Source organism: Streptomyces sp. YIM S03343 (genome assembly GCF_054729195.1).
In genome coordinates this window covers 6,739,979-6,855,321 of sequence record NZ_JBPUKX010000001.1, presented here as the reverse complement: position 1 = coordinate 6,855,321, position 115,343 = coordinate 6,739,979, and the positions used below count along the sequence as shown (strand labels likewise).

The following is a 115,343-nucleotide window of genomic DNA, read 5'->3' as shown; positions in this document are numbered from 1 at the left end:
CCATCCATCCGGGCGATCTGCTGGGAGAAGTCGGCGGCGAAGGGGATCCCGCGGGAGCGGCACTCCTCGGTGTGGCGGAGCATGCCCTCCGGGTCGTCGGCGCCGATGAGGACCAGGTCCAGGCCGCCGACGCGGTCGGCGACGGTCTTCAGCTCGATGAGGCGGGCCTCGCTCATCGCACCGGTGTAGAAGGAGCCGATCTGGTTGTGGTCGGCGTCCGTGGTGCACACGAAGCGGGCGGTGTGCAGCGTCTCGGAGATGCGGACCGATTCGGTGTCGACACCGTGCCGTTCCAGCCAGGCGCGGTAGTCGTCGAAGTCGAAACCGGCGGCACCCACCAGGATCGGCCGGGAGCCGAGCTGGCCCATACCGAAGGCGATGTTCGCGCCGACGCCTCCCCTCCGCACGTCGAGATTGTCGACCAGGAACGAGAGCGAGACCGTGTGCAGCTGGTCCGCGACGAACTGGTCGGCGAAACGGCCGGGGAAGGTCATGAGGTGGTCGGTGGCGATGGAGCCGGTGACTGCGATGCGCACGGCGGGGACTCTCCTGAAGGGAGGGGTATTGACGGTTCACGCTACCGGTTGGCGGGCCGCCTCAGAAGCGACTGAAACTACCCGATAGTAGATCTTTCTTCGCGTGCTTCGGCATGCATACGGTGCCGCTATGACGAACCTAAAGGTCTACCCGCCCGCTCCGGCAGACGTCGAGGCCGACCTCGCCTCGTTGCTCGGAGACTGCGCCCGGATGGCCCCGCACTGGGCGGTACCCGCCCACCCCGACTCCGTCCCGGTCCCGCCGTCCCTGATCCACGGGGTGTCGGTCCCGGCGGCATCGGCACGGTTGCTGGACGCTATGTCGGACTACGGGGACTAGGCCTGTCCGGCGGATCAAGTCGGACGGTGCGGGTGCGTCGTGGTTGATCGCGCAGTTCCCCGCGCCCCTAGGGTGCTGGACCTTACGGGGTTTGCAGATCTCCGGTGTTGATCCGCCGGACAGGCCGCAGGGGAACCGTGCGCTCCCCCGCCGCGTCCCATCGCTGTCCCCCGCACAGGGGATGCGGACTACGACCCGCCGACCGCCGCGAGCGGACCGGGACGGGCCGGGTCAGGGACAGCAGGGCGCAGCCGAAGGAGCGATGCGGTGACCACCGACGACCGACCCGACCAGCCCCCCGAGGCCCACCCCTCCGATCCGGGCCCCGGGCCATCGGCATCGACATCGGACCCGGCAGGCCACGCTTCCGAGCCGCCGACGGGCAGCGGGTCCGACGATGTCGTCGATGTCGGGGGTGGCAGCGGTGACGGGGAAAGTGGCCAAGAAGGCGGCGGGGGCGAGGGTCGGCGGCGGAGGTCGCGGGTGCTTGTCGCCTCCGTTGTCGCCGCTGTGCTTGTCGTCGGAGGCGGGGCCTATCTCGGTGCTTCTGCCCTGGGCGGGGGTGGCGGTGGCGGTGGCGGAGGTGCGGGGGCCGGGGCTTCCGGGACTCCCGGGGTGCTTGCGCTCGACGGGTATTCCGAAGTCGGTGCCGCTGGGATCGCGCCGGGTGAGCCCAATCCCTACGGGACCGTCTACCGCGCCTCCGGCACGCTCCCCGAAGGTCCCCGGACCGCGCCCGTGTACTGGGCCGAGGGCCAGGTCACCCGGGGTGAGGTGGCGCGGCTCGCGAAGGCGCTCGGGGTCGACGCGACGCCGGTGGCCCAGGGGCAGGAGTGGCAGGTGGGGCCCGGCAAGGACGGGACCGGGCCGAGTCTCCAGGTCAGCATGGTGGCACCCGGCGCCTGGACCTTCAACCGGTACGCCCCCGGCACGGGCGACTCCGCCACCCCCACCGTCGACCCGGTGAGCAAGTCGGTCGCCGAGCGGGCCGCCGCCCCCGTGCTCAAGGCGCTGGGGCAGGACGACGCCAAGATCGACGCGAGCCAGATCATGGGCGCCCAGCGGGTCGTGAACGCCGATCCGGTGGTCGGCGGACTGGCCACCTCCGGCTGGACCATCGGGATCACCGTCAGTGCCCAGGGCGAGGTGGTCGGCGGCAGCGGTGAGCTGAAGGCTCCGGTGCGGGGTGAGTCGTATCCCGTGCTGAGCGCGGCCAAGACCCTGGACCTCATGAACGCCGCGCCCAGGAGCGCCCACCGTATGGGCATCGGCGGCTGCGCCAGCCCCGTACCGCTGAAGGACCGGCTCGAAACGCCCTGCGGGACCGGTGGGACCGCCGACACGGGCACCGGGAACACCGTGGTCGTCGAGGACGCCGTGTTCGGGCTCGCGCCGCACGCCTCCGGCGGGCGTCAGGTGCTGGTGCCGTCCTGGCTGTTCGAGGTGCGGCAGCCGGGCGCCCAGGACACCTCCACGGTGGCCCATCCGGCCGTCGACCCCAGGTATCTGGCCTCGTCCACCGCTTCCAGCAGCCCCAGCCCCCGGCCGAGCCGGCCGACCGGCAGCCCGACCACCCGGGACATCGCCGTCGACGGCTACTGGGCCGACGGCAAGAAGCTGACAGTGTCCTTCACCGGCGGGGTCTGCTCCGATTACAAAGCCACGGCATCTGAGGACTCCGGACAGGTGAAGGTCACCGTCACCGAGACCCCGAAGCCCGGCACTACGGTCTGCATCCTGATCGCCAAGTTCTACCAGCAGACCGTCCAACTGGACCGTCCCCTCGGCGACCGCAAGGTGGTCGACTCCGACGGCAAGGCAATCCCACTGACCAAGCCGGGAGCCCGGATCCCTGCCCCCTCGTCCTCACTCGCACGCTGACGAGCACGACGCAGGACAACCAGAGAGGCGGCGGCCCATCGACAGGGCTCGCCGCCTCATCCGCGGGTATGACGGGGCGTCCAGTGCGGTGGATCAACGCCGCACATCCGCAAACCCCGTAGGGTCCAACCCCCTAGGGGCGCGGGGCGCATCGATCTGCGGCTCCGCCGCGTGGGCGCGATCAACCACGACGCTCCCGCACCGCCCCCGCTCACCCGGCTCGACGCACCGTTTCTCCGAGCTGATCCGCCGGACAGGCAACCCTCAGCTGAAGGAGTCCCCGCACGCGCAGGACCCCGTCGCGTTCGGGTTGTCGATCGTGAAGCCCTGCTTCTCGATGGTGTCGACGAAGTCGACGGTGGCGCCGCCCAGGTACGGCGCGCTCATCCGGTCGGTGACGACCTTGACCCCGTCGAAGTCCTTCACCACATCGCCGTCGAGGGAGCGCTCGTCGAAGAAGAGCTGGTAGCGCAGGCCGGAGCAGCCGCCGGGCTGGACAGCGACGCGGAGCGCCAGGTCGTCTCGGCCTTCCTGGTCGAGCAGTGCCTTGACCTTGGACGCCGCGGCGTCGGTCAGAACGATGCCGTCGGTGACGGTGCTGGTCTCGTCCGATACGGACATCTACATCTCTCCCGGTTTGTACGGAGACTGCTTGCCGACGAGTGCAACCGGCGTGTTCCCGGATTCATTCCGGGACCGCGGATTCCAGACCGTGGATTCCAGGCCCGGGGTTCCGGGCCCGCAGATCACTCCGGGCCGAGCACTTGTGTTGTGTCCCTACCCCCTCATGCTCGCACACGCCCGCCGCAGCGGTCACTGGCCCCCGGTCGGGTGTCCGGTCAGGACTTCCGTCAGGACTTCCGTCAGGACTCCGGTCAGGACTCCGGCGGGTCTCCGGTCGGCCCCGGGATTCACGTCACATAGACGTTATGGCCGTCGTCAATATGACGTGAAGCAGTTATGATAGATAGCGTCATTTCGACGAAAAGGCGCGTACGCCTGACCCCGCCGGCCCAGTGTCGGACTGGCGGATCGGAGAAACCGCAGAACAGAAAGGGTGCGTGTCGTGACCACCGCCCAGACCCAGGAGCTCGACGTCCAGCCGACGCCCCTCGCCCTGCTCCTCCTCGGCCGCGAGGCCGACCCGAAGAGCGAGCGCGGCGTCGAGTGTCCCGGCGAACTGCCCGCGCCGTCCGACCCGGACCTGGTGGAGCGCGCCCGCGCCGCCAAGGAGAGGCTCGGGAACAAGGTCTTCGTGCTCGGCCACCACTACCAGCGCGACGAGGTCATCCAGTTCGCGGACGTCACCGGCGACTCCTTCAAGCTCGCCCGTGACGCGGCGGCTCGCCCGGACGCCGAGTACATCGTCTTCTGCGGTGTGCACTTCATGGCCGAGTCCGCGGACATCCTCACCGGCGACGACCAGAAGGTCGTCCTGCCGGACCTGGCCGCGGGCTGCTCGATGGCCGACATGGCCACCGCCGAGCAGGTCGCCGAATGCTGGGACGTGCTCACCGAGGCCGGCATAGCCGAGCAGGTCGTGCCCGTGTCGTACATGAACTCGTCCGCGGACATCAAGTCGTTCACGGGCCGGCACGGTGGCACGATCTGCACCTCCTCCAACGCCCGCCGCGCCCTTGAGTGGGCGTTCCAGCAGGGCGAGAAGGTGCTGTTCCTGCCCGATCAGCACCTCGGCCGCAACACCGCCGTCCGGGACATGGGTATGTCTCTGGAGGACTGCGTCGTCTACAACCCGCACAAGCCGAACGGCGGCCTGACCGCCGACCAGCTGCGGGACGCGAAGATGATCCTGTGGCGCGGCCACTGCTCGGTGCACGGCCGCTTCACCCTGGACTCGGTCAAGGACGTGCGCGAACGCGTCCCCGGCATCAACGTCCTGGTCCACCCGGAGTGCACGCACGAGGTCGTCATGGCGGCGGACCACGTCGGCTCGACCGAGCACATCATCAAGACCCTGGAGGCCGCCCCGGCCGGCTCCAAGTGGGCGATCGGCACGGAGCTGAACCTGGTCCGCCGCCTGGCGAACCGTTTCGCTCCCGAGGGCAAGGAGATCGTGTTCCTCGACCGCACGGTCTGCTACTGCTCCACGATGAACCGCATCGACCTCCCCCATCTGGTCTGGGCTCTGGAGTCGCTGGCGGACGGCAAGGTCGTCAACCGCATTCAGGTCGACGAGGAGACCGAGCACTACGCGAAGCTGGCGCTGGAGCGGATGCTCGCGCTGCCGTAGGGCACGCGTAGGGCACGCGCAGGGCGCGGCTTCCCTGATATCGCCGTACGGCCGGAGGCCCGGTACACGCTCGTCGCGTGTACCGGGCCTCCTCGGCGTCGGCAGGGCGGTCGCTCACACCCCGGCGGGCGCCCGCGGCTCATCCGCCTCCGGCTTCGTCTCCGTCTCCGTCTCCGACGAGGGTTCTGACGACGATTCCGAGGACGGTTCTGACGACGACTCCGCTTCCGATTCCGCCTTGGCCTGCCGTTTCGCCGCCCGCTTCGCCGCCCGGCGCTCCGTGCGGAGTTCGAGCATCGCGTAGAGCGTGGGGACGAGGAGCAGGGTCAGCAGGGTGGAGGTGACGAGGCCGCCGATCACGACCACGGCCAGCGGTTGGGCGATGAAGCCGCCCTCGCCGGTGACGCCGAGGGCCATCGGGAGGAGGGCGAAGATCGTCGCCAGGGCCGTCATCAGGATCGGGCGGAGCCGGTGGCGGCCGCCCTCCAGCACGGCTTCGACGACGCCGTAGCCCTGGCTTCGGTACTGGTTGATCAGGTCGATCAGCACGATCGCGTTCGTCACCACGATGCCGATCAGCATCAGCATGCCGATCATCGCGGGCACGCCCAGCGGGGTGCCGGTCGCGATCAGCAGGCCGAGCGCGCCGGTCGCCGCGAACGGGATGGAGACCAGCAGGATCAGCGGCTGGGCCAGCGAGCGGAACGTCGCGACCAGCAGCATGAAGACGATCGCGATCGCCGCGAGCATCGCCAGGCCCAGGTTCTTGAACGCGTCGTCCTGGTCGGAGGTGACGCCGCCGATCTGGGCCGTGGCACCCGCGGGGAGCTTCAGGGCCTTGATCTTCGACTGGAGCTTGGTGCTCACCGCGCCCGTGTTGTCCGCGGTCGGCTTGGCCGTAACGGTGGCGGCGCGCCGGCCGTCGATACGGGTCATGGACACCGGTCCGTCGACGAGCTTCACCGTGGCGATGTCACCGAGCTTCACCGGGCCGAGCGGCAGGTTCTTCAGCTGCTGCAGGGTGGTCGCGGGCTTGGCCGAGCGGATGACGACGTCGCGCTCGGTGTCGTCCAGGACCACCTGGGCGGCCGTGGTGCCCTTCACGGACTGGGCCACCGCCGCGCCCAGCGTCTGGTCGCTGAAGCCCGCGGCCGCCGCCTTGGAGTTGGCCCGTACGGAGATCCGCGGCACGCTCTGCGCGAGGTCGCTGGTGACGTCGGTGACGTCGTCCAGGCTTGCGACGGTCTTCCTGACCTGCTCCGACGCCGTGCGCAGCGTCTCCGCGTCGGCCGCCTTTACGACCACGCTCAGATCCTGGTTTCCGAAGCCGGCGCCCGCCGACACGGTGGTCGTGCCGATGCCCTTCAGGTCGCGCAGACCGTCTGTGATGTGCTTCTCGACCGCGTCGTAGGACGCCGCGTCGTCCAGCATGACCTGGTACGACGCCTGGTTGGAGCTGGTGGCGCCGCCGAACGCCGCCATGAAGCCGGACGAGCCGATGGTGACCTGGTAGTCCTTGACGCCGTCGATGCCGGAGAGCAGCTTCTCCACCTTGCGCGCCTGCGCGTCCGTGGCGGCCAGGCTGGTGCCCGGCGTCAGCTCCTGCTTGACGGTGAGGACCTCCTGGTCCCCCTGGTCGAAGAAGTTGGTCTTCAGCAGCGGCGCCATGCCGAAGGTGCCGAACAGCACCACCACGGCGATCGCCACGCTGGTGAGACGGCGCCGGGTCGCGAACCGCAGGACCGGGACGTAGATCCGCTGGAGACGGCTGTTCGCCTCCTTCTCCTCCGCCTGCCTGCGGGCCTCCTCGGCGTCCTCGGGGGTGCCCTTCGGGGCGCGCAGGAACCAGTACGACAGCACCGGCACGACCGTCAGCGAGACGACCAGCGACGCCAGCAGCGCCGCCGTGACGGTGAGGCTGAACGAGCCGAACAGCGCGCCCACCATGCCGCCGACCAGGCCGATCGGCAGGAACACGGCGACCGTGGTGAGGGTCGAGGAGGTGACCGCACCCGCCACCTCGCGCACCGCGGCGAGGATGGCCTCCTGGCGCTCCTCGCCGTAGCCGAGGTGACGCTTGATGTTCTCCAGGACGACGATCGAGTCGTCGACCACCCGGCCGATGGCAATGGTCAGCGCGCCCAGCGTCAGCATGTTCAGCGACAGATCACGCGTCCACAGCACGATCAGGGCCAGCACGACCGACAGCGGGATCGACACCGCCGTCACCAGCGTCGAACGGACCGACGCCAGGAACACCAGGATGACGACGATCGCGAAGAGCAGACCGAGGCCGCCCTCGATGGTGAGGCCCTTGATGGACTTCGAGACGGCCGGACCCTGGTCGCTGACGACCGTGATGGCGGAGCCGGAGCCGAGGTCCTTGCGGAGCGAGGGCAGCTTGTCCTTGACCGCGTCCGAGATGGCGACCGCGCTGCCGTCATGGTCCATGGTCACGCTGACGGCGAGGCTGGGCTTTCCATCGGTGCGGGTGATGGAGCTGGCGGCGGCCTCCTCCTGCTTCACCGTGGCGACGTCACCGAGCGGCACCGGCTTTCCGGCGCCCTCACCGGTGACCATCAGGTCCTGGATCTGGCGTACGGAGGTGTAGCCGCTGCCGACCTGGACCGTGCGGTTCTTGCCGTCCTCGTCGAAGGAACCGGCCGGGACGGTGACCCCGCCGGTCTGGAGCGCCTGGGCGAGCGCGGCCGTGGTGAGACCGGCGCGGGCCAGCTTCGCCTGGTCGGGGGTGACGGTGACCTGGAGGTCCCGTACGCCGTCGACGGTGACCCGGCCGACGCCGTCGATGTTCTTCAGCACCGGCACGACGCTCTTGTCGAGCTGGTCGGCGAGGGCCTGCTGGTCCTTGCCGGAGGTGACGGCGAGGACGACGGTCGGCATGTCGTCGGTGGAACCGGCGACGACCTGCGGGTCCACCGAGTCCGGCAGTTGGGCACGGGCCCGGTTGACGGCCAGCTGGACATCGGCGACCAGGCGCTTGGTGTCGTTGCCGTAGTCGAAGGACGCCATGATCACGGCGCTGCCCTCGCTGGCCTTCGAGGTGACACCGGTGATGCCGTCGACGGCCTCGACGGTGTTCTCGATCGGCTCCACGACCTGCTTCTCCACGACATCGGGCGATGCGCCGGGGAAGGGCACGACGACCGACACCATGGGCAGTTCGATGGTGGGCAGCAGCTGCTGCTTGAGCTGGGGGATGGCGATCGTGCCGAAGACGAGGGCGATGAGGGATATCAGGCCTATGAGGGCACGCTGAGCGAGGCTGAATCGGGACAGCCGGGACATGGAGCGGGAGTCTCTCTTCTGTGGGCGGCTTGGGCGGGTGGCGGCTTGGGCGGGTCTGTGGGCGGCTTGGGCGGGTCGAACGGTGGTGAGTGGGTGCGGGTCGAGCGTGGGTGCGGGTCGAGCGGTGGTGAGTGGGTGCGGGTCGAGCGTGGGTGCGGGTCGAGCGGTGGTGAGTGGGTGCGGGTCGAGCGTGGGTGCGGGTCGAGCGGTGGTGAGTGGGTGCGGGTCGAGCGTGGGTGCGGGTCGAGCGGTGGTGCGTGGGTGCGGGTCGGGAGCGGGTGGGCGCGCGAAATGGCCCCCTACACCTTGGTCCATGGCTCGGCCCGTTCCGTAAGACCCAGGTCCATTTCCCGGTGCGGGGGCTACTCCCGTCGCAGTAGGCGGGGGTGGAGGTCAGTCCACCCGCGGACGTACCAGTCCGGACTCGTACGCGATCACCACGAGCTGGGCCCGGTCCCGGGCGCCCAGCTTGGCCATCGCCCGGTTGACGTGGGTCTTCACCGTGAGCGGGCTGACCTCCAGGCGTTCGGCGATCTCGTCGTTGGAGTGGCCCCCGGCAACCAGGACCAGCACCTCGCGCTCCCGAACGGTGAGCGCGTCCAGCCGCTCGGCACCAGCCGGGCCCGTCCCGTCGTCGGCCCGGTTGCCACCCTGTGCCAGGAAGCGGGCGATCAGCCCCTTCGTCGCCGCCGGGGACAGCAGGGCCTCGCCGCCGGCCGCGACCCGGATGGCGTTCAGCAGCTCCTCCGGCTCGCTGCCCTTGCCGAGGAAGCCGGACGCCCCAGCACGCAGCGACTGGACCACGTAGTCGTCGACCTCGAACGTCGTCAGGATCACCACACGGACCTTCGCCAGGGACGGATCGGCGCTGATCAGCCGGGTGGCCGCCAAGCCGTCCGTGCCCGGCATACGGATGTCCATCAGGACCACGTCCGGCTGCCGCTCCTTGGCCAGCCGCACCGCCTCCGCGCCGTCGGCCGCCTCACCGACCACCGTCATGTCGGGTTCGGAGTCCACGAGCACACGGAACGCGCTGCGCAGCAGGGCCTGATCGTCGGCGAGCAGGACGCGGATCGTCATTCGGGGTCCTCGGGAGGGCGGCGGGTGCGGGTGGGCATGGGTGCGGAGGTGGGCGGGTGCATCATGCCGGGCGCTCGGCGGTGCGGGTGCGGGTCTTCAGCGGGAGGATCGCATGGACGCGGAAGCCGCCGCCGTAGCGGGGGCCCGTCGTGAGGGTGCCGGCCAGCCCCGTGACGCGTTCGCGCATCCCGAGCAGTCCGTGCCCGCCGCCCGTGACGGGAAGCTGCTCGTCGCCGGGGCGGCCGTCGTCCAGCACCGTGATCTCCAGGTTCGGGCCCACCCGTACGACGCTGACCTCCGCCCTCGCCTCCGTTCCCGCGTGCTTCTGGGCGTTGGTGAGGGCCTCCTGGATCACCCGGAACGCCGCCAGGTCCACGGCGGCGGGCAGCGTGGTGCCGAGATACGAGCGGGCCACCTCCACCTGGAGCCCGGCGTTGCGGAACGTACCGACCAGCTCCTCCAGGCGGTCCAGACCGGGGGCCGGTTCCGTGGGCGCCTCCGGGTCACCGGACTGGCGCAGCAGACCGACCGTCGCACGCAGCTCGTTCAGCGCGGAGCGGCTCGCCTCCCGGACGTGGGCAAGGGCCTCCTTGGCCTGGTCGGGCCGCTTGTCCATCACATGTGCCGCCACCCCGGCCTGCACATTGACCAACGCGATGTGGTGCGCCACCACATCGTGCAGTTCACGGGCGATCCGCAGCCGCTCCTCGGCGACCCTCCGCCGGGCCTCCTCCTCCCGGGTCCGCTCCGCCCGCTCCGCACGCTCCCGGATCGCCCGCACCATCGCCTTCCGGCTGCGCACCGCGTCCCCCGCCGTCGCGCCGATACCCGTCCACGCGAAGATCGCCAGATTCTCCTGGGCGTACCACGGCAGCGGGCCCGCCAGCATCGCCGCACCCGTCAGCACCGCGACCGTCAGCAGGCCGACACGCAGGGTCGTCGTGCGGTCGGTGCTCACCGCCACCGTGAACAGCGCGACCACCGCCGACATCGCCACCGGCGCGCGCGGGTCTCCGGTGACGCTCTCGATCAGCGACACCGTGCCCGTCACCGCCAGCACCGCCAGCGGGGCACGGCGGCGCAGCACCAGGGCTGCGGCGCCGATCACGATCAGCAGCAGGCTCAGCGGGTCCGGGGTGCGGATGCCCCACGCCACGCTCTTGTCGCCGTGCGGGTCGATCATGGCGCTGACGGCCATGCACAGCAGGACGGCGGCGGCGAGGGCGGCGTCCAGGGCCAGCGGGTGTGCGTTGAGCTTGCAGCGGGCTCGATCCAGTGCGGTCACTTTGTTCTTTGGCTTTCCCGCCCGGGCTGGGGGCTGTGCCCCCAGACCCCCCTAATCGGCCTTCGGCCTCGTCCTCAAGCGCCGGACGGGCTTGATTTTGTCCGCCCATACCGGAGCGCGAAGCGTGTCTGCGTCACCCGCTGGGCGAGCGGTTGTCTGCCGCCATCAGGCGAGCAGTTGTCTGGCGCCGCTGGGCGAGCCGTTGTCTGGCGCACCGAAGGACAGCAGATATCGGACTCAGCCCGGGATCAGTCCATCGTCGCTCAGGAGTTCCCGGACCTCCTCCAGCGTGGCGTCCGGGGACGGGAGGATGAGGTCCGAGGGTTGGAGGGTGTCGGGCGGGAGGGGAGTGCCCAGGTCGTGGACCTTGGTCAGCAGGGCCTGGAGGGTGCGGCGGAAGGCGGGGCCGTCGCCGTTCTCCATTTCGGCCAGGAGTTCGTCGTCCAGCTTGTTCAGCTCGGTGAGGTGGCTCCCGGCCAGCATCACCTGGCCCTCCCCCATGATCCGTACGACCATGTCCCCCATGTCGCCCGTGTCGCCCATATCGGTCTCCTCGGCGTGACCCGGCTGCGGTTGACGGAGTGCGGCTACCGCTTGTCGAAGCGCGGGGTGTCCTGCGGCTGCTGCTGGGACTGGCCCTGGCCCTGGCCGCCCTCGATGGCCTGCGGGGTCGAGGTGCCGCCGGCCAGCTCGGCCTTCATGCGCTGGAGTTCCAGTTCCACATCCGTGCCACCGGAGATCCGGTCGAGCTCGGCGGCGATGTCGTCCTTGTGCATACCGCTCTGGTCGTCGAGGGCGCCGGAGGCGAGGAGTTCGTCGATCGCGCCAGCGCGGGCCTGGAGCTGGGCGGTCTTGTCCTCGGCACGCTGGATGGCCAGGCCGACGTCGCCCATCTCCTCCGAGATACCGGAGAACGCCTCGCCGATCCGGGTCTGCGCCTGGGCCGCCGTGTACGTGGCCTTGATGGTCTCCTTCTTGGTGCGGAAGGCGTCCACCTTGGCCTGGAGGCGCTGCGCGGCGAGGGTGAGCTTCTCCTCCTCGCCCTGGAGCGTGGCGTGCTGGGTCTCCAGGTCCGTCACCTGCTGCTGGAGGGCGGCCTTGCGGGACAGGGCCTCGCGGGCCAGGTCCTCGCGGCCCAGCGCCAGCGCCTTGCGGCCCTGGTCCTCCAGTTTGGTGGACTGCTGCTGGAGCTGGTTGAGCTGGAGTTCCAGGCGCTTGCGCGACGTCGCCACGTCTGCGACTCCCCGGCGCACCTTCTGGAGCAGCTCCAGCTGCTTCTGGTACGAGTAGTCGAGGGTTTCGCGCGGGTCCTCGGCCCGGTCAAGGGCCTTGTTCGCCTTCGCGCGGAAGATCATCCCCATACGCTTCATGACACCGCTCATGGGCTTCGCGCGCCCCCTTCTGACGGACTCCGGGTCAAGCCACTGCGACAGAACCCACAGTACGGGCCCTGCAACCATTACCGCACTGTTCGGGGACCGATGCGCTCATCCCCAAGGACGACTGTGCACGGTCGCGCTCCGGCGTGAGGAGTAGGTGTTCCCCGGGGTGCACGCCGAGCGGGCCGTCCGCGACGTCCCCTCTGTCCCCACTACAGACGAATGGTGTTGCCGGATCGTTCCCCAGGGGGCTGGGGTCCACACCCCGCCACCCCGTACCCTTGGGTTTTGTGTTCCGTAGCCGTGCCAAGGACGAGAAGGCCCCCGCCGACAAGGCCCCGGTGAACTTCTCCAAGCAGATCCGCGACCCGCAGGCCCCCAAGGGCCGGCCCACTCCCAAGCGTAGTGAGGCCCAGTCCCAGCGCCGCAGCGTCGCCAATACGCCGATGACGCGCAAGGAGGCGTCCAAGCGGCAGCGCGACGACCGCCGAACGCAGATGGAGCGGCAACGCCAGGCGCTGGCGGGCGGTGACGAGCGTTATCTGCCGGTCCGCGACAAGGGCCCGGTCCGCAAGTACGCCCGCAACTTCGTCGACTCGCGCTACAACGTCGCCGAGTTCTTCCTCCCCATGGCCGTGATCATCCTGGTCATGACCCTGGTGCGGACGACCGCGATCCAGCAGATCGCCCTGCTGCTGTGGCTCGTGGTGATCGTCCTCATCGTGCTGGACTCGTTCTTCATGGGCTTCCGGCTGCGCAAGCAGCTCACCGAGCGCTACCCCGACCAGAACCGCCGGGGCGCCGTCGCCTACGCGCTGATGCGCTCGCTCCAGGTGCGCAGGCTCCGGCTGCCCAAGCCGCAGCTCAAGCGCGGGGAGAAGTTCTGACCGCTTCCGGTTTCTCCGGAGACGCGGCGGACGCCTGGCTGGACAGGCTCGGTGCGCTGCGCGATGCCGTGCGCCAGGAACTGGTGGCGCGGCAGCTCGACGAGCAGATAGCCGGGCGGTTCCCGGTCGGGCAGCGGCTGCGGGTGCTCGACGTCGGGATGGGCCAGGGCACGCAGGCGCTGCGGCTGGCCCGCGCCGGTCACCAGGTGACGGGTATCGAGCGGGACCAGACCATGCTGGCCGCGGCCCGGCAGGCGCTGTCCGCCGAACCGCCGGGCATCCGGGAGCGCATGCGGATCGTCGAGAGCGACGGCATGGACACCGGGGTGCACTTCCTGCCGGGCGGCTTCGACGTGGTGCTGTGCCACGGTGTGCTGATGTACGTCGAGGAGCCCGATCCCCTGCTGGCCGGGCTGGCCCGGATGCTCGCCCCGGGCGGACTGCTCTCCCTGCTCGTGCGCAACGGCGACGCCCTCGCCATGCGCCCGGGCCTCTACGGCGACTGGGCCGGGGCCCTCGCCGCCTTCGACACCACCGAATACCGCAACCGCCTCGGACTCGACGTCCGCGCGGACCGGCTGGCCGCCCTCACCGCCACCCTCGCCGGCATCGCCGCCCCGCTGGCCGCCTGGTACGGGGTGCGGGTCTTCACGGACACGGCACCGGACGACGCCCGGCTCCCGGCGGACATCGAGACACTGCTCGCGGTGGAGGAGCGCGCCGGGCGCACGGACCCGTACCGCCGGGTCGCGGCACTGCTGCATCTGTGCGGCGTGCGCGGCTGAGCACCGCTCGGTCGACACACGACTCGGCTGACACGCGACTCCGGGGACAACGCCGGATGCGCGGTGGGCGGGCGAAGGGGCGACCGGCTGGCGGCCGCCCGCTTCGGATCCGAGCACGCTAGGTGACGGCAGCGGTGGTTGACCCGCTGACTACGACGCCTCGACCCGCTACGACACCTGGTCCGCGTGCAGGCTCATCGGGCCGTAGATCTCCGTGGCCTCCTCGAAGAGCCGCACCTGGTCCGCGCCGCCCTCCACCAGGGACTTCCAGTTCTCCCCGATCCAGGACTCGGCGTCCCCCTGAGTGGTGAACTCCTCGGGCAGCACCGCCGGCTCCACCGCCGTCCCGTCGGCCTTCTCGAACCGCCACGTCCACGCCACCATGTACGCCTCCCTGGGGTGACCACACTGCACAGCGGAAGCCGGCTCATGACCGGCTCCTGACCAGAGCCTATGCGCTGCACCGGGTCCGCCGTGAGAGGCCGGGGACTGCCGGGCGGATCTTGGCGGAGAAGACGGGGTCCGGCGGGTTCTCCGGCCCACGGTCGGCCCGCGGTCGGCCCGCGGTCGGCCCACGGGCGCGCAGGAGGTGCCGGGGCACGGGAAAATCGGTCCGTGGACCTCACTCTGCTCGGTACCGGCGCCCCCGAGGGGCTGCCCCGCCCCGACTGCCCCTGCGCCGCCTGCGCCACCGCGACCGGCCCGGACGCCCGCGCGGCGACCGCGCTGCTGGTGGACGGGGTGCTGCTGTTCGACCTCACACCGGGCGCGGCGTTCGCCGCCGCCCGCGCCGGGCGTTCGCTGGGCACCGTACGGCAGGTGCTGCTGACCCATCCGCACGGCGGCCCCGCCCTGGAGGTGCCCGCGGGTCTCCCGCAACCCGGACGGGTACCGGACGGACAGGAGTTGACGCTGCTGACGGGACATCGGGTGCGGGCGCTGGCGACGGACGCGCCCGGCACCGGGTACGCGGTGACCGGCCCGGACGGCCTGCGGCTGCTGTATCTGCCGCCGGGGACCGCGCCGGCCGGTCTGGAGGAGGGCGACGGCACGTCGTACAACATGGTCCTCCTCGACGTCGTGGGACGGCCGGACGCGCTGGCCAGGCTGCGCGCCGTGGGCGCCGTGGGTCCGACGACCGATGTCGTCGCCGTGCACCTGGACCACGATGTGCCGCCGGGCGGCGAACTGCGGCGGCAACTCGCGGCGGCCGGGGCACGGGCGGTGCCGGACGGGACGACGCTGACGGTGGGCGCGTACGAGGACGTGCCCGACGTGCCGCGCCGCACCCTGGTGCTCGGCGGCGCCCGCTCGGGCAAGTCGGTGGAGGCGGAACGGCGGCTGGAGTCCTTCCCGGACGTCCACTACATCGCCACCGGCGGCACCCGGGGCGGCGACGCCGAGTGGGCGGCCCGGGTGTCGGCGCACCGGGAGCGGCGGCCGGGTTCCTGGCAGACCGAGGAGACCTGCGACCTCGTACCGCTGCTCGCGGCGCAGGGACCGCCGCTGCTGATCGACTGTCTGTCGCTGTGGCTGACGGACGCCATGGACTCCGTCGGGGCGTGGGACGACGCGGTGTGGGCGGACGGCGGGGAGCGTGCGCTGCGCGAGCGCGTCCGGGAGCTGACGCAGGCGGTCCGGGCGACCCGCCGCACGGTCGTCGCCGTGTCCAACGAGGTCGGCTCGGGCATCGTCCCCGCCACCGCTTCCGGCCGCCGCTACCGTGACGAACTGGGCCGTCTGAACGCGGCGTTCGCGTCCGAGTGCGAGCAGGTGGTGCTGGTGGTGGCGGGGCAGGCGCTGGTCCTGCGGGGCTGAGGGCCGACCGGATCCGCGCTGTCGCTACTCTCGCGCTGCCGAAGTGCCGCCTTCCGTCCGGCCGTTGCGGGCGATGACGCGGTAGGTGTTGGCGAAGCGGGTGCGGCGCAGCAGGGGGGCCAGGGTGTGGTCCAGGACCGCCGCCGCCGTGACCAGGGGGGTGGCCACGCGTCGCAGGCGGGCGGGGAGGTGGTGGGCGGCCAGGAGGGACAGGGCGGCCGAGAGGTCGTGCGGGATGTGGGCCGTACGGCTGTCGGTCGCCACGATCACGCAGCCCCGCGACTCCAGTTCGGCCCGCAGGTTGTCCAGGGGCAGGAGGTGCAGCCGCCCCGTCCGGCCGTACGGAAGCCACCACTTGCCGAGCAGCGCGCCGAACGCGCAGTCCGGGTCGGGGACTTCGACGACGAGGTGGCCGCCGGGGCGTAGCACCGACAGGGCGGCGCGGAGTTCCTCGCGCGGGTCGGGGGTGCGGTCCAGGTGGTCGAACATGCTGACCACGTCGTAGCGGGCGCGCAGCCGTTCCTCGATCCGCGGGTCCGTCAGGCGGCCGACATGGGCCTCCTCGATGCGTCCGGCCGCCCGGGCGCGCGTCACGCGCGGGGTGGGGTCGAGGCCGTCGAAGGCGGTGTACGGGAAGACCTCGCGCGCCGCCTCCGGGAAGCGGGCATGGCCGGTGCCGACGTCCAGCCAGCTCTCCGGTTCGGGGAAGGGCAGCAGCGCGCGGGCGGCGGCGAGATGACGGCGACGGCGCACCGCGGGGAAGCGCCAGGCCGGAGGGTCGGGGAGGGCGGCCTCCTCCGCCGACGGTCCCGGGTCGCGGAACACGTGGGCGCAGTCCTGGCATTCGCCGACCCCGCCCGCGGTGACGGCGGACGTCGTACGGCCACCCCGTGCCGTACGGGGAGCCGTGCGCCGTCTGGTGCGCAGGCGGTCGGAGCCGCACCAGGGGCAGTCGGCGCGGCGTGGCGCGGGCAAGCCGTCGGCTGCGGGCGGCGTGGGCGGCATGGGCGGCTCCCGGGCGGCACAACGGGATCTGACGGACGGGATCGGACAGACGAGGCTGGACAGGCGTACGACAATTCGCAACAAAACAGACTTCGCACCGGAACGTAAAGGATCGCGATCTTGGGTGCAACGACGTGGCCGCCGTGTGGTGGTGACGTGGCGGCGTTCCGTTCGACCGGTGCCGGTACTGTTCGGCGAATGAGCTCGCTTAATCTCGACGACTTCACCGATCTGATCGAACGCCCGGACGGCGGAGTGCGCCGTGACGCCGAGGCGTACCGGGAGCGTCGGATCGTGCCGCCCGGTGCGCTGGGCCGCCTCGACGAACTGGGTGAGTGGCTGGCCGCCGCGCAGGGCGCGGTGCCGGTGCGGCCGATCGAGCGACCGCGGGTCCTGCTGTTCGCCGGGGACCACGGTGTCGCCGGGCTGGGCGTGTCGAAGCGGCCCGCGGGCGGCGCTGAGCAACTGGTGCGCGCGGTGCTGGAGGGCGCGAGCCCTGTGGCGGTGCTGGCGCGGCGGCTCGGGGTGCCGGTGCGGGTCGTCGACATGGCGCTGGACTGCCCGCCCGAGGCGTTGCCCGCGGACGTCGTACGGCACCGGGTGCGGCGCGGCAGCGGCCGTATCGACGTCGAGAACGCGCTGACGCCCGAGGAGGCGGAGGCCGCGCTGCTGGCCGGCATCGCCGTGGCCGACGAGGAGGCCGACTCCGGTACGGACCTGGTGGTGCTCGGCGATGTCAGCGTCGGCGGTACGACGGCGGCGGCGGTGTTGGTCGCCGCGCTGTGCGGGACCGACGCCTCCGTGGTGACCGGGCGGGGCGGGCAGGCCATCGACGATCTGACGTGGATGCGCAAGTGCGCGGCGGTCCGTGACGCGCTGCGCCGGGCGCGGCCGGTGCTCGGGGACCAGTTGCAGCTGCTGGCGACGGTGGGCGGCGCCGACCTCGCCGCCATGACGGGCTTCCTGCTCCAGTGCGCAGTGCGCAAGCTGCCGGTGGTGCTGGACGGCGTGGTCTCCGCCGCGTGCGCGCTGGTGGGGCAGCGGGTCGCCTTCCGGGCGCCGGACTGGTGGCTGGCCGGGCACCTCAGCGGTGAGCCGGGGCAGGCGAAGGCGCTGGACCGGATGGCACTGGAGCCGCTCCTCGACCAGGGCGTCACCGTCGGGGAGGGCACGGGGGCGCTGCTCGCCCTGCCGCTGGTGCAGGCCGCGGCGGCGCTCGGCGCGGAACTGCCCGAGCGGGAGCCGGAGAAGGAGCCCGAGAAGGAACCGGCGAAGGAACCGAACGAGGAGCCCGCCGAGGAGCCCACTGAGGAGCCCGCCGAAGATGCGGCGCCGAACACCGCTGCGGACGGGGCCGGTTCGCGGGGCGAGTGACTGGGCAGGTCACAGGATGAGTGAGGAGAATCACGGGCCCGTGGAGGGCCCGCCCTCCCACCATGCACCGAAAAGAGCGGTTCGTCCGGGCAGCACCCATATGATCCTGGCTCATGGGAGATGCCCGAATCGCCGAAGACCACACACCGCTCTCGCAACGGGCCGCCGCCTACGCCGTGTGGTACCTGCGGGCCGTCGCGTTCGTCAACTTCCTCAGCGCGATGTGGGTGTCCCTGGGCCAGGACGTACGGCGGCACAACCAGCAGAACCTCTTCACGCCGTATCTGCTGACCGCGGGCTTCGCCTCCGGGGTGTTCACCGCGTTCCTCGCGGTCACGATGCGGCGCCGCAAGCGCGCGGCGTGGATCCTCAATCTGGCGCTCAGCGGGCCGTTCCTGGGGCTGTTCTGCTTCGCCATGTCCTTCCCCGAGATCCGGCGGTACCCCCAGAACTGGATCTCGGTGCTGCTCACCGCCGCCTTCGTCGCCGCGCTGCTGGTGGGACGGCGGGAGTTCTACGCCAAGGGCGACCGCTCCAACCCGAAGCTCGCCGCAGTCGTCGCGGTCGGCGGGCTGCTGGTGTCGTCGCTGCTCGCCGGACTGCTGGTGACCGTCACCAACCAGGCGCCGGACGCGGCCCGTTCGACCTTCGCGGAACGCTGGCACTACGGCACCCTGCGACTGGTCACCGTCACGGTCGACGAGTCGCACTTCCCCGGGATCGCCGCGCCGAACTGGGTCAACGTCGCGATCAACGTGCTCAGCACGGCCCTGGTCGTCGCCGTCGCCTACGCCGCGTTCCGCGCCCGGCGCGCCGTGGACCCGCTCACCGAGGACGACGTGAAGCGGCTGCGGGTCCTGCTGGAACGGCACGGCGAGCGGGACTCGCTCGGCTACTTCGCGCTGCGCCGCGAGAAGAGCGTGGTGTGGTCGCCCACCGGGAAGGCGGCGGTCGCCTACCGGGTGGTGGGCGGGGTGTCGCTGGCGTCCGGCGACCCGATCGGCGACCCGGAGGCCTGGCCGGGCGCCATCGCGCCGTGGCTCTCCGAGGCCCGCGCGCACGGCTGGATCCCGGCGGTGATGGGGGCGAGCGAGGAGGCCGGCACCGTCTACGCGCGGCACGGGCTCGACGCCCTCGAACTCGGTGACGAGGCGCTCGTCGAGGTCGCCGAGTTCACCCTGGAGGGCCGTGCCATGCGCACCGTGCGGCAGGCCCACAACCGGGTGCGGCGCGCCGGGTACACCGTGCGCATCCGGCGCCACGAGGACATCCCGGCCGACGAGATGGCACACCTCGTCGAACGCGCCGACGACTGGCGCGACGGCGCCACCGAGCGCGGGTTCAGCATGGCGCTGGGGCGGCTCGGGGACCCGGAGGACGGGCGCTGCGTGATGCTGGAGTGCCATGACGCCGAGGGCGCGCTGCGGGCGCTGCTGTCCTTCGTCCCGTGGGGGCCGAACGGCCTGTCGCTGGATCTGATGCGGCGCGACCGCGACTCCGACAACGGCCTGATGGAGTTCATGGTCATCGAACTGCTGCGCCGCGCGCGCGAGATCGGCATCACCCAGGTCTCCCTGAACTTCGCGATGTTCCGCTCGGTCTTCGAACGCGGCGCGCGTCTCGGCGCGGGGCCGGTGCTGCGGCTGTGGCGGTCGCTGCTGAGCTTCTTCTCCCGCTGGTGGCAGATCGAGTCCCTGTACCGCGCCAACGCGAAGTACCGCCCGATCTGGGAGCCGCGGTTCCTGCTCTTCGAGAAGAGCTCCGACCTGCCGCGCATCGGCGTGGCCTCGGCCAGGGCAGAGGGCTTCCTGGAGGCCCCCGGCCTCCCCAAATGGCTCCACCGCAGACACCTGGAGACCCACCGGTGACCAGCCTGCCGGTGACCAGCCCGGTGACCAGCCTGCCGGTGGCCTGCCGTCGCCGGTACCCCGGCCACGGTATCGCTGGTCACCGCCGCCGGTTCCCCAGCGGGACCGGCGGGTGACCATCCTCGCCCGCTGGGCCCGCGCCGAGTGGGGCCTGCTCTGGATCACCGTGCGCGAGCCGCTGCTCAAGGGGCCGCGGCGGGTGCCGTGGGCGATCCCGATGACGCTCACAGCGGTGGGCCTGACGGCACTGCTCCAGGTGGTGCAGAACCAGTCCTGGGGCTACCGGCTCGTCCAGCAGGCCGGTGGCGTACGCGCCGCCGACCCCCTGGGCCCGGCCCTGCTGCGCACCCCGCTCTCCCTCTTCGTCCCGGCGCTCGACCTGCCGGTGTGGGGTGCGCTGCTCCAGATCCTGTTCGTGTTCGGGATCGCCGAGATCTGCCTGGGCTGGTGGCGGACCCTCGCCGTCGCCTACGTCGCCACCCTCGCCGGCACGCTCTACGCCCGCGTGGGCATCGCCGTCGGCCCCGGTGGCCTCTTCGGACTGCCCGCCTCCGACGCCCGGGTCGTGGACACCGGCCCGTCCGCGGCGGTCGTGGGCCTCGCCGTCTACGTCGGCTGGCGCTACGGCGCCCATGTCACGGCGGGCGCGGTGGTCGCGGCGATGGCGACCGAGGTCGCGGTGAAGGACAACCTCGCCGGAAAGGAACACGTCGCGGCCGTCGTCGCGGTCACGGCGATCCTGGCCACGCAGGCCGTCACAACCCGCCCCCACCGGCCCCCGGCCGACCGCACAGACCCGAAGCCCGGACCACCCCGCTCCGGCTCCGGCCCGGGCCCCGGTCCTGCTCCCGGTCCCCGCCCAGGACCCAGACCCGGATCCGGTCCGCCGCGGATCCGGTCCTGACGGCCACACCGCTGCCGGACGGGTCACAGCAGCAGGCCCGATGCGCCGCACGGACCCGCAGCCGGGAACGGTGGCCGGGAACGGTGGCCGGGAACGGTGGGTCCCGGGCGAGCCGCCTGACAGCCGCACCCGGCGCGCGGCGCGCCATCACCGCGCCAGGCCCGGATCCGGTCCGCCGCCGATCCGGTCCTGAAGGGCCGACCTCGGGCTCAGCCGACCTCGGGCTCAGCCGACCTCGGGCTCAGCCGACCTCGGGCTCAGCCGACGGCCCTCACCGCTATCCGCCCCGCCGCCGCACGGCACCCCTCACCGGTTTCCAGGGACCTTCTCCGGGCGTGGGTCCGGTTTGCCGCCCAGCCAGTCCTGGAGGGCTCGTTTCGGGCCCGACCAGCGGCGGTCGTGGTGGTAGGCCCGCAGGGCCGAGCGGGCGCGGGCGCGGGGGCGGTGGGTGTAGAAGCGGCGGGCCCAGGGGGAGCCGGGGCGGGCCAGGCGGATCGCTCCCACCAGCGCCACCACCGGGACGATCACCCCGAAGATCGCCACCCGGGGTTTGCCCTTGCCCAGGGCGATGATCGAGAACAGGAAGTTCACGCTCACGTTGGATATCACCGTGCCGCGGTCCTGGAGCTCCGCCTGCGACATGTCGTTGACCCCGAACGGCACGAAACCGACCAGGAGCAGCCCCACCAGCGCCGCCGTGAGCACCACCACCTCGACGCTCTGCCGCCCCGCCTCGCTCCAGTACACATCGTCCAGATGCAGGATCAGCGCGAACTCGTCCAGCACCAGCCCGGCACCGATCCCGAACAGCACCGCGCTCACCGCCGCCCCGATGCCGTGGCTGCCCGCGGCCACGGCGCCGAAACCACCCGCCATCGTCAGGACCACGCCGGGCACCACATGGTGGATGTGCAGCCCGCCCGCCTCGACATTGCCGAACGGCCCCTTCCCCGCCCGGATCAGCCTGACGACGGTCCTGGTGACCACGAAGGTCACAACGAACGCGGTGAGCGCCAGAAGCAGGGGCAGCTTGCCGGGTTCGATGATGTTCCGTTCCAGCCAGTGCCCCATACGCACAGTCTGCCCGGATCATCCCTCCGCCGCCTGCCTGTAGCCTGCGGCCGTGTCCAAGATCCCGTCGCAGCCGCAGCAACCGTCCCGATCACTGATACCGCCGCTGCACGGGCCGCGGTTCGCCTTCGGCACCCTCACCGTCCTGCCGGTCACCGTGCACCGCTGGGACCGTGACACCGCTCGCGGCGGGATGCTGTGCGCCCCGCTGGCGGGGCTGGTCGTCGGCGGGTGCGCCGCCGCCACCGGGCTTCTGCTGCTCCTCCTCGGCTCCGGTGCGCTGCTCGCCGCCGTCGGCACCGTCGCCTGCTGCGCCCTGCTCACCCGTGGGCTGCATCTGGACGGGCTCGCCGACATCGCGGACGCACTCGGCAGCGGGAAGCCCGCGGAGGACGCGCTGCGGATCATGAAGCAGTCGGACATCGGGCCGTTCGGGGTGATCACGCTGGTGTTCGCGCTGCTCGCCCAGGTCGCCTCGCTGGCACGGGTCTACGGCGACTCGTGGGGACAGGGGGCACTGACCGTTGTGGTGGCCGCGGTCACCTCGCGGGTGGCGTTGACGCTGGTCGCCCGGGGTGGGGTGCCGGCGGCTCGGCCGGAGGGGTTGGGGGCGGCGGTTGCGGGCGTGGTGCGTTTTCGCTCCGCTGGGGTGGTGATGGGTGTGGTTCTTCTCGCCGCCGCCGGGGCGGGGGGGTTGTTCGACGCGGTCGAGGGGGTGCGGTCAGTTGCAGCTGTGCTGCTCGCGCTCTGTGTGGGGGAGCTTCTGCTGCGGCGCTGCGTTGCTCGTTTCGGTGGGGTTACCGGGGATGTGTTCGGTGGGGTCGAGGAGACCGTTTTCACCGTCGCGGTGGTGGTTTTTGCCTTGGGGCGATAGGCCCGGTTTTTCGGCTGCGGGTGCGTCGTGGCTGGTCGCGCCCACGCGGCGGAGCCGCATATCGGCACAGCCCCGCGCCCCTAGGGAGTTGCGGTTCCGGCGCTGGCAAGCGAGGGAGTTGCGCCACCGTACGACGGAGTTGCCCCTCCCTCCGACGGAGGCGCGCGCCCTGTGCGGCGGAGTTGCCCTACTTCCGTCTCGCCGTCGCCGGCGCCACCCCCTGCGGCAGCGTCCCCCACGGGTGTGCCCCCGTTCCCGGGACCGCGCAGTGTAGGGCTGCTCCTCTTGTTCGGGACAGGCTTCCTGGGTCCGTGTGCGGTGGGGTGCTGTGGATCAGGTGGCAGGTCAGGGGGCCCGGGGGGCCGTACCACGGGGGGCCGGGGAGGTGGTGGTACGTCGTCCACGGGCCCTCGAAGGTGATCAGGACGTCGGCGATCGTCGCGTACAGGGGGTGGGGTGGGGTGCCGGGGTTCAGGGCGAGCGTGGTGCAGCCGGTGGCGCGGGCCGCGGAGGCCAGGCGGCGGTAGTGGGGGAAGCGGTGCGGGTCGGTCGCCGTCTGGTCGAGGAAGAAGCCGTCGGTGGAGTACCAGGCGCGGTGGTACGCCAGGTCCCGCAGGACGTCGGCGACCGGGCGGCGGCCGTAGTCGGTGTCGGCGTACCCGAGCACGCGTACGCCTGCCGCCCGCAGCCGTGCCGAGACCTGGGCGAACGCGGGGTCGGGCCGCTCGCCGGGGCCGCTGGCCGGGTTGAGGATCACGCCGTACAGGCGCGGGGCGGCCCCGATCAGGGCCTCCCACTCGACGGGGCGGACGGACGGGTGCTCGTAGTACGGGACCAGCAGCGCGGTCATCGGTGGGCGGTGGCCCTCCCCAGCAGGGCGCACACCAGGACGGTCTGCGCGGTGGCGGCGGCCCCGTACACCGCGACGGCGACCCCGAGCGGGTCGGTGGCGCCGGTGAGCAGGGCCAGGGTCTGGGCGAGGGCGGCGGCGCAGCAGACGGCGGCCGTGCCGAGGACCGCGCCGGAGGACTGGAGCAGCAGCCCGGTCCACAGGACCACCCCGAGCAGCAGCAGCCCGGCGACGCGGACGCCGTCTGGGCGCGGGGCGTCGGGCCACAGGGCGGCGGTGGTGAGGCCGAGGGCGAGCAGCACGGTGAGGTAGGCCGTGAGGCACCCGGCCGCGGTGAGGGTCGTACGGCGGCGGAAGGCGGCCGCGGTGCGGCTGGCGCGCAGTCCGGCCAGGCTGCCGCGGCGGAAGCGGTGCAGCAGCCACTCGGCGGGGCCCATGCTGAGGGTGAGCGCCACCGCGGAAGGCGCGGCGGCGGCGCTGTGTTCCTGCCCGGCGAGGACGTCGCCGAGCGCCGCGTACAGCACGAGGACACCGCTGCCGAGGCCGAACAGGGCGTAGGGCAGGGAGTCGGCCAGCGGGGGTGCCGTCGAGGTGCGCGACGGCCGGGACGGGAGCAGTGCCGTGAGGCCCGCGAGCCAGCTGCCGCCGCCCGACTCCCGTACGGCAGGGGCCACTTCGCGCAGCCCGAGGGCGGCCACCGCGGCCAGGGAGCCGAGCAGCAGGAGCAGCCGGGCCGCTCCCGGTACCGGGTGAGCCAGGGCCAGCAGGGCGCCCGCGGTCATGGGCAGCAGGCAGGCCAGCAGGCGCCGTTCGCGGCCCATGACGAGCAGCACGGTGGCCGCGCCGAGGTAGGCGGACTGGGCGGCGGCGAAGGCGAGGGCGGCCGGGTGGGCGGTGCCCGCGACGGCCACGGCGGTCAGCGCGCCGAGCAGGGCGCCCACCGGGGTTCCGGTGAGCAGACAGCGCCGTGCGGCCGTCCGGTCGCCGAGGCCGAGCCAGGAGTACGCCCGGTGCGCAAGCCCCTGGTTCCAGGTCCAGCCGCACAGCGCGCCCGCCAGCAGCGGGACCGTGCCCGCGGGGAGGGCGGTGCCGCCGGGGCCGGTGAGGAAGGGGGCGCCGAGGACGTAGGCGAAGCCGGGCAGCGCGAAGACCAGGCCGCGCAGCAGACAGCCCAGCAGGCCGGTGCGCCACGGGTCGGGGGCGGCGGACGGCGCCACGGGCTCGGGGTAGCGGCGGGGTACGCGCGTGTAGAGCTCCTCCGCGAGGGCGAAGGAGTTCCAGCAGCCGTACCGCTCGCGGATCTGGTCGTCCGTCAGACCGTCGGACTCCAGGAGGGCGGCGATCTCGTCCGGGTGGACGGCCGCCGCCACGAAGTCCTCGATGCGCTCGGCGAGTTCGTCGATGGAGTCGCCCTCCGCCGGGGAGGGGGTGCGGGGTTGCGGGAGGTGGGACCTCAGCCCGATGTCGGCGCTCACCGGCCGTCTCCGTCCGCCGTGACGGCCGTGGTGACCGGCGCCGTGACGGCCGTGGTGACCGGCGCCGTGACGGCCGTAGTGACCGCGGTAGTGGCCCCTGTCGCGGCCGCCGCGCCCGCCTCCGGCAAGGTCTCGGCCGCCGCCGTCGCGTACCACGGGTCCCGCAGCTCCTCCGTCCAGTCCGCGACCGTCTCCACGCCCGGCCGGTACACCTCCGGGCGGCCCGCGAGTTCCTGGTAGACGGTGCGGAAGGCGTCCACGGAGCGTTTGAGGGTGAAGCGGTCGTACGACTCCAGGGCCGTCTGCTCGGCCGAACCCGCCCCGAACGGCGCCTCGTTGGGCAGCATCACGCCCTGGTACTTCGCCTTGACCACACCGCCGACGGTGTCGCTGAGGAAGGCGCCGTCGATGACCGGGCGGCCGGAGTCGGTGAGGTCGACGGTCGTGTACGGGATGCCCTCGCTCTTGAGCTGTGCGGCGATCGCGCGGACCGTGCTGTCGCCGTTGTCCACCACCAGCACCTTGAGATCGATCCGCGGCCCGTCAGGCCCGTGCGTTGCGCGCGTTTCGCGCCATGGTCGTCCTTCCGTTGCCGAGACCGTAGTCAGGTCTCGGCATTCCGGGCATTTCCGCCCGGAAGGTCCGTCACATCACCAAAGCGTGAGGGCTTCGGTTCGGGTACGGTCTCTCGCTTCCTCCCGCCGCTGGTGCGGCAGGGTTGCGCCACCTGCCCGCTCCGCCTCCGTCGTGCGACGGGGGCGGGTGGCGCGGGTCTTACGGTCGGCTCCACGAGGCTTCGACACCTTGTCGGTGTCCCGGTCTCCGGCCACTCCGGTACCGGACGAGCATGCCGCCGCGAGGGCGACGAGGTTACGGGCCGCGTTGTCGTCCCGGTCAAGGACCAGGCCGCAGGCGTCGCATTCGTAGGTCCGGACGTGCAGCGGCAGCTTGGCTCTCACCGCGCCGCACCCGGAACAGGTCTTGGAGGACGGGTACCAGCGGTCGGCGACGACCATGCGGCAGCCGTTCCTGCGGGTCTTGTAGTCGAGCCGGCGGCGGATCTCGCCGAATCCGGCGTCGGCGATCCGGCGGGCCAGGCGCCGGTTGCGGAGCATGCCGGCGACGTTGAGGTCTTCGACCACTACCGTGCCGTACTCGGCGGTCACGGCGGTGGTCAGCTTGTGCAGGGCATCTGCGCGGAGGTTCACGACCCGGTGGTGCACCCGGTTGCGGCGGGCGTTGGCCTTCTCCCACCGCTTGGACGGCTTGCGGCCGGTCCTGCGGTCCGGTCCCTGGCGGCGGGACACCGTGCGGGACGCGCGGCGCAACTGGTTCAGCGCCCGGTCGTAGTGCCCGGGGTTGGCCACGGTGCGGATCTCACCCGTGCTGTCGGCCATGACCGCGAGGGTCTTCACCCCGAGGTCGATGCCGACCGCCACGTCCGGGCGCCTGACGCGCTGGATGTCCTGCTTCACCTCCACCTGGAACGAGGCGAGCCACCGCCCGCGTTCGTGCCGGACCGTCGCGGACAGAACGCGCGCGGCCTGGGCCTGCACGCCGGTGAGGAGCTTGACGGTGGGCTCGTGGGTGCGGATGGTGCCGAGCCGTGGCAGGGTGACGTGCCGGCCGTCGGCGTCCACTCGGATCGTGCCGGTGGTGAACCGGCAGGACAGACGCGCCTTCCGCTTCGCCTTGAACCGCGGCGCACCCATCCGGGCGCCCTTGCGCTTGCCTTTCTTCGACCTGGCGTAGTTGTCGAACGCGGCCGACGCGTTCGCGAGACCGGTGCTGTACGCCTCCTTGGAGTTCTCCTCCCACCACCCGGCAAACCGCGGGTCGGTCTTCTTGACCTCGTTGAACGCCTTCCGCAGCGACGCCAGCGACCACGGCCGCCACTCCGTCAGCTCGGCCTCGGCAACGCCGTACGTCTGCTCGGCCCTGCGCTGCCACCAGGAGGCGGTCACCCAGCCGACGGCCCAGTTGTACGCGGCCCGCGCTGCGCCGCAGTGCGAACGCAGCGCGGCCTCCTGGGAGGCGTTCGGGTCCAGCGCGAACCGGAACGCCTGCACCACGAAACCGGGCTGCGGCTGGAACTTCTTCACCCGGCGGCCTCGCCCGTCGCCACGGCCACCGCGTGCTCAGCACGGCTCTTCGCCGCCCGCCGCCCGTACAGGCGCGCGCACATCGACGTGAGCACCTCGGTGATGTCCCGCACCAAGTCGTCGGTGGTCTCGTCGGGATCCAGGACGACCAGGCGCCGCCCGGACGCCGACAGCACGGCTTCCAGGTGCTCGACACCGAATGAGGCCAGCCGGTCACGGTGCTCGACCACGATCACAGCGGCGGACGGGTCGGACAGGAGACGGTGCAGCTTGCGGCGCCGCACGTCCAGCCCGGACCCCACCTCCGTGACGACCTCGGCGACGGCCAGCCCCAGACCGTTCGCACCGGCCACGGCCCGGGCCGCCTGCCGCTCAAGGTCGGCCTTCCGGTCGGCGGACGACACGCGGCAGTACACCACCACACGCCCGGACGGCTGGACATCGACCTCGTCGACCAGCCACGTCCCGGACGGCGCCTGGCGGACAGGAACGGGCATCTTCCCGTCCTTCACCCACCGCCAAGCGGTCTGATAGCTCACGCCCTGCCGGCGCGCCCACTCCGAAAGCTTCACTCGATCAAGATACACGACTAGAGACGACTACGAATGACTAGAAAATCTGTAGCAGTTGTCACCCCTAAAGGACCCTCGAGCGGCGAGGCAGCAGAGGATCCGTAGAAATCCTGCGAAAGGGCGAGTCGGAACACTCGCCTTGAACGCGACGAGTGTTGCTCATGTCACCGGGTGTGAGGGGCGAGAAATGACCATGACGCCACGGACAGGTGAACGTCCGCAGGAATGAGCGAACACCGCGGGCGCGCGTAGGCTCGTCACGAGCCCCCGCCGCGCCTTGGTGCGGGGCGTCCCGGAAGGCTGGACCACGGACTCTCCGGCATCACCTGCCGGAGAAGGTCCGATTGGCCCTAGGGTCGGTTCGGGCCCGGCCGCCCAGCCGACTCGGCCTGCCTGGCTGGCCGTCCACGGACCCGACCGCAGCAACTTCACATCGGAAGCGAGAAATCACCACCGTGACAGCTCTGACTCTCAGCACCGCCGCGGCGCCCGGCCTGCGGGCCGACGCAATCGTGATCGGCGTTGCCAAGGGCGACAAGGGCCCGGTCGTCGCACCGGGCGCCGAGGCCGTGGACACCGCCTACGACGGCAGGCTCGCCGCCGTCCTCGACACCCTCGGGGCCTCCGGGGCCGAGGGCGAGGTGACGAAGCTGCCCGCGCCGGCCGGTTTCAAGGCGCCGCTCGTGATCGCGGTGGGCCTGGGCGCGGAGCCGGAGGAGGACGGCGCGCACGGCGCCGAGACGCTGCGCAAGGCCGCGGGTGTCGCCGCCCGTGCCCTGGCCGGTGTCAAGAAGGCCGCCTTCGCCCTGCCGGTCGACGGGGCCGACGCCGTGGGCGCGATCGCGGAGGGCGTGCTGCTCGGCGCATACTCCTTCGACACGTACAAGGAGACCCCGAAGACCTCCGCCGCCGCGAAGAAGAACGGCAAGGCGCCGCTCGGCGAGGCCGCGCTGCTCGGCGGCAAGCCGCGGGACGCGGAGCACAAGGCCGCGCTGGAGCGCGCGACGGCGGTGTCCGAGGAGCTCAACCGGGCCCGCGACCTGATCAACATGCCGCCCAACGACCTCGACCCGGCCGCGTTCGCGGCGATCGCGCAGGATGCGGCGAAGGCGCAGGGCATCACCGTGCAGGTGCTCGACACCAAGGCGCTGGAGAAGGGCGGCTACGGCGGCATCCTCGGCGTCGGCGCCGGTTCCGCGGCGGGCCCGCGGCTGGTGAAGCTGTCGTACAAGCACCCGGAGGCGGCCAAGCACCTCGCCTTCGTCGGCAAGGGCATCACCTACGACTCCGGCGGCATCTCGCTGAAGCCGGCCGGGCACAACGAGACGATGAAGTGCGACATGAGCGGTGCCGCCGCCGTGTTCGCCGCGGTCGTCGCCGCCGCCCGGCTGGAACTCGCCGTGGACGTCACCGGCTGGCTGGCGCTGGCCGAGAACATGCCGTCCGGCTCGGCCACCCGTCCGGGTGATGTGCTGCGCATGTACAGCGGCAAGACCGTCGAGGTCCTCAACACCGACGCCGAGGGCCGTCTGGTGCTCGCCGACGCGCTGTGGGCGGCCTCGGAGGAGAAGCCCGACGCGATCGTGGACGTGGCGACGCTGACCGGTGCGATGGTGCTGGCGCTCGGCAACCGCACCTTCGGTGTGATGGCGAACGACGACGCGTTCCGCGCGGCGATCGTGGACGCCGCCGAGGAGGTCGGCGAGGACTCCTGGCCGATGCCGCTGCCCGGGCATCTGCGCAAGGGCATGGACTCCCCCACCGCCGACATCGCGAACATGGGCGAGCGGATGGGCGGCGGACTGGTCGCGGGCCTGTTCCTGCGCGAGTTCGTCGGCGAGGGCATCACCTGGGCCCACATCGACATCGCGGGCCCGGCCTTCAACGAGTCCGGCCCCTTCGGCTACACCCCCAAGGGCGGCACGGGCTCCGCGGTGCGCACCCTGGTACGGCTCGCCGAACTGACGGCGGCCGGGGACCTGGGCTGATCCACAGGTCAGCGGGGACCGCCGCCTCAGGGCCTGTCCGACGGATCAAGTCGGAGGAAACCGACGGTACCCGTCGACCCGGGTGAGCGGGGGCTGGTGCGTGCAGCTGCAAGGCGGAGGAGGGAGTCGACGCGACGGGGGTCCCCCCTGTTCGAGCGCAGCCGAGAACTCGGGGGAGTCGGCGAGTGACGACAACGCCGCAGATGTGCGTGCCGGCCCCCGCGTCTCCGGCATGATCCGCCGAACAGGCCCTAGGGGGCGCCGCGGTCCCCCGGCCACCGCGCCATGTCCCAGTCACCGGCCCCGCGTCCCGGTCCCCAGCGGCAGGTGCGAAGATGGACGACGGCAGGACAGGGCCCCACCACAGGGCCGAACCATCAGATGCGGCCGGACACCAGCCGCCGACCGGTCACCGAGGACCGGCGTGGCGCACATGCATGGAGGACGTGACGTGGCGAACGACGCCAGCACCGTTTTCGACCTAGTGATCCTCGGCGGTGGCAGCGGTGGGTACGCCGCGGCCCTGCGCGGGGCTCAGCTGGGTCTGGACGTCGCACTGATCGAGAAGGACAAGGTCGGCGGCACCTGCCTGCACCGGGGCTGTATCCCCACCAAGGCCCTGCTGCACGCGGGCGAGATCGCCGACCAGGCACGCGAGAGCGCACAGTTCGGCGTCAGGGCCACCTTCGAGGGCATCGACGTGGCGGCGGTCCACAAGTACAAGGACGGCGTCATCTCCGGCCTGTACAAGGGACTTCAGGGCCTGATCGCGTCCCGCAAGGTGACCTACATCCAGGGTGAGGGCCGGCTGTCCTCCCCGACCTCCGTCGATGTGAACGGATCGCGGATCCAGGGCCGCCATGTCCTCCTCGCGACCGGTTCCGTGCCGAAGTCGCTGCCCGGTCTGGAGATCGACGGCAACCGGATCATCTCCTCCGACCACGCCCTGGTGCTGGACCGGGTGCCGCAGTCGGCGATCATCCTGGGCGGCGGCGTCATCGGCGTCGAGTTCGCCTCGGCGTGGAAGTCGTTCGGCACCGACGTCACCGTCATCGAGGGCCTGGGGCACCTGGTGCCGGTCGAGGACGAGAACTCCTCCAAGCTGCTGGAGCGCGCGTTCCGCAAGCGCGGGATCAAGTTCAACGTGGGCACCTTCTTCCAGAAGGCCGAGTACACGGCGAACGGCGTCAAGGTCACCCTCGCCGACGGCAAGGAGTTCGAGGCCGAGGTCCTGCTCGTCGCAGTCGGCCGCGGGCCCGTCTCGGCCGGTCTCGGCTACGAGGAGCAGGGCGTCGCCATGGACCGCGGCTACGTTCTCGTCGACGAGTACATGCGCACCAACGTCCCGAGCATCTCCGCCGTCGGCGACCTGGTCCCGACGCTCCAGCTCGCGCACGTCGGCTTCGCCGAGGGCATCCTGGTGGCGGAGCGCCTGGCCGGTCTGAAGACCGTCCCGATCGACTACGACGGTGTCCCGCGGGTGACGTACTGCCACCCGGAGGTCGCCTCCGTCGGCATCACCGAGGCCAAGGCCAAGGAGATCTACGGCGCGGACAAGGTCGTCGCTCTGAAGTACAACCTCGCGGGCAACGGCAGGAGCAAGATCCTGAACACCTCGGGCGAGGTCAAGCTCGTCCAGGTCAAGGACGGTGCCGTGGTCGGCGTCCACATGGTCGGCGACCGCATGGGCGAACAGGTCGGCGAAGCCCAGCTGATCTACAACTGGGAGGCGCTGCCCGCCGAGGTCGCCCAGCTGATCCATGCCCACCCCACGCAGAGCGAGGCGCTCGGCGAGGCCCACCTGGCCCTGGCCGGCAAGCCCCTTCACTCGCACGACTGACCCCTCGGTCGACGAAGCGACGACACAGACTTCCGCAACTCGTAAGGAGCAACCGAAACCATGGCGGTTTCCGTAACCCTGCCGGCGCTCGGCGAGAGCGTCACCGAGGGCACCGTCACCCGCTGGCTGAAGGCCGAGGGCGAGCGCGTCGAGGCCGACGAGCCGCTGCTCGAGGTCTCGACCGACAAGGTCGACACCGAGATCCCCTCGCCGGCCGCGGGTGTGCTGGCCTCCATCAAGGTCGCCGAGGACGAGACCGTCGAGGTCGGAGCCGAGCTGGCCCTGATCGACGACGGTACGGGCGTCCCCGTGGCCGCCCCGGCCCCCGCCGCTGCCGCGGCGCCCGCTCCCGTGGCTCCGCCCGCCCCTGTGGCTCCGGCCGCGCCCGTGGCTCCGCCCGCGCCCGCTGCCGTCCCGGCTCCGGCCCCGGTGGCCGAGGCCCCTGCCGCCCCGGCCCCCGCCCCCGTGGCTCCGGCCCCGGTCGCGCCCGTCGCGGCCCCCGCCGGTGGCGTCCAGGGCACGGACGTGGTGCTGCCCGCGCTCGGCGAGTCCGTCACCGAGGGCACCGTGACCCGCTGGCTCAAGGAGATCGGCGACAGCGTCGAGGCCGACGAGCCGCTGCTCGAGGTCTCCACGGACAAGGTCGACACCGAGATCCCGGCGCCCGTCTCGGGTGTGCTGCTGGAGATCGTGGTCGGCGAGGACGAGACGGCGGGGGTCGGCGCCAAGCTGGCCGTCATCGGCGCCCCCGGTGCCGCGCCCGCCGCAGCTCCGGCGGCTGCCGCGCCTGCGGCTCCGGCTCCGGTTGCGGCCGCCCCCGCGCCGGTGGCTCCGGTGGCCCCGCCCGCCCCCGTGGCCCCGCCCGCGCCGGTGGCTCCGCCTGCGCCGGTGGCTCCGCCCGCGCCGGCTCCGGTCGCGGCCGCCCCCGCGCCGGTCGCCGCCCCCGCTGCCCCTGTCGCCCCCGTGGCGCCGAAGGTGCCCGCGGAGGATGCCGCCGAGGGCCCGTATGTGACCCCGCTGGTGCGCAAGCTCGCCGCCGAGCACGGCGTCGACCTGGCCGCCGTCAAGGGCACCGGCGTCGGTGGCCGTATCCGCAAGCAGGACGTCGTGGCCGCGGCCGAGGCCGCGAAGGCCGCTGCGGCTGCCCCGGCTCCGGCGGCGGCTGCCGCCCCGGCCAGGAAGACCCCGGCACTGGAGGTCTCCCCGCTGCGCGGCCAGACCGTGAAGATGCCGCGGATCCGCAAGGTCATCGGCGACAACATGGTGAAGGCGCTGCACGAGCAGGCCCAGCTGTCGTCGGTCGTCGAGGTCGATGTCACGCGGCTGATGAAGCTGCGCGGCCGGGCCAAGGACTCCTTCGCGGCCCGCGAGGGCGTCAAGCTCTCGCCGATGCCGTTCTACGTCAAGGCCGCGGCCCAGGCGCTGAAGGCCCACCCGGTCGTCAACGCCCGGATCAACGAGGCCGACGGCACGATCACCTACTTCGACACCGAGAACGTCGGTATCGCGGTGGACTCCGAGAAGGGCCTGATGACCCCGGTCATCAAGCACGCCGGCGACCTGAACATCGCGGGCATCGCCAAGGCCACGGCGGAGCTGGCGGGCAAGGTCCGCGCCAACAAGATCACCCCGGACGAGCTGTCCGGCGCGACCTTCACCATCAGCAACACCGGCTCGCGCGGCGCGCTGTTCGACACGATCATCGTGCCGCCGAACCAGGTCGCGATCCTCGGCATCGGCGCCACGGTCAAGCGCCCGGCCGTCATCGAGACGGAGGAGGGCACGGTCATCGGCGTCCGCGACATGACGTACCTGACCCTGTCCTACGACCACCGCCTGGTGGACGGCGCCGACGCGGCCCGCTACCTGACGACGGTCAAGGAGATCCTGGAAGCGGGCGAGTTCGAGGTCGAACTCGGCCTCTGACCCGGTCACAGATCACGGATCACCGATCAGGGATCACGGATCACCGATACGACGGCGGTGCCCCGCCCGGCCTCCCCGGGCGAGGCACCGCCGTCGTATCACCACCTTGCCCGTGACGAGCGGCACTCAGTGACATTCCTAACGCCGCACTCCGACACTCCGGGGCCCACTCGGACCGTTTCGCGGCACTGGGTGACACAGCTGATCCTCTGCTTCCACTAGGGAAAACGCCCTGCCCGGGGCGGGGGCGACAGGGGTGTACGGAGTTACGGGCGTGACCGCGCCGGGGCGGATGTACGTCTGCGCCACTCGTGTAAGTCTTGTCTCACCTGCTAGAAAGCTCTCCCGCGCGCACCTCCCGTGCGCCGCTGCGGCCTTATTGTCTAGAGGTCGAACGCCCCCGGGGGCCGTAGGGCCCGTCGCAAGAAGGAGCCCTCTCATGACCGCGCCCGTCATCCACTCGCTGCGCGAACAGATCCGCGAGCACATCGTGGAAGGGATCGTGAGCGGTCGCTGGAAACCGGGCGAGCGGATCGTGGAACGGCGTATCGCGACCGAGCTGGAGGTCAGTCAGACCCCGGTGCGCGAGGCGCTGCGGGAGCTGGAGTCGCTGCGGCTGATCGAGTCGGCACCCAACAAGGGCGTGCGGGTGCGGAATCTGACGGCCGCCGATCTGGAGGAGAGCTACCCGGTCCGGGCGGGCCTGGAGGCCATCGCCGCCGAGCTCGCGGCCGGTCGACTCGCGGAGGACTGCTCCGCCCTGGAGCCGCATGTCGCCGCGCTCTACGAGGCCGATCGCATGGCCGACGGCACCAACCAGGTCCGGCACACCGTCGCCTTCCACCGTGAGCTGGTCCGCGCGGCGGGGAACTCGGTGCTGCTGCACACCTGGGAGGGCCTCGGCATCGAGGTGTTCACCGCGCTGTCGATCCGCTGGCTGGGGACGGTGCAGCAGTCGTACGCCGAGGAGCACGAGGAACTGATGCAGGCCTTCCGCCGCCGCGACCCGCGGATCGCGGAGATCGTGAAGTCCCACGTACTGGGCTGCGCCCCGGCCAGCCCCCACATCAGCCCCGTCTGACCTACTCGCCCCCGGCGGCACCGGTTTCGACTTCGGCCGCGGCCCGGTGGGGCTTGTTCGCGCAGTTCCCCACGCCCCTTAGGTCGGACCACGCCCCCGGAGGCTGACAGACACCCGCAGTTCCACGCACCCCTTGGACCCGGCGAGCCGTCCGGGGTGCCGATTCGATTCCGGCAGCGGTCCCACCCAAGGGGCGCGGGGAACTGCGCGACCAGCCCCCACCGGCCCGCAGGCGAAGTGGGTCCCCCGCGAGCCGCCCGGGATGCCAACTCGACTCCGGCACGCAGTCCCACCCAAGGGGCGCGACCAGCCCCCACCGGCCCGCAGGCGAAGTGGGTCCCCCGCGAGCCGCCCGGGATGCCGATTCCACTCCCGGCACGCAGTCCCACCCAAGGGGCGCGGGAACTGCGCGACCAGCCCCCACCGGCCCGCAGCCGAAGTCGAAACCGGTCCGCCCCGCACCCCGAGCCGACAGCCGAGCAGCCCCCCGCTCACCTGCGGCGATGCCACAAAAACCGCGGCACCCGGTGCCTTTTCGGCGAACAGCCAGCGGCACCCCGTGCCAACTTTCTCGATATCGAGAGAATTTTCGCCTCTCCCCTTTGATCGATCATCGATCAGCGAGTTACAGTCGCCGTTGGGCTCCCACCAGAGCCCATCAGCCCTGTCCTGCCAAGACAGTAGGCACCCGTACCCCTCACCGTTGGACCCCATCGATGAGGGACCCTCCTTCGACCGAGGAAGGCGGCGACATGACCGACCCCCACGCCATCCAGCCGAGCGCGCTGGACCAGCTTCCGGACCACGACCCCGAGGAGACCGCCGAGTGGCAGGCCTCCCTGGACGCCGTCGCCAAGGCGGCCGGTCCGCACCGCGCGGCGTATCTGATGCGCCGCACGCTGGAGCGCGCTGAGGGCGCCGGCATCGACCTGCCCAAGCTCCTCGAGACCGACCACGTCAACACCATCCCCACCTCCGCCGAACCGGCCGTACCCGGTGACGAGGAGATGGAGCGCCGGATCACCGCGTGGAACCGCTGGAACGCGGCCGCGATGGTGACCCGCGGCGCCAAGCACGGCGTCGGCGGCCACATCGCCACCTTCGCCTCCGCCGCCTGGCTCTACGAGACCGGCTTCAACCACTTCTTCCACGGCAAGGAGGGCGACGGCTCCGGCGACCAGCTCTACGTCCAGGGCCACGCCTCCCCCGGTATCTACGCCCGCGCCTTCCTCGACGGCCGGCTGTCCGAGGCGCACCTCGACAACTTCCGCCAGGAGGCGGGCGGCGGCGGTCTGCCGTCGTACCCGCACCCGCGCCGGCTGCCCTGGCTGTGGGAGTTCCCGACGGTGTCGATGGGCCTCGGCCCGCTCTCCGCCATCTACCAGGCGCGCTTCAACCGCTACCTCACCCACCGCGGCATCAAGGACCTCTCCGCCTCGCACGTCTGGGCCTTCCTCGGCGACGGCGAGATGGACGAACCGGAGTCCACGGCCGCGCTCGGCCTCGCCGCCCGCGAGGGCCTGGACAACCTGACCTTCGTCATCAACTGCAACCTCCAGCGCCTCGACGGCCCGGTGCGCGCCAACTTCAAGATCGTGCAGGAGCTGGAGGCCCAGTTCCGCGGCGCGGGCTGGCATGTCGTCAAGTCCCTGTGGGGCTCCGCCTGGGACGAGCTCTTCGCGCTCGACACCACCGGCGCCCTGGTGCGCCGGCTGCGCGAGGTCCCGGACGCCCAGGTGCAGACGTACCAGACGCGCGACGCCGCCTACATCCGCGAGCACTTCTTCGGCACGGATCCGGCGCTCGTCGAGATGGCGAGGCTGCTCACCGACGACAAGATCCTCGAGTGCTTCCACCTCTCGCGCGGCGGTCACGAGCCGAGCAAGGTGTACGCCGCTTACAAGGCGGCCCTGGAGCACCGGGGCGCGCCGACCGTGATCCTCGCCCAGACCGTCAAGGGCTTCACCCTCGGCGACGGTTTCGCGTCGAAGAACGCCAACCACCAGATGAAGAAGCTGACGCTGGACCAGGCCAAGGCCCTTCGCGACACGCTCGAACTGCCCATCCCCGAGAGCGCCTTCGCCGACGGCACGATGCCCTACGGCCACCCCGGCGCCGACTCCCCCGAGGTGCGCTACCTCCAGGAGCGCCGCGCGGCCCTCGGCGGCCCCTCCCCGGCCCGCCGCACCCAGCCGCTCGCCCCGCTGCCCGCCCCCGCCGACAAGGCGTTCGCCTCCTTCGACAAGGGCTCCGGCTCCCAGAACGTCGCCACCACCATGGCGTTCGTCCGGCTGGTCAAGGACCTGGTCCGCGACAAGGAGACCGGGAAGCGCTGGGTGCCGATCACGCCCGACGAGGCGCGCACCTTCGGCATGGAGTCGCTGTTCCCGTCGCTCGGCATCTACTCGCCCAAGGGCCAGACGTACGAGCCGGTCGACCGCGACCAGCTGATGTACTACAAGGAGGCCCAGAACGGCCAGATCCTCAACGAGGGGATCACCGAGGCCGGTGCGATGGCCGACTTCATCGCCGCGTCGACGTCGTACGCGACGCACGGCGAGCCGATGATCCCGTTCTACATCTACTACTCGATGTTCGGCTGGCAGCGCACCGCCGACCAGATGTGGCAGCTCGGCGACCAGCTCGGCCGCGGCTTCCTGGTCGGCGCCACGGCCGGCCGCACCACGCTGACCGGTGAGGGCCTCCAGCACGCCGACGGCCACTCTCCGGTCATCGCCGCGACCAACCCGGCGGCGCTGTCGTACGACCCGGCCTTCGCGTACGAGGTCGCGGTGATCGTCAAGGAGGGTCTGCGCCGGATGTACGGTGCGGCGGCCCCCGGCGAGGACCAGAACATCTTCTACTACCTGACGGTCTACAACGAGCCGCTGCCCCAGCCCGCCAAGCCGGCCGCGCCCGGCATCGACGAGGGCATCGTCAAGGGCCTGTACCGCTTCAACACGGCGGAGTCGGCGGGTCTGACCGTGGCCGGGGCAAACGCCCCGCGCATCCAGCTCCTCGGCTCCGGCACCGCGATCCACTGGGCGCTGGACGCGCAGCGGCTGCTCGCCGAGGAGTGGGGTGTGGCCGCCGACGTGTGGTCCGCGACCTCCTGGACCGAGCTGCGCCGGGACGCCATGGAGGCCGACGCGGCCCTGCTGCGCGGTGAGGAGCGGGTGCCGTACGTCCGTCAGGCGCTGCACGGCGCCGAGGGCCCGGTGCTGGCGGTCTCCGACTACATGCGGCAGGTCCCGGACCAGATCGCACAGTGGGTCGACCAGGACTACGGCTCGCTCGGCACGGACGGTTTCGGCCTCTCCGACACCCGCACCGCGGCCCGCCGTCATTTCGGCGTCGACGCCGAGTCGATCGTCGTGGCGGCCCTGGCCCAGCTCGCCCGGCGCGGCGAGGTGAAGGCGACGGCGGTGAAGGAGGCACGGGACCGGTACGGCCTGTAGGCCGCCGGGGCCTGTAGGCCACCGGTTCCGGACATGAACGAGGGGACAGGGCGTCGTCCGCCGTGCCCCCTCGTCGTCATGAGGATGGGCGTCGTCCGCCGTGCCCCCTCGTCGTCATGAGGATGGGCGTCGTCCACCGCGCTCCCTGTCGTCATGGGCGCGGGCATCATGACCGTATGCGCGCTGCCCGCCTCATCAAGATGGTGTTGCTGCTCCAGTCCCGCCCGGTGATGACCGCCGGGGAACTCGCCCGCGAGCTGGAGGTGTCGGAGCGGACGGTGGTACGGGACGCGCAGGCGCTGTCGGAGGCGGGGGTGCCGGTGTACGCCGACCGGGGCAGGACCGGCGGCTACCGGCTGGTCGGCGGCTACCGGACCCGGCTGACGGGGCTGGCGCGCGGCGAGGCGGAGGCGCTGTTCCTGAGCGGGGTGCCGCAGGCGCTGCGGGAGATGGGCCTCGCGGACACGGCGTCGGCGGCCCGTCTGAAGGTGTCGGCGGCCCTGCTGCCCGCCCTGCGCGACGCCTCCCGCACGGCGGCCCAGCGCTTCCATCTGGACGCCCCGGCCTGGTTCCGTGCACCGGACACCCCCGCCCTGCTGCCGCCGCTTGCGGAGGCGGTCTGGTCCGACCAGGTCATCACCGCCCGCTACCGCCGCGACCCCGGCGCGGCAGAGACCGACCGCACCCTGGAACCGTACGGCCTCGTGCTGAAGGCGGGGGTCTGGTACCTGTGCGCCCGGGTGGCGGACGGCGCGGTCGACGCCAAAGACGCGGACGGCAGAGACGGCTCGCAGGCCGGTGTCGGCGGATTCCGGGTGTACCGGGTCGAGCGGTTCACCGCCGTGCGCCCGGCTCGGGAGCGGTTCGTGCGGGACGCGGGGTTCGATCTGCCCGGGTTCTGGGCCGAGCAGGCCGAAGAGTTCGCCCGGTCGATCCTGCGGGACGAGGTGGTGGTGCGGCTGTCCACGGAGGGGGTGCGGAGACTGGCGTACGTCGTCGATCCGGTGGGGGCCCGGGAGGCGCTCGCAGGGGCGGGGGTGCCGGACGGCGCCGGGTGGGTGACGGTCACGCTGCCCGTGGAGTCGGCGGAGGTGGCGCACGGTCAGCTCACCGCGCTCGGACCGGAGGTGGAGGTGCTCGCCCCGGCGGGCCTGCGGGAGCGTTTCGCGGCGGACGCGCGCCGGGCAGCGGCGCTGTACAGGGGCTGAGTACGGGCCCGGCGGTCCGGGTTGCTCCGGGTGCGTCCCCGTGCGCGAGGCACGATGCTTGAGCCGTGATGGACGAATTGGAGTTCTGGGAGCTGGTCGACAGCAGCCGCGAAGCCGCCGAGGGGGATCCCGAGGAGCAGGCCGACCTGCTCGTGGAGCGGCTGCTGCGGCTCGACCCGGACACCGTGCTCGACTTCTCCCGGCACTTCGAGTCCCGCTTCAACCGCGCCTTCACCTGGGAGCTGTGGGGCGCCGCACGGGTGCTGCTGGGCGCCGTGGGTGACGAGGCGTTCGACTCCTTCCGGTGCTGGCTGATCGGCCAGGGCCGAGAGGTCTTCGAGGGCGCCGTGCACGACCCGGACGCCCTCGCCGGTCTGCTGACCGACTTCGACGAGGAGATCGACGGCGACGGTGAGGAGCTGGGATTCGCGGCCGACGAGGCCTACGAGCAGCTCACCGGCACCGTACCCCCGGACCTCGGCATCCCGCCCGCCCCGGCCGAGCCGGAGGGCACCCCGCTGGACCTGGCGGACGAGGGGGCACTCGCGCAGCGGTATCCGAGGCTCTGGGAACGCTTCACCACGTGAATTCCCGCCCCGCGTGTGCGTGCGACTCCTGACTCACGCGCGGCGGCGCGCGATGTCCGAGGGGATGTACGCCTGGTTCTGGTCCGCCCTGACCGCGTGCAGCATCGGCGCCGCGTTGGCCTGGTCCAGGGCGGACGCGGTGACCGCGGCGGGCCCGAGCACCACACCGGCGACCGCGCAGACCACCACCCAGGGTCCGCGTACGCTCCTGGCCCAGCCCGCGCCCCGTTCCTTGCCCTCCGTACGCTCTGTGCACTCCGTGCGCTCGTGCCTGCGGCTGCTGCTCATGATCCCCACCTCCGGTCGGCCCTTGTGCCGTTGACCATGACCGTAGGGCGCGGGGATCTGAGCATCCTGCGTGCTGTCTATGGCGTCGCTGTGAGGACGGGCCCGGTCCTGCCCTGGAGGTGGGCGGCCAGCTCGCGGATGGCCGGGAGGCGGGCGGAGAGGGCGGCGCCGGGGCAGCTGGTCATGTAGCCGTCGTTGTGCCCGGCGAGGGCGGGCAGTTGCGCGGTCTCCCCCGCCTTGTAGCGGCTGAGGCTGTTGCTGGAGACCAGGCGCACCGTGGTGCGGGGGTCGACACCGGCGATGCCGAGTTTCCAGGCGGCCAGGGCGGCGATCGCGTCGGTCATGGCCTGCGGCACCGGCATCCCCTCGGTGAAGGTGCCGAGCGCGGCGATGCCCGCGGTGCGGTGGTTGAAGCCCTGGGTGTGGGCGCCGGTGACGGCGCGGTCGACGCCTCCCGCACGGCCCTCGTAGATGGTGCCGCAGCGGTCGACGAGGAAGTTGTAGCCGATGTCGTCCCAGCTCCGGGCGCCGGTCTGGCCCGCGTAGAGATAGCGGATGATGCGGGGCGCGTCGGCGCAGGCGTAGCCGTTGGGCGAGTCGGTGTGGTGGATGAAGACGGCGACGACCTTGTCGTCGTAGCGCGGCGGCGGCTGGCGGTGCCGCGCGGTGTCGTCCAGCCAGACCGAGCGGGGCACGATCCGCGGCCGGGGGGCGGTGAAGGTGGCGGCGGGATGCGCCGGGGCCGGATGCACGGACCGGGGCGGGGTGGCCGATGCCGTGCGGGCCGGGTCACGGGCGAACACCGCGGGTGCGGCCAGGAGGGCGATGCCGAGCAGACAGCAGCCGACCGGCAGGAGCAGGGCGCGCGGGGTCCAGGGCGGCCAAGCGGCGGGGGCGCACAGCCGCCGGGGTACGGCGGGGCGGGACGGCCGGGGCGGGGCGAACGTCCCTTGTTCGGGCGGGGCAGATGCTCCCGGACCGGGCGGGGCGGACACTCCCGGGCCAGACGGGGCGGACACTCCCGGGCCGGGCGGGGCAGCGGATTTCACCGGATCGGGTGGTGCGCCGGACCCTTCCGGGCCGAATCCCAGGCGGGCTCCAGGGCCGGATCCGGGGCCGGATGCGGGGCCGGATGCGGGGCCGGACCCCGGGCCGGATATCTCGGGCTCGGACGGCGGGTCGGATATCTCCGGTCCGGGCGGCGGGGCGGAGGCCTCGGGTCCCGGGCCGGATATCGGTGCGGCGGGGGCGGATGGGGCCGTCCGGGCCGATGTGGCCTTCCCGGGCGGATTCGTCGTCGATCGTCGCAAGACACGCATGGTTCTCACTGTGGGACGGTTCCGTTCCGTCCGCGATGCGCACTGTGCCACCTGGTGGAACCAACATCCCGGTCCGGGCGTTTCCGGTAGTGGGCGCGTACGGCTGCCGAACTCACAGCCGAGTGGCTGATCACCTAGCGCGCCGGACGCGTATGGGAGGACCGGAGAGAAAGGCGGCCAGGGGTGGACCTGCTCGATCTGCTGCTGTTGCTGGTGATCCTCGGCTACGCCGCGTCCGGGTACCGGCGCGGGCTGGTGGCCGGCTGTGTGTCGCTGGCCGGGTTCGTGGGCGGCGCGGTGGTGGGCGTATGGATCCTGCCCTGGGTGATGGACCTGGTCACCAGGGGCACCCCGGCGGCGACGGTGACCGCGGTGCTCACGGTGCTGCTGCCCGGGGTGCTGGGCCATGAGCTGGCCGGGCGGCTGGCCCTCAAGCTCCGCCGTGAGCTGGACTCGGGGCCGCTGAGAGTGGCCGACGGGATCGGCGGGGCGGCGGCGAACTCGCTCGCGGTGCTGCTGGTGGCGTGGGTGGCCGCGAGTGTGCTCGCCGCGTCCTCGTCCCCGCTGGTGACGACGGCGATACGGGACTCGGCGCTGCTCGGCGCCGTGCAGCGGACGATGCCGGACACCACGCCGGCGTGGTTCTCCCGGGCCACCTCCGCGCTCACCGAGGCGGGCTTCCCGCAGGTCTTCAACCCGTTCGAGAACGAGTCGACGGCTCAGGTGGCCGCGCCCTCGGGCGACAGCGTCACCGCGAAGGCCACGGCGGCGGCCCGGTACAGCACGGTGAAGATCGAGGGCGCCTCGGGCACCCAGGGCCGCGAGGGCAGCGGGTTCGTGTACGCGGCGCGGCACGTGATGACCAACGCCCATGTGGTCGCGGGCATCGACGACCCGGCCGTACGGATCGGCGGGGTCGGGCGGTCGTACCCGGCGCGAGTGGTGCTGTTCGATGCGCAGCGGGATGTGGCGGTGCTCTATGTGCCGGGGCTGAAGGCGCCCGTCCTGCGCTTCGACGGCAGCGCGGTGCGCGGCGACTCGGCGGTGGTCGCGGGCTATCCCCAGGACGGCGGGCTGGATCTCCAGGCGGCCACGGTGGCGGACCGGGTGCGGGCGACGGGCCAGAACATCTACAACGACGGCACGGCGACCCGGGAGATCTACTCCATACGGTCCACGGTCCGCCCGGGCAACTCCGGCGGGCCGCTGCTGACCACGGACGGCCGGGTCTACGGCGTGGTGTTCGCCCGCTCGACCTCGGACCGCGAGACGGGGTACGTGCTGACGGCCGCCGAGGTCTCCCCGGTCGCCCGGCATGCCGCGCACGCGACGGCACGGGTGGACACGGGCGCCCTGGTCACCCCGTGACGGCCGCCCCCTCCGGGGTTTACGCCGTGCCTACGGTCATGCTGGGGGCATGGAACGGTTGCGAATCGCGGTGGCCGGGGCGTCCGGTCTGATCGGTGGCGCCCTGGCGCGGTCCCTGGCGGCGGACGGGCACGAGGTGGTGCGTCTGGTGCGCCGGGGGGCCAGGGGCGAGCACGAGATCTGCTGGGATCCCGAGGGCCAGTACGTGGACACGGCGGGGCTCGCCGGGTGTCATGCCGTGGTCAATCTGGCCGGGGCGGGCATCGGGGACCACCGCTGGAGCGAGGCGTACAAGAAGACGCTCCGCGACAGCCGGGTGCTGGGCACGGCCGCGCTCGCGGAGGCCGTGGCGGCCCTCGACGAGCCGCCGCGGGTGCTGGTGAACGGCAGCGCGATCGGCTTCTACGGCGAGACCGGCGACCGCACCGTGGACGAGTCGGCGCCGCCGGGGGACGGTTTTCTGCCGTCGCTGTGCGTGGAGTGGGAGGAGGCGACCGCGGCCGCCCAGGAGGCAGGGGTACGGACGGTGTTCGCGCGCACCGGGCTCGTGGTGTCCCGTCAGGGCGGCGCGTGGGCACGGCTGTTCCCGCTGTTCAGGGCGGGGCTCGGCGGGCGGATGGGCGGCGGACGGCAGTACTGGTCGTTCGTCGCGCTGCACGACGAGGTCGCCGCGATCCGGCATCTCATCGACACCGAGGGCCTGTCGGGGCCGTTCAACGTGACCGCCCCGAACCCGGTGACCAACGCCGAGATCACCGCGGCCATGGGCCGTGTGCTGCACCGGCCGACCCCGTTCCCGGTACCGGCGGCGGCACTGCGACTCGCGCTCGGGGAGATGGCCGGGGATGTGCTGGGCAGTCAGCGGGTGCTGCCGGCACGGCTGCTGGAGTCGGGGTTCACCTTCGCGTTCCCGGAGATCGAGGGGGCGATCAGGGCGGCGTGACGCCCACCGACGACGGCGCGCGCGACACCGTAGGACCGCCGCCCGGACCACGGTCCAGGCCGCCGTCCAGGCCGTCGTCCAGGCCGCCGTCCGGACCGCCGTGGGACGAGCGTCGCGGGACCCACCCCCGGACCACCGCGGGACCCGCGCCCGCCCCGCGCCCGGGCCGCCGCCGGACCCGGCCCCATGACGCCGTACGACCGTTTCCCGGTGCCGGTGCCACGCTCATGCGACCGTGTGCGACCGTGCCCTGCCGATGCGCGACCCCCGCCCGCCCGGCCACCGCCCTAACCTCGACCCGAACTCGGGTATCCCTGGAGCCTGTTGGGGGCATGACGTCACCACCGGCCGCGCAACCAGCGAGGAGGGGCCACGTGCTTGAGCCCGTGTACCAGGCGGACGTCGTCGTCGTGGGAGCCGGGATCGCCGGACTCTCGGCGGCGCAACGGCTGACCAGCGCAGGAGTGTCGACGGTAGTTCTGGAGGCCGCGCCCTGTACGGGCGGTCGCATGTCGACGGAGAAGGTGGACGGATTCCGGCTCGACCGGATCGGGCAGCTGCTGTCCACGGCGTACCCCGAACTGCGGCTGGCACCGGGGCTGCACAACCTGGTGCTGCGCCCCTTCGCCCCGGGCGTGCTGCTGCACTCCGACGGCCGCAGGCACCGAGCGGGCGCCCCGGCCGTCGGCCGCAGCGCGAGGGGCGCACTGCATGTGGTGCGCGCCCTGGCGAGCGCCCCGAGAAGCGCGGCGGTGCCCGCGCCCCGGGCCGGTGCGCCGGTGGGCGGCGCGATGGACCAGGCGCGGCTGGGCAACGCCCTGGCGCGGATCGCCTCGACGCCGGTGGAACGGCTGCTGGCCCGCCCGGAGCTGCCCGCCGGGCAGGCGCTGGCCGCGCGCGGTGTCCCGGTCCGCACGATCGACGGGTTTCTGCGCCCGCTGCTCGCCGCCCTGCTGTGCGACCCGGAGCTCACCACGTCCAGCAGGTGCGCCGATCTGGCGCTGCGCGCGTTCGCGGCGGGACGGCTGTGTCTGCCGGAGGGCGGGGCCGAGGCGCTGCCCGAGCTGATGGTGCGGGCGCTGCCGCCGGGCACGGTGCGCACCGGGGTCCGGGTCACTTCGGTCTCCACGACCTCGGTGACCACGGCGGAGCACGGCGAGATCCGCTGCCGCGCGGTGCTGCTGGCGACCGGCGCGCGCGAGGCCGCCGAACTGCTGCCGGGGCTGCGGGTGCCGGACTTCCACCCGGTGACCGTGGTGCACCACACGACCGATCTGCCGCCGGACACCGGAGCGGCCCTGCTGCTGGACGCGGACCGGGGCGGCCCGGTGGCGCACACGGCGGTGATCAGCGAGGTCGACCCGAGCCGGGCCCCGGCGGGCCGCACCCTGATCTCGTCGACGGTGCTGGGCCCGCCTCCTCAGGATGTGGACACGGCGGTACGGATGCATCTGTCCCGTCTCTACGGCACCTCGACGCGCCGCTGGGAGACCCTCGCGGTGCACCACACCGCCGAGGCGGTCCCGGCGATGCGCCCGCCGCACGACCACCGCCGCCCGGTGCGGCTGCTGGCCGGCCTGTACGTCTGCGGCGACCACCGCGACACCAGCACCGTCCAGGGCGCCCTCCACTCCGGCCACCGGGCCGCCACGGCCCTGCTGACCGACCTCGGCACCGCGGGCTCCCTCCACCTGGCGGACCCGGCCCCGACGGCCCGCGCGGCATGAGCCGAGCACCGTCGTGAGCCGGTCGCCACGAGACCGCTCCTGAACCCGCTCCTGACCCGTTCCCGCCCCGGTCAGCCCAGGGCCGCGACCTTGTCGCGGTACAGGCGGGCCGGGGTGGCGTCCTTGTAGGGCTCGAGGCGGCGTTCGAAGTCGCGTACGTACTCCAGGGCCCGCAGCGAGCGCATCTCGGTGGCTTGGAGCGCGGCCTCGGCGCCCAGGTGGCATGCCTGATCGAGCTCGCCGAGGCCCAGCCGGGCGGTGGCGAGGACGACCCGGCAGAACAGCCTGCTGCGGGCGTAGGAGTGGGCGCGCAGTTGCAGGGAGCGTTCCGCGTGCTGGGCCGAGGCGCGGTACTGCTGGAGGTCGCGGTGGCAGTGCCCGAACTCGTCGGCGAGCTGCGCCTCGTCGAAGAACCGCGCCCAGTACGGCGACTCCTCCCCGGTCCGGGCCGCCTCCAGGGCGCGCTCGGCCCGCACCAGCGAGGCGGTGCACGCCCGCACCTCGCCGAGCACTCCGTGCCCGCGCGCCTCGGCGGAGTGCAGCAGTGCCTGTACGAGGGGCGGCGCGGCGCTGCCGATGCCCTGCTGGGCCACCCGCGCCAGCTGCACCGCCTCCCGCCCGTGCCCGAGATAGACGGCCTGGCGGCTCATGGTGACCAGGACGTAGGCGCCGTAGGCCCGGTCCCCGGCGGCCTGGGAGAGCCGCAGGGCCTGGACGAAGTAGCGCTGGGCGAGTCCATGGGCGCCGATGTCGTACGACGTCCAGCCCGCGAGGCGGGTGAGGTCGGCGGCGGCCGCGAACAGCCGGCGGCCGGTGGACTCGCCGTAGGTGCCGCGCAGCATGGGCTCGCACTCGTGCTCCAGATAGCGCACCAGGGCCTGCCGGGCGTGGCCGCCGCCGTAGGCGTTGTCGAGGCTGCGGAACAGCTCGCCGACCGAGCGCAGCGCCGCGATGTCGCCGCCGGTGACCTTCTGGCCGAGGGTGCGTTCGGCGCCGCGCTGCCGGGGCGGGGGGACGAGCGTCCCGGGTTCGGCGGCGGTGCGCCGTCTGGGGGCGGTGCCGTGCTGTGCCGGGATCCGGACGGACTGGCCGGCAGGCGCCGCCCGGTCATCGGCGCGGCCGGTGCGGTCGTCGGCGCGGGCGACCCGGTCGTCGGCGCGGCCGATCAGCCAGTCCCGGCTGGGCACCACGAGACCGGCCGGGGTGAAGGCGATCTTCCGCAGCTCGGCGTGGCTGCCGGAGTCCTTGCGCCACAGCCCGCCGACGATGTCGACGGCCTCCTCCGGGGTGGAGGCGAACTCCAGCCCGGCGTACACCGGGGCGCAGGCGTCCAGCCCCAGGTCCTGGGCGGTGAGCCGGCGGCCGAGGCGCCGGGTGAAGACCTCGGCGATCAGGGCGGGAGTGGTGCCCCGGGGCTGCTGTCCGCGCAGCCAGCGGGTGACCGAGGTCTTGTCGTATCTGAGGTCCAGCCCGTGTTCGAGGCCGAGCTGATCCACGCGACGGGCCAGACCCGCGTTGGAGAATCCCGCTTCTGCGATGAGCGCGGCGAGCTGGCGGTTGGGAGTGCGCTGCGCGGGTCGTTCCGTCATCTGCGGTGCGGTCTCCTGCCTTTCGGGCGGCCGCAGTGCCGACTGCGGCGCCCGGATTGCTTTGTGAGCAGCCCTTATGGCCTCCGTGAACGGCGCGAATGTAGCGGAGCGTAAGCACACGGTTGCGGGCTTCGGCGAGCATTCATCCGATCGTGTGAGGATTTGCTGTCTGGCTGACGCCGACGGGGCTCGATCGGGCGGACGTAGAGTTGCGGGGGCGCGTCCCCTGCCTGGTACAACCCGCGCCGGGGACCATGGACGCGCCGAAGGCCGAAGGAGGCGCTTGCCGTGAGTGAGTTGCGGTTCGTCCGCATGGGGTTCGGCGCGGATGCCGTGGACTACCAGGAGGCGTGGGACGAACAGCGCCGGGTGCACGCGGCCCGCTTCGCGGACGAGGCGCCCGACACCGTACTGCTGCTCGAACACCCCCCGGTCTACACGGCGGGCCGCCGCACCGCGGACGACGAGCGCCCCCTCGACGGCACCCCGGTCATCGACGTGGACCGCGGCGGCAAGATCACCTGGCACGGCCCGGGCCAGCTGGTCGGCTACCCGATCCAGAAACTGCCGCGTCCGGTGGACGTCGTGGCACATGTACGCCGCCTGGAGGATGCGCTGATCCGCGTCTGCGCGGAATTCGGTCTGGAGACCTCACGGGTCGAGGGCCGCAGCGGCGTCTGGGTGCTCGGCGACCCGGTCGAGCAGCGCCCTGTGCTCGGCGGTCTGGCGCTGGACTTCGACCCGCGGCTCGCCGACGAGGAGTTCGACCCCCGCCTCAACGGCCCGGAGTACGCCCCCTCCAACGCCGGCCAGCGCCGCGAGGACCGCAAGATCGCCGCGATCGGCATCCGGGTCGCCAAGGGCGTCACGATGCACGGCTTCGCACTCAACGTGAACCCCGACAACCGGTGGTTCGACCGGATCATCCCGTGCGGCATCCGCGACGCGGGCGTGGCCTCGCTGGCGAACGAGCTGGGCCGGGACATCACCATCGCCGAGGTCCTGCCGGTCGTCGAACGGCACTTGAAGGACGTGCTGGAGCACGCGGAACCGAGGCCGCGGGAGATCGAGCGGACACCGGCAGCCTGAGCCCGGGCCGGACGGGGCCGGTGGCGTGAACCCGGGGCCGGACCGGTGGTGTCCGGAAGACACGGGGGAATGAAACCGGCCCTTTCGAGCTTGGCCAGAAAGCCCGCCCGGACAGTGATCCGGAGGGGCAGGTACCCGCCCGTGGCCACGGAATCCACGGGCGTACCCTGAATTGCACCGAAGAATCAATCGCTAGGGAGCCGGTCGTGTCCGCAGTCGACCCCGACGGACGCAAGATGCTGCGCCTGGAGGTCCGCAACAGCCAGACCCCCATCGAGCGCAAGCCCGAGTGGATCAAGACCCGGGCGAAAATGGGTCCTGCGTACACCGAGATGCAGAACCTGGTGAAGAGCGAGGGTCTGCACACCGTCTGCCAGGAAGCCGGCTGTCCCAACATCTACGAATGCTGGGAGGACCGCGAGGCGACCTTCCTCATCGGCGGCGACCAGTGCACCCGGCGCTGCGACTTCTGCCAGATCGACACCGGCAGGCCGAAGGCGCTGGACCGCGACGAGCCGCGCCGGGTCGGCGAGTCCGTCGTCACCATGGATCTGAACTACGCCACCGTCACCGGCGTCGCCCGTGACGACCTGGAGGACGGCGGCGCCTGGCTATACGCCGAGACGGTGCGCGAGATCCACCGGCAGACCGCCGAGCGCGCGGACGGCCGGACCAAGGTCGAGCTGCTCGCCCCCGACTTCAACGGGGTGCCCGAGCTGCTGGAGACTGTCTTCGCCACCCGGCCCGAGGTCTTCGCACACAACGTCGAGACGGTGCCGCGGATCTTCAAGCGCATCCGCCCCGGCTTCCGCTACGACCGCTCGCTGGCGGTCATCACCGCGGCCCGCGACTACGGCCTGGTCACCAAGTCGAACCTGATCCTCGGCATGGGCGAGACCCGTGAGGAGATCAGCGAGGCGCTGAAGGCGCTGCACGACTCGGGCTGCGAGCTGGTGACCATCACGCAGTATCTGCGTCCCACGCTGCGCCACCACCCCGTCGAGCGCTGGGTGAAGCCGCAGGAGTTCGTGGAGCTGAAGGAGGAGGCCGAGGAGATGGGCTTCTCCGGCGTCATGTCGGGACCGCTGGTGCGCTCCTCCTACCGCGCCGGGCGGCTGTACCGGATGGCGGTGGAGAAGCGGGGCGCGTACAGCGCCGGACAGGCCGTCTGACAGTACGTCATCTCATCGGCCGGGTTGCGCCGCACGGGCGCGGGCCGATTGTGTGAATTCACGCACAAGCTACTACCGGCCAGTAGTGTCCGGTTCCACGCGGTCCCGACCGTCCTCGCAGTTGAGGGAGGACGGCGGGGCCGCGTCGCCGTGTCCAGGGCGTGACAAGGCCTCCCGACAAGCCTTCATTGCCGTTTGACCGGTCGGTCACGCCCTGGTAACACCAAACAGTGACCCTGGACTCACGCCACGTACACCCGTACCAAGCCGTCTCGAGGGGGATCCCCGCCATGCAGGCCGCGCCGCCCGTCCGCGCCACACCCATCCCGTCGTTCACCGACGCCCTGCGCGCCGTCGAGTCGCTCCTCATGAGCAGCGGCCAGCGCACCGCCCGCCGCAACGCCTGGACCTCCGTCCTGGAGGACCGCCGCCGCGCCAAGGACCGGGTCGAGGCCCAGCGTGTCCTGGACCGGTCCACGGCCGTCCGGTCCTGACCGGCCCGGGACTTTCCGGTACCGGTTCCTGCACCGGTTCCTGGTCCGGGCTGTTCCGCTTCCGTTCCCTCCCCCACCGCTTCTTGCCCCCACCGCTACCGTCCCCCACCGCTTTTCGCCTTTCTCCTTTTCCGCCCGCAGCCCCCGACGTCACGTGTCCCACCCCACCCTCCGTGACGGACGCCACCGTCGTCGGCACTCCTGGGGGACACGTAGACTTCGTGCCATGGCGAGGAAGGAACCGGCAGCGGATGCTGCGAGCGCAGGGCGACTGAAGCAGATCGCTCTGACCTACCAAATGACCCGCAAGGCCGACAAGAAGATCGGTCTTGTACTCGCGGCCGTCGGCATCGGCACCCTCGGTGTCTTCCTCGCGATCGGCTTCTTGATCGGTCACCCCGTCTATCTGGGCGTCCTCGGTCTTGTGCTCGGCTTCCTCGGCACGGCGATCGTGTTCGGACGCCGCGCCGAGCGCGCCGCGTTCGGTCAGATGGACGGCCAGCCGGGCGCAGCGGCGGCCGTGCTCGACAACGTCGGCCGCGGCTGGACCACCACCCCCGCGGTGGCCATGAGCCGCAACCAGGACGTGGTGCACCGCGCCGTCGGCAAGGCCGGCATCGTCCTGGTAGCCGAGGGCAACCCGAACCGGGTCAAGACCCTGCTGGCGGCCGAGAAGAAGAAGATGAACCGCATCGTCGCGGACGTCCCGGTGCACGACGTGATCGTGGGCAAGGGCGAGGGGCTCACAGAGCTGAAGAAACTCCGTACGACGCTGCTGAAGTATCCGCGTGTGCTGACCGGTCCCCAGGTGACGTCGACCAATGACCGGCTCAAGGCCATGGGGGACCTCATGACGAACATGCCCTTGCCGAAGGGTCCTATGCCCAAGGGGATGCGCCTGCCGAAGGGCGGCGGAAAGGCCCGCTGAACCCCCTTCGAAAAGTCACCCCTCGTACAGCGAGAAGGGGCGTCCGGAATTGACCGGGCGCCCCTTCGTCGTAGCACCGAACCGAGTTCGTCGTAGCACCGGACCTAGATCCGCACCTCCACCGTCCGCGCCAGCCTGTCGTGCAGGCCCCTGCCGTCCCTGTCCCAGATCAGAGCCGGGATCGCCAGGCACAGGAGGGTGGAGCGGAGGAGGGCTCGGAGGGGGTTGACTCCGCCGGTGGTGAGGTCGACGACGCGGATGCCGAAGAGGCGTTTGCCCGGGGTGAAGCCGATCGTGCCGACCGTCAGGACGCTCAGGACGAAGAAGATGAGCAGCGCCCAGTTGCTGGTGGCGGGGCCGTAGCCGTCAGTGATGAGGCCGTATGCGATCAGCACGCACAGACCCCAGTCCACGGCGATCGCGCCGAGCCGCCGTCCGGGGCGGGCGATCGAACCGGAGCCTTGCTCGGGCAGCCCGAGCTGCTGGCCCCGGTATCCGAAATCGGCACCGGCGTCCTCCAGGGCCGCGCGGGGCCCGGAGAGCCACGATCCCATTGCTTGCCTGTTGTCCACCGGACCACGGTACTGCGACCCCCTCGGCCGACCTGACGGCGGGGTGTGTCCCGGCTAACGTGGACGCGTGACCGGTTAACTTCAGCGAAACAAATGGGTCACGCCCGAGAAATCACCCCTCCCTAGGGTCTGAGTCAGCGTGTGCCACCGCACTGGCCGCACGAACGAACTACCACCCCGGCGGCACGGTCGGGAGTAGGAGGAGCTGGATGTTCCAGAACGCCGACGAGGCCAAGAAGTTCATCGCGGACGAGGACGTCAAGTTCGTCGACGTCCGCTTCTGCGACCTGCCGGGCGTCATGCAGCACTTCACGGTGCCCGTCGAGGCGTTCGACCCGGACGAGGAGCTCGCCTTCGACGGGTCCTCCATCCGCGGCTTCCAGGCCATCCACGAGTCCGACATGGCGCTGCGCGCCGACCTGTCCACCGCTCGGACCGACCCGTTCCGCCGGGACAAGACCCTCAACATCAACTTCTTCATCCACGACCCGATCACGGGTGAGCAGTACTCCCGTGACCCGCGCAACGTGGCGAAGAAGGCCGAGGCGTACCTCGCGTCGACCGGTATCGCGGACACCGCGTACTTCGGCCCCGAGGCGGAGTTCTACGTCTTCGACTCCGTGCGCTTCTCGACCACCGCGAACGAGTCCTTCTACCACATCGACTCCGAGGCCGGCGCCTGGAACACCGGCGCCCTCCAGGACAACCGCGGCTACAAGGTCCGCTACAAGGGCGGCTACTTCCCGGTCCCGCCGGTCGACCACTTCGCCGACCTGCGCGCCGAGATCTCCCTGGAGCTGGAGAAGTCGGGCCTCAAGGTCGAGCGCCAGCACCACGAGGTGGGCACCGCCGGCCAGGCCGAGATCAACTACAAGTTCAACACGCTGCTCGCGGCGGCCGACGACCTCCAGCTCTTCAAGTACATCGTGAAGAACGTCGCCTGGCGCAACAACAAGACGGCGACCTTCATGCCGAAGCCGATCTTCGGCGACAACGGCTCGGGCATGCACGTCCACCAGTCGCTGTGGAGCAACGGCGACCCGCTGTTCTACGACGAGGCCGGCTACGCGGGCCTGTCGGACACCGCCCGCTACTACATCGGCGGCATCCTGCGGCACGCCCCGTCGCTGCTGGCGTTCACCAACCCGACGGTGAACTCGTACCACCGGCTGGTCCCGGGCTTCGAGGCCCCGATCAACCTGGTGTACTCGCAGCGCAACCGCTCCGCCGCCATGCGCATCCCGATCACGGGCTCCAACCCGAAGGCCAAGCGCGTCGAGTTCCGGGCGCCCGACTCCTCCGGCAACCCCTACCTCGCCTTCTCCGCCCTGCTGCTCGCGGGCCTGGACGGCATCAAGAACAAGATCGAGCCGGCCGAGCCGATCGACAAGGACCTCTACGAGCTGGCTCCCGAGGAGCACGCGAACGTGGCGCAGGTCCCGACCTCGCTCCCGGCCGTCCTCGACTCGCTGGAGGCCGACCACGAGTTCCTGCTCGCCGGTGACGTGTTCACCGCCGACCTGATCGAGACGTGGATCGACCTCAAGCGCACCAACGAGATCGCCCCGCTCCAGCTCCGCCCGCACCCGCACGAGTTCGAGCTGTACTTCGACGTGTGATATCGCCCCAGGTCAGAGCGGGTTCCCGCTCCCCTGGACCGTCTGCGGGCCGTCGGCCGTGCTCTTCCTCCGCTGGAAGGGCACGGCCGACGGCCTGTTTCCGGCCCTGCACCGCGAACGGCCGTCGAGGGCTTACGCGGGGCCGCCGCTCAGGCCGGCGCATGCGCCGTCAGACGGACGTCAACAGACGGACGTCAACAGACGGACGTCAACAGACGGACGTCAACGTACGAACGGCCGTCTCAGCGAAAGACAAAAGGCAAGGAGAGCTGCCTCCTTGCCACTCTCAACGTATAGCGCGTCGGGGGGCTTGCCACAAGGCCCGGGTGGTGGCGCAGAATCGTCGGCCGAGGCCGCAACCTGCGGAAATGGGGAGCACGACGTGTGTGTGCTGTTGCCGACGTACAGGGGACGCGGTGGCGATGACTGAGCAGTATGTGCTGGATCTTCAAGAGGTCGACGAGACGCAGGTCGCGCTCGTCGGTGGCAAGGGCGCGCATCTGGGCGGGCTGTCGCGGATCGAAGGCATCCGCGTGCCGGGTGGCTTTTGCGTGACGACGGACGCCTTCCGGCGGATCATGGCGGAAGCGGCGTTCATCGACGATCGGCTCGATCAGTTGTCGCGCTTGAACCCGGACGACCGGGAGGCGATCCGCGCGCTCAGCGCGCAGATTCGTCGGACCATCGAAGAGACAGCCATCACGGGCGAACTCGCGGCGGAGATCACCCGCGCGCTCGGTCGGCTCGGCGAGCAAGCCGCCTACGCCGTCCGATCCAGTGCGACGGCAGAGGACCTGCCGACGGCCTCCTTCGCCGGCCAGCAGGACACGTACCTGAACGTCGTGGGGCCGACGGCGATCCTCCGGCACGTCAGCCGGTGCTGGGCTTCGCTGTTCACCGAGCGGGCCGTGACCTACCGCCGACGCAACGGCATCGACCACCGTACCGTCCATATGGCCGTGGTCGTACAGCAGATGGTCTTCCCGCATGCGGCCGGCGTCCTGTTCACAGCCGACCCCGTCACGGGTAACCGGAAGGTCGCCACCGTGGACGCCGGTTTCGGCCTCGGCGAAGCCCTGGTCTCCGGCCTGGTGAACCCGGACGTCTTCACGGTGCGACACGGGGAAGTCGTCGCCAAGGCGATCGCCGCCAAGCAGCGTGCCGTTCACGCCCTGCCGACCGGCGGTACACAGGAGGCGGCAATCGACCCGCAGCAGCAGAAGCAGCCGGCGCTGACGGATGCACAGGTCGTGCGGCTCGTGCGGCTCGGTCGGCGGATCGAAGCGCACTTCGGCCGCCCTCAGGACATCGAATGGTGCCTGGTCGACGATGGCTTCCACATCGTTCAGAGCCGGCCGATTACCACGCTGTTCCCCCTCCCCGAGACCGGCGACCCGGAGCATCACGTCTACGTCTCCGTCGGTCATGGGCAGATGATGACCGACCCCATGAAGCCTCTCGGGCTCTCCATGTGGCAGCTGACGGCCATGGTGCCGATGCACAAGGCCGGCGGGAGGCTGTTCGTCGATGTCACCCGGCGCCTGGCCTCGCCCGCGAGCCGCGCCGGCCTCCTGGACATCATGGGGAGAGGCGATCCGCTGATGAGGGACGCTCTGGAGACCGTCCTCGACCGCGACGGTTTCGTCGCGTCGCTCCCGGATGCGGGTCCCGGCGGGCCTCCGGCCGGCGGTGCGTCCGCCCCGATCGAGACCGATCCGGCCATCGTGACCGAGCTGATCGAGCGCAGTCGGGCGTCCCTCTCCGCCTTGGAGCGCGACATCCGGGCGAAGACCGGACCGGCGCTGTTCGACTTCCTGCTGGAGGCATTCGAGGAGCACAAGCGGGTCCTCGGTGATCCGCTGAGCATGCAGGTGATCATGGCGGGGATGGAGGCCACGTGGTGGCTCAACGACACGCTGTATGAGTGGCTGGGCGAGAAGAACGCGGCTGACACGCTCACGCTGTCCGCCCCCGGCAATGTGACGTCGGAAATGGGACTGGCGCTGCTCGACGTCGCGGACTTGATCCGCCCCCGGTCGGAGGTGGTGGCGTTCCTGGAGGGCACCGAGGACGAGGGCTTCCTGGACGAGCTGGCGAAGCTCGCGGGCGGGATGGAAGCGTGTGACGCCATAGAGGCCTACCTCGACCGGTACGGCATGCGCTGCGTCGGAGAGATCGACATCACGAGGCCACGGTGGCGCGAGCGCCCCACCACACTCGTGCCCGTGATCCTCGACAACGTCAGGAACTTCGAGCCGGGCGCCGCCGAACGGCGCTTCGAGCAAGGGCGGCAGAAGGCGCAGAAGAAGGAACAGGACGTGCTGTCACGCCTGCGGGCCATGCCGGACGGGGACCGGAAAGCCGACGAGGCCAAGCGGATGATCGACCGGGTCCGCACCTTCATCGGGTACCGGGAGTATCCGAAGTACGGCATCGTCAGCCGCTACTTCGTCTACAAGCAGGCCTTGCTGGAGGAGGCCGAGCGCCTCGTACGGGCCGGCGTGCTTCCTGAGAAGGAGGACATCTTCTACCTCACTTTCCAGGAAATCCACGACGTCGTGCGCTCGCACCAGGTGGACGGCCGGCTCATCCAGCAGCGCAAGGACGCGTTCCGGTCGTACAACGCGCTCACACCGCCCCGGGTGCTCACCTCGGACGGTGAGGCAGTCACCGGTGCGTACCGGCGCGACGACGTGCCGGCCGGCGCCCTGACCGGCCTGCCGGTTTCCGCCGGGACCGTCGAGGGAAGGGCCCGCGTCATCCTTGACATGGCGGAGGCCGATCTCGAAGCGGGCGACATCCTGGTCACGACGTTCACGGACCCCAGCTGGTCGCCGCTGTTCGTCGGAGTCGCGGGCCTGGTGACGGAGGTGGGCGGCCTGATGACCCATGGCGCAGTGATCGCCCGGGAGTACGGCTTGCCGGCCGTCGTGGGCGTGGAGCAGGCCACCCGGCTGATCCGGGACGGGCAGCGGATCCGCGTGCACGGGACCGACGGGTACGTCGAGATCCTGCCTTGACCGACCGCACCGGGAAGCCCCTCAGCGACAACAGTGCAAGATCATCAAGGGACCGGCGCGTTCCGGACGGTCTCCGGCGCGTTCCCGCTGGTGTCCGGGGGCTTCGTGCAACCTTTCGGTCGCTCGGCGCTTCTAATAGCGGGGACGGTCTTCAGCCGGGTGAAAGAGGGGCGCGTGGATACGGGGATGTCCGAACGGGACGATTGGGAGCGGGAGTTCGATCTCAGATGGGCGGCCTCCGCCGAGCACAAGGAGCCCTCGGCGCGGGCCCGGATGCTGGCCGCCCGCTGGCGGGAGAACCCGCCCGAGCCGGTGCCGTTCCGCGCCGACCCGGACCCGGTGGCGCCGCGCCGGTCGTGGCTGGCCACCGCCGTGGTGCTCCTCTGCGTGGCCACGGTGATCTTCGTGTTCGGCTATGCGCAGACCGGGGCGACGGGCTACTGAGCCGCCGTCCCCGGGCGGTCGTGACCGGCGCCCGGATCCAGCCGATTCACAGGGATATTCACAGGGATATTCATAGGGACGTTTTGCCCCTAGCAGGGCCGATCAGGACCACCTCATGGGGGTCCCCAGGTGCACACTGGACAGCGGGACGAGTGCCTGACTGCGGGGTGATGCAAGATGCAGAGCCGCTTCCGGAGCGACCGGCGGCTGACGGCCCGAATGGGCCTGACGATGTTCCTGCTCGGGTTGCTGTACGTGGTGTTCGTCGCCGCGTTGATCGTGCTGCTGAAGTCGTGGGTGCTGGTCGTGGTGATCGTGGCCGGCATGCTCATCGCGCAGTACTGGTTCTCCGACCGGGTCGCGCTGTACGCGATGCGAGGGCGGATCGTGGAGCGCGAGGAGTTCCCCGAACTGCACGGCGTGATCGACCGGCTGTGCGCCGTCGCCGACATGCCCAAGCCGGTGGTCGCGGTCTCCGACATGGAGATGCCGAACGCCTTCGCGACCGGGCGCAACGCAGACCACGCGGTGGTCTGCGTGACCACGGGGCTGCTGCGCCGCCTCGAACCCGCCGAGCTGGAGGGTGTCCTGGCGCACGAGCTGTCCCATGTGGCGCACAAGGACGTCGCGGTGATCACCATCGCCTCGTTCCTCGGGGTGATCGCGGGCCTGATGGTCCGGTTCGCCTTCTACTCCTCGCTGTTCCGGGGCCGCAAGGACCAGAACACCGTGGCCGTGTTCGCCGCCGTGATGGGCATCTCGGCGGCCGTGTACGCCCTCAGCTTCCTGCTGATCCGGGCGCTGTCCCGGTACCGGGAGCTGGCCGCGGACCGTGCGGCGGCGCTGCTGACCGGGCGGCCCTCGGCGCTGGCCTCCGCGCTCACCAAGGTCACCGGGGACATCGCCCGCATCCCCACCCGGGATCTGCGGACCGCACAGGCCTTCAACGCGTTCTACTTCACCCCGGCCACCGGCTCCGGGGTCGACCTCTCGCGGCTGCTGTCCACCCACCCCAGTCTGGAGCAGCGGCTGGAGCAGCTGGGGCGGATCTCCGCCGAGCTGGGTGAGGCCGCGACGCCGGGGAAGGCGGGCTGAGCATGGGGCTGCTGGACATCATTCTCGGCCGTACGAAACCGGTCGTACCCGATCTGGACCAGCTCTTCGCGCTGCCGTCGGCGGCGGTGACACTCCAGGCGGCGGCCGGTTTCACCCCGACCGGGCAGGGCGCGGTCTGTTTCGCCACGGTGGAGGGCGCGGCGTTCGACCAGACGCACCGCGAGGTCCAGGCGCTGCTCGACGCGGACGCCGACCGCACCGGTCCGCCGGTGCGGCTGGCGCGGGACGACTACGGCTACTCCTGGCTGGTGTCGAGCCGTACCCCGGACCAGCTCGTGGAGCTGGTCAACGATCTGCACGCGGTGAACAGCGCCATGGAGGTCAACGGTTTCGGCCCCCAGCTGCTGTGCTCCCTGGCCGGGTTCGAGGACGACGCCGGGAGGCGGCTGGCCCTGGTCTATCTCTACAAGCGCGGCACCTTCTTCCCCTTCGCCCCGCTGCCCGGCGGGGCGGAGCGGCGTGACAACGCGCTGGAGCTCCAGGTGAAGGCGGCTCTCACGAACGACCTGCGCATCGAGCAAGACCTCAGTCGCTGGTTCCCCGTGTGGGGCGCCCCCGGGCTCTGAGGCTCCCATCGAGCCATCGAGCAGTTCCGCCACGGCGCAGACACGGCCCGGAGGAGGTCTGGCGGGCGCCTCAGACGCCGTGGCGTGCCGGTACCACCCCGGCGTCCACGGCCGCCACCAGGGCGGTGTGGTCGGCGGTGGTCTGGTCGGCGTAGCGCAGGGCGAAGTCGGCGATGGCACGTTCGAAGGTGTCCGCGCCGCCCAGATATCCGGCGATGGCGACACGGTCGCCGGAGCGGGCGTGGGCGCGGGCCAGGGCGGTGCCGCACAGCCGGGCGTAGGGAAGCAGTTCCGCCGGGCCCATCCCGGCGATGTCGGCGGAGCCCTTCATGTCGCGCAGCTGGCGCCAGTAGAAGGCGCGTCCCTGCGGGCCGCTCATCCAGCCGAGGAAGATGTCGCTCGCCGCCTGGAGCAGCCGCTGCCCGGCGACCACCCGGTGGCCGGCATGGATGATGGGGCCGCTGGGGAGATGGTCCTCCAGGACCGACTTGCGCGCCTCCTTGATCTGGAGGAACAGCGGATCGTCGTCGTCCTTTCCGGCCAGCAGCACGATGAAGCAGCGCAGACCGACGCTGCCGACGCCGACGACCTTACGAGCGGCGTCCACGAAGCGGTAGCGGTCCAGCAGCAGCCGGCGTTCCTCGGTGAGGGTGGAACGGTAGTCGCTGAAGATCTTGCGCATCGCGGCCATGTCCGGCGGCCCGGCGGCTTCGAGCAGCGGCGGGTCCTGGATGATGCGGCGCCGTCCGTCGACGACCTCGGTGAGCTTGCCGAGGGCGTGCAGGCTGGTGCGGCGGCGGGCCCGGCTGAGGGAGGACTCGACACGGCGGCGGTCACGGCCCGAGCGGATCAGGGGCAGCAGGCTGTCGGCGTCGATACGGGTGTACCAGACGTCCAGCTCGCCTCTCCCCGCGAGCTCCCGGACGGCCCTGCGGTACGCGGCGGCCGACTCCAGCGCCGCCTGGCGCACCTTGGGCTCGCTGTGCCCGTTCTCCCGCGCGGCCACGGCGACGGACGCGGCGAGCCGTTTCACATCCCACTCGAAGGGGCCGGGGAACGTCTCGTCGAAGTCGTTGAGGTCGAAGAGCAGGGCGCGTTCCGGCGAGGCGTACAGCCCGAAGTTGAGCAGGTGGGCGTCGCCGCACAGCTGCACCATGAGTCCGGTGTGCGGCAGCGCGGCGAGGTCGTCGGCCATCACGGCGGCGGCGCCGCGCAGGAAGGCGAAGGGCGAGGCGGCCATCCTGCCGTACCGGATCGGCAGCAGTTCCGGGAGCCGGTCACGGCCCTGCCGCTCCAGTACGGCGACGGGGTCGGAGCGGTCCACCCCGGGCAGCCAGTCGGCGTGCGCGGAGCGGGGGACACGGGTGCGGGCCGCCTTGCCGCGCCGGGCGCGGTCGACGGGGGTGGTCATGCCCGGGTCCGGGCGGGGCGCCGGGCAGGTGGCCTGGTGGTGCGCCGGGCCGTCGGCCCGGTGGGGTGGGTCGTGGGGCTGCTGTGACGCCGTATGCCGTACCGCCGTTCCATCTCGCCTCCCTGCTCGCACGTCCTGCCGCTGCTCGTACCTCCTGGTCGCAGTGAACGGTGGATGGGGGTGGGGCGCATGCCTGGTACGGCGTTCGGGTGACATGAGCCGCCGGCTGGACGGCCGGAACGGCGCGAACGGCAGGAACGGCGGGAACGGCGGCGCCGGGTGTCCTGCGAGGGCAGGGGCACCCGGCGCCGTCGCGCCTCACCGGGAGACGGGCGTCAGCGCATCAGCGCCCGGACCATGCTGCACGTGGTGTCCGACGGCGGGTGGACGCCGATGAGCTGCGCCGTGCTGCGTATCTTCTCGTTGCGCGCCTGGCCCGGCAGATAGATCCCGGAGTCGAGCAGGGCGATCACGAGGCGCAGGGCCTTGAGGCGGCGGTTGTGCGTCACGTACCACTCGCGCGGCCGTCCGGCCGGGAGCGGCTGCTTCAGCACCGGCGCGTACGGCAGGTCGAGCTGGACGGGGCGGCGGGCGGTCGACTGGGTGGGCAAGGGCTTCTGCTTCAGTGCGGCAGCGGGCACGGGCATCCTCCTGTCGCGGTCGGGGCGCCGTCCGGACACTCCGGCCGACTCCTTCGAACACTGCTACCAGTTTACTGCCCGCCACTGACATCCAGCAGTCCATAATCCCGCCTCAATCTCTGCCCTGAGCAGGGAATTTGTCAGTTCGTCACACAGGACACAGGGGTCGCGTGCGAGTCGGCAGAATTCGAACAAGAACCTCTCGCGCACGTCGCGTACGGTGGGCGGCATGGAGATCTGGATCAATCCGGCCTGCTCGAAGTGCCGCAGCGCGCTCACCCTGCTCGACGCCGAGGGCGCCGAGTACACCGTCCGGCGTTATCTGGAGGACGTGCCGACGGAGGACGAGATCAGGGACGTACTCGACCGTCTGGGCCTCGAACCGTGGGACATCACCCGCACCCGGGAGGCCGCCGCCGGGGACCTGGGGATCGAGGAGTGGGCGCGGGACGCCGGTTCACGGGAGCGGTGGATCGCGGCACTCGCCGCCCGTCCGGCGCTGATCCAGCGGCCGATCATCACCGCGGACGACGGCACGGCGGTCGTGGGGCGCAGCGAGGAGGCCGTACGGGACGCCCTGGCGCGCCGCGACTGAGCCGCCGAACTCCCGTCGGTGTGACGCAGGTTACGTCAGCGGCTCCGGTAACCGCTGAGTAACGCCGTTCGGTATCTCGTACCTAGCGGCGTACGCTCCCCGACCTCCCAGGAGGCGCGCATGTCGCGTAGGAGAACTCTCGGCACGAAGAAGAAGCTCGCGGTGCTCGTAGCCGCCGCAGTGGCGGCGGGCGGCGGTGCCTTCGCTCTGGCGAGCACCTCGAACGCCGCCCAGTCGTCGGCACAGGCACAGCCGCAGACGAAGAAGGCGCGGACGCTGTCGTCGGCCGCCGACTCGACCGTGTGTCTGGGGCTGGCCACCGCGCTCGGCAACAACCAGCGGTTCATCGACGGTCAGCGGGCCGCTCCGGACGCCCAGTCGGCGGCCCGGATCGCCAACCGCGAGGCGGTCGTCGCGCAGATCAAGGTGCAGCAGAAGGCGTCCGGTTGCGTCGTCGGGGAGTCGGCTCAGGGCTCTCAGACCTCCACCGCACAGCCCACCCAGAACGCACAGCCCACCCGGGCCGCGCAGCCCACACAGTCGGCCAGAACGGGCGGCACCGGTGGCGGTGGCGCGGCCACGGCAGGCCGGCAGGTGTGCAAGGGCTCCACGGTCACCCTCTCCGGGGAGGCGGGTTCCCCTGCGGCGTCCAGCAACCAGTTCCCGGCGGGGACGAAGCTGAAGGTGACCAACCTCGACAACAACAAGTCCACGACGGTGACCGTGACGTCCGTGTCCGGGAGTTGTGTGCTGCTGAACAACGCGGCCTTCGAACAGGTCCGCGAGCCGGGCAAGTTCCTGATCCGCCGGGCGGTGATCGAGAAGGTGGGCTGAGGAAGGCGGGTGGGGTCCGTGGGCGGTCCCCGGCTTCCCCGGCTTCCCCGGCTTCCCCGGCTTCCCCGGCTTCACGGAGGGGAGGCCGGTGGCCGCCGCGCGGGTGTGATCCGCTCGCTGTGATCCACCGCTCACGGCGCCGTTCAACCCCACGGCCCCGTTCAATCCCATCGCATACGAGCGGCCGTGCGACCGGCGGTCCGCGACGGCGAAGGACGCGGGCGGGGCCGTAGGGCCGGGCCGGACGGGCAGGCCGCCGTGCCCCGCCCGGACCCCTGTCCGGCGCCCCCACGGGCCCCCTGCGCCCCCCGGCCTGTCCTCACAGCGTGACTCGCACCACAGAAAGACCAGGTAACACGGCCTTCACACTCGGGCAACGGCTGAGAAACCGCCTGTTGACAGGCTGCCGGGCAGCATCGAGCGCGGCGTCCCAGTGCCGCAGCGCCGCACCACCCGCAGCACTCGCAGCACCCGCACAGTGCGCTGCGCCCAGACCCACCCGAAGGATGTGGCCCCGTGAGCTTCAAGGCTGAGTACATCTGGATCGACGGCACCGAGCCGATGGCCAAGCTGCGTTCCAAGACCAAGATCCTTGCCGATGACGCGAAGGGTGCGGAGCTGCCGATCTGGGGCTTCGACGGGTCCTCCACCAACCAGGCCGAGGGCCACGCCTCGGACTGTGTGCTCAAGCCGGTCTTCATCTGCCCCGACCCGATCCGCGGCGGCGACGACGTCCTGGTGCTGTGCGAGGTCCTGAACATCGACTTCACCCCGCACCCGTCCAACACCCGTGCCGCGCTGGCCGAGGTCGCCGAGAAGTTTGCCGAGCAGCAGCCGATCTTCGGCATCGAGCAGGAGTACACCTTCTTCGTGGACGGCCGTCCGCTGGGCTTCCCGGCAGGCGGCTTCCCGGCCCCGCAGGGCGGCTACTACTGCGGTGTCGGCGCCGACGAGATCTTCGGCCGTGACGTCGTCGAGGCGCACCTGGACAACTGCCTGACGGCGGGTCTGGGCATCTCCGGCATCAACGCCGAGGTCATGCCCGGCCAGTGGGAGTTCCAGGTGGGCCCGCTGGCCCCGCTGGAGGTCGCCGACCAGCTGTGGGTCGCCCGCTGGCTGCTCTACCGCACGGCCGAGGACTTCGATGTCTCCGCCACCCTCGACCCCAAGCCGGTCAAGGGCGACTGGAACGGCGCCGGTGCGCACACCAACTTCTCCACGAAGGCGATGCGCGAGGGTTACGACGCGATCATCACCGCGTGCGAGTCGCTCGGCGAGGGCTCCAAGCCGCTCGACCACGTCAAGAACTACGGCGCCGGCATCGACGCCCGCCTCACCGGTCTGCACGAGACCGCTCCGTGGGACGAGTACTCCTACGGCGTCTCCAACCGCGGTGCCTCGGTGCGCATCCCGTGGCAGGTCGAGAAGGACGGCAAGGGCTACATCGAGGACCGCCGCCCGAACGCCAACGTAGACCCGTACGTCGTGACGCGCCTGATCGTCGACACCTGCTGCGCGGCGCTGGAGAAGGCCGGCCAGGTCTGATCCGCGCATCCACCGCACATCAGGGGCGTCCACCGGCACGGTGGACGCCCCTTCGCGCTGCCGCCGTGTCCGAGCAGTGAGAGGAGACTCCCTGGCACCGGCGGTGTCTGCTTCAATGGACGCATGGCCAGCCTCCAGAGGGACATCGCACCGGGTCGCCCTGACCTGGAGCCCTTCTGGCCGTCCCGTCAGCACCACTGCTACGACCGGCTGTGTTGTCGCGCGGTGAACGCGCGGGCCCTCTGAAGCCGTACACCTCCGGCCTTCGGCCAGCGCGCACGACGTACGTCCCGACGGGCCGGGCCACGAGCCCGTGCCGTCGCCCTTTAGACGACCTCTCGCGCGAAAGAGCTGACCTGTCATGGCGACCACCACTCGTCCCCTCTCCTCTCCCGCCGTTTCCCCCTCCCCGTCCCCCTCCGACTCCCCTGCCACCCCGGCCCGGCACCGGCTGCGCGCCGTCGGGCGGGACGAGGCGGTGGACGTGGCCGGCCTTCTGCCGCCGGGCGCGACCTGGCTGCCCGCCCCGCAGCACACCCTGCCCGAACTGCCGGGCCGCCCACCGATGATCGGCTATCTGGTCCTCGTACCGGCCGACCAGCAGCCCCCGTTCCCGCCGGTGGCCGTACCGGCCGGCACCGAACCGGCCCCCGCCCCCGATGAGGAGCCCGAGCCGATCATCCGGGTCGACACCGCCCAGCGAACCGCCCATGTCGACGGACGCGAACTCGACCTCACCTACCTGGAGTTCGAGCTCCTCGCCCATCTGGTCGCCCACCCGGGCCGGGTGCACACCCGCGACCATCTGGTCGGCGTGGTGTGGGGCTACGACCATGTCGGCGACGGCCGCACCGTCGATGTCCACATCGCCCGCCTGCGCCGCAAACTCGGCACCGAGTACCGAGGCGCCATCCACACCATCCGCCGGGTCGGCTACAAGTACACGCCGCCCACCGCCCGTTGATCCCCGGCGGCCCCGCTCCCGGACCGGCGCGGGGCCGCCACTTCCCGTGACTTCCGGCAACTCCCCGTGCGAAAGCAGCAGTTGAAACCCACTTCGGGCATCGACCTCGCACTAATTTGTGAGCCGGCTGAACGCCTCCGGTGTCCCCTGCGTATCAGAGGGCGCCGCTTCATCCTGTCGGGCGCCTCGAGCTGCCCCGCAAGGAAGTCAGAGGAGTTCCATGGGACGCAACACACGCAAACGCCGTACGCCACTGGCCACCAAGGCCATTGCCGCATCGGCGGCCCTAGCGCTCGGCGGGGGCGGGCTGATCTGGGCGAATTTCTACGCCTCGGCGCACGAGACCAACTCGGCGCAGAACTACACGAAGGCCGCCGCCGCGACCGCTGCGACGATCTCGTGCCCTGACGTGGGGCAGAAGCTGACGAACGTTCCGGCGAGGGCCCAGCAGGGTGTGGCCACGGAGCTGGCCAACCTCGACAAGCAGATCACCGAGGCCTACGCCCGTCTCGCCTCCACCCGCCAGGCGCAGTCGAACGACTCCGGGTTCGTGCAGAACGCGATCGTCGGCCCCCTCAAGGAGAAGCGGGCCGCCACGATCGACCGGATCCGCATCGACATCCAGCGTGTCGGCGGGACGTTCGACAGCTCGCTCAGCCAACTGGCCGCCTGCACGACCCTGACGGCCGACCAGACCACCGCCGGAAACGGTGGCAACAACGGCGGACAGAACAACGGCCAGAACAACAATGGCCAGAACAACAACGGGCAGAACAACGGCGGGCAGAACAACAACGGCAACACCGCCGCCCCCAGCGCCAGCGCCAGTGCCGGTCAGACCGGCAACGTCGGCGGACAGGCCGGCAACGGCCCGGTCGCGGCCGACTTCGTGGACATCTCCAAGGTCCAGGCGAATGTGAAGAAGGTGCGCCGCACCGCCGCCGCCTCCACCGGCACCTTCACCACCCGCTGCGGTGTGAACGCCAACAAGAACCACAACACCGACAACGTCATCGTGGCGCCCGGCGTGGCCAACGGCGCGCACCATCTGCACGACTACGTCGGCAACCAGAAGGTCAACGCGTTCTCCAGCAACAACACGTTCCTCCAGGGCGGCACCAGCTGCCAGAACAAGAGCGACCTGTCGTCGTACTACTGGCCGGTGGTCCGTGTGCAGGACGGCACGCAGGACTTCGACCAGAACGCGGACGGCGGTGGCAAGGAGGGCAACGTCGGCAAGATCCTCACCCCGGTCTCCGCGCAGATCAAGTACGTCGGCAGCCCGACCGCCAAGGTCGTCGCGATGCCGCAGTTCCTGCGGATCATCACCGGTGACGCGAAGACCACCACCAACGGTCTGGCGAACGCCAACGCGCACTGGAGCTGCACCGGGTTCGAGAACAAGGTCCAGCTGACCACGCAGTACCCGATCTGCCCGCAAGGCAGCAATGTGGTGCGCACGTTCGCCTTCCAGAGCTGCTGGGACGGCCAGAACATCGACAGCGCCAACCACCGCACGCATGTGGCCTTCGCCGACGCGGGCGGCAACTGCGCCAACAATTTCAAGGCCATCCCGCAGCTGACGATGCGTCTGGTCTACAAGATCACGCCGCCCACGATCCAGAACGGTGTGGTCAAGAACGCCTTCGCGGTGGACGGCTTCCCGGACCAGCTGCACAAGCCGGCCACCGACCACGACGACTTCATCAGCGTCACGACCAACAACCTGGCCGCGAAGATCGCCAACTGCGTCAACACCGGCCAGCGGTGCCAGTGATCGTCCGCTGAGCGTCCAGCGATGCATCCGGTGATGCATCCGGTGAGGTGAGCCGTCCGGTCCGGCCGGGCCGGGCCGGGCGGCTACAACGAAGAAGGCCGGTGGCAGGTCCCTCCCGCCACCGGCCTTCGCCGTGTCCGGAATCGGCCCGGCCCCCTGCTGCGGGGCCGCCTGTTCGGAATTCAGCCGCTGTGCGCCCCACCGTGTCCGCTGTGGTCCGCGCCGATCTCCACATCGCCGCCGAGCGTGCCGCGCAGTGTCTTCACCGTCCCGTTGCTGCCGACGGCCACCCACTTGCGGCCCACGAGGTAGTAACCGCCGTAGTCCTTCGCATCGTTGATCCACTCACGCTGGCCGCGGTCGGTGGCGAAGGTCGCCAGCACGAACTTGCCCGCGCTCACCTTGCAGATGGCCTGGCGGATCTCGTCGGCGTCCGTCTGGATGTCCGGCTTGCACTTCACCTCGGCGGCCAGGCTCTCCAGGCTGCCGGTCGCCGTCTCCGGCACCGACTCCGTCTTCCCGCCGCCATCGCCTCCGGAGCCGCAGCCCGCAAGCGCCAGCACGGCGGTCATGGCCGTCACGGCGAGCATCGGTCGCGTCAACCTCATCTGTTCCTCCGGTCCCCGGTGGGCGTACAGCATGGCGCAGAGAGCCCCGGCGCGGGGCCCCGCTTCTCGATACGGCCCCGGCCCACGAAGCACTCAAGCCGAAGCACTCAAGCCACGGACGGCAACCAGCCAGGAACCGGTGAACCGGTGAACCGGTGACCAACCCCCGGCTCGCTCGTTGCGCTGGACGTGCAGCCACAGGATGTCGCCCCCCGCCCCGCAACCACCGGCACCGGCCGGTCCGTCGACACCGCGCAGGCCGAGGCCGCGCTCGTCGAGCACTACCCGCGGCTGGTGAGGATCGCCCATCTGGTGCTGCCGCCCGGCCTCGGCCGCGACCGCCGCGTCCTGACCGCACACGCCCTCGCCCAGCGCGCAATGCCCCGCGGCAGCGCCCCGGCCCCCGCGATCCCCGCCCAGCACAAGGGAGTCCGGCGGCAGGGCAACGGCCGCGACGGTGACGCCGGTTACGCCTTCGTCCGCCTCCAGGTGGTGCGTACGGCCCTGGAGGCGGGCCTGCCTTTGCGCCGCCGGGCGTGGCCCCGGCGAGCCCAACTGCCGCCGCTGCTGCCGCTGGTGCGGGGCCTGAGGCTCTTCCCCCGCTCCGGCGGCGCCGACGAACTCGCCCTGGAACAGGAGCTGTCGGCGCTCCCCGCCCCGGCCCGCGCCGCCTATGTGCTGCGCGGTCTGGAGCACCTCGCCGACACCGAGGTACGCGAGGTGCTGACGGCGGCGGGTGTCGCCGACCCGGACACCGCCCTGTGCGAGGCCGACAGCGTGCCCGAGCGGTACGCGCTGCTCGACTCCCCCGCCTTCGACGCCTGTTCACTGCAGGCCAGGCCCACCGATCTGCTGCGCCGACGGCAGCACACCAAGGCCGTGCTCGCCGCCGTGGCCGCGCTCGCCGTGTGCGGCGCCCTGGTGACGCTGCCCGGCGACGGCTGGGGTCCCGACGGCGCCGCTGCCCCGGCCTACGCCCGCAACCCCGCCGCGGAGGCCGCCCTCGACCCGGCCCGTCTGGTCCGGATCTCCCCCAACGCCTGGAAGCTCTCCGCCCGCACCGACTTCTCCGTCTGGCCCGCGCGCGGTGAACTCGCCCACGACAAGACCCTGCTGCGCCGCGCCCTCGCGGTATGGGCCCGCCCCGGCGAGACGGTCCGCGTCTCCGCCACCCCCGGCACCCCCTCCGGCGCCCCCGCCGGACCGCCCCAGCTCCTGTACGCGGGCACGGTCGACAACGCCCGCGTGGTGATCCTCTACGACGGCCTGCGCATCGCCCGCTACGCCGAACCGGCCTCCGGCACCAAGGGCGCCGCCCTGGACTTCGCCCGCGCCGACGGGGCGACCGGTGCCGAGTCCGGCGCGCTGGTGCTGGGCCGCTCCGACGGCAACATCCGCTATCTGACCGCCCCTTGGGTGACGAAGGCCGCCGAACTCGACCTCCTGAAGCCCGCGTCGGGCACCATGGACCTGCATCTCGCCCAGGGCGTCACCGCGCCCCTGGCCGGTCCCGCCGAGCGCACCGGCGGCTGCACCTCGTGGCATGTGCTGGAGCTGACCGACGCCTTTGGCAGCCATCTCCTCAGCGACCTCGGCGAGTTGGTCCCGGCCCGGCTCACCGAGGGCCGCCCCGGCGCGGTCCACGACGTGTCCGGCGCCCGAGCCCGCACGGCCTGGGCGCCGTACGCCTGCTCCCTCGCCACCGCCCGCGGGCAGGGTGTCCGCACGGTGAATCTGTGGCAGTACGCCACCCAGCCACTGCCGGACGCGGGCGGCTCAGCGGACTGGGTGTGCACCCGCGCAGAGACCTGGCGGGGCACCGGCACCGGTGCGCTGGCCCAGTTCCACACTCCGGGGGGCCGGTACGGCGCGGTGGTGGCGCAGTCACAGGACGGACCCGACTGCGGTCCCCGCGCACCGCATGTGCTGTCCGGGGTGCTGTGGAAGTCGGCGGCGGGCTTCTGGTACCTGCTCGCCGCCGGCAGCCGGGACACCGCGTCCGTCTCCGCGACCGGCGGGGTCCGTGCGGCGGGCCAAGGCCCTCTGCTCGCCGTGCGGGCCGAGCAGGGCGCGCGGGCCGATCTGAGGGGGACGCTGTCCGACGGCAGCCGGATCGACGGGCTGCGCTGACGCGCCCTGCGGCGGGCGCCTGCCGGCTCCTGCGTGCCCGGCTCCGGTGCACCCGGCGGACGTAGCCGCCCCTCCTGGCACGAGGGCGCGCAACGTGACCGATCTGTGCGGAAGTTGTGAACGCTCATGGTCGACTCCGGGCGGTTGCCGTCCGGAACCGATCGGTAAAGTGTTCGCATGACAACCGGGGTTCGCCGCAGAATGGGAGTCGACGAACGGCGGCAGCAGTTGATCGGCGTCGCCCTCGACCTGTTCAGCCGCCGCTCGCCCGACGAGGTCTCCATCGACGAGATAGCGACGGCGGCGGGCATCTCGCGGCCGCTGGTCTACCATTACTTCCCCGGCAAACTCAGCCTCTACGAAGCCGCGTTGAAGCGGGCCTCGGACGACCTCGCAGCCCGTTTCGTGGAGCCCCGGCAGGGCCCGCTGGGAGCCAGGCTGCTGCGGGTGATGGGCCGGTTCTTCGACTTCGTGGACGAGCACGGGCCCGGGTTCGCCGCCCTGATGCGCGGCGGCCCCGCCGTCGGCTCCTCGACCACCAACGCGCTCGTCGACTCCGTACGGCAGGCCGCGTACGAACAGATCCTGTCGCATCTGGAGATCACCGAGCCGTCCGCGCGGCTGGAACTGGTGGTCCGGTCCTGGATCTCGCTCGCCGAGTCCACGGCGCTGCTCTGGCTGGACGGGCGGCGTATCCCGCGCGCCGAGCTGGAGTCCCAGCTGGTGAACGACTTCGTCGCGCTGGCCGCGGTGAGCGCCGCGTACGACGTGGAGCTGACCGCCATCCTGCGCCGTACCTTCGAACAGGAGCCGCACAACGGCCCGTTCACCGGCCTGCTGACCCGGCTGATCGCCCTGTCCGCCTAGGGCGTGTTTCGAAAGTCCCGCCTGCCCTGCGACGCCTGGCACGCACGCTCGCTGTGTTGTCGGGATCGCCCACGTACGCCCAGTACGAGGGCGACCCTCCGCCTTGCGATCGCACGCACCAGACGCCGCAGGGCCCGCCCTTCGGGCGGCCGGCGCTACTTTCGAAACACGCCCTAGGGCACGGGGGTCAGCGCTCGAACGTCCGGTACGACGGGTCGAGTTCACGCACCTCGGCCGACGCGTGCAGCACGATCCCCTCGTCGGCGATGTGCTCCCGCAGCAGTTCCAGGACCGCCTCGGTCAGCCGCACCCTGGTGTCCGCGGTGCGCCCGGCGAGCAGCCCGATCGTGATGTGCACGACCGCGTGCTCCCGCTCCAGCGGGTCCTCGTAGCCGTACGCCGTCAGCCCGCTCGCCCGGAACTGCGTCTTGCACGCCTCCGGCTTCGCCGCCGCGATCTCCACCACCGCGCCGTGCAGGGCACGCGCGAACGCGGCCCGGTCGAAGGCGTGCGCGAGGAAGTCGGAGTGGTCGACGGTGATCTGCGGCATGCGGGCGCTCCTGACGACAGCGACAAGGTCACCCCCACCCTAGGCGGTCGGCCGGCGTCCGGGCCGGGCCCGGTGGGGCGGCCCGGGTGACCGGGACCGCCCCACCGAGGTCATGCCGATACCGGCAGGTGTCAGGAGGCGCTGGAGAAGACCGCCACCGTCCGCGCCGGGACGGTGAACGTGCCCGAGGCGCGCTCGTACGTCGAGGACCTCACGACCGTGTCCGCGCCGGACGCCTGCACCGGGTGCAGCCGGTAACCGGTGCCGGCCAGCGCATCCACCTGCTGCTCCTGCTGCTTCGGCGTCGCGTTGAACACCACGACGAGATCACCGAGTTCCATGGTGATCACGCCGGGTGTCTCGTCCTTGCCGGAGAGCGGGAAGGAGAGCTGCGACTGGACCCGGTCGGCCGTGCTGAGGGAGAACGCCTTCTCCGACGTACGGATCCTCAGCAGGTCCCGGTAGGCGGCCGAGGTCCCGTCGATCTGGGCGCAGCCCACGCCGACGGAGGTCAGCAGGGGCTTGGCGTACGGCCACTTGGACTCGTTGTCCGTCTTCATCGGCAGGCCCCGGCCGAAGCCGTTGCCGTCGGCGCAGTTCCAGTGGATCGCGTTGAACCAGTCGCCGCTGTCGTAGGAGTTGCGGTCCAGGGACTTGGAGCGCAGCAGGTCGCTGCCCGCCTGGGAGAGCGACGGGCCCTGCGAGAGGGCGGCCGTGGCCATCGCCAGGACCTGCATCCGGGCCCGGTCGGACGCCGAGGTGTCCTTCGGGAGCTTGTAGGCGAGGGCGTCGAACAGGGCCTCGTTGTCGTGCGCGTCGACATAGGCGAGGGCGTCGCCGGGGCCTGCCGCGTAGCCCGCGGGGGCGCCGTTGTAGTCGACCTCGGCGCCGGTGACCTCCTTGCCGTCCGTGTCGGTGAAGTGGTACTTGGCGAGGTTCCCGGTCAGACCGACCTTGATCAGGTCCTGGTCGTGCAGCAGCCGGGCCTTCTGCTCGGCCGGGGTGCCGTTCGCGGTCGAGGAGTTGGGGTCGGTGTAGAGGCCGGAAGCGAAGCCCTGGACGCCGGGGTCGGAGTCGAAGGGGCCGCCGCCCCGCACCGCGTCACGGGCCCGGTCGGAGAAGGTGGCGATGCCGGTGCCGGCCATGTTCTGCTGGGTGGCCTGCACGAAGCGGGCGTCGTTGGCGACCTCGCCGAAGTTCCAGCCCTCGCCGTAGAGGATGATCTTCTTGCCGTCGACGCCGTCCTTGGCCACGGTGAGCGCGTCGAGGGCCTTGCGGACGGCGAGGATGTTGGCCTTCGGGTGGTGGCCCATCAGGTCGAAGCGGAAGCCGTCGACCTTGTACTCCTTGGCCCAGGTGACGATGGAGTCGACGACCAGCTTGCCCATCATGGCGTTCTCGGGCGCGGTGTTGGAGCAGCAGGTGCTGTTCGCCACCGAGCCGTCGGCGAGCAGCCGCTGGTAGTAGCCGGGCACGATCCTGTCGAGGACGCTGGTGCTCGCCTGGCCGCTGGCCGCGGTGTGGTTGTAGACGACGTCCATGACGACGCGCAGCCCGTCCTGGTTGATCGACTGCACCATCTTGCGGAACTGGACGGTGCGGGCGGTGCCGTTCGGGTCGGTGGAGTACGAGCCCTCGGGCACCGTGTAGTGGTAGGGGTCGTAGCCCCAGTTGTAGGCGTCCTTCGCGGCCGTCTTCGCGACGCACGCCTGCTGCTCCTCGGAGTCGGCGGCGTAGGAGGCGAGATCGCAGTCGGGGGTGGCCTGGTCGGACTTCTTCTCGGGGATGGTGGCGATGTCGAACGCGGGCAGCAGATGCACGTACGACGTTCCGGCTGCGGCCAGTTGGCGCAAGTGCTTGGATCCGTCGCCGGCCTTGTCGGTGAAGGCGAGGTAGGTGCCCCGCTCCTTCGCCGGGACGCTCTTGTCCGCGGCGGAGAAGTCCCGGATGTGCAGTTCCTGGATCTGCGCGTCCTTCAGCGCCACGGCCTTGGGCTTGCGCAGGGTCGACCAGCCGCTGGGGGTGAGGGACCTGTCGGTCAGGTCGGTGACCAGGCTGCGCCCGGAGTCGGTGGTGAGGGCGGTGGAGTAGGGGTCGGTGACCTTGTTGGTGACGATCTTGCGGACGCTGGGCGCCCACACCTTCACGATGTAGCGGTAGGGCTTGTTCTTCCAGGACGTGGCGCCGGTGACGGACCAGACGCCGGTGGCGGCGTCGCGGTGCATGCGCACGGTGCTGCCGTCCAGGTCGAGGGCGACGGACTGTGCGGTCGGTGCCCACACGGACAGGGTGGGCCTGCCGTGGTGGAAGACCGGGCCGAGGTCCGCGTGCGTCGCGTCGTACACGTCGTCGAGGACACCGGCGGTCTGCACACCGGTGGCGGCCAGGACGGCGCCGCCCGGGGCGAGCTGGGAGGCGACCAGCTGGCCGCCGAGGGCCTGGCGCACCCGGTCGCGGTCGCGCGGGTCGACCGACCAGGCCGTGTAGTCCTTCAGATGGGGGAACTTCGCCTTCTGGGCGTCGGTGAGCGTGGTCTTCGTCAGCCGCAGCCAGCGCTCGTCGTCGCTGGTCAGCGCACCGTCCTTGACGGTGATCGAGCCGTCGTGGGAGGAGCGCAGCTGGGTGGAGGCGGCGCCGTCGACACCGTTCCAGGCGACGGTGTTCCGGTCGATCCAGATCGCCTTGGAGGTGCTGAGGTCGAGCGCGGCGGCACTGCCCGCGGGCTGCGGGAGGAGGTATTTCTCCTGGCCGTTCAGCAGCCACACCTCATAGCCGTTGCTCTTGAGGTCGAGTGCCTGGTCGGTGGGCAGGTCCTTGTCGTCGCCCTTGTGGATGATGTAGCTGAGGCTGGTGGCGCCGTCGGTGAGCGGCACCTCGAAGACGGCGCCGTAGGCGTCGGTGCGGACCGGCTTCAGGGGGCTGGACCAGTCGGTGGGGTTCGCGGCGCCGGACCAGACGTGCAGGCCCCAGCCGTCGTAGTTCCCGTCGGCGCGGTGGTAGTGGATGACCGCCTTGGTGGTGTCCTGCGCCGGGTAGTCGGCGGACGGCCGCTCGGTGACGACATCGGCCTTGCCCTGCTCCAGCCACACCTCACCGGTCTTGGTGACGTCGATGGAGCGGTCGGCGGAGACGTCCTTGTTGCCGTTCTTGTCGATGACGAGGAACCCGACGTTGGAGGCGCCGGACTTCAGCTTGACGTAGGCGAAGGCGCCGTACGCGTCACGGCCGACGAAGGGGTGACTGTCCGGCCAGTTGGTGGCCTCGCCGTCGGCGATGTCGCCCCAGGTGTACAGGCCCCAGTCGCTGTAGTCGCCGTCGGCGCGCTTGTAGTGGACGACCGCGTAGTCGCGAGAGGAGGCCGTGGGGACTTCTGTCGCGGGCGGGGTGCCGGTGGTGCTGCTCGCCGTGGCGCTCGCGGTGCGGCCCGCGGAGTCGATGACGACGGCCTTGTAGCGCAGGGCGGTTCCGGCGGGGACGTTCTTGCCGAGGGTCTGGGTGACCTTGTACGGCGCGTGGTCCGCGGAGCCGAGGACCTGCCAGGCGCCATTGCCGACCTGCGCCGCGAACACGACGCGGTTGAGCTGGCCGCCCTCGGGGTCGGCGGTGAGCTCGACCGTGCCGGTGGCTCCGGTGCCCGGGGCCTTGAGGGTGAGCGTCGGCTTCGTGGCCGGCTTGCCGAGGGGGGCGGCGGCCTTGAGGACGACGGCGGAACCGGCCGGGACGGTCACGGTGATCTTCTTGTCGGCGCCGGTGGACGTTGTTGCGTCGGTGCCGTAGATGCCGCGGAAGCGGGTGTTCGCGGAGCCGGTCGCGAAGGTCGCCGTCTTCGCCTCACCGGCGTTGTTGAAGGCGACGACGTACTCGGTGCGGCCGCTCCCGGTGCGGGAGAAGGCATAGACACCGGCGCCGTCGGCCGCGTAGCGCTCGGTCTGGACGCCGTCGGTGAGGGCGGGGTTCGCCTTGCGGAGCTTTGCGAGAGCCGCGATCTGCCGGTAGAGCGGCGCACTCGTGTCGTAGGCGTCACTGGCGTGGGTGCGGGCGGTGCCGATCTCGTCGTCGTCGAGGTAGTCGGCGACCTTGGAGGCGAACATCGTCTGGCGGGCGTCCTTGTCGCCGCCGGAACCGGTGAAGCCCTGCTCGTCGCCGTAGTAGACGACCGGGTTGCCGCGGCTGAGGAACATCAGCTCGTTGGCGAGTTTGTCCTTGGCGAGCAGTTCGGTGTCGGTGGCCTTCGGGTTGTCCTGCTTCAGGAAGTACCCGATGCGGCCCATGTCGTGGTTGCCGAGGAAGGTGACCTGCTCGTAGGCGTTGGCCTTGTCGGTCGCGTACTTGTAGTCGTCGGCGAAGACGGACGCCAGCTTCTGGGCGCTGCCGCTCTGGGAGGCGTAGGCGCGGGCGGCGTCCTGGAAGGGGAAGTCGAGGGTGGCGTCGAGGCGACCCTGGGTGACGTACGGGGAGGTGACGGAGGTGTCGGCGGAGTACACCTCGCCGAACATGAAGAAGTTCTTGCGCCCGTGATCGGCGGCGTACGCGTCCAGCGCGGTCGCCCACTGGGTCCAGAACTCCATGTCGACGTGCTTGACGGTGTCGATCCGGAAGCCGTCGACGCCGAAGTCCCGCACCCAGCGCTGGTAGATCTTCTCCATGCCCTTGACGACCTCGGGACGCTCGGTCCACAGGTCATCGAGACCGGAGAAGTCGCCGTACGTGGCCGACTCACCGGCGTAGGTCGAGTCGCCCCGGTTGTGGTACATCGTCGGGTCGTTGAGCCAGGACGGGACCTTGACGTCCTTGTCCGCGGCGGAGACGACCGGGGTGCGCGGGAAGGAGCCGGTACCGACGGAGGGGAAGCTCTTGCCGCCCGCCGCATAGTCGGCGTCGTCGAAGGGCTGCCCGTCCTTGGTCAGATACGGGAAGGCGCCCTTGGACAGATAGCTGTAGGACTTCTCCTCGTAGTCGACGACGTCGGCGGTGTGGTTGGTGATGACGTCGAAGAAGACCTTCATGCCCTTGGCGTGCGCCTTGGCGATGAGGGTCCCCAGGTCCTTGTTGGTGCCGAAGTGCGGGTCGACCTGGGTGAAGTCGGTGATCCAGTAACCGTGGTAACCGGCGGAGGCGTTGGAGCCGGAACCCTGCACCGGACGGTTCTTGAAGATCGGCGCCATCCAGATCGCGGTGGTGCCGAGGTCCTTGATGTAGTCCAGCCGCTTGGTGAGGCCCTTGAGGTCGCCGCCCTGGTAGAAGCCCTTGTCGGTGGGGTCGTAGCCGGTGGCGAGCCGCGAACCGGTGAGCCCGCCCTTGTCGTTGGAGGTGTCGCCGTTGGCGAAACGGTCCGGCATGACGAAGTAGAACTGCTCGCGGGTGTCGTCGTGCCGGGCGGGCTGAGCGGCCAGCTTGGCGTCCGACGGCGGTGCGGGCGGGGCGGCCGCGTGGGCCGCGAGGGGCTGGACGAGAGCGGCGGCGAGGGCCACGGCGACAACGCCCGCACCCCTCCGGATCCCGTCGGCTCTGCTTCTGCGATGCGGGGTACGGCGCGTCGGGGGCGCCGGCCATCTCGGTATCACAGGCGTGAACTCCTTGCGATTACGGCTCTCTTGGGCAGCGGAAAGCACCGCCACCCGAACACCGCGGCACGGCCTCGATGCCGGGCGCCGGCGTGACCGTATCGCTGACGCAAGCCTTACAGCAAGAGGCTTGAAACACTCAGCAAGAAATTTCACATACAGCCCTTTGACGTGCGGTTCACAACTGGCAAACGCTCACAGGCTGTTGAAGCAGGCGCGATCGCGTCGCTCGGCTCCCTGGACACGGGCGACGCGATCCCGCTCTTTTCGGCCTCGTACCCGAGTCGTGGACAACCCGTCGGGCTACGCGACCGGCGACACCTTGAAGTAGCGGCTCAGCAACCGGACTTGCCGCTGTAGATGGCCAGCGCCGTGTTGGCGCCCAAGGTGGCGGTGAACTGCCCGCCGGAGTTCACCGTCACCGTCGTGCTGTTCTGCACGTTGCAGTACGAGCCGGCCGGCAGCGACGTCTGGTACGTGCGGGTCAGGCTGCCGGTCTCGTGGTTGATGGCCACGTAGCCCTTCGCGCCCCGCCCGAAGGCGATCGCGTCGTTTCCGTCGTCCCACCAGTTGGTGACGGCCCCGCCGCGGGTGGCGTTGCGGAAGGCCACCATGGACTTGATCTCCGGCCAGGCGTGCTGGCACTTCCACCCGTCCTGCCAGCAGGCGTTCATCTGGCCACCGTTGGGCGGTCCCGCGTCCACGTCCGACCACTCGTAGCCGGAGTTGATGTCGGGGGCGCCGTAGGGCCAGGCCAGCATGAAGACGTTGGCCAGGGTGTAGTTGGCGCCGTCCTTGTAGTTGAGGGTGGAGCCGTTGCGCTCGGTGTCGTGGTTGTCGACGAAGACACCGGCGACGGAGCTGCTCATGTACCCCCAGCCCTCGCCGTAGTTCTTCAGGTAGGCGAGGTTCTCATTGTTGAACACCCGCTTGAGGTCATAGGCGTAGCGGAACTCCTGGACGTCGCCGTTACCGGTGTACTCGGTGGGCTGGACGGCCTCGCCCGAGCCGTAGATGACCTCCTGCTTCCAGTAGACGGAAGGATTCGTCAGCCGGGACTTGATGTTGGCGAGGTCCTCGGCGGGAATGTGCTTGGCCGCGTCGATGCGGAAGCCGTCGACACCGAGGGTGAGCAGGTCGTTGAGGTAGCCGGCGATGGTCTTGCGGACGTATTCCTCGCCGGTGTCGAGGTCGGCGAGGCCGACGAGTTCGCAGTGCTGGACGTTCCAGCGGTCGGAGTAGTTCGACACCTGCGAGGTGCAGTCGTCGAAGTCGTATACCGAGTACAGGCCGGGGTAGTCGTACTTGGTGTACGAGGAGCCGCCGGTGCCGGTGCCGCTGCCCGCCGACATGTGGTTGACGACCGAGTCGACGACGACCTTCACCCCTGCCGCGTGGCAGGTGTTCACCATGCTCTGGAAGGCGGTGCGGTCGCCGAGACGGCCCGCGATCTTGTAGCTGACCGGCTGGTACGACGTCCACCACTGCGAGCCCTGTATGTGCTCGGCGGGGGGCGAGACCTGGACGTAGCCGTAGCCGGCGGGGCCGAGGGTGTTGGTGCACTCCTTGGCGACCGAGGCGAAGTTCCACTCGAAGAGGACGGCCGTGACGTCCTTGGTGCCGGGCGGGGAGGCATGTGCGGTGCCGGGGAGCGCGACGGCCACCGCCGCGGCGAGCGCGAGGGCGCCCGAGAGGGTTCTGCTGCTGGCCATGTGGGGTTCCTTCATCGTCGAAGGCACTTGATGTTTCTTGCTGCAATGTTTCAGAAACTTTGCAGTGGCCAGATGGTAGAGGCCCGCCACCCCGAAGGACAGCGGGCCGGTATGTAATTGTTGAAACAACTTGCAACGGCAGGCAGTTCGGGCCCTGAGGGCCGGTTTGTCAGACCGCCGTCCACCACACGGTCGTGTCGGCCGGCACCTTCGTCTCGCCGTCCGGGGTCTCGGCGATCTCGCCGCTGGACAGCAGGACCCGGCCGTACGACGGGGTGGTCACCGACTCGCCGCCGGTGTTGGCCACGCACACGAACTCGCCGCGCCGGAAGGCGAGGACGCCCTCCGGGGCCTTGAGCCACTCGACGCTGTCGCCGGCGCCGAGGTCCGGGTGGGCGCGGCGTTCGGCGAAGGCGGTGCGGTAGAGCTCCAGGGTTGAGCCGGGGGTGCCGGTCTGGGCCTCGATGCTCAGCGCGGCCCAGCTCTCCGGCTGCGGGAGCCAGCTGCCGCCGGTGCCGAAGCCGTACGAACTGCCCTCGCGGGTCCATGGGATGGGCACCCGGCAGCCGTCGCGGAAGCCGTCCTGGCCCGCGCCGCGGAAGTACGCGGGGTCCTGGCGGACCTCGTCGGCCAGGTCGACGACGTCGGGCAGGCCCAGTTCCTCGCCCTGGTAGACGTAGGCGGAGCCGGGCAGGGCCAGCATGAGGAGGGTGGCGGCGCGGGCCCGGCGCAGGCCGAGGGCGCGGTCACCGGCGGTGCGGATCTGGGTGCCGAGCCCGGGCGGGTTGGCGAAGCGGGTGGCGTGGCGGGTGACGTCGTGGTTGGAGAGCACCCAGGTGGCGGGGGCGCCTACGGGGCGCATGGCCTCCAGGGTGCGGTCGACGACGACGCGCAGCTCGTCCGCGTCCCAGGCGGTGCTCAGATACTGGAAGTTGAACGCCTGGTGGAGTTCGTCGGGGCGGACGTAGTTCGCGGTGCGCTCGATGGTGGGGGTCCATGCCTCGGCGACGAAGATGCGTTCTCCGCTGTACTCGTCGAGGATGAGGCGCCACTGCCGGTAGATGGCGTGGACGCCGTCCTGGTCGAAGAACGGCATGACATCGTTGCCCAGCAGCTTCACCTGGTCGTGGCTGCCCAGGTCGGGCAGACCCGCGGCCTTGACGAGGCCGTGGGCGACGTCGATACGGAAGCCGTCGACGCCCATGTCGAGCCAGAAGCGCAGGATGGAGCGGAACTCGTCGCCTACGGCGGGGTGTTCCCAGTTGAAGTCGGGCTGCTCGGGGGCGAAGAGGTGGAGGTACCACTCCCCCGGGGTGCCGTCGGGTTCGGTGATGCGGGTCCAGGCGGGGCCGCCGAAGATGGACTCCCAGTCGTTGGGCGGGAGTTCGCCCTTTGCGCCCTTGCCGGGGCGGAAGTGGTAGCGGTCGCGCAGCGGGGATCCGGGGCCTTCGGCGAGCGCCCGCTTGAACCATTCGTGCTGGTCCGAGGAGTGGTTGGGGACGAGGTCGACGATGACGCGCAGGCCCAGCAGACGGGCGTCGTGAATCAGCGCGTCGGCGTCGAGGAGGCTGCCGAACATGGGGTCCACGGCGCGGTAGTCGGCCACGTCGTAGCCGGCGTCGGCCTGCGGCGAGGCGTAGAAGGGGCTGAGCCACACGGCGTCCACGCCGAGGTCGCGCAGATAGGGGAGTCTGGAGCGCACGCCTTCCAGGTCGCCCATGCCGTCGCCGTTGCTGTCGGCGAAGCTGCGCGGATAGACCTGGTAGATCACCGCGTCCCGCCACCAGTCGCGGCGCTTGGCGACGGTGACGACGGCGGACTGCGGTGCCGGGGCGGCAGTTTGCTGCTGGCTCATGGCTTCCTTGATGCATAACTCGGTTCGGGTCATATGGGCTTGCGTACGGCTGCGGGTGTACGGCCTGGGGCGCCGGGTTTCCCGGACGGCGCCGGGAGCACCGGGTTCCCGGTCGGCGCCGAGGCACCGGGTCCTCCGGCGGCGCGGGAGCCTGTGATCGCCGGGATCACTGTGCTCGCCGCAATCGCCGTGATCGCCGTGGTCTCCGGGATCGCCGGGATCGTACGGCGGTGGCCGCGCGGCGCGGGCGCTGCGCGAGGGTGTGCGAGGCGGCCGCGGTGCCAGCGGGGTTGTGGTGGTCCCCCGGTCAGTACAACCGGGGGAGCACCGCGGCCGCCACCCGCGCGGGGAGGCGCGCGGGAGCCCTTCGGGGCAGGGGATTCACCCCTTTGTGCCACCTGCGGTCAGGCCGGTCACCAGGTTCTTCTGCACGAGGTAGAAGAACGCGGAGACGGGTATGGAGACGAGCACGGCCGTGGCGGCCATGAGGTTGCGCTGCGCGTCGTGCTCGCTGACGAAGCTCTGGAGGCCGACGGCGAAGGTGTACTTGGTGTCGTCCAGCATGAAGGTGGACGCGAAGGCGACCTCACCGAAGGCGGTGATGAAGTTGTAGAAGGCGGCGACGGCGAGGCCGGGCTTGGCGAGCGGCATGATCAGCCGCACGAAGGTGCCGAAGGGGCTGAGGCCGTCGACGCGTCCCGCCTCGTCGATCTCGAAGGGGATCGTGTCGAAGTAGCCCTTGAGCAGCCAGGCGCTGTAGGGGACGGCCGTCGAGCAGTAGACGAGGATGAGGCCGAGGTAGGTGTCGATGAGCTTCAGGTCCGAGAGGATCTGGTACATCGGCACGATCAGCACGGCGATCGGGAACATCTGGGTGACCAGCAGGACCCACATGAGCTTCTTGTAGCCGGGGAAGCGCATCCGGGAGACGGCGTAGCCGGTGGTGGCGGCGACCATCACTCCGATGAGGGTGGTGCCCAGGGAGACGATCAGCGAGCTCTTCAGCCAGTCGAAGAAGTTCGTGTGCTGGAGGACGAAGCTGTAGTTGTCGAACGTCATCTTCTTCCAGATGCCGCCCGGGTGGAGATAGTCGTCCTTGTCCGGTCCGAGGGACAGGAAGATCAGCCAGGCGATCGGGAAGACCGCGATCAGGGCCGCGACGGTGAGGATGCCGTGGGAGGCCAGGGAGCCGAGGAGTCCGCGCTCGCCGCGCCCGCGGCCCTTGCGGGAGGCGCCGGTGGGGGCCGGCTCGGCCTCGGCGGTGTCGGTCTTGACGACGGTGGTGGTCATGGGAGTCCTGCCTCAGATCGCGAGCTGCTGCTCGTTGCGGTTCAGCCAGCGCCGGTAGAAGGAGGTGAAGACGATCAGGATGGCCAGCAGGAGGATGCCGTAGGCGGCGGACTGCGCGAAGTCACGCGGCTGCTGTCCGAAGCCGAGGTAGTAGGCCCAGGTGACCAGGATCTGTGCGTCGGGTGCGGTGGTGCCGAAGAGCAGGAAGATGACGGCGAACTGGTTGAACGTCCAGATGATGCCGAGCAGGACCACCGTCGAGCTGACGGACCTCAGGCCGGGCAGGGTGACATAGCGGAACCGCTGCCAGGCGTTGGCGCCGTCCATCTCGGCCGCCTCGTAGAGGGTGGAGTCGATGGACTGGAGGCCGCCGAGCAGGGAGACCATCATGAACGGCACACCGCACCAGGTGTTGACCATGATGGCGGCGAACCGCTGCCAGAAGGTGTCCTCCAGCCACAGCGGCGCCGGCAGATGCAGCGCGTCGAGGGCGGAGTTGATGATGCCGCCGTCGGCGAGCATGAAGCGCCAGCCGAACACGGTGACGAAGGTGGGCACGGCCCAGGGGAGGATGAGGACCAGCCGGTAGAAGGTGCGGCCGCGCAGCTTCTGGTTGAGCAGCAGGGCGAGGCCGAGGCCGAGGGAGTAGTGCAGGGCGACGCAGACGGCCGTCCAGACGATCGTCCAGATGAAATGGGACCAGAAGCGGTCGTAGGACGTCGGGCCGAACAGGATGTCCTTGTAGTTGTCGAGACCGATGAACTTGTAGGTCGCGTCGATGTGGTTGACGCCGATGGTGCGGGCCGTGTTGAGGCTGTTGGCGTCGGTGAGGGTCAGATAGAGGCCGTAGATCAAGGGGTAGATCACGAGGACGCCGAGGACGACCGCCACCGGGGTGATCATCGCGTAGGCGTACCAGTGCTTCTGGTAACCCTGCTTGAGGCGCCGGCCCAGCCCGGGGCGAGGCGCGCTGTCACCGCGGCGCTTGCCGGTCGCGCGGTCGATGGCGACTGTCATGGTTCGACAACCTTCTCGGAGCTCTGGGGTGATGGGAAGGGGCTGGGCAGGAGCCGGGCAGAGGCCGGGCAGGGGCCGGGCAGTTGCCACGCCGGTGGCCGCCGGATCTCTCCCCCCCTTGTACGGAGATCCGGCGGCCGTGCCGAGCTGGCGGGCGGGAGCCGTTCGGGGCTTCCCGCCGTGGCCGCCCGGGCTTACTTGCTGAAGTCCGGGACCAGCTTCTGGATGGCCAGTTCGACGTTGCTCAGACCCTTGTCCAGGGACTCCTTGCCGCCGGCGATCTTCGGCAGCTCGGTGTCGAGCGGACCCCACAGGGAGCTGTACTCGGGCAGGGCCGGGCGGGGCTGGGCGGCGGAGAGCACGCCCTGGTAGCCGGCGATACCCGGGTCGGCCTTGACCTCGGTGGTGTAGGCGTCGTCGCGGGTGGGCAGGGTGGAGTTCTTCAGGGCGATGGTCGACTGGGACTTCGCGGACGTCATGAAGTTGACGAACTTCAGCGCGGCGGCCTGGTGGGCCTTGTCGGAGCCGGCGTAGACCGAGAGATTGTGGCCGCCGGTCGGGGCGCCCGCCTTGCCGGTGGAGCCGGCCGGGACGGTGGCGATGCCGAGGTTGCTCTTGTCGCTGAACGCGGAGCCCTTGTAGAAGTTGGTGATCTCCCACGGGCCCTGGATGATCGCGGCGACCTTGCCGTTGACGAACGCGTCCTGGATGTGGGCGTAGGCGTCGGCGGTGGTGTCGGCCTTGTGCAGGCCCTTGCCGGAGAAGGTGCTGAGCCAGGCGCCGTAGGCCTTCTTGGCGGCGTCGGAGTTCACGGTGATCTTCTTGGCGGAGGCGTCGACGGTGTCGCTGCCCTCGCCGTAGAGGAAGCACTGGGCGTAGTAGGCCTGGGTGGAGCCCCAGTAGCCGTCGGCGCCGGTCTTGGCCTTGATCTTGGCGGCGTCGCTCTTCAGCTCGTCCCAGGTCTTGGGGGCCTCGGTGATGCCGGCCTTCGTGAACAGGGCCTTGTTGTAGACCAGGGCGAGGGTGTCGGTGACGAAAGGCACGCCGTAGGTCTTGCCCTCGTACTGCGCCTGGGTGATCAGGTTGGACTTGAACTGGGACTGGTCCTTGAGGGCCTCGGTGCCGTCGAGCGGGAGGAAGTAGCCCTTCTTGGCGAAGGCCGGGGTCCAGCCGACCTCGGAGCGCAGCAGGTCCGGGGCGCCCTGGGAGCCGGCGGCCGTGTCGAACTTGTTCTGCGCCTGGTCGAAGGGCACGTTGACGTACTTGACCTTGATGTTCTTGTTGGCGGCCTCGAAGTCCTTGACGAGGGCCTTGTACGTCGGTGCCTCATTGGTGGCGTTGGAGGTGTCCCACCAGGTGATGGTCACCGGACCGTCGGCCTTGCCGCTGTCGTCACTTCCGCCGCATGCCGTCGCCGCGAGGGCGAGGGACACCACAACCGCGCTGGCCGCTATGCCACGCCGCATGATCTCTCCTTGAGGGTGAAAGCCCGTGTAACTGCAGGAGGCAGCCCCGTCCGCCGCTCCTGCCGACTTGCCGACTGCGCCGTTGCGGCCGCCGGGCGAGGTGAACGTAACAGCGATGTAAGCGGCGCGAAAGGTCTTGCAGCAAGAAAGTGCAAGAAAACGCGAGAGTTACCCCGCCGTGACCTGCGCCAGACCCCCGCGTGACCGGAATTCCGCGCTGTCCGGCGGTCCGTGGGACACTTGTGCAAGACTCTGCAAGCTCTTGCTACACGTTTCAGGCACCGGGATCATCCCCTTGCGAGGCGTACTCCGACCGGAAGGACCAGGGAGCGCGATGACGCAGCAACCCTCAGCAGGCCGTTCGCGCGGGCGCGCACGGCGCCCGGTCGGTGGGCAGGGTGAGACCCGGCCGGTACAGTCCACACCTGTGACCACCCGGCTTGCGGACATCGCCGCGCAGGCGGGGGTGAGCGAGGCGACCGTCAGCCGTGTCCTCAACGGCAAACCGGGCGTCGCCGCCACCACCCGCCAGTCCGTGCTGGCCGCGCTCGACGTGCTCGGCTACGAGCGTCCGGTACGGCTGCGGCAGCGCAGCGAGGGCCTGGTCGGTCTGATCACCCCGGAGCTGGAGAACCCGATATTCCCCGCCCTCGCGCAGGTGATCGGGCAGGCGCTGACCCGCCAGGGCTACACCCCGGTGCTGGCCACCCAGACCCCGGGCGGCTCCACCGAGGACGAGCTGACCGAGATGCTGGTCGACCGCGGGGTCGCCGGCATCATCTACGTCTCCGGGCTGCACGCCGACACCACCGCCGACATGCAGCGCTACGAGCGGCTGCGGGCGCAGGGCGTGCCGTTCGTCCTGGTGGACGGCTTCTCACCGAAGGTGCAGGCACCGTTCATCTCCCCCGACGACCGGGCGGCGATGACGCTTGCGGTGACCCATCTGGTGTCGCTGGGCCACACCCAGATCGGGCTGGCGCTCGGACCGAAGCGGTTCGTGCCGGTGCAGCGCAAGATCGACGGCTTCGTGCGGGCCGTGCAGGACCAGTTGGGCCTGGCCCCGGACGACATCGAGTCGCGGCTGGTGCAGCACTCGCTGTACACCCTGGAGGGCGGTCAGGCCGCCGCCACCGCGCTCATCGAGCGGGGCTGCACGGCGGTGGTGTGCGCGAGCGACATGATGGCGCTGGGCGCGATACGCGCGGCCCGGCAGCGGGGTCTCGACGTGCCGCGGGACGTCTCGGTGGTCGGCTTCGACGACTCCCCGCTGATCGCCTTCACCGACCCGCCCCTGACGACGATCCGCAAGCCGGTCCCGGCGATGGGGCAGGCCGCGGTGCGTACGCTCCTGGAGGAGATCGGCGGTACGCCCGCACCGCACAGCGAGTTCGTGTTCATGCCGGAACTGGTGGTACGGGGCTCGACGGCATCGGCGCCGAGAGGCGCGTGAGCGTTTCCTCGGCGTCGAGAGGCGCGTGAGCACTTCTTGGGCGCCGGGAGACGCGTGAGCACGTCCGGGACGGTCCGAAACGGTCCGGGACGGTCCCCGAACCGCCCGGATCGTCCTCAGGGCGGAGGAAGGACCCCCGGCGCCCTCCCTGTGCCGTAGAACGTGCAACCGGAACCCGACCAGGGGATGATCGGGGGAAGAGGGCTTTTCTGGCAGACTTTATGTCCATGGGGAAAACGACCGTGACGCCGAAGGAAGGCCGTGACGAGGCCGTTCCGCAGACCAGCACGGCCACATCGGAACCCGTACCGGCGCCCTCCCCGGAACCCTCGTTCTTCTCCCGGTCGTTCTCCCGGTCGTTCTCCCGGCTGCGCACCCCGCGCCGTCCCCGGCTGTGGTTCGAGATACTGCTGATCGGGGTCAGCTACTGGACGTACTCCCTCGTACGCAACGCGGTGCCCGAGCAGCGCACCGAGGCACTGCGCAACGCGGACTGGCTCTGGCGGCTGGAGCACCATATGGGCCTGGCCGTGGAGCAGTCGGTCAATCACACCGTGAACTCGGTGAGCTGGCTGATCGTCGGGATGAACTACTACTACGCGACGCTGCACTTCGTGGTCACGCTGGGTGTCCTGACGTGGCTGTACCGCAGTCATCCGGGCCGTTACGCGGCGATCCGCACGGTGCTGTTCGCGACGACGGGTGTGGCCCTGGTCGGCTACTACCTGTATCCGCTGGCCCCGCCCCGCCTGATGAGGGGCACCCATTTCATCGACACGGTGATGGTCCACCAGACCTGGGGCTCGATGGCCTCCGGCGATCTGAAACATGTGTCGAACCAGTACGCCGCGATGCCCTCGATGCACATCGGCTGGTCCCTGTGGTGCGGCCTGACGATCTTCGCCCTGGCCAAACTCCCCTGGGTCCGCATCCTGGGCCTGCTCTACCCCGCGGCAACCCTGGTCGTCATCGTCGCCACGGCCAACCACTTCTGGCTGGACGCGGTGGGCGGAGTCCTGTGCCTGACCTTCGGCTTCACGGTGACCCGCCTGTGGTACGGGGTCCCACCGTACGCACTGCCGAGGCGAATCCCGGCCCAGCTCATGCCGGATACGGCGTAGGTCATTTTCCGGCCGCCTGTCAGATTGGAGCAGAGCAACGCCCCCCAGGGGCGCGGGGAACTGCGCGAGAAACCACGACGCCGCCGCACCGAACGAGGTACACAAACCACCCAAAGGGGCGCGGGTCTGTATCGATATGCGGCTCCGCCGCGGGGCGCGACCAGCCACGACGGCGCCGCACCCGGAAACAAGCCCTACGCCGAGTAGAACCGTTCCTCCACCACCGCCCGAGCCCGCCGCGCCGTACGGCGATACGCATCCAGCATGTCCCCCACATGCCCCACCTCGTACCCCAGATACCGCCCGACGGCCGTCAGCTCACGACTGTCACTGGGAAACGTGTCCCCCGCGCGCCCCCGCACCAGCATCACCGCGTTCCGCACCCGAGTGGCCAGCACCCACGCCTCATCCAGCACCCCCGCATCCTCCCCGGACAACAGCCCCGCCGCACACGCAGCGGCCAGCGCCTCCCGGGTCCGGGTGGTCCGCAGCCCCGGCTCCACCCACCCGTGCCGCAGCTGGAGCAACTGCACCGTCCACTCGACGTCGGACAGCCCGCCCGGCCCGAGCTTGGTGTGCAGCTTGGGGTCGGCCCCGCGGGGCAGCCGCTCGGACTCCATACGGGCCTTGAGCCGCCGGATCTCCCGCACCGCGTCGTCGCCGAGCCCCTCGGCCGGATAGCGCAGCGGATCGATCAGCTCGACGAAGCGCCGCCCGAGGTCCTCGTCCCCGGCGACAAACTCGGCGCGCAGCAGGGCCTGCGACTCCCACACCAGCGACCACCGGCGGTAGTACGCCTCGTACGAGTTCAGCGTCCTGACCAGTGGCCCTGACTTGCCCTCGGGGCGCAGGTCGGCGTCGATGAGCAGGGCCGGGTCGGCACTGGGCACCTGGAGCAGACGGCGCATCTCGGCGACGACCTTGCTGGCGGCCTCGGCGGCCTCCCGCTCGTCCACGCCGTCGCGGGGCTCGTGCACGAAGACGACGTCGGCGTCGGAGCCGTAGCCCAGTTCGTGCCCGCCGAAGCGGCCCATGCCGATGACGGCGAAGCGGGTGGGGAGGGTGTCGCCCCAGCCGTCCTGGACGACGGCGCGCAGGGTGCCGGCGAGGGTGGCGGCCGTGAGGTCGGAGACGGCGGCGCCGACGCGGTCGACCAGGGCGCCCTGGTCGGGTTCGGCGGGCTTGGTCTCGGTGCCGTAGGAGTCGACTATGTCGCCGGCGGCCGTACGGATCAGTTCGCGGCGGCGGACACCGCGCGCGGCGGTGACGGCCTGCTCAACACTCTCGGCGCGGCCCACGGCGGCGACGATCTCCTGCTCCAGCTGGGCGCGCCCGCGCGGTTCGAGGCCGCCGCCGTCTCCGTCGCCGAGGAGGGCGACCGCCTCGGGGGCGCGCATGAGGAGGTCGGGGACGAGGCGTCCGGCGGACAGCACGCGGGCGAGATTCTCGGCGGCGGCGCCCTCGTCGCGCAGCAGTCGCAGATACCAAGGGGTCTTGCCGAGGGCGTCGGAGACCTTGCGGAAGTTGAGGAGTCCGGCGTCGGGGTCGGCGGAGTCGGCGAACCAGCCGAGCAGGACGGGGAGCAGGGTGCGCTGGATGGCGGCCCTGCGGGTGACGCCGGAGGCGAGCGCCTCGATGTGACGCAGTGCGGCGGCGGGGTCGGCGTAGCCGAGGGCGACGAGGCGGGCGCGGGCGGCCTCGGGGCTGAGGCGGGCCTCGCCGGGGGCGAGCTGGGCGACGGCGTCGAGGAGGGGGCGGTAGAACAGCTTCTCGTGCAGCCGTCGTACGGCGGCGCTGTGCCGGCGCCATTCGCGGTGGAGCTCGGCGATGGGGTCGGTGCGCAGGCCGAGGGAGCGGCCGAGGCGGCGCAGATCGGCCTCCTCCTCGGGGACGAGGTGGGTGCGGCGCAGCCGGTAGAGCTGGATGCGGTGCTCCATGGAGCGCAGGAAGCGGTACGCGTCGTCGAGCTGGACGGCGTCGACGCGGCCGACGTAGCCGCCGACGGCGAGGGCCTGGAGGGCGTCGAGGGTGGTGCCGCTGCGCAGGGTGGCGTCGGCGCGGCCGTGCACGAGCTGGAGGAGCTGGACGGCGAACTCCACGTCGCGCAGCCCGCCGGGCCCGAGTTTCAGCTCGCGGTCCACTTCGGCGGCGGGGATGTTCTCGACGACCCGGCGGCGCATCTTCTGCACGTCGGGGACGAAGTTCTCGCGTTCGGCGGCCTGCCAGACGAGGGGGCCGACGGCGGTGACGTACTCCTCGCCGAGTTCGAGGTCTCCGGCGACCGGGCGGGCCTTGAGGAGGGCCTGGAACTCCCAGGTCTTGGCCCAGCGCTGGTAGTAGGCGAGATGGCTGGCGAGGGTGCGCACCAGCGGCCCGTTGCGTCCCTCGGGGCGCAGATTGGCGTCGACCGGCCAGATGGACCCCTCGACGGTGGTCTCGGAGCAGATCCGCATCATATGGGCGGCGAGCCGGGTGGCCGCGCGTATCGCCTTGCCCTCGTCGGCGCCTTCGACGGCTTCGGCGACGAAGATGACGTCGACATCGGAGACGTAGTTGAGTTCGTGGCCGCCGCATTTGCCCATGGCGATCACCGCGAGCCGGCACAGTGCGCTGTCGGGGGCGTCGGCGCGGGCGATGGCGAGGGCGGCGCGCAGGGTGGCGGTGGCGAGGTCGGCGAGTTCGGCGGCGGACTGGGCGACGTCGGTGGTGCCGCACACGTCACGGGCGGCGATGGACAGCAGGCAGCGGCGGTAGGCGACGCGCAAGGAGACGGGGTCGCGGGCCTCGGCGAGCCCGCGTTCGAACTCCTCGACGCCCGGGTGGAGATCGTGCGGCTCGTAGGTGACGAGGGCCCGCCAGTCGCCGGAGTGCCGGGTGAGGTGGTCGGCAAGGGCGGTGGAGGCGCCGAGCACACCGAGCAGCCGGTCGCGCAGCGGTTTGGCCGCGATGAGGGTGTCGAGCAGTTCGTGCCGGTCGGTGGGTCCGGGCTGGGCCTCCAGCAGCCGTACGAGACCGTGCAGGGCGAGATCGGGATCGGCGGTGGCGGCGAGCGCCTCCAGCAGGATGGGATCGTTGCGGACGGGTGTGAGCTCGGGGCTGTCGAGCAGCCGCTCGGCGGCGGACGGATCGGTGAAACCGTGCCGCAGCAGCCGGGTGAAAACACTGCTTCTGCGCCCCGGCGCCGTCATCCCGGCCTCCTGTCCGCCGCGTGCGGTCGCCCGCCCGGTCCAGCCGCATCGAGCTCGATCGAGCCGGATCAACGATTGGTACGGCCCTGAGCCTAACCGCAGACGGCTACGGAAGCCCTGGGCGGGCGGGGCGAGTAGCGTTCATCAGGTCTTCATCCCACGGGCCGGACACCGTGAGCGAGCCCCGAGCAGACTGGCGTGCGCACGCTGCACACTCTGCGCACCGCACACCGCACTACCACGCACCCTCCCCCGCATCCCCCACCGGAGGTCGATGTGTCCGGCAACGCACCACAGCACTCTGGTTCCACGTCCGAGTCCACGCCCACGCCCCGCCGCCGTGGACGCACAGCACTGGCATCTGCCCTGGCGCTGACGGCGGCAGCGGCCGCTGCCCTCGTAGGGACCGGCCCCGCGCGGGCGGCGTCCGCCGTACCGGCACCGGACCACGTGGTGGTCGTGGTCTTCGAGAACCACGGCTACAGCCAGGTGATCGGCTCGTCGAACGCGCCGTACATCAACTCGCTGAAGTCGGGCGGTGCCAACCTCGGTCAGGCGCACGCCGAGACCCACCCGAGCCAGCCGAACTACTACGCGATGTTCTCGGGCTCGACGCAGGGCATCACGAACGACAGCTGTGTCACCCCGGGCTTCTCGTCGGCCGCGAACCTCGCCTCGGAGGTGCTCGCCGCCGGGCGGACGTGGGCCAGCTACAACGAGTCGCTGCCCAGCCAGGGCTCGACTGTGTGCACCAGCGGCAAGTACGCGCAGAAGCACAACCCGTGGTTCGGCTTCAGCAACGTACCCACGTCCTCGGCCAAGACCTTCGCGCAGTTCCCCACGGACTACTCGACGCTGCCGCAGATGTCGTACGTCGTCCCGAACCTGTGCAGCGACATGCACGACTGCTCGGTGGCGACGGGCGACACCTGGCTGAAGAACAACCTGGGCGCCTACGCCACGTGGGCCCGCACCCACAACAGCCTCCTGGTCATCACCTTCGACGAGGACAACGGCACCACGGACAACCGCATCCCGACGGTCCTCTACGGCCAGCAGGTGACCCCGGGCTCCTCCACCTCGTCGAGCTACAACCACTACGACCTCCTGCGCACCCTGGAAGACACCCAGAACCTCACCACCCACGCAGGATCCGCCGCCTCGGCGAACGACATCACAGGCGTCTGGACCTCCTGACCCGCCCCGGGCCGGCCGGAGAGGACAAACCCCCGCCCCGGCCGGCCCGGACACACCACCCGTGCCCCGGTCCCCCGGTCAGAGGTCGTCGGGGAGGATCCGGAAGTGGGTGTGCCTGCCGTGCAGCGGCCTGACGGCCCGGAAATCACGGAGGTCAGAGGTCCTGGACCACCGCATCCTCGTCCTGGGCGGCCGCACGGGCCAGCTCGGCGGGACGAAGCAGCCGACCCTCCACTGCCAGCCGGTACGCGAACCGCCGGACGATGCGGTCAGGATCGGTGAAGAGAACACCGAGCTGCCCGCGGGACGCCCGGCGCAGCACCCGACCGAGCACATCAATGCCGAAGCCACCTCTGCCACGGCGGCCGACACGGAGGATGAGCGGTGCGAGGCCCGGGGCGGAGTCCGCATCCAGGGCCTCGCGCAGCAACTGCCGGGCACACTCGCGCACCGGGTCGGCCCAGTCGGCGCAGCGGATCACGATCAACGGCAGCAGACCGGGGTGACGGACCGACCGGCGCACCGCCTCCTGACGGATCCGCCCGTCGCGGTGACACAGGGCGAGTGCGAGCTGGGACTCGCCGACCTGGCTCAGGTCGGCGGGCAGCGGGGCGGAACGCTCCCACTCCGCCAGAAACTGCATGCCATGCTGGGGCCGACGGTACGCGACCGTCGGCCCCAGGCGTCGAACTGGTGGGAAATCCCCCTCTGACCTGCCCCTACAGCACCGGCAGGTTCTTCCGCAGCTCGAATGCCGTCACCTCAGACCGGTATTCCTCCCACTCCTGCCGCTTGTTGCGGAGGAAGAAATCGAAGACGTGTTCGCCGAGGGTTTCGGCCACGAGGTCGCTGCGTTCCATGAGGGTCAGCGCCTCGCCGAGGTTCTGGGGGAGGGGTTCGATGCCCATGGCGCGGCGTTCGGCGTCGGAGAGGGCCCAGACGTCGTCCTCGGCGCCCGGGGGGAGTTCGTAGCTCTCCTCGATGCCCTTGAGGCCGGCGGCAAGGAGGGCGGCGTAGGCGAGGTACGGGTTGGCGCCCGAGTCCAGGGAACGGACCTCGACGCGCGCGGAGCCGGTCTTGCCGGGCTTGTACATCGGGACGCGGACCAGGGCCGAGCGGTTGTTGTGGCCCCAGCAGATGTACGACGGGGCCTCGCCGCCCGCGCCCGCCGTGCGGGCCGCGCCGCCCCAGATGCGCTTGTAGGAGTTGACCCACTGGTTGGTGACCGCGGCGATCTCCGCCGCGTGCCGCAGCAGGCCCGCGATGAAGGAACGGCCGACCTTGGAGAGCTGGTACTCCGAGCCGGACTCGTAGAACACATTGCGGTCGCCCTCGAAGAGGGAGAGGTGGGTGTGCATGCCCGAGCCGGGGTGCTCGGAGAACGGCTTCGGCATGAACGTCGCCTGCACGCCCTGCTCCAGTGCGACCTGCTTCATGACCTGCCGGAAGGTCATGATGTTGTCGGCGGTGGAGAGCGCATCCGCGTACCGCAGGTCGATCTCCTGCTGGCCGGGGGCGCCCTCGTGGTGGGAGAACTCCACCGAGATGCCCATCGACTCCAGCATGGTGATCGCCGTGCGGCGGAAGTCCATGCCGACGCTCGTCGGGGTGTGATCGAAGTAACCCGAATTGTCGGCCGGGGTGGGGCGGGAGCCGTCCAGCGGGCGGTCCTTGAGGAGGAAGAACTCGATCTCGGGGTGCGTGTAGAAGGTGAAGCCGAGGTCGGAGGCGCGGGCCAGGGCGCGCTTGAGGACGTAGCGCGGGTCCGCGAAGGACGGTGAGCCGTCCGGCATGAGGATGTCGCAGAACATCCGGGCGGTGCCCGGAGTCTCCGCGCGCCACGGCAGCACCTGGAAGGTCGACGGGTCCGGCTTGGCGATCATGTCGGACTCGTAGACCCGGGCGAAGCCCTCGATCGCCGAGCCGTCGAAGCCGATGCCCTCGTCGAAGGCTCCCTCCAGCTCGGCGGGGGCCACGGCGACCGACTTCAGAAAGCCCAGCACGTCCGTGAACCACAGGCGTACGAACCGGATGTCGCGCTCCTCCAACGTCCGGAGCACGAACTCCTGCTGCTTGTCCATCTTCCGCTTCCCCATCCTTGCTGGTCAGGCCGCCTTTCTCCGGGAGCCGGCGCAGGCGGTCGGGCACCTGAGCATCCCACCACAACAGCATTTCACGCGCGTTGCCGACCTTGATCGTGCGGCGGTACCCGGCCTGAACGGCTCGTGTCCCTCGGGTGTACTGCTCCACCGTCCCTCGGGTGTACGGCTTCATGTCCCTCGGGTGTGGTGCTCCACGTCCCTCAGGTGTAGTGCTCCACCGCCCATCTTGCCTGCTCGCACCGACATTCGTAACGGCCGCGTCGTAACGCCCACCCCGCCTTAATTTGAATCTCAGATACCAGTTTTAATGGAGACCGCCATCGAACCCACGAGTTCCGAGGAGCTCCCATGCTGTCCGAGCAGTCCGCCGCCACCGTCCGCGCCACCCTCCCCGTGGTCGGTGCGGCCATCGGCGACATCACCTCCCGCTTCTACCCGAAGATGTTCGCCGCCCGCCCGGAACTGCTCCGTGATCTGTTCAACCGCGGCAACCAGGCCGCCGGCACCCAGAAGCAGGCCCTCGCGGGCTCGATCGCGGCGTTCGCCACGTACCTCGTGGAACACCCGGAGCGGCGCCCCGACGCGGTACTCAGCCGAATAGCCCACAAACACGCGTCCCTGGGCATCACCGCCGACCAGTACCCGATCGTCCACGAACACCTGTTCGCCGCGATCGTCGAGGTGCTCGGCGAGGCCGTCACCCCCGAGGTCGCGGCCGCCTGGGACGAGGTCTACTGGCTGATGGCCAACGCCCTCATCGCCGCCGAGCAGCGCCTCTACGACGAGCGCGGCGGCGCCTCCTGGCGCCGGTGGGAGGTCGTCGAGCGCATCGCCGAGACCGTCGACGTCACCACCTTCCGGCTGCGCCCGGTCGACGGCGGCGAGGTGGCCCCGTTCCGCGCCGGGCAGTACGTCAGCGTCCGCGTCGCCCTGCCGGACGGCGCCCGCCAGATCCGCCAGTACAGCCTCACCGGCGCCCCCTCCGCCGTCGAGCGGCAGATCAGCGTCAAGCGGGTGAGCGGCGAGGACGGCGCGCCGGAGGGCGAGGTCTCCAACCACCTCCACGCGCACATGATCGAGGGCAGTGTCCTGGAGCTGTCCGAGGCCTACGGCGACCTCGTCCTGGAGAACGCGGCCGACACCCCGCTGCTGCTGGCCTCCGCCGGTATCGGCGTCACCCCGGTGATCGCGATGCTGGCCCAGCTCTCCGAGACCGGCCACCGCGCCCCGGTCACCGTGGTGCACGGCGACCGCTCCCCCGCCCGCCACGCGCTGCGCGCCGAGCACGAGGCATACACCGGCAAGCTGCACGACGCGGCGGCGCACTTCTGGTACGAGCAGGACGCCCCCGCGGGCACCGGCACCGGTCTGGTCGACCTCGCCGAGGTCGAGGTGGCGCCGGGCACCCGCGCCTACCTGTGCGGTCCGCTGCCCTTCATGCGCTCGGTGCGCACCCAGCTCATCGGGAAGGGCGTCGCCCCGGCCGACATCCACTACGAGGTGTTCGGTCCCGACCTGTGGCTCGCCCAGGACTGATCAGCCCGCCTGATCAGGACTTGATCAGCCCGGCTGATCAGCCCGCCTGAGGAGCGGCCCGCGAGATCCCCAGCAGCAGCGGGCCCGTCGGTGTGGTGACCATGTCGGCGACGGTGACCGGGTCCAGCGAGGAGAAGAACGCCTCCTGGGCCCGGCGCAGCGCACCGCGCAGCCGGCAGTCGGAGTGCAGCGGGCAAGGGGTCTCGCCCTCGCACTCCACAACCTCGCCCTCGCCCTCGAAGGCGCGCACCACCCGGCCGACCGACGCGGTAAGGCCCCGCTCGGAGAGCGACAGCCCGCCGCCCCGCCCGCGGCGGGCGTCCACCAGGCCCATGTGCTGGAGTTCGGCCACCACCTTCGCGGTGTGCGTGTAGGGAACACCCATGTCGGACGCGACGTCGCGCGTCGTGGGGTTGGTCCGGGTCGTCACGGCAAGCCTCATCAGGACCCGTAGGGCCAGGTCGGTGGAGCGCAGGAGCCGCATGGCCGAAGAGTAGGTAATACGCATCCCCGGTTCAACATTTCTGACCGGTCATGAGTCCTTCCCGATCGGGCCGAAGGTCCCTTCCGACCGGGTTCGTGGACAATCGTGACTGTCCGGTGACTGTCCGGTGGCGGGTCCGGTGACTGTCCGGCCCGGGCCCGCGGACCTCGGCCCGGACCCCCGAACCTGTCGGGAACGTATCGATCCGGCCGTTCCCCGCCCCGCCCCCTCTCGCGTCCCACCCTCCCCATTACGATCGGCGGACCCTGCCATCCCCACCCTTTCCCGCAGAAGGACGCTTCCCATGGGTTCCGCGAAGAAGAAGAGCAGTAATACCGAGCGCAAGGCGCGCATAGAGGAGATGCGGCGCGCGGAGGCCGCCCGCGAGCGCCGCAACCGGATCCTGACCATCGGCGCCAGCGTCGCCGTCGTCACCGCCCTGGTGGTGGGCGGTGTCGTCCTGGTCCGCTCGCAGTCGGACAACTCCGGCAAGAGCAGCAGCACGAGCAGCGCCAAGGGCTCGGCCGGGGACTCGGGCCACTTCACCACCGGCAAGGACGGCGTGCAGGTCTGGTCGGGGAAGCTGTCGCGCACCCATGTCACCACCACCGTGAACTACCCGATGCACCCGCCGGTCGGCGGCAACCACAACCCGGTGTGGCTGAACTGCAACGGCAACGTCTACACCTCACCGGTGAAGGACGTGAACGCCGTGCACTCCCTGGAGCACGGCGCGGTCTGGGTGACGTACAACAGCAAGGCAGTCAAGTCGGACATCGCCGCGCTCGCGGCGAAGGTGAAGCAGACGCCGTACACACTGATGAGCCCGTACCCGAGCCAGTCCGGCACGATCATGCTGTCGGCCTGGGGGCATCAGCTGACCGTCAAGAGCGCGAGCGACCCGGCGGTGAACAAGTTCTTCAGCAGCTATGTGCAGGGTTCGCAGACCCCTGAGCCGGGCGCGTCGTGCACCGGCGGGACGATGAAGTGAGGCGGCGGCACATCGGCTGGATCACGGGGGCCGCGGCGGCGGTCCTGGTCGCGGCCGGTGCGGCCACGTATGCGCTCGCCGAGGGCGGCTCCTCCGCACCGGCCACCCTGAAGGTCCCGTCGGCCGGCTCGGCGGACGCGGGCTTCGCGCGGGACATGGCGGTGCACCATCAGCAGGCCGTCGAGATGTCGTACATCGTGCGCGACCGCACGGACGACGAGGAGGTACGGCGGCTCGCCTACGACATCTCGCAGACCCAGGCCAACCAACGCGGCATGCTGCTGGGCTGGCTGGATCTGTGGGGGCTGCCGAAGGTGTCCGCGGATCCGCCGATGACCTGGATGGGCATGGGCGACATGGCCTCCGGCAAAGACGGCGCGCTGATGCCGGGCATGGCGACCGACACCGAACTGGCGAAGCTCCAGAAGCTCAGCGGCAAGCAGGCCGAGATCCTCTATCTCCAGCTCATGACGGACCATCACAAGGGCGGTGTCCACATGGCCGAGGGCTGTGCCGCCCGGTGCACGGTGGGCGTGGAGAAGCGGCTGGCGCAGGGCATGGTGGCGGCGCAGCAGTCGGAGATCCGGCTGATGGCGGACATGCTGAAGGAGCGGGGGGCGAAACCTCGTTCGTAGGCCGCCTTTTCGAATGAGAGGCCGCGATCCTCGTGTGGAGGGGGCTGAAATCCCCTCACATCACCCTTCCTGACGGTTCCTTGGGTTTCTCTTGGCCTGTCCATTCCCCTGGCATGAACGGTTCATCGAAAGAGTGGCGTTCATCGTGTGATCCATTCCCGGACGTGTTCGGCTCCGGGGATACCGCCGCGGATCGACGACGACCGACACCCATGCGACGAACCGCATAGCAGGGGGTTCTATGAGATCCAATCGCGCCAAGGTACGCGCCGGGGTGAGCATGGCAGCGGCACTGCCCATGCTCGCCGGGGCGCTGGCGCTCGGCACTCCCGCGGCCAACGCCGCGGACAACCCGGGCCGTGACACGCTCGCGGGCACCAAGCCCGCGTGGGCCACGGCCAAGACGGACAAGGGCGCCACATCGAACGGCGCCCAAGTGTCCGCGCGGGTCTACCTCGCCGGCAGGGACGCGGCCGGACTCGCCGCCTACGCCAAGGCCGTGTCCGACCCGTCCTCGCGCTCGTACGGCAGGTATCTGAGCGCCCAGCAGGCACAGGCGCGCTACGGCGCGACCGCGGCCCAGCTGGCCGCGGTGAAGTCGTGGCTGACGTCGGCGGGCCTGGAGGTCACGTCCGTCACGCAGCACTACGTCGCCGTCACCGGCGATGTGTCCGCCGCCGAGAAGGCGTTCGGCACACAGCTGCACAACTACGCCAAGGGTTCCAAGACCTACCGTGCGCCGCAGCACACGGCCTCGGCCCCGGAGTCCCTGAACGGCGCCGTCCTGACCGTCACCGGCCTGGACAACGCGCCGCACAAGGCGAGCCACGACGACCAACTGCCTCCGCCTGACTCGGTGTTCAAGAACTCCGGGCCGTTCTCCTCGTACTACGGCTCGAACATCGCGACCACCCTGCCGGACGCGTACGGCACCAAGATCCCGTACGCCGTCCAGGGCTACACGGGCAAGCAGCTGCGGGCCGCGTACGGCGCCGGCAGCCGCACGGGCAAGGGCGTCCGCGTGGCCATCACCGACGCGTTCGCCTCGCCGACGATCGCCTACGACGCGGCGACCTACGCGAAGAAGCACGGCGACGCCGCCTACAGCACCGGGCAGCTGCGCCAGGTGCTGCCGAAGAAGTACACCAAGACCGTGGAGTGCGGGGCTGCGGGCTGGTACGGCGAGGAGACCCTCGACGTCGAGGCCGTGCACGCCGTCGCGCCGGGCGCGAACATCACCTACGTGGGTGCCGCGTCCTGCTACGACGACGACCTGCTCGACTCGCTCAGCAAGGTCGTCGACAACCACCTGGCCGACATCGTCTCCAACTCCTGGGGCGACATCGAGGCGAACCAGACGCCCGACCTCGCGGCCGCCTACGACCAGGTGTTCCAGTTCGGCGCGGTCGAGGGCATCGGCTTCTACTTCTCCTCCGGTGACAACGGCGACGAGGTCGCCAACACCGGGACGAAGCAGGTCGACACCCCGGCCAACTCGGCCTGGGTGACGGCGGTCGGCGGCACCTCGCTGGCGGTCGGCAAGAACGACACGTACCTGTGGGAGACCGGCTGGGGCACCGAGAAGGCCGTGCTGTCGACCGACGGCACGAGCTGGACGGGCTTCCCCGGCGCGTTCACCTCCGGTGCGGGCGGCGGGACCAGTGCGACGGTGTCCGAGCCGGCGTACCAGAAGGGTGTCGTCCCGGACGCGCTCGCCAAGGCGAACAACGCCTCCGGCAACCGTGTGGTCCCGGACATCTCGGCGATCGCCGACCCGAACACCGGCTTCAAGGTCGGCCAGACGCAGACCTTCCCGGACGGGTCGGAGCAATACAGCGAGTACCGCATCGGCGGCACGTCGCTGGCGGCGCCGGTCATCGCGGCGGTCCAGGCGCTCGCCCAGGAGGCGCGTGGCGGCAAGGCGATCGGGTTCGCGAACCCGGCGATCTACGCCAAGTACGGGTCGAAGGCGTACCACGACGTGACCGACACGCCCACGGGCAAGGAGCTCGCCGTGGCACGGGTCGACTTCGTGAACGGCTTCGACGCGACGGGTGGGCTGAGCACATCGGTCCGCAGCCTCGGCAAGGACAGCTCGCTGTCGGCGGTCAAGGGGTACGACACCGTGACCGGCGTCGGCACGCCTGCCTCCGGCTACGTGGAGTCGTACCGGACGTCTCGCCGGCACTGACACCATCGGCTGCCACCGGCGCCCGCTCCCCGGCCGTGGCCGGGGAGCGGGCGCCGGCTTTTGCCGAGGGGGCGCTGTTTCGCCGTGGGCGGGCGCGGGTCCGTCCTGGCTGCTCGCGCCCGCGCGGCGGAGCCGCATATCGATACAGCCCCGCGCCCCGAGGGGGTTGCAGCTCGGGTCGGCTGCATAGCTTGCCCCCTCCTCCGAGCCGCTGACAGTCGGAGGTGTCTCGTAAGACCTCGGTAAAATATTTCCGATACGAGACGGTCTCGTATCGGAACTGCCCTACGCTGTACCGCATGACTACTCCTGCCGACAGCCCCGCGACCGGCTCGCGTATACCGGAGGCCGTGCACCGGCGCCGCTGGGCGATCCTCGGCGCGCTGATGCTGAGCCTGCTGATCGTGGTGCTCGACAACTCCATCCTGAACGTGGCGATCAAGACGATCTCCACGCCCGCCCCGACCGGCCTCGGCGCCACCCAGAGCGAGCTGGAGTGGGCGATCAACGCCTACACGCTCGTCTTCGCCGGTCTCCTCTTCACCGCCGGGCTCCTCGGCGACCGCATCGGCCGCAAGAAGACCCTGCTGGGCGGGCTTGTCGTGTTCGGTATCGGCTCCGCACTCGCCGCCGAGTCCGGCTCGCCGGGCCAGCTGATCGCCTTCCGCGCCCTGATGGCCCTCGGTGCCGCGTTCGTCATGCCAGCCACCCTCGCCGTGCTCATGAACGTCTTCGAGCGCGAGGAGCAGCCCAAGGCCATCGGCATCTGGGCGGGCGGTGTGGGCCTCGCCATCGCCATAGGCCCGATCACCGGCGGTCTGCTGCTCGACCACTTCTGGTGGGGCTCCGTGTTCCTCGTCAACGTGCCGATCGTGCTGATCGCACTCGCCCTGATGGTGTGGCTGGTGCCCGACTCCCGCGACCCGCGCCCCGGCCGTGTCGACCCCGTCGGCGTCGTGCTGTCCGTGGTCGGCCTGGTCCTGCTCGTCTACGGCATCATCAAGGGCGGCGAACTCGCCGACTTCACCAACGGCACCGTCCTCGCGACCATCTTCGCCGGGCTCGCCGTCCTGACCGGCTTCGTGATCTTCGAGAAGCGCAGCGACCACCCGTCGCTCGATGTCACCTACTTCAAGAACAAGGTCTTCTCGGCGGCCATGAGCGCCATCGCCCTGGTGTTCTTCGCGCTGATGGGCGTCACGTTCTTCAGCGTCTTCTACACCCAGAGCGTTCGGGGCTACTCGCCGTTGCAGTCCGGTGTGCTGCTGCTGCCGCTCGCCGCCGCACAGTTGATCTTCGCGCCGCGCGCCCGGCTGCTCGTCGACCGGTTCGGCAACAAGGCGACCACCACCACGGGCCTGGTCGTGCTCGCGGCGACGCTCGCCGCCTTTGCGACCTTCCAGGCGGACACCCCGATCTGGCTGCTCGAAGTGGTCTTCTTCCTGATGGGCACCGGCATGGCGCACATCATGACGCCGACCAGCGTCGTCATCATGCAGGCCCTGCCCCGCGAGAAGGCCGGCTCCGCGTCCGCGCTGAGCAACACCTTCCGCCAGGTCGGCGGCGCCCTCGGTATCGCCGTACTCGGCTCGGTGCTCTCCACGGCGTACCGCAACGGCATCGACGGCAAGCTCGGCCTGCTGCCGCCCGGTCTGCGCGACACCGCGGGCGAGTCCATCGAGGCGACCCTCGGTGTCGCCGCCAAGCTCGGCCCCCGGGGCAACGCCCTGATCGGCCCCGCCAACGACGCCTTCCTGCACGCCATGCACGTCACCGCCCTGTGCGGCGCCGGTGTCGCCCTGATCAGCGCCCTGGTGGTCGCCGCCTTCCTGCCGGGCAAGCCGCCCAAGCGTCAGCAGGGCGAGGAGGAGCAGGAGTTGGTCGCCGCGGTGGAGTAGCAGCTCAGGCGCAGGAGAGACTGCACGGCAACTCCCGTACGACGAAGGGACGGACCGACGTGAACCTTGCCGACACCGCCGCGACCGCCGATGCCACCGATGCCGAGAGCCCGCTGCGGCCCGCCTGCCCCGCCCGGGGGCGCCCGCGCAGCGAGGCGGTGGAACGCGCGATCGTCGAGGGCGTGATGAAGCTCCTAGAGGACGGTGTGCCGCTCGCGGAGCTCTCCATCGAGCGCATAGCCCGCACCGCCGGTGTCGGCAAAGCCACCATCTACCGCCGCTGGAGCGACAAGGAAGCGTTGTTCGTCGACGTCGTACGGGCCGCCGAGCCCCCTGGCCCCGAACTCCCCGGCACCTCCATGCGCGACGACCTCGTCGCCCTCCTGGAGACCCTGCGCCGCCGGGGTGTGGCCAGCCGCTCCTCCGTCCTGCTGCACAACGTCTTCTCGCAGATGAAGCGCAGCCCCAGGATCTGGGCCGCGTACGACAAGAACGTCGTCGGACCGCGGCGCAGGCTCGGCATCGAGGTCATACGGCGCGGCCAGCGCGACGGCGAGCTGCGGCCCGACATCGACCCGGAGTTCGCGCAGGATCTGTTCGTCGGCCCCATGCTGCTGCGCTCGGTGATGCGCCCGGACGGTGACCTGCCCGAGGGCCTGTCGGAGCAGATCGTCGACACGGTGCTCGCCGGGCTACAGCCTGTCAGTTCCCCGTCCGAACCGGCCGGGACAGCCGAACCGGCTGCCGGGACGGCCGAGCTGCCTGCGGCACCCACGGCACCCGCGGCCCCCGCGAAACCCGGTGACCCCGAGGCCCGTACGGCCTCCTGAAAATGTGCGCGTTTCGTCACAGAACCCGCCCGCCGGTCCCTCGACCGCAACTCCCCCGGCCCAGAGGCACGTCCTCGTGCCCGTACGGCCGTCATGGGACGGCGGGAACGGAGCCGAACATCCCCTAGGGTCGTACCCCGGGGGCGAACGGTGTGCACGGCAGGCAGTGAGGCGACGGAATGGCGCAGCAGGCGTACGCGGCGGAGACGGGCAACGGCGGTTCGGGTCCCGAGCGCCGGGGGGACCGGCTGCGGCACCTCGCGCACCGTCTGGTGTCCGGCTGGCGCGGCGACCCGAGAATCTGGCGCCGCGGCATCGTCCTTGCCGCCGTCGCCGTGCTGCTGGCCCTGGTGATGCTGCTGCACTCGCGCATCCCGAACCGCATAGGCAACCTCGGCAGCCTGACCGAGACGTTCCTGCCCTGGCTGGGACTGCTCATCCCGGTGCTGCTGGTGGCCGGCCTGGTGCGCAAGTCGGCGACCGCGCTGATCGCGGTGGTGCTGCCCGGCGCGGTCTGGCTGAACCTCTTCGGCAGCCTGCTCACCGACAAGACCGACGGCACCGCCGCGGGCGACCTCACGGTGGTCACCCACAACGTCAACGCCGACAATCCCGACCCGTCCGGCACCGCCCAGGACGTCGCGCAGTCCGGTGCCGACGTGGTGGCGCTGGAGGAGCTGAAGGCGTCCGCGGTGCCGGTGTACGAGAGCGCGCTGGCGTCGACGTACAAGTACCACTCGGTGCAGGGCACCGTCGGGCTGTGGAGCAGGTACCGGCTGACCGGAGTCAAGGCCGTCGACATCAAGCTGGGCTGGACGCGTGCGATGCGGGCCACGGTGGCCGCCCCGCAGGGCAAGATCGCCGTCTACGTCGCCCATCTCCCGTCCGTCCGCGTCAAGTTGAAGGCGGGATTCACCGCCCACCAGCGCGACAAGAGCGCCAACGCGCTCGGCGAGGCCATCGCCGACGAGCCGATCAGCCGGGTAGTCCTGCTCGGCGACCTCAACGGCACCATGAACGACCGCGCGCTCAACGCCGTGACCTCCCAGATGCGTTCCACCCAGGGCGCGGCGGGCACCGGCTTCGGCTTCAGTTGGCCGGCGTCGTTCCCGATGGCGCGGATCGACCAGATCCTGGTCAGGGGAGTGGATCCGGTGACCTCGTGGACCCTGCCCGAGACCCCCAGCGACCATCTGCCGGTGGCGGCACGGGTCAAGTTCCGGGACACGACGTCCTGACGGAGTCCGTATCAGGGGCTACGGCGCGGAGGGGCGCCCGGAGATCTCCGGGCGCCCCTCCGCGCCGTAGCCCCTCCCGTTGCCCGCCGTCTCAGGCGGTCTCGCGCCAGCCGTTGGTGATCGGCAGCCGGCGGTCCTTGCCGAAGCCCTTGGCAGAGATCTTGGTGCCCGGCGGGTACTGGCGGCGCTTGTACTCGGCCGTGTCGACCATGCGCAGCGTCTTGGTCACCAGGTCCGGGTCGAAGCCCGCCGCGACGATCGTGTCGGCGCCCTGGTCCCGGTCGACGTACAGATCGAGGATCGCGTCCAGCATCGGGTAGTCCGGCAGGGAGTCCGTGTCGACCTGGCCGGGGCGCAGCTCGGCGCTCGGCGGCTTGCTGATCGAGTTCTCCGGGATCGGCGGGGTCTCGCCCCGCTCCCGCGCCGCCCGGTTGCGCCACTCGGCGAGCTGGAAGATCGACGTCTTGTAGACGTCCTTGATCGGGCCGTACGCGCCGACCGAGTCGCCGTAGAGCGTCGAATAGCCCACCGCCAGTTCGGACTTGTTGCCGGGGGCGAGGACGATGTGGCCCTCCTCGTTGGAGATCGCCATCAGCAGCGTGCCGCGCAGCCGGGACTGGAGGTTCTCCTCGGCGAGCCCGGTCAGCTCGGTTGCTCCCATGTACGCGTCGAACATCGGCTCGATGGAGACGGTACGGAAGTTCAGGCCCGTGCGCCGGGCCAGCTCGGCGGCGTCGCCCTTGGAGTGGTCGGAGGAGTACTTCGACGGCATGGACACGCCGTAGACATGCTCGGCGCCCAGCGCGTCGCAGGCGATCGACGCGACGAGCGCCGAGTCGATACCGCCGGACAGGCCGATGAGCACGGAGCGGAAACCGTTCTTCCTGACGTAGGCGCGCAGGCCGGTGACGAGGGCCGAGTAGATCTCCTCCTCGTCGCCGAGACGGTCGGCGTAGACGCCGGTGTGCTCGGGCTCGTAGGCCGGGACGGGGTCCTCGGAGAGGATCACCCGGTCGATGCGCAGCCCGTCGTCCACCACGCCGGTCGGCGCGTCGGCCGCGGGCGCGGCGGCGGGCAGGTCCAGGTCGAGGACGACACAGCCCTCGGCGAACTGCGGCGCCCGTGCGACGACCTCGCCGTTCCGGTCGACGACGATCGAGTCGCCGTCGAAGACCAGCTCGTCCTGGCCGCCCACCATGGCGAGATAGGCGGTGGTGCAGCCCGCCTCCTGGGCCCGCTTGCGGACCAGCTCCAGCCGGGTGTCGTCCTTGTCGCGCTCGTACGGCGACGCGTTGACCGACAGCAGCAGCCCGGCCCCGGCGGAGCGCGCCGCCGGCACCCGGCCGCCGTCCTGCCACAGGTCCTCGCAGATCGCCAGGGCCACGTCGACGCCGTGCACCCTTACGACAGGCATGGTGTCGCCGGGCACGAAGTAGCGGAACTCGTCGAAGACGCCGTAGTTCGGCAGGTGGTGCTTGGCGAAGGCGAGGGCCACCTCGCCGCGGTGCAGTACCGCTGCCGCGTTCTGCGGGGCGCCGGCGGGCTGGCCGTATCTGGGCTGCGCCCGCTCGCTGCGGTCGAGGTAGCCGACCAGCACCGGCAGCTCGCCGAGGCTCTCCTCTTCCAGGCGGGCGGCGAGGGTGCGCAGGGCGGTGCGGGAGGCCTCTACGAAGGACGAGCGCAGGGCCAGGTCCTCGACGGGATACCCGGTCAGCGCCATCTCCGGGAACGCCACGAGATGGGCTCCCTGTTCGGCGGAGTGCCGGGTCCAACGGAGGATCGTCTCCGTGTTTCCGGTGATGTCACCGACGCGTGAGTCGATCTGATTCAGGGCGAGACGAAGTTGAGGCACGGGGTTCAGTGTAATCGTCAATCCGACACGATGGGCTCCGCCGGGGTGTGGGGCGGCCCACGGTGGGCTGCCGCCTCTCATCGGGGCGGCGCGTGGACGGAGCCGCGGCAGCCGTGCGCCGCGGGGACGGCCGTTGGGCCTCTGGCCCTCCCCGGCACGAGGTGCCACCATGGAGGGGATCCGGGGACACCGTGAGGGTGCCTCGAGATGACTTGAAGGAGCCATAGCCATGACGCAGCTTTCCGCTGCCCGGACACAGCCCGCCGACGGCAGCAAAGCGCTGTACGGGGGCAAGAGCACCCGCCGCATCACCGTCCGGGACATCGCCCTCGCCAAGGAGCGGGGCGAGAAGTGGCCCATGCTCACCGCCTACGACGCGATGACCGCGTCCGTGTTCGACGAGGCCGGCATCCCGGTCCTGCTGGTCGGCGACTCGGCGGGCAACTGCCATCTGGGGTACGAGACGACGGTGCCCGTCACCATGGACGAGACGACCATGCTGTCGGCCGCCGTGGTACGGGGCACGAGCCGCGCCCTCATCGTCGGCGACCTGCCGTTCGGCTCCTACCAGGAGGGCCCGGTGCAGGCGCTGCGCTCGGCGACCCGGCTGGTCAAGGAGGCCGGGGTGGGCGCGGTCAAGCTGGAGGGCGGCGAGCGCTCGCACCGCCAGATCGAACTCCTCGTGGAGTCCGGCATCCCCGTGATGGCCCACGTCGGCCTGACCCCGCAGTCCGTCAACGCCATGGGCTATCGGGTCCAGGGCCGCGGCGAGGAGGCGGCACAGCAACTGCTGCGGGACGCGAAGGCCGTCCAGGACGCGGGCGCGTTCGCGGTCGTGCTGGAGCTGGTCCCGGCGGAGCTGGCGGCCGAGGTGACGCGTGTGCTGCACATCCCGACGATCGGCATCGGGGCGGGCCCCGACACCGACGCCCAGGTCCTCGTCTGGACGGACATGATGGGTCTGACCTCGGGCCGGGTCCCGAAGTTCGTCAAGAAGTACGCCGCCCTGCGCGACACCATGACCACGGCGGCCCAGGCCTTCGCCGAGGACGTGGTCGGCGGCACCTTCCCGACGGCGGAGCACTCCGTCCATTAGTACATAGTCCACCGCGGCACCAGGCGCAGCCCTTAGTCCACCGCGGCACCACAGGCAGCCCGCCGATCATCCCCCGTCGGCGGGCTGCCTGGCTTTTGCGCCTGAACCGGCACCGCTCTGTCGGCAGGCTGTCGGTCGCCGATCGGCGAGTTATCGCGACCTATCGGTGAACTGTCGAAGAACTGTCGTCCGATGTAGGCGGGCTGTCGGCTGTTTGTCGGTGGCGGCTGGCACCTTCGTTGCCATGACGCGAATCGAGATGAATTCCGAAGGCAGTGGCCGAGGCGGCGCCGCCGTCACCGTGCGGGGACTGGCCAAGCACTACGGCGAGACCAAGGCGCTGGACGGTGTCGACCTGGAGGTGCGCGAGGGCACGGTGATGGGGGTGCTGGGGCCGAACGGCGCCGGCAAGACCACCCTGGTGCGGATCCTGTCCACCCTGCTGGCCCCCGACGCGGGCCACGCCACCGTGGCCGGTTTCGACGTGGTACAGCAGCCCCGGCAGTTGCGGCGGGTGATCGGGCTCACCGGGCAGTACGCCTCGGTGGACGAGAAACTCCCCGGCTGGGAGAACCTCTACATGATCGGGCGGCTGCTGGACCTGTCCCGCAAGGAGTCCCGCGCCCGCGCCGACGCACTTCTTGAGCGTTTCTCGCTGACCGAGGCAGCGCGGCGGCCCGCCGGGACGTACTCCGGCGGTATGCGGCGGCGGCTGGACCTCGCCGCCTCCATGATCGGCCGGCCCACCGTGCTCTACCTGGACGAGCCCACCACCGGTCTCGACCCGCGCACCCGCAAGGAGGTGTGGAACGAGGTCGAGTCGATGGTCGGGGACGGCGTGACCGTGCTGCTCACCACCCAGTACATGGAGGAGGCCGAGCAGCTCGCCTCCGAGCTGACCGTGATCGACCACGGCAAGGTGATCGCCGGCGGCGCCATCGACGAGCTGAAGGCCCGGGTGGGCGGCCGGACCCTGGCCGTACGGCCGGTCGACCCGCTGCAACTGCGCCCGCTCGCCGCCTACCTCGACGAACTCGGCATCACCGGCCTCGCCATGACCGCCGTGGACCCGCAGAGCGGCACCGTGCGCGTGCCCGTCCTCAGCGATGAGCAGCTCACCGCGGTGGTCGGCGCGGTCACCGCGCGGGGCATCACCATCGCCTCCATCACCACCGAACTGCCCAGCCTCGACGAGGTGTTCCTCTCCCTCACCGGCCACCGCGCCGACACCGAGGCCGACGCCGCCCGGACCATCGCCCGCACCGACGACCGCGAGGAGGTCGCCGCATGACCGCCACCACGCTCACCCCCGCCTCCCCCGGCAAGCTCACCGACGCACCGATCCCACTGCGTGCCCATCTGCGCCACACCGGGGCGCTGATCCGCCGCAATCTGCTGTGGATCCGCCAGGACCCGGAGTCGATGTTCGACGCCGTGCTGTTCCCGGTGATCTTCACCCTGCTGTTCGTGTACGTCTTCGGCGGCTCCATCGGCAAGGCGATGGGCGGCGGACAGGACGCCTATGTCCAGTACGTCATCCCGGGTCTGATGGCCATGATGGGCATGAACATGGCCCAGGGGGTCGGCACCGGGTTCAACACGGACTTCAACTCCGGTGTCATGGACCGGTTCCGGTCCCTGCCGATCGGCCGCGGGTCGGTGCTGTTCGCCAAGATCGCCGTGGAACTGATGCGGATGCTGGCCGCCACCTTCGTGCTGATGATCGTCGCCCTGCTCGTGGGCTTCGACATCACCGACTGGGGCGGTCTGATGGAGGCCGTGGGACTGTCCGTGATCTTCGGCTCCTCGCTGATGTGGGTGTTCCTCACGCTCGGTGTGGTCATGAAGAGCGCGCAGTCCGTGCAGGCCATGGGCTTCCTGGTGCTGATGCCGCTCCAGTTCGGCTCGTCGATCTTCACCCCGACCGGCACGATGCCCGGCTGGCTGCAGACCTTCACCAAGTACAACCCGCTGTCCGCGCTCGCGGACACCGCGCGCGGTCTGATGGTCGGCGGTCCGGTGGCCCACTCTCTGTGGATCACGCTGGCCTGGTCGGTCGGGCTCACCGCGGTGATGGCACCGATCGCCGTGTACAAGTTCCGCACCAAGAACTGACCCGGGCGGATCCGGTGCCTGCCGGTACGGCTCAGGCACGAGTGCCTGACCAGGCGCTAGTCCAGCCGCTGGACCAGGGCGGTGGCCTCCTCTACGGAGAGGCCGCCGCCCTCGGCGCGCGCGGCCTCGAACTCCTCGTCGCCGAGCAGTTCCCTGGCCCGGCGTTCGGCCCGGGCCCGGCACTCGCGCTCCAGGGCCACCTGGACGTGGCCGTCCGGCAGCAGCGCCTCGGAGGCGCCCAGGCAGCGGGCGGCGTCCCGGACCAGGCGCCCGTCGTCGACTCCGGTGAGGACGAGGCCGGCCATGGCGAGATAGAGGGCCGACATGTGCGGGACGATCGTCCTCGCCAGCGGATCGGCGGACTGCTCGATGGCGTTCCGGAGCTTGCCCAGGGCCGGCTCCCACTTCTCCTCCACCGCGTCCACCCAGCCCTCCGTGCCGAGGATGAACGCGTCGAAGAACGCGAACCGGGCGACCGTGAACTCCGCGCGCAGTTGCCGGATCTGGTCGCGCGCCTCGGCGGTACGACCGGTCAGGCTGAGCCAGTTGACGAGGAAGATCCGGGCCGCGGGCCGCGCCTCTGTCGAGACGGCGTCCTCGGAGTCGATGGCCTCGCGCAGGATCCGCTCGCCCTCCTCGGTGTGGTCGCTCTCCAGCAGCACGGCGCCGAGCCGGGAGCCGAGCACGGACTGCTGGGCGCGGGCACCGAGGTGCTCGGCACGTCCCATCGCCGCCCGGTAGTCGGCCGCGGCGAGATCGTAGGCGCCGGTGCGTTCGTGTGCCTCGGCACGCGCGGACAGTGCCTCGGCGACACCCCAGTCGTCGCCGAGCCGGGTGAAGATCTCCAGTGCCTCGTCGGCGTCGCGGATCGCCTCTCTCGCCCGGGCGCTGTGGTTGGCCAGCAGATTGCCGCGCCACTGGAGGGAGTTGGCGAGCTCCCACTCGTAGCCCGGGGTGCCCCGGCAGGTGCGGACATTGGCGTCGATGATCTCGGGAACCCGCTCCGCGCCGCCGGTGAGCATCACCGCGAAGAACCAGATCAGGCCGGGACTGCGGCAGACCTGCGGCATCCCCGGCTCGTAGGTCTCGGCGACGGCACCCAGTTTCTCCCGCGCCTTCGGGGACTCCCAGACCTCCAACTCGGTGTCCATGCAGGAGAGATGGACGAGATGGACGCCGCGTCGGGCCTCGGCCAGGAGTTCGCCCGCCAGTGGGGGCGGGGCGGCGGTCAGGCGCTCCCACACCGGTTCGGCCCGCCGGACCGGCAAGGCGAACGGGTCGGGACAGAGGGGCATCACCTCGGTGCACCAGTTGCGGGCCTCCAGCCGCAGATCGCGCATCTGCCAGTACCAGGACAGCGACAGGATCAGACAGATCGCCTCCTGTTCGTCGCGTTCGGCGACGGCATGACGCAGGGCGGTGCGCAGATTCTCGTACTCCCGCTCGAACCTCCCGGTCGCGGTGCGCTGTGTGGCGCCGCGCAGCAACGGGTCGGTGGTGCGGGCGAGTTCGCGGTAGTACGTCAGATGCGCGCGCTGCGCCCCGGCCCGCTGCCCGGACTCGTCGAGCCGTTCGGAGGCGTACTCGGCGACGGTCTCCAGCAGCCGGTAGCGCATTCCGTCGTCGACCGAAGGGGCGGCCACCACAAGGGACTTGTCGACCAGGGAGCCGAGCACCTCCAGCGCGGCGGGGCCGCACACGGCCTCGGCGGCGGCCAGGTCGCAGCCGCCCGCGAACACCGACAGCCGCCGCAGCACGTCCCGTTCGTCCTCGTCGAGCAGTTCCCAGGACCAGTCGACGACGGCACGCAGGGTCTGCTGGCGGGGCAGGACGGTACGGCTGCCGGAGGTGAGCAGCCGGAAACGGTCGTCGAGCCGGTCCGCTATCTGGCGCGGGGTCAGCATCCGCAGCCGGGCGGCCGCCAGCTCGATGGCGAGGGGCAGCCCGTCGAGACCGCGGCAGATCTCCGCGCACGCCTCCGGGTCGTCCCCGGTCCTGAACCCCGGCCGGGCCGCGGCACCCCGGTCGGCGAGCAGCCGCAACGCGTACGGCTCCGGCAGCGGCTCGACGGGGCGCAGCAACTCCCCGGGTACGCCCAGGGGTTCACGGCTGGTGGCGAGCACGGTCAGGTCGGGGCAGCGCTCCAGGAGGGGTGCCACGAGACGGGCGGCGGCGTCGACGACATGCTCGCAGTTGTCCAGGATGATCAGCAGCCGGCGGCGGGCGCAGTGTTCGACGAGCCGTTCGAGGGGTTCGTCGTGCCGGTCCGCGACGGCCGCCCGCATCTCCTCGGCACCGGCGCCGCGCAGCACGGTCTCCCGGGCGCCCACGGCGGTGAGCACGGCCTCGGGCACGGCGGCGGGGTCGTCCACGGGGGCCAGCTCGGCCAGCCACACCCCGTCCGGCCACACATCCCCGGCGCGCTCGGCGGCCTCCTGCGACAGCCGTGTCTTCCCAGCACCGCCGGGCCCGAGCAGGGTGACCAGGCGGGCGGTGGCGAGGTCGCCTCGGATGGCGTCGATGTCGGTGTCACGGCCGACGAAGGAGGTGAGGCGGGCGCGGAGGTTGCCGGGGGGTGGGGTGCGGCTGGGGGTGGTGGACGGCGGGGGTACGGGGGGTGCCGGGGGCTGCGGGGACGATGCCGGGGCCGCGAGTGGTGGCGGGGCGGGGGTCTCTCCGGGGACGGCGCCGGGGGTGGCCGCGGGGCCGCCGGGGACGGCGGGAGAGGCAGCGGCTCCCGTGAAAACGGTGCCGCCGCCGGGCTCGTAGCCCCCGCCCGCACCCCCGCCGCCGCCATCGCAACCCACGAGCAACTGCGTGTGCAGCGCCCGCAGTTCGGGCCCCGGGTCGGAGCCGAGGCGGTCGGCGAGGAGCTGCCGTACGTCCTCGTAGGCGGCCAGCGCCTCCGCGCCGCGGCCCGCGTCGCGCAGGGCGCGCAGCCGCAGGGCCTGGAAAGGCTCGTCGAGGGGGTGGTCGTCGCACAGCGCGGAGAGGTCCGGCAGCGCCTGCTCGGCCTCGCCGAGGGCGAGCGCGGCGGTGAGCCGGGCGCGCCGTGCGTCCAGGTACCGGGTCTCCCAGCGGGCGGCCTGGGAGCTGCGGTCGGGCAGATCGGCGAGGGCGGGCCCGCCCCAGAGGCCGAGGGCATCGTCGAGCACGGTGGCGGCCTTGGCGGAGTCGCCGTCGGCCAGGGCGCGCTGGCCCTCGGCCGTGAGGCGCTCGAAACGGTGCAGGTCGATGTCGTCGGGGGCGGCGGCAAGACCGTAGCCGCCCGCGGAGGAGGTGACGGCGTCCGCACCGAGGGTCCGGCGTAGTCGCCCCACCAGGGCCTGGAGCGCGCCGGTGGCGTCGGCGGGCGGGTCGCCGTCCCACACCTCGTCGACCAGCACGCTCACCGGCACCGTACGGCCGGGGCGGAGGGCGAAGACGGTCAGCAGGGCGCGCAGCCGCGCGCCGCCGACCGGGACGGCGGTGCCGTCGGGGCGGAGTGCCTGAGTGGTGCCGAGAATGCGGTAGCGCACGGGGTCCATTGTCTCCGTTGACGTCACGGCCGGTCACGGGGTTGCGCCGACGGGCGTGCCGGGCGGGCGCCGGGAGCGGCGCGGGGCGGGCCCGGGCGGGTGCCCGTGCGGTTGCCCGTGCGGGCTTCCGGAACCGGGGGCAGGGCACGGGACGTTGTTCCCGTTAGCCCTGTACGGTCGGGGTCGTCGGCCCCGGCCGGACCTCAGTATCACCCGGAACCTCCGGATCCCAGTAACCCCAGGAACCCCAGCAACCCCCAGGAGCCCCACGCATGGTCACCGCCGCCTCCCGCCACAGCGACCGGAGGATCAGCCCCGTCTTCCTGGGCATCCTGGCCGTCACGGCCGTCACCGGCTGGGCCACCTGGACCGGGTTCGCCGCGCAGCCGGGCGTCGCGGTGTTCCTCTTCGTGACGGCGGCCTGGGTCGTCTCCCTCTGCCTGCACGAGTACGCGCACGCGCGCACCGCACTGCACAGCGGCGACATCACGGTCGGCGCGAAGGGTTATCTGACCCTGAATCCGATGAAATACACCCATGCGGTGCTGAGCATCGTGCTGCCGCTGCTCTTCGTGATCATGGGCGGCATCGGTCTGCCCGGCGGCGCGGTGTTCATCGACCGCAGCCGGATCAGGGGCCGGTGGCGGAACAGCCTGATCTCGGCGGCGGGCCCGCTGACGAACGTGCTGTTCGCCGCGGTGTGCACGGCGCCGTTCTGGCTGCACGCGCTGGACGGGGTGCCGAGCGACTTCCGGTTCGCCCTGGCGTTCCTCGCGCTGCTCCAGGTGACGGCGGCGCTCCTGAACTTCCTGCCGGTGCCGGGCCTGGACGGGTACGGGGTGCTGGAGCCGTGGCTGTCGTACAACGTGAAGCGGCAGGTGGAGCCGTTCGCGCCGTTCGGTCTGCTGTTCGTGTTCGCGCTGCTGTGGGTTCCGTCGATCAATGCGCAGTTCTTCAACGTGATCGACGCGATCCTGCGCGGGCTCGGCATCAACGACTTCGACCAGTACTGCGGTCAGGAGATGTACCGCTTCTGGCAGGGCACCAACGCGTTCTGCCAGGCGGCCTGAGCCCCGGCCCCACCGGTCAGCGGCCCCACCGGTCAGCGGCCGCCCGGCCGGGCGGCGCGGGCGCGCCTGACGTAGTACCAGGCCATGTTGGACGACAGCCCGGCGATCAGCACCCACACGATGCCCAACGGCCAGCTGCCCTGGACGAAGGACACCACCGCCGCAGCCACGGACAGCAGACAGACGGAGAGGGCGTAGAGGGAGAGGCGGGGCATGCGGTCCGCTCCTGTCGGGAATGCTGGGGACACCGGCGCTGACCAGTGTCCCCCATGCGTCATTCATGACCCGTGCAGGGGCCGTGCAGGGCCCTGCACGGGTCATGCACGGGTCACACGTCGGTGACGCGGAGCCCGGCGTGTGCCTTGTAACGCCGGTTGACGGAGATCAGGTTGGCGACCAGTGACTCGACCTGGTGGGCGTTGCGCAGCCGTCCCGCGAAGACACCGCGCATTCCGGGGATCCGCCCGGCGAGCGCCTGAACGGTCTCCACGTCGGCGCGGGCCTCGCCGAGGACCATCACATCGGTGTCGATCTGCTCGATCGCGGGGTCCTGGAGCAGCACGGCCGACAGATGGTGGAAGGCCGCGGTGACGCGCGAGCCCGGCAGCAGGGCGGCGGCCTGCTCGGCGGCGCTGCCCTCCTCGGGCTTGATGGCGTAGGCGCCCTGCTTGTCGAAGCCGAGCGGGTTGACGCAGTCGACGACGAGCTTGCCGTCGAGTTCATCGCGCAGCGACTCCAGCGTCTTGCCGTGCCCCTCCCAGGGCACAGCGACGATCACGAGGTCGCTGCGCCGGGCGGCCTCGGCGTTGTCGTGGCCCTCGATGCCGTGTCCGAGCTCGGCGGCGGCAGCCTGGGCCCGCTCGGCGACGCGCGAGCCGATGATCACCTTCTGCCCGGCCCGGGCGAGCCGGTAGGCGAGGCCCTTGCCCTGCGGTCCGGTGCCGCCGAGCACCCCGACGACCAGCCCGGAGACGTCGGGCAGGTCCCAGGGGTCCTTGGCGGGAGCCTTCTGTGCGCCGTCGGCGCTGTCCGTAGAGGTCATGGGCCGACTTTACGGCGGTGGAGCACGGGTCTACGGCGGTGGGGCACGGGTCTACGGCGGTGGCGCACGGGCCTCAGGTGAGCCACGTCACCGGGACGCGCCGGAAGGTGATGGTCTCGTACGCCCCGAAGTCCCCGGTCTCGTAGAGCAGTCCGACGGTGTCCTGGTCGACGCGGACCAGGTCGGAGTAGGCGGCGGGCAGCCCGTCGACGGTGTGGACCGGGCGCCAGGTGGTGCCGCCGTCGGTGGAGGCGCGGAGGGTCATCAGGGCGCGGAAGCCGGGGTCGGCGGGTCCGGAGTAGAGCAGCACGTCCGGGTCGCGGAGCTGGAGCACGCCGGCCTGGCAGACGGGCGCGGCGAGCCCGGCCTGCGGGCGGAACGGCCTGACGAGACTCCGCCCGCCGTCCGCGGAGTGGGCGTCGGCCCGGTTGCCCGGGGAGGGCGAGTCGTTGCGGGTGTTGAAGTAGACGCGGCCGTCGGGGAGTTCGGCGGCGGTGGTCTCGTTGGCGTTGATGTAGCCGTCGGTGTTCTCGTCGACGTAGCCGATGCTCCAGGTGGCGCCGCGGTCGTCGCTGAGCAGGCAGTGGCCGCTGTTGTACTTGGCCTCGGTGCCGGTGTCCTTGCCGGTGGGCGGCAGGGTGTGGTTGGCGGGGACGACGACGCGGCCGGTCCTCAGCTGGAGCGCGTGCCCGGGCGTGGTGGCGTACCAGCGCCAGCCGGGCCGCTTGACCTGCGCGGTGATGTCGGTGGCCGCGGACCAGGTCAGCCCCTCGTCGTCGCTGTGCTGCACCCAGACACGGCGGCCGTCGGCGTCGCTGACCTTGCCGCGCAGGATGGCGTCCTCGGAGGCGGTGGCGGCGGAACGGACGTGCACGAGCAGCACACGGCCGGTGTCGAGGACGACGGGGGCCGGATTCCCTGCGAGCTGCTCGCCGTTGTGGGCGACGACCTGGAGCGGGCCCCAGGTGAGGCCGCCGTCGGTGGAGCGCCTGCTGACGATGTCGATCCGGCCGTGGTCCTTCGCGGAGTCGACGCGCCCCTCACAGAGGGCGAGCAGGGCGCCGGAGAGCTCGGTGCGCACGATCGCGGGGATGCGGTAGCTGGCGTAGCCGTCGGTTCCGGCGCGGAAGGGGACGGTGGGGTCGGCCTGTGCAGCCCGTGTGGCCTGTGCGGCGCCTGTGTCGCTAGGCATGCGCTGGTCCTCCTGCGGTCCGATAGTCATACGGAACCGGTGCCCATCCCCCGGTCGAGCGAACTCATCGTGAACTGCGGGTCACAAGTCGCCCCCTGCGGCAGGATGCGGCGCCATGGATGCCGTACGGGTCGCGCTGCTGCGCGAGGTGCTGGCCGGGACAGAGTGGATGACGGCCGCCCGGCGGTTCGCGGGGGCGCTGCGCGGGTCGGTGGTGTCGCACGGGGGCGGCCTGCTGCTGGTGGGCACGCGGGAGTACGAGCCGTGGCATCTGGCCGCCCATCTGGTGGACGAGGCCGCCTGGTCCGGCACTCCGGAGCTGACCCCCACGCTGGTACGACATCGCCCGCGCCCCTCGGACCCGGCGCATCTGTCGGTCGGCCTGGGCCGGATCACGGGAGCCCGGCGCGGCGAGACGCTGCTGGTGGTGGCCCCGCGGACGGCGCCGCCGCTGCTGGAGCGGGTGCACGACGCACGGCGGGCCGGGGTGACGGTGCTGGCGCTGGGCGGCGCCGGGGAGGACGAGCTGTCGGCCGTGGCGCACGAGTCGCTGGCCGTCCCGGAGGGCGCGGAGCTGGACCTGGACACCGTGCAGCACCTGGTGAGCGCGGCGGCCGGTGAGAACGCGCTCCCACCCCCACGCGGCCGCCGGACCTTCCGGGACCGGCTGTCCCGCCTGGCGGACTCACTGACGGCACCGCCACCGGGGCTGTGGTGAGCCCAGGGCTGTGACGAGGCGGGAAAAGCGGTTGCTCCTCCCCGCACCTCGGCCCGACGATGACCGCTCGTGACCGCCGACGCCCCCACCGAGCACACCGGTCCCGCCGAGCAGCCCACCGCCACCTCGCGCGGGCTCAGAGCCGTACTCCCGGACCTCTCTCCCTGGCGGGCCTCGGCCGACTTCCGCCGCCTGTGGCTGTCGGGCCTGATCTCGAACTTCGGCAGTTTCCTGACCTTCGTGGCGCTGCCGGTGCAGCTGAAGGACCTGACGGGTTCGGCCGCGGCGGTGGGCGCGATCGGGGCGGTGGAGCTGCTGCCGCTGCTGGTGTTCGGCCTGTACTGCGGCGCGCTGGCCGACGCGCTGGACAAGCGGAAGCTGATCGTGTGGACGGAGGCGGGCCAGGGCGTCCTGTCGGCGGCACTGCTCCTGAACGCACTGCTGCCGACCCCGGCGGTATGGCCCCTGTACGCCGTGGCGGCGCTGTCCTCCGCGCTGGGGGCGGTGCAGCGGCCGGCGCTGGACTCGCTGTGGCCGAGGATCGTGGCGCACGACGACCTCCCGGCCGCGGCGTCGCTGAACTCGCTGCGCTGGACGGTCGGCGGGGTGGCGGGCCCGGCGGTGGCGGGCGTGGTGGTGGCGTACGCGGGGCTGCCGTCGGCGTACGCGGCGGACCTGCTGACCTTCGGGGTCTCCCTGGTCCTGATGATCCCGATGGCACCGTCCCCCGCCGCCCACGAGGCGGCGCGCCCGTCCCTTCGCTCGATCGCCGAGGGAGCGAGCTAGAGCGAGCTACGCCTGGCGCCGCAAGGAACTCCTGGGCACGTACGCGATCGACCTGGCGGCGATGTTCCTGGCGATGCCGCTGGCGGTGCTGCCGTTCCTGGCGGACGAGCTGGACGCGCCGTGGTCGCTGGGCCTGATGTACGCGTCGGTGCCGCTGGGCTCGCTGCTGGTGAGCCTGACCAGCGGCTGGACGGCCCGGGTACACCGCCACGGCCGCATGGTGGCCCTGTCGGCAGCACTCTGGGGCGTGGCGATCACGGCAGCAGGAGCGACGCACAC

The 115,343-nt window shown here is 71.1% G+C and carries 89 protein-coding genes and 2 pseudogenes (2 of these 91 running past the window's edge); 52 read left to right on the top strand and 39 right to left on the bottom strand.

Features of this window, described 5'->3' with window-relative positions:
• Positions 1 to 536: the 5' portion of a carbohydrate kinase family protein gene (locus tag ACSYGN_RS30285; protein WP_460401173.1), read on the bottom strand. 439 nt of this gene lie to the left of the window's left edge; only the first 536 of its 975 coding nucleotides appear in the window; its start codon is at positions 534 to 536; its stop codon lies beyond the left edge, outside the window.
• Between the two features lie 130 nt (positions 537 to 666).
• On the opposite strand from ACSYGN_RS30285, the gene ACSYGN_RS30280 reads away from it, so the two are divergent.
• Both ACSYGN_RS30280 and ACSYGN_RS30275 read left to right on the top strand, forming a co-directional pair.
• Positions 667 to 876, top strand: a complete 210-nt coding sequence (locus ACSYGN_RS30280) for a hypothetical protein (RefSeq protein WP_460401171.1) — start codon at positions 667 to 669, stop codon at positions 874 to 876.
• Positions 877 to 1,491: 615 nt separating this feature from the next.
• Positions 1,492 to 2,757: a hypothetical protein gene (locus ACSYGN_RS30275; protein WP_460401169.1), complete on the top strand. Its 1,266-nt coding sequence runs from the start codon at positions 1,492 to 1,494 to the stop codon at positions 2,755 to 2,757.
• A 264-nt stretch (positions 2,758 to 3,021) separates the two neighbouring features.
• On the opposite strand, the gene erpA is transcribed toward ACSYGN_RS30275, so the two are convergent.
• Entirely contained in the window at positions 3,022 to 3,378 is a 357-nt protein-coding gene (gene erpA, locus ACSYGN_RS30270; RefSeq protein ID WP_046586096.1) for an iron-sulfur cluster insertion protein ErpA, read from the bottom strand.
• Positions 3,379 to 3,823: 445 nt separating this feature from the next.
• Here erpA and nadA point away from each other — a divergent pair, with 445 nt between their 5' ends.
• A complete protein-coding gene (nadA, locus tag ACSYGN_RS30265; RefSeq protein ID WP_460401166.1) occupies positions 3,824 to 5,008 on the top strand; it encodes a quinolinate synthase NadA in 1,185 nt (394 codons plus the stop codon).
• 114 nt (positions 5,009 to 5,122) lie between these two features.
• On the opposite strand, the gene ACSYGN_RS30260 is transcribed toward nadA, so the two are convergent.
• The 5 genes from ACSYGN_RS30260 to ACSYGN_RS30240 form a co-directional block, all read right to left on the bottom strand.
• Positions 5,123 to 8,314, bottom strand: coding sequence for an efflux RND transporter permease subunit (locus tag ACSYGN_RS30260; protein ID WP_460401164.1), 3,192 nt, complete (start codon positions 8,312 to 8,314; stop codon positions 5,123 to 5,125).
• A gap of 393 nt (positions 8,315 to 8,707) precedes the next feature.
• A complete protein-coding gene (locus ACSYGN_RS30255) occupies positions 8,708 to 9,394 on the bottom strand; it encodes a response regulator (protein ID WP_460401162.1) in 687 nt (228 codons plus the stop codon).
• A 61-nt stretch (positions 9,395 to 9,455) separates the two neighbouring features.
• A complete protein-coding gene (locus ACSYGN_RS30250; RefSeq protein ID WP_460401160.1) occupies positions 9,456 to 10,679 on the bottom strand; it encodes a sensor histidine kinase in 1,224 nt (407 codons plus the stop codon).
• Positions 10,680 to 10,916: 237 nt separating this feature from the next.
• On the bottom strand, positions 10,917 to 11,195 hold the full coding sequence (gene pspAA, locus ACSYGN_RS30245; protein WP_460403831.1) for a PspA-associated protein PspAA: 279 nt from the start codon (positions 11,193 to 11,195) through the stop codon (positions 10,917 to 10,919).
• Positions 11,196 to 11,266: 71 nt separating this feature from the next.
• Positions 11,267 to 12,049 (bottom strand): PspA/IM30 family protein, encoded by a 783-nt coding sequence (locus ACSYGN_RS30240; protein WP_460401158.1) that lies wholly within the window; start codon positions 12,047 to 12,049, stop codon positions 11,267 to 11,269.
• 212 nt (positions 12,050 to 12,261) lie between these two features.
• Here ACSYGN_RS30240 and ACSYGN_RS30235 point away from each other — a divergent pair, with 212 nt between their 5' ends.
• Together ACSYGN_RS30235 and ACSYGN_RS30230 are read left to right on the top strand one after the other, a co-directional pair.
• Entirely contained in the window at positions 12,262 to 12,945 is a 684-nt protein-coding gene (locus ACSYGN_RS30235; RefSeq protein ID WP_460403829.1) for a DUF3043 domain-containing protein, read from the top strand.
• Between the two features lie 83 nt (positions 12,946 to 13,028).
• Positions 13,029 to 13,730, top strand: coding sequence for a methyltransferase domain-containing protein (locus ACSYGN_RS30230; RefSeq protein ID WP_460403827.1), 702 nt, complete (start codon positions 13,029 to 13,031; stop codon positions 13,728 to 13,730).
• A gap of 168 nt (positions 13,731 to 13,898) precedes the next feature.
• Here the strand turns inward: ACSYGN_RS30230 and ACSYGN_RS30225 are convergent, their stop codons facing one another.
• Positions 13,899 to 14,114 (bottom strand): hypothetical protein, encoded by a 216-nt coding sequence (locus ACSYGN_RS30225; protein ID WP_460401156.1) that lies wholly within the window; start codon positions 14,112 to 14,114, stop codon positions 13,899 to 13,901.
• A gap of 231 nt (positions 14,115 to 14,345) precedes the next feature.
• On the opposite strand from ACSYGN_RS30225, the gene ACSYGN_RS30220 reads away from it, so the two are divergent.
• Positions 14,346 to 15,548: a bifunctional adenosylcobinamide kinase/adenosylcobinamide-phosphate guanylyltransferase gene (locus ACSYGN_RS30220; RefSeq protein WP_460401154.1), complete on the top strand. Its 1,203-nt coding sequence runs from the start codon at positions 14,346 to 14,348 to the stop codon at positions 15,546 to 15,548.
• 24 nt (positions 15,549 to 15,572) lie between these two features.
• On the opposite strand, the gene ACSYGN_RS30215 is transcribed toward ACSYGN_RS30220, so the two are convergent.
• The gene (locus ACSYGN_RS30215; protein WP_460401152.1) at positions 15,573 to 16,553 is read right to left on the bottom strand and encodes a class I SAM-dependent methyltransferase; all 981 of its coding nucleotides are present in this window, start codon (positions 16,551 to 16,553) and stop codon (positions 15,573 to 15,575) included.
• 198 nt (positions 16,554 to 16,751) lie between these two features.
• On the opposite strand from ACSYGN_RS30215, the gene cobT reads away from it, so the two are divergent.
• The 3 genes from cobT to ACSYGN_RS30200 all read left to right on the top strand — a co-directional run bounded on the left by cobT (position 16,752) and on the right by ACSYGN_RS30200 (position 20,699).
• Complete coding sequence (gene cobT / locus ACSYGN_RS30210; RefSeq protein ID WP_460401150.1) at positions 16,752 to 17,927, top strand: nicotinate-nucleotide--dimethylbenzimidazole phosphoribosyltransferase; 1,176 nt, start codon at positions 16,752 to 16,754, stop codon at positions 17,925 to 17,927.
• A gap of 113 nt (positions 17,928 to 18,040) precedes the next feature.
• Entirely contained in the window at positions 18,041 to 19,795 is a 1,755-nt protein-coding gene (locus ACSYGN_RS30205; RefSeq protein WP_460401148.1) for a phosphatidylglycerol lysyltransferase domain-containing protein, read from the top strand.
• Positions 19,796 to 19,907: 112 nt separating this feature from the next.
• Positions 19,908 to 20,699: a hypothetical protein gene (locus tag ACSYGN_RS30200; protein WP_460401146.1), complete on the top strand. Its 792-nt coding sequence runs from the start codon at positions 19,908 to 19,910 to the stop codon at positions 20,697 to 20,699.
• A 306-nt stretch (positions 20,700 to 21,005) separates the two neighbouring features.
• Here the strand turns inward: ACSYGN_RS30200 and ACSYGN_RS30195 are convergent, their stop codons facing one another.
• Positions 21,006 to 21,770 carry a hypothetical protein gene (locus tag ACSYGN_RS30195; RefSeq protein ID WP_460401144.1) on the bottom strand — a complete coding sequence of 255 codons (765 nt, stop codon included), beginning with the start codon at positions 21,768 to 21,770 and terminating at the stop codon, positions 21,006 to 21,008.
• Between the two features lie 52 nt (positions 21,771 to 21,822).
• On the opposite strand from ACSYGN_RS30195, the gene ACSYGN_RS30190 reads away from it, so the two are divergent.
• Positions 21,823 to 22,644 (top strand): adenosylcobinamide-GDP ribazoletransferase, encoded by an 822-nt coding sequence (locus ACSYGN_RS30190; protein ID WP_460401143.1) that lies wholly within the window; start codon positions 21,823 to 21,825, stop codon positions 22,642 to 22,644.
• Between the two features lie 187 nt (positions 22,645 to 22,831).
• Here the strand turns inward: ACSYGN_RS30190 and ACSYGN_RS30185 are convergent, their stop codons facing one another.
• The 5 genes from ACSYGN_RS30185 to ACSYGN_RS30165 all read right to left on the bottom strand — a co-directional run bounded on the left by ACSYGN_RS30185 (position 22,832) and on the right by ACSYGN_RS30165 (position 27,643).
• Positions 22,832 to 23,494, bottom strand: a complete 663-nt coding sequence (locus ACSYGN_RS30185) for a spherulation-specific family 4 protein (RefSeq protein ID WP_460401141.1) — start codon at positions 23,492 to 23,494, stop codon at positions 22,832 to 22,834.
• Positions 23,491 to 24,969, bottom strand: coding sequence for a hypothetical protein (locus tag ACSYGN_RS30180; protein ID WP_460401139.1), 1,479 nt, complete (start codon positions 24,967 to 24,969; stop codon positions 23,491 to 23,493). Before ACSYGN_RS30180 ends, ACSYGN_RS30185 begins: the two co-directional genes overlap by 4 nt.
• On the bottom strand, positions 24,966 to 25,481 hold the full coding sequence (locus tag ACSYGN_RS30175; RefSeq protein WP_460401137.1) for a hypothetical protein: 516 nt from the start codon (positions 25,479 to 25,481) through the stop codon (positions 24,966 to 24,968). The genes ACSYGN_RS30180 and ACSYGN_RS30175 overlap by 4 nt, the downstream gene beginning before the upstream one ends.
• Before the next feature lie 138 nt (positions 25,482 to 25,619).
• Positions 25,620 to 27,071, bottom strand: a complete 1,452-nt coding sequence (gene tnpB / locus ACSYGN_RS30170; protein ID WP_460401135.1) for an IS607 family element RNA-guided endonuclease TnpB — start codon at positions 27,069 to 27,071, stop codon at positions 25,620 to 25,622.
• On the bottom strand, positions 27,068 to 27,643 hold the full coding sequence (locus tag ACSYGN_RS30165; protein WP_460401133.1) for an IS607 family transposase: 576 nt from the start codon (positions 27,641 to 27,643) through the stop codon (positions 27,068 to 27,070). Before ACSYGN_RS30165 ends, tnpB begins: the two co-directional genes overlap by 4 nt.
• A 455-nt stretch (positions 27,644 to 28,098) precedes the next feature.
• Here ACSYGN_RS30165 and ACSYGN_RS30160 point away from each other — a divergent pair, with 455 nt between their 5' ends.
• The 7 genes from ACSYGN_RS30160 (at position 28,099) to ACSYGN_RS30130 (ending at position 39,731) form a co-directional block, all read left to right on the top strand.
• Positions 28,099 to 29,631: a leucyl aminopeptidase gene (locus ACSYGN_RS30160; RefSeq protein WP_460401131.1), complete on the top strand. Its 1,533-nt coding sequence runs from the start codon at positions 28,099 to 28,101 to the stop codon at positions 29,629 to 29,631.
• Positions 29,632 to 30,082: 451 nt separating this feature from the next.
• On the top strand, positions 30,083 to 31,471 hold the full coding sequence (gene lpdA / locus ACSYGN_RS30155) for a dihydrolipoyl dehydrogenase (RefSeq protein ID WP_460401129.1): 1,389 nt from the start codon (positions 30,083 to 30,085) through the stop codon (positions 31,469 to 31,471).
• A 60-nt stretch (positions 31,472 to 31,531) separates the two neighbouring features.
• Positions 31,532 to 33,397 carry a 2-oxoglutarate dehydrogenase, E2 component, dihydrolipoamide succinyltransferase gene (sucB, locus tag ACSYGN_RS30150; protein WP_460401127.1) on the top strand — a complete coding sequence of 622 codons (1,866 nt, stop codon included), beginning with the start codon at positions 31,532 to 31,534 and terminating at the stop codon, positions 33,395 to 33,397.
• Positions 33,398 to 33,836: 439 nt separating this feature from the next.
• Entirely contained in the window at positions 33,837 to 34,478 is a 642-nt protein-coding gene (locus tag ACSYGN_RS30145) for a GntR family transcriptional regulator (protein WP_460401125.1), read from the top strand.
• 752 nt (positions 34,479 to 35,230) lie between these two features.
• Positions 35,231 to 37,936 carry a pyruvate dehydrogenase (acetyl-transferring), homodimeric type gene (gene aceE / locus ACSYGN_RS30140; protein ID WP_460401123.1) on the top strand — a complete coding sequence of 902 codons (2,706 nt, stop codon included), beginning with the start codon at positions 35,231 to 35,233 and terminating at the stop codon, positions 37,934 to 37,936.
• A gap of 176 nt (positions 37,937 to 38,112) precedes the next feature.
• Entirely contained in the window at positions 38,113 to 39,144 is a 1,032-nt protein-coding gene (locus ACSYGN_RS30135) for a helix-turn-helix transcriptional regulator (RefSeq protein WP_460401121.1), read from the top strand.
• Between the two features lie 68 nt (positions 39,145 to 39,212).
• Positions 39,213 to 39,731 carry a DUF4240 domain-containing protein gene (locus ACSYGN_RS30130; protein WP_460403825.1) on the top strand — a complete coding sequence of 173 codons (519 nt, stop codon included), beginning with the start codon at positions 39,213 to 39,215 and terminating at the stop codon, positions 39,729 to 39,731.
• A 33-nt stretch (positions 39,732 to 39,764) separates the two neighbouring features.
• Here the strand turns inward: ACSYGN_RS30130 and ACSYGN_RS30125 are convergent, their stop codons facing one another.
• Positions 39,765 to 40,019, bottom strand: a complete 255-nt coding sequence (locus ACSYGN_RS30125) for a hypothetical protein (RefSeq protein ID WP_460401119.1) — start codon at positions 40,017 to 40,019, stop codon at positions 39,765 to 39,767.
• 77 nt (positions 40,020 to 40,096) lie between these two features.
• Positions 40,097 to 40,822 carry a peptidoglycan recognition protein family protein gene (locus ACSYGN_RS30120; protein ID WP_460403823.1) on the bottom strand — a complete coding sequence of 242 codons (726 nt, stop codon included), beginning with the start codon at positions 40,820 to 40,822 and terminating at the stop codon, positions 40,097 to 40,099.
• Between the two features lie 699 nt (positions 40,823 to 41,521).
• On the opposite strand from ACSYGN_RS30120, the gene ACSYGN_RS30115 reads away from it, so the two are divergent.
• From ACSYGN_RS30115 to ACSYGN_RS30105, 3 genes are all read left to right on the top strand, one after another.
• Positions 41,522 to 42,706 carry a MarP family serine protease gene (locus ACSYGN_RS30115; protein WP_460401117.1) on the top strand — a complete coding sequence of 395 codons (1,185 nt, stop codon included), beginning with the start codon at positions 41,522 to 41,524 and terminating at the stop codon, positions 42,704 to 42,706.
• A 49-nt stretch (positions 42,707 to 42,755) separates the two neighbouring features.
• Positions 42,756 to 43,649 carry a TIGR01777 family oxidoreductase gene (locus tag ACSYGN_RS30110; RefSeq protein WP_460401115.1) on the top strand — a complete coding sequence of 298 codons (894 nt, stop codon included), beginning with the start codon at positions 42,756 to 42,758 and terminating at the stop codon, positions 43,647 to 43,649.
• Between the two features lie 374 nt (positions 43,650 to 44,023).
• The gene (locus ACSYGN_RS30105) at positions 44,024 to 45,376 is read left to right on the top strand and encodes an NAD(P)/FAD-dependent oxidoreductase (RefSeq protein WP_460401113.1); all 1,353 of its coding nucleotides are present in this window, start codon (positions 44,024 to 44,026) and stop codon (positions 45,374 to 45,376) included.
• A gap of 71 nt (positions 45,377 to 45,447) precedes the next feature.
• Here ACSYGN_RS30105 and ACSYGN_RS30100 read toward each other — a convergent pair whose 3' ends face one another.
• Positions 45,448 to 46,965 (bottom strand): regulator, encoded by a 1,518-nt coding sequence (locus ACSYGN_RS30100; protein ID WP_460401111.1) that lies wholly within the window; start codon positions 46,963 to 46,965, stop codon positions 45,448 to 45,450.
• Positions 46,966 to 47,253: 288 nt separating this feature from the next.
• Between ACSYGN_RS30100 and lipB the strand changes: the two genes are divergently transcribed.
• The 4 genes from lipB to ACSYGN_RS30080 all read left to right on the top strand — a co-directional run bounded on the left by lipB (position 47,254) and on the right by ACSYGN_RS30080 (position 50,648).
• Entirely contained in the window at positions 47,254 to 48,054 is an 801-nt protein-coding gene (lipB, locus tag ACSYGN_RS30095) for a lipoyl(octanoyl) transferase LipB (protein ID WP_460401109.1), read from the top strand.
• A 206-nt stretch (positions 48,055 to 48,260) separates the two neighbouring features.
• Positions 48,261 to 49,226, top strand: a complete 966-nt coding sequence (gene lipA, locus ACSYGN_RS30090; RefSeq protein WP_460401107.1) for a lipoyl synthase — start codon at positions 48,261 to 48,263, stop codon at positions 49,224 to 49,226.
• 290 nt (positions 49,227 to 49,516) lie between these two features.
• Positions 49,517 to 49,720: an SCO2195 family GlnR-regulated protein gene (locus tag ACSYGN_RS30085; RefSeq protein ID WP_460401105.1), complete on the top strand. Its 204-nt coding sequence runs from the start codon at positions 49,517 to 49,519 to the stop codon at positions 49,718 to 49,720.
• A gap of 226 nt (positions 49,721 to 49,946) precedes the next feature.
• Entirely contained in the window at positions 49,947 to 50,648 is a 702-nt protein-coding gene (locus tag ACSYGN_RS30080; RefSeq protein WP_460401103.1) for a DUF4191 domain-containing protein, read from the top strand.
• Positions 50,649 to 50,752: 104 nt separating this feature from the next.
• Here ACSYGN_RS30080 and ACSYGN_RS30075 read toward each other — a convergent pair whose 3' ends face one another.
• Positions 50,753 to 51,220, bottom strand: coding sequence for an RDD family protein (locus ACSYGN_RS30075; RefSeq protein ID WP_460401101.1), 468 nt, complete (start codon positions 51,218 to 51,220; stop codon positions 50,753 to 50,755).
• Between the two features lie 209 nt (positions 51,221 to 51,429).
• Here ACSYGN_RS30075 and glnA point away from each other — a divergent pair, with 209 nt between their 5' ends.
• The 5 genes from glnA (at position 51,430) to pspAB (ending at position 57,985) form a co-directional block, all read left to right on the top strand.
• A complete protein-coding gene (gene glnA / locus ACSYGN_RS30070; RefSeq protein WP_460401099.1) occupies positions 51,430 to 52,839 on the top strand; it encodes a type I glutamate--ammonia ligase in 1,410 nt (469 codons plus the stop codon).
• 422 nt (positions 52,840 to 53,261) lie between these two features.
• Positions 53,262 to 55,859, top strand: a complete 2,598-nt coding sequence (gene rph / locus ACSYGN_RS30065; protein WP_460401097.1) for a rifamycin-inactivating phosphotransferase — start codon at positions 53,262 to 53,264, stop codon at positions 55,857 to 55,859.
• A 186-nt stretch (positions 55,860 to 56,045) separates the two neighbouring features.
• A complete protein-coding gene (locus ACSYGN_RS30060) occupies positions 56,046 to 56,303 on the top strand; it encodes an SCO2583/SCO2584 N-terminal domain-containing protein (protein WP_460401095.1) in 258 nt (85 codons plus the stop codon).
• 177 nt (positions 56,304 to 56,480) lie between these two features.
• Positions 56,481 to 57,398 (top strand): zinc metalloprotease HtpX, encoded by a 918-nt coding sequence (gene htpX / locus ACSYGN_RS30055; protein WP_460401093.1) that lies wholly within the window; start codon positions 56,481 to 56,483, stop codon positions 57,396 to 57,398.
• A 2-nt stretch (positions 57,399 to 57,400) separates the two neighbouring features.
• Entirely contained in the window at positions 57,401 to 57,985 is a 585-nt protein-coding gene (gene pspAB / locus ACSYGN_RS30050) for a PspA-associated protein PspAB (protein ID WP_460401091.1), read from the top strand.
• A 70-nt stretch (positions 57,986 to 58,055) separates the two neighbouring features.
• Here pspAB and ACSYGN_RS30045 read toward each other — a convergent pair whose 3' ends face one another.
• Together ACSYGN_RS30045 and ACSYGN_RS30040 are read right to left on the bottom strand one after the other, a co-directional pair.
• Positions 58,056 to 59,396, bottom strand: a complete 1,341-nt coding sequence (locus tag ACSYGN_RS30045) for a DUF2252 domain-containing protein (protein WP_460401089.1) — start codon at positions 59,394 to 59,396, stop codon at positions 58,056 to 58,058.
• Between the two features lie 335 nt (positions 59,397 to 59,731).
• Positions 59,732 to 60,037, bottom strand: coding sequence for a hypothetical protein (locus ACSYGN_RS30040; protein WP_460401087.1), 306 nt, complete (start codon positions 60,035 to 60,037; stop codon positions 59,732 to 59,734).
• 229 nt (positions 60,038 to 60,266) lie between these two features.
• Between ACSYGN_RS30040 and ACSYGN_RS30035 the strand changes: the two genes are divergently transcribed.
• From ACSYGN_RS30035 to ACSYGN_RS30015, 5 genes are all read left to right on the top strand, one after another.
• Positions 60,267 to 60,632, top strand: coding sequence for an ArsC/Spx/MgsR family protein (locus ACSYGN_RS30035; RefSeq protein WP_460401085.1), 366 nt, complete (start codon positions 60,267 to 60,269; stop codon positions 60,630 to 60,632).
• A 120-nt stretch (positions 60,633 to 60,752) separates the two neighbouring features.
• Positions 60,753 to 61,466 (top strand): hypothetical protein, encoded by a 714-nt coding sequence (locus tag ACSYGN_RS30030; protein ID WP_460401083.1) that lies wholly within the window; start codon positions 60,753 to 60,755, stop codon positions 61,464 to 61,466.
• Between the two features lie 516 nt (positions 61,467 to 61,982).
• Positions 61,983 to 63,011, top strand: a complete 1,029-nt coding sequence (gene glnII, locus ACSYGN_RS30025) for a glutamine synthetase (protein ID WP_460401081.1) — start codon at positions 61,983 to 61,985, stop codon at positions 63,009 to 63,011.
• Between the two features lie 361 nt (positions 63,012 to 63,372).
• On the top strand, positions 63,373 to 63,975 hold the full coding sequence (locus ACSYGN_RS30020; protein ID WP_460401079.1) for a winged helix-turn-helix domain-containing protein: 603 nt from the start codon (positions 63,373 to 63,375) through the stop codon (positions 63,973 to 63,975).
• A 220-nt stretch (positions 63,976 to 64,195) separates the two neighbouring features.
• Positions 64,196 to 65,752 carry a DUF1996 domain-containing protein gene (locus ACSYGN_RS30015; protein ID WP_460401077.1) on the top strand — a complete coding sequence of 519 codons (1,557 nt, stop codon included), beginning with the start codon at positions 64,196 to 64,198 and terminating at the stop codon, positions 65,750 to 65,752.
• Between the two features lie 182 nt (positions 65,753 to 65,934).
• Here ACSYGN_RS30015 and ACSYGN_RS30010 read toward each other — a convergent pair whose 3' ends face one another.
• The gene (locus tag ACSYGN_RS30010) at positions 65,935 to 66,360 is read right to left on the bottom strand and encodes a hypothetical protein (protein WP_460401075.1); all 426 of its coding nucleotides are present in this window, start codon (positions 66,358 to 66,360) and stop codon (positions 65,935 to 65,937) included.
• Positions 66,361 to 66,549: 189 nt separating this feature from the next.
• Between ACSYGN_RS30010 and ACSYGN_RS30005 the strand changes: the two genes are divergently transcribed.
• Both ACSYGN_RS30005 and ACSYGN_RS30000 read left to right on the top strand, forming a co-directional pair.
• Positions 66,550 to 68,490 (top strand): hypothetical protein, encoded by a 1,941-nt coding sequence (locus ACSYGN_RS30005; protein WP_460401073.1) that lies wholly within the window; start codon positions 66,550 to 66,552, stop codon positions 68,488 to 68,490.
• 177 nt (positions 68,491 to 68,667) lie between these two features.
• Entirely contained in the window at positions 68,668 to 69,357 is a 690-nt protein-coding gene (locus tag ACSYGN_RS30000; protein ID WP_460401071.1) for a TetR/AcrR family transcriptional regulator, read from the top strand.
• Between the two features lie 187 nt (positions 69,358 to 69,544).
• On the opposite strand, the gene ACSYGN_RS29995 is transcribed toward ACSYGN_RS30000, so the two are convergent.
• The 7 genes from ACSYGN_RS29995 to ACSYGN_RS29965 all read right to left on the bottom strand — a co-directional run bounded on the left by ACSYGN_RS29995 (position 69,545) and on the right by ACSYGN_RS29965 (position 82,811).
• Positions 69,545 to 69,907 (bottom strand): isomerase, encoded by a 363-nt coding sequence (locus tag ACSYGN_RS29995; protein WP_460401069.1) that lies wholly within the window; start codon positions 69,905 to 69,907, stop codon positions 69,545 to 69,547.
• A 131-nt stretch (positions 69,908 to 70,038) separates the two neighbouring features.
• The gene (gene pulA, locus ACSYGN_RS29990; RefSeq protein WP_460401067.1) at positions 70,039 to 75,471 is read right to left on the bottom strand and encodes a pullulanase-type alpha-1,6-glucosidase; all 5,433 of its coding nucleotides are present in this window, start codon (positions 75,469 to 75,471) and stop codon (positions 70,039 to 70,041) included.
• 335 nt (positions 75,472 to 75,806) lie between these two features.
• A complete protein-coding gene (locus tag ACSYGN_RS29985; RefSeq protein WP_460401064.1) occupies positions 75,807 to 77,183 on the bottom strand; it encodes an alpha-amylase in 1,377 nt (458 codons plus the stop codon).
• Between the two features lie 169 nt (positions 77,184 to 77,352).
• Complete coding sequence (locus ACSYGN_RS29980) at positions 77,353 to 79,038, bottom strand: glycoside hydrolase family 13 protein (protein ID WP_460401062.1); 1,686 nt, start codon at positions 79,036 to 79,038, stop codon at positions 77,353 to 77,355.
• A gap of 381 nt (positions 79,039 to 79,419) precedes the next feature.
• Positions 79,420 to 80,328, bottom strand: coding sequence for a sugar ABC transporter permease (locus ACSYGN_RS29975; protein ID WP_460401060.1), 909 nt, complete (start codon positions 80,326 to 80,328; stop codon positions 79,420 to 79,422).
• A gap of 12 nt (positions 80,329 to 80,340) precedes the next feature.
• Entirely contained in the window at positions 80,341 to 81,345 is a 1,005-nt protein-coding gene (locus ACSYGN_RS29970; protein ID WP_460401058.1) for a carbohydrate ABC transporter permease, read from the bottom strand.
• Between the two features lie 194 nt (positions 81,346 to 81,539).
• Positions 81,540 to 82,811: an extracellular solute-binding protein gene (locus ACSYGN_RS29965; protein ID WP_460401057.1), complete on the bottom strand. Its 1,272-nt coding sequence runs from the start codon at positions 82,809 to 82,811 to the stop codon at positions 81,540 to 81,542.
• A gap of 427 nt (positions 82,812 to 83,238) precedes the next feature.
• On the opposite strand from ACSYGN_RS29965, the gene ACSYGN_RS29960 reads away from it, so the two are divergent.
• Complete coding sequence (locus tag ACSYGN_RS29960; RefSeq protein ID WP_460401055.1) at positions 83,239 to 84,264, top strand: LacI family DNA-binding transcriptional regulator; 1,026 nt, start codon at positions 83,239 to 83,241, stop codon at positions 84,262 to 84,264.
• A 227-nt stretch (positions 84,265 to 84,491) separates the two neighbouring features.
• Complete coding sequence (locus tag ACSYGN_RS29955) at positions 84,492 to 85,385, top strand: phosphatase PAP2 family protein (RefSeq protein WP_460401053.1); 894 nt, start codon at positions 84,492 to 84,494, stop codon at positions 85,383 to 85,385.
• A 194-nt stretch (positions 85,386 to 85,579) separates the two neighbouring features.
• On the opposite strand, the gene ACSYGN_RS29950 is transcribed toward ACSYGN_RS29955, so the two are convergent.
• A complete protein-coding gene (locus ACSYGN_RS29950; protein WP_460401051.1) occupies positions 85,580 to 88,573 on the bottom strand; it encodes a bifunctional [glutamine synthetase] adenylyltransferase/[glutamine synthetase]-adenylyl-L-tyrosine phosphorylase in 2,994 nt (997 codons plus the stop codon).
• A gap of 276 nt (positions 88,574 to 88,849) precedes the next feature.
• Here ACSYGN_RS29950 and ACSYGN_RS29945 point away from each other — a divergent pair, with 276 nt between their 5' ends.
• Positions 88,850 to 89,770, top strand: coding sequence for an alkaline phosphatase family protein (locus ACSYGN_RS29945; RefSeq protein WP_460401049.1), 921 nt, complete (start codon positions 88,850 to 88,852; stop codon positions 89,768 to 89,770).
• Positions 89,771 to 89,848: 78 nt separating this feature from the next.
• On the opposite strand, the pseudogene ACSYGN_RS29940 reads toward ACSYGN_RS29945, so the two are convergent.
• The 3 genes and pseudogenes from ACSYGN_RS29940 to ACSYGN_RS29930 form a co-directional block, all read right to left on the bottom strand.
• A pseudogene (locus ACSYGN_RS29940) lies at positions 89,849 to 89,932 on the bottom strand (VapC toxin family PIN domain ribonuclease); the annotation flags it as partial.
• Positions 89,925 to 90,413: a hypothetical protein gene (locus ACSYGN_RS29935; RefSeq protein ID WP_460401047.1), complete on the bottom strand. Its 489-nt coding sequence runs from the start codon at positions 90,411 to 90,413 to the stop codon at positions 89,925 to 89,927. The pseudogene ACSYGN_RS29940 and the gene ACSYGN_RS29935, both read right to left, overlap by 8 nt.
• Positions 90,414 to 90,489: 76 nt before the next feature.
• A complete protein-coding gene (locus ACSYGN_RS29930; protein ID WP_460401045.1) occupies positions 90,490 to 91,851 on the bottom strand; it encodes a glutamine synthetase family protein in 1,362 nt (453 codons plus the stop codon).
• 369 nt (positions 91,852 to 92,220) lie between these two features.
• Here ACSYGN_RS29930 and ACSYGN_RS29925 point away from each other — a divergent pair, with 369 nt between their 5' ends.
• Positions 92,221 to 93,408 carry a globin domain-containing protein gene (locus ACSYGN_RS29925; RefSeq protein WP_460401043.1) on the top strand — a complete coding sequence of 396 codons (1,188 nt, stop codon included), beginning with the start codon at positions 92,221 to 92,223 and terminating at the stop codon, positions 93,406 to 93,408.
• A 37-nt stretch (positions 93,409 to 93,445) separates the two neighbouring features.
• Here ACSYGN_RS29925 and ACSYGN_RS29920 read toward each other — a convergent pair whose 3' ends face one another.
• The gene (locus tag ACSYGN_RS29920; RefSeq protein ID WP_460401041.1) at positions 93,446 to 93,892 is read right to left on the bottom strand and encodes an RrF2 family transcriptional regulator; all 447 of its coding nucleotides are present in this window, start codon (positions 93,890 to 93,892) and stop codon (positions 93,446 to 93,448) included.
• A 304-nt stretch (positions 93,893 to 94,196) separates the two neighbouring features.
• On the opposite strand from ACSYGN_RS29920, the gene ACSYGN_RS29915 reads away from it, so the two are divergent.
• The 6 genes from ACSYGN_RS29915 to ACSYGN_RS29890 all read left to right on the top strand — a co-directional run bounded on the left by ACSYGN_RS29915 (position 94,197) and on the right by ACSYGN_RS29890 (position 101,675).
• Positions 94,197 to 94,883 (top strand): DUF3105 domain-containing protein, encoded by a 687-nt coding sequence (locus ACSYGN_RS29915; protein ID WP_460401039.1) that lies wholly within the window; start codon positions 94,197 to 94,199, stop codon positions 94,881 to 94,883.
• Positions 94,880 to 95,518: a DUF305 domain-containing protein gene (locus ACSYGN_RS29910; protein WP_460401037.1), complete on the top strand. Its 639-nt coding sequence runs from the start codon at positions 94,880 to 94,882 to the stop codon at positions 95,516 to 95,518. Before ACSYGN_RS29915 ends, ACSYGN_RS29910 begins: the two co-directional genes overlap by 4 nt.
• 241 nt (positions 95,519 to 95,759) lie before the next feature.
• On the top strand, positions 95,760 to 97,709 hold the full coding sequence (locus ACSYGN_RS29905) for a S53 family peptidase (protein WP_460401035.1): 1,950 nt from the start codon (positions 95,760 to 95,762) through the stop codon (positions 97,707 to 97,709).
• Between the two features lie 299 nt (positions 97,710 to 98,008).
• Positions 98,009 to 99,607 (top strand): MFS transporter, encoded by a 1,599-nt coding sequence (locus tag ACSYGN_RS29900; RefSeq protein WP_460401033.1) that lies wholly within the window; start codon positions 98,009 to 98,011, stop codon positions 99,605 to 99,607.
• Positions 99,608 to 99,792: 185 nt separating this feature from the next.
• Positions 99,793 to 100,437, top strand: coding sequence for a TetR/AcrR family transcriptional regulator (locus ACSYGN_RS29895; protein ID WP_460403821.1), 645 nt, complete (start codon positions 99,793 to 99,795; stop codon positions 100,435 to 100,437).
• Positions 100,438 to 100,616: 179 nt separating this feature from the next.
• Positions 100,617 to 101,675 (top strand): endonuclease/exonuclease/phosphatase family protein, encoded by a 1,059-nt coding sequence (locus tag ACSYGN_RS29890; protein WP_460401031.1) that lies wholly within the window; start codon positions 100,617 to 100,619, stop codon positions 101,673 to 101,675.
• A gap of 91 nt (positions 101,676 to 101,766) precedes the next feature.
• Here ACSYGN_RS29890 and ACSYGN_RS29885 read toward each other — a convergent pair whose 3' ends face one another.
• Entirely contained in the window at positions 101,767 to 103,527 is a 1,761-nt protein-coding gene (locus tag ACSYGN_RS29885) for an NAD+ synthase (RefSeq protein ID WP_460401029.1), read from the bottom strand.
• A gap of 229 nt (positions 103,528 to 103,756) precedes the next feature.
• Here ACSYGN_RS29885 and panB point away from each other — a divergent pair, with 229 nt between their 5' ends.
• The 3 genes from panB (at position 103,757) to ACSYGN_RS29870 (ending at position 106,738) form a co-directional block, all read left to right on the top strand.
• A complete protein-coding gene (gene panB / locus ACSYGN_RS29880; RefSeq protein ID WP_460401027.1) occupies positions 103,757 to 104,623 on the top strand; it encodes a 3-methyl-2-oxobutanoate hydroxymethyltransferase in 867 nt (288 codons plus the stop codon).
• Positions 104,624 to 104,867: 244 nt separating this feature from the next.
• Entirely contained in the window at positions 104,868 to 105,914 is a 1,047-nt protein-coding gene (locus ACSYGN_RS29875) for an ATP-binding cassette domain-containing protein (protein WP_460401025.1), read from the top strand.
• Positions 105,911 to 106,738, top strand: a complete 828-nt coding sequence (locus tag ACSYGN_RS29870; RefSeq protein ID WP_460401023.1) for an ABC transporter permease — start codon at positions 105,911 to 105,913, stop codon at positions 106,736 to 106,738. The genes ACSYGN_RS29875 and ACSYGN_RS29870 overlap by 4 nt, the downstream gene beginning before the upstream one ends.
• Before the next feature lie 56 nt (positions 106,739 to 106,794).
• On the opposite strand, the gene ACSYGN_RS29865 is transcribed toward ACSYGN_RS29870, so the two are convergent.
• Positions 106,795 to 110,265 carry an AfsR/SARP family transcriptional regulator gene (locus ACSYGN_RS29865; protein ID WP_460401021.1) on the bottom strand — a complete coding sequence of 1,157 codons (3,471 nt, stop codon included), beginning with the start codon at positions 110,263 to 110,265 and terminating at the stop codon, positions 106,795 to 106,797.
• Positions 110,266 to 110,528: 263 nt separating this feature from the next.
• Between ACSYGN_RS29865 and ACSYGN_RS29860 the strand changes: the two genes are divergently transcribed.
• Positions 110,529 to 111,326 (top strand): site-2 protease family protein, encoded by a 798-nt coding sequence (locus ACSYGN_RS29860; RefSeq protein ID WP_460401019.1) that lies wholly within the window; start codon positions 110,529 to 110,531, stop codon positions 111,324 to 111,326.
• 32 nt (positions 111,327 to 111,358) lie between these two features.
• On the opposite strand, the gene ACSYGN_RS29855 is transcribed toward ACSYGN_RS29860, so the two are convergent.
• The 3 genes from ACSYGN_RS29855 to ACSYGN_RS29845 all read right to left on the bottom strand — a co-directional run bounded on the left by ACSYGN_RS29855 (position 111,359) and on the right by ACSYGN_RS29845 (position 113,560).
• Positions 111,359 to 111,541 (bottom strand): hypothetical protein, encoded by a 183-nt coding sequence (locus ACSYGN_RS29855; protein WP_460401017.1) that lies wholly within the window; start codon positions 111,539 to 111,541, stop codon positions 111,359 to 111,361.
• A gap of 113 nt (positions 111,542 to 111,654) precedes the next feature.
• Positions 111,655 to 112,368 carry an NADPH-dependent F420 reductase gene (gene npdG, locus ACSYGN_RS29850; protein ID WP_460401015.1) on the bottom strand — a complete coding sequence of 238 codons (714 nt, stop codon included), beginning with the start codon at positions 112,366 to 112,368 and terminating at the stop codon, positions 111,655 to 111,657.
• A gap of 73 nt (positions 112,369 to 112,441) precedes the next feature.
• Entirely contained in the window at positions 112,442 to 113,560 is a 1,119-nt protein-coding gene (locus ACSYGN_RS29845) for a sialidase family protein (protein ID WP_460401013.1), read from the bottom strand.
• A gap of 115 nt (positions 113,561 to 113,675) precedes the next feature.
• Between ACSYGN_RS29845 and ACSYGN_RS29840 the strand changes: the two genes are divergently transcribed.
• Both ACSYGN_RS29840 and ACSYGN_RS29835 read left to right on the top strand, forming a co-directional pair.
• Positions 113,676 to 114,278 carry a hypothetical protein gene (locus tag ACSYGN_RS29840; protein ID WP_460401011.1) on the top strand — a complete coding sequence of 201 codons (603 nt, stop codon included), beginning with the start codon at positions 113,676 to 113,678 and terminating at the stop codon, positions 114,276 to 114,278.
• Between the two features lie 69 nt (positions 114,279 to 114,347).
• Positions 114,348 to 115,343: pseudogene (locus tag ACSYGN_RS29835) on the top strand (MFS transporter); it runs 364 nt beyond the window's last position.

Excerpts from the sequence above, each read along its gene's own strand:
- ACSYGN_RS30280 (WP_460401171.1), top strand. The coding sequence starts at position 667 with ATGACGAACCTAAAGGTCTACCCGCCCGCTCCGGCAGACGTCGAGGCC.
- erpA (WP_046586096.1), bottom strand. The coding sequence starts at position 3,378 with ATGTCCGTATCGGACGAGACCAGCACCGTCACCGACGGCATCGTTCTG.
- ACSYGN_RS30260 (WP_460401164.1), bottom strand. The coding sequence starts at position 8,314 with ATGTCCCGGCTGTCCCGATTCAGCCTCGCTCAGCGTGCCCTCATAGGC.
- ACSYGN_RS30255 (WP_460401162.1), bottom strand. The coding sequence starts at position 9,394 with ATGACGATCCGCGTCCTGCTCGCCGACGATCAGGCCCTGCTGCGCAGC.
- pspAA (WP_460403831.1), bottom strand. The coding sequence starts at position 11,195 with ATGGTCGTACGGATCATGGGGGAGGGCCAGGTGATGCTGGCCGGGAGC.
- ACSYGN_RS30240 (WP_460401158.1), bottom strand. The coding sequence starts at position 12,049 with ATGAAGCGTATGGGGATGATCTTCCGCGCGAAGGCGAACAAGGCCCTT.
- ACSYGN_RS30225 (WP_460401156.1), bottom strand. The coding sequence starts at position 14,114 with ATGGTGGCGTGGACGTGGCGGTTCGAGAAGGCCGACGGGACGGCGGTG.
- ACSYGN_RS30215 (WP_460401152.1), bottom strand. The coding sequence starts at position 16,553 with ATGCCGCCCACGCCGCCCGCAGCCGACGGCTTGCCCGCGCCACGCCGC.
- cobT (WP_460401150.1), top strand. The coding sequence starts at position 16,752 with ATGAGCTCGCTTAATCTCGACGACTTCACCGATCTGATCGAACGCCCG.
- ACSYGN_RS30205 (WP_460401148.1), top strand. The coding sequence starts at position 18,041 with ATGGGAGATGCCCGAATCGCCGAAGACCACACACCGCTCTCGCAACGG.
- ACSYGN_RS30195 (WP_460401144.1), bottom strand. The coding sequence starts at position 21,770 with ATGGGGCACTGGCTGGAACGGAACATCATCGAACCCGGCAAGCTGCCC.
- ACSYGN_RS30185 (WP_460401141.1), bottom strand. The coding sequence starts at position 23,494 with ATGACCGCGCTGCTGGTCCCGTACTACGAGCACCCGTCCGTCCGCCCC.
- sucB (WP_460401127.1), top strand. The coding sequence starts at position 31,532 with ATGGCGGTTTCCGTAACCCTGCCGGCGCTCGGCGAGAGCGTCACCGAG.
- ACSYGN_RS30145 (WP_460401125.1), top strand. The coding sequence starts at position 33,837 with ATGACCGCGCCCGTCATCCACTCGCTGCGCGAACAGATCCGCGAGCAC.
- aceE (WP_460401123.1), top strand. The coding sequence starts at position 35,231 with ATGACCGACCCCCACGCCATCCAGCCGAGCGCGCTGGACCAGCTTCCG.
- ACSYGN_RS30135 (WP_460401121.1), top strand. The coding sequence starts at position 38,113 with ATGCGCGCTGCCCGCCTCATCAAGATGGTGTTGCTGCTCCAGTCCCGC.
- ACSYGN_RS30130 (WP_460403825.1), top strand. The coding sequence starts at position 39,213 with ATGGACGAATTGGAGTTCTGGGAGCTGGTCGACAGCAGCCGCGAAGCC.
- ACSYGN_RS30125 (WP_460401119.1), bottom strand. The coding sequence starts at position 40,019 with ATGAGCAGCAGCCGCAGGCACGAGCGCACGGAGTGCACAGAGCGTACG.
- ACSYGN_RS30110 (WP_460401115.1), top strand. The coding sequence starts at position 42,756 with ATGGAACGGTTGCGAATCGCGGTGGCCGGGGCGTCCGGTCTGATCGGT.
- ACSYGN_RS30100 (WP_460401111.1), bottom strand. The coding sequence starts at position 46,965 with ATGACGGAACGACCCGCGCAGCGCACTCCCAACCGCCAGCTCGCCGCG.
- ACSYGN_RS30085 (WP_460401105.1), top strand. The coding sequence starts at position 49,517 with ATGCAGGCCGCGCCGCCCGTCCGCGCCACACCCATCCCGTCGTTCACC.
- ACSYGN_RS30080 (WP_460401103.1), top strand. The coding sequence starts at position 49,947 with ATGGCGAGGAAGGAACCGGCAGCGGATGCTGCGAGCGCAGGGCGACTG.
- glnA (WP_460401099.1), top strand. The coding sequence starts at position 51,430 with ATGTTCCAGAACGCCGACGAGGCCAAGAAGTTCATCGCGGACGAGGAC.
- rph (WP_460401097.1), top strand. The coding sequence starts at position 53,262 with ATGACTGAGCAGTATGTGCTGGATCTTCAAGAGGTCGACGAGACGCAG.
- ACSYGN_RS30060 (WP_460401095.1), top strand. The coding sequence starts at position 56,046 with ATGTCCGAACGGGACGATTGGGAGCGGGAGTTCGATCTCAGATGGGCG.
- htpX (WP_460401093.1), top strand. The coding sequence starts at position 56,481 with ATGCAGAGCCGCTTCCGGAGCGACCGGCGGCTGACGGCCCGAATGGGC.
- pspAB (WP_460401091.1), top strand. The coding sequence starts at position 57,401 with ATGGGGCTGCTGGACATCATTCTCGGCCGTACGAAACCGGTCGTACCC.
- ACSYGN_RS30045 (WP_460401089.1), bottom strand. The coding sequence starts at position 59,396 with ATGACCACCCCCGTCGACCGCGCCCGGCGCGGCAAGGCGGCCCGCACC.
- ACSYGN_RS30035 (WP_460401085.1), top strand. The coding sequence starts at position 60,267 with ATGGAGATCTGGATCAATCCGGCCTGCTCGAAGTGCCGCAGCGCGCTC.
- ACSYGN_RS30030 (WP_460401083.1), top strand. The coding sequence starts at position 60,753 with ATGTCGCGTAGGAGAACTCTCGGCACGAAGAAGAAGCTCGCGGTGCTC.
- ACSYGN_RS30020 (WP_460401079.1), top strand. The coding sequence starts at position 63,373 with ATGGCGACCACCACTCGTCCCCTCTCCTCTCCCGCCGTTTCCCCCTCC.
- ACSYGN_RS30015 (WP_460401077.1), top strand. The coding sequence starts at position 64,196 with ATGGGACGCAACACACGCAAACGCCGTACGCCACTGGCCACCAAGGCC.
- ACSYGN_RS30010 (WP_460401075.1), bottom strand. The coding sequence starts at position 66,360 with ATGAGGTTGACGCGACCGATGCTCGCCGTGACGGCCATGACCGCCGTG.
- ACSYGN_RS30000 (WP_460401071.1), top strand. The coding sequence starts at position 68,668 with ATGACAACCGGGGTTCGCCGCAGAATGGGAGTCGACGAACGGCGGCAG.
- ACSYGN_RS29995 (WP_460401069.1), bottom strand. The coding sequence starts at position 69,907 with ATGCCGCAGATCACCGTCGACCACTCCGACTTCCTCGCGCACGCCTTC.
- ACSYGN_RS29985 (WP_460401064.1), bottom strand. The coding sequence starts at position 77,183 with ATGGCCAGCAGCAGAACCCTCTCGGGCGCCCTCGCGCTCGCCGCGGCG.
- ACSYGN_RS29980 (WP_460401062.1), bottom strand. The coding sequence starts at position 79,038 with ATGAGCCAGCAGCAAACTGCCGCCCCGGCACCGCAGTCCGCCGTCGTC.
- ACSYGN_RS29975 (WP_460401060.1), bottom strand. The coding sequence starts at position 80,328 with ATGACCACCACCGTCGTCAAGACCGACACCGCCGAGGCCGAGCCGGCC.
- ACSYGN_RS29970 (WP_460401058.1), bottom strand. The coding sequence starts at position 81,345 with ATGACAGTCGCCATCGACCGCGCGACCGGCAAGCGCCGCGGTGACAGC.
- ACSYGN_RS29965 (WP_460401057.1), bottom strand. The coding sequence starts at position 82,811 with ATGCGGCGTGGCATAGCGGCCAGCGCGGTTGTGGTGTCCCTCGCCCTC.
- ACSYGN_RS29955 (WP_460401053.1), top strand. The coding sequence starts at position 84,492 with ATGGGGAAAACGACCGTGACGCCGAAGGAAGGCCGTGACGAGGCCGTT.
- ACSYGN_RS29950 (WP_460401051.1), bottom strand. The coding sequence starts at position 88,573 with ATGACGGCGCCGGGGCGCAGAAGCAGTGTTTTCACCCGGCTGCTGCGG.
- ACSYGN_RS29935 (WP_460401047.1), bottom strand. The coding sequence starts at position 90,413 with ATGCAGTTTCTGGCGGAGTGGGAGCGTTCCGCCCCGCTGCCCGCCGAC.
- ACSYGN_RS29930 (WP_460401045.1), bottom strand. The coding sequence starts at position 91,851 with ATGGACAAGCAGCAGGAGTTCGTGCTCCGGACGTTGGAGGAGCGCGAC.
- ACSYGN_RS29925 (WP_460401043.1), top strand. The coding sequence starts at position 92,221 with ATGCTGTCCGAGCAGTCCGCCGCCACCGTCCGCGCCACCCTCCCCGTG.
- ACSYGN_RS29920 (WP_460401041.1), bottom strand. The coding sequence starts at position 93,892 with ATGCGGCTCCTGCGCTCCACCGACCTGGCCCTACGGGTCCTGATGAGG.
- ACSYGN_RS29915 (WP_460401039.1), top strand. The coding sequence starts at position 94,197 with ATGGGTTCCGCGAAGAAGAAGAGCAGTAATACCGAGCGCAAGGCGCGC.
- ACSYGN_RS29905 (WP_460401035.1), top strand. The coding sequence starts at position 95,760 with ATGAGATCCAATCGCGCCAAGGTACGCGCCGGGGTGAGCATGGCAGCG.
- ACSYGN_RS29900 (WP_460401033.1), top strand. The coding sequence starts at position 98,009 with ATGACTACTCCTGCCGACAGCCCCGCGACCGGCTCGCGTATACCGGAG.
- ACSYGN_RS29895 (WP_460403821.1), top strand. The coding sequence starts at position 99,793 with ATGAAGCTCCTAGAGGACGGTGTGCCGCTCGCGGAGCTCTCCATCGAG.
- ACSYGN_RS29890 (WP_460401031.1), top strand. The coding sequence starts at position 100,617 with ATGGCGCAGCAGGCGTACGCGGCGGAGACGGGCAACGGCGGTTCGGGT.
- panB (WP_460401027.1), top strand. The coding sequence starts at position 103,757 with ATGACGCAGCTTTCCGCTGCCCGGACACAGCCCGCCGACGGCAGCAAA.
- ACSYGN_RS29875 (WP_460401025.1), top strand. The coding sequence starts at position 104,868 with ATGACGCGAATCGAGATGAATTCCGAAGGCAGTGGCCGAGGCGGCGCC.
- ACSYGN_RS29870 (WP_460401023.1), top strand. The coding sequence starts at position 105,911 with ATGACCGCCACCACGCTCACCCCCGCCTCCCCCGGCAAGCTCACCGAC.
- ACSYGN_RS29865 (WP_460401021.1), bottom strand. The coding sequence starts at position 110,265 with ATGGACCCCGTGCGCTACCGCATTCTCGGCACCACTCAGGCACTCCGC.
- ACSYGN_RS29860 (WP_460401019.1), top strand. The coding sequence starts at position 110,529 with ATGGTCACCGCCGCCTCCCGCCACAGCGACCGGAGGATCAGCCCCGTC.
- ACSYGN_RS29855 (WP_460401017.1), bottom strand. The coding sequence starts at position 111,541 with ATGCCCCGCCTCTCCCTCTACGCCCTCTCCGTCTGTCTGCTGTCCGTG.
- npdG (WP_460401015.1), bottom strand. The coding sequence starts at position 112,368 with ATGACCTCTACGGACAGCGCCGACGGCGCACAGAAGGCTCCCGCCAAG.
- ACSYGN_RS29845 (WP_460401013.1), bottom strand. The coding sequence starts at position 113,560 with ATGCCTAGCGACACAGGCGCCGCACAGGCCACACGGGCTGCACAGGCC.
- ACSYGN_RS29840 (WP_460401011.1), top strand. The coding sequence starts at position 113,676 with ATGGATGCCGTACGGGTCGCGCTGCTGCGCGAGGTGCTGGCCGGGACA.